This is a genomic window from Vagococcus sp., assembly GCF_036639995.1.
Classification (GTDB): Bacteria; Bacillota; Bacilli; order Lactobacillales; family Vagococcaceae; genus Vagococcus.
The window spans coordinates 193255-288341 of record NZ_JAVWHO010000001.1 but is presented as its reverse complement, the minus strand read 5'-3'; the positions used below and the strand labels follow the sequence as shown (position 1 = coordinate 288341).

At 33.2% G+C, this 95087-nt stretch carries 90 protein-coding genes and 1 other RNA gene; 22 read left to right on the top strand and 69 right to left on the bottom strand.

Annotated features, from left to right (window positions below; all coding sequences use genetic code 11):
* Positions 1 to 354: 354 nt before the first annotated feature.
* From RR554_RS01415 to RR554_RS01400, 4 genes are all read left to right on the top strand, one after another.
* Complete coding sequence (locus RR554_RS01415) at positions 355 to 687, top strand: helix-turn-helix domain-containing protein (RefSeq protein WP_332467274.1); 333 nt, start codon at positions 355 to 357, stop codon at positions 685 to 687.
* Positions 688 to 691: 4 nt separating this feature from the next.
* Positions 692 to 1336, top strand: coding sequence for an ImmA/IrrE family metallo-endopeptidase (locus tag RR554_RS01410; RefSeq protein WP_332467273.1), 645 nt, complete (start codon positions 692 to 694; stop codon positions 1334 to 1336).
* A gap of 86 nt (positions 1337 to 1422) precedes the next feature.
* On the top strand, positions 1423 to 1920 hold the full coding sequence (locus tag RR554_RS01405) for a zinc ribbon domain-containing protein (protein WP_332467272.1): 498 nt from the start codon (positions 1423 to 1425) through the stop codon (positions 1918 to 1920).
* Positions 1921 to 2040: 120 nt separating this feature from the next.
* On the top strand, positions 2041 to 3174 hold the full coding sequence (locus RR554_RS01400) for a tyrosine-type recombinase/integrase (protein WP_332467271.1): 1134 nt from the start codon (positions 2041 to 2043) through the stop codon (positions 3172 to 3174).
* A 75-nt stretch (positions 3175 to 3249) separates the two neighbouring features.
* Here RR554_RS01400 and ffs read toward each other — a convergent pair.
* Together ffs and tadA are read right to left on the bottom strand one after the other, a co-directional pair.
* Positions 3250 to 3334: signal recognition particle sRNA small type (ffs, locus tag RR554_RS01395), an RNA gene on the bottom strand.
* A 40-nt stretch (positions 3335 to 3374) separates the two neighbouring features.
* Positions 3375 to 3875, bottom strand: a complete 501-nt coding sequence (gene tadA, locus RR554_RS01390) for a tRNA adenosine(34) deaminase TadA (protein ID WP_332467270.1) — start codon at positions 3873 to 3875, stop codon at positions 3375 to 3377.
* An 81-nt stretch (positions 3876 to 3956) separates the two neighbouring features.
* Between tadA and RR554_RS01385 the strand changes: the two genes are divergently transcribed.
* Positions 3957 to 4838, top strand: a complete 882-nt coding sequence (locus tag RR554_RS01385; protein ID WP_332467269.1) for a helix-turn-helix domain-containing protein — start codon at positions 3957 to 3959, stop codon at positions 4836 to 4838.
* Here the strand turns inward: RR554_RS01385 and RR554_RS01380 are convergent.
* Positions 4835 to 5530 (bottom strand): zinc metallopeptidase, encoded by a 696-nt coding sequence (locus RR554_RS01380; RefSeq protein ID WP_332462233.1) that lies wholly within the window; start codon positions 5528 to 5530, stop codon positions 4835 to 4837. The two genes, RR554_RS01385 and RR554_RS01380, sit on opposite strands and share 4 nt — an antisense overlap.
* A gap of 262 nt (positions 5531 to 5792) precedes the next feature.
* Between RR554_RS01380 and RR554_RS01375 the strand changes: the two genes are divergently transcribed.
* Positions 5793 to 7292: a helix-turn-helix domain-containing protein gene (locus RR554_RS01375; protein WP_332461961.1), complete on the top strand. Its 1500-nt coding sequence runs from the start codon at positions 5793 to 5795 to the stop codon at positions 7290 to 7292.
* A 10-nt stretch (positions 7293 to 7302) separates the two neighbouring features.
* Positions 7303 to 8493 carry a GGDEF domain-containing protein gene (locus tag RR554_RS01370; protein ID WP_332467268.1) on the top strand — a complete coding sequence of 397 codons (1191 nt, stop codon included), beginning with the start codon at positions 7303 to 7305 and terminating at the stop codon, positions 8491 to 8493.
* 33 nt (positions 8494 to 8526) lie between these two features.
* Here the strand turns inward: RR554_RS01370 and nifJ are convergent, their stop codons facing one another.
* The 4 genes from nifJ to RR554_RS01350 all read right to left on the bottom strand — a co-directional run bounded on the left by nifJ (position 8527) and on the right by RR554_RS01350 (position 13460).
* Positions 8527 to 12063, bottom strand: a complete 3537-nt coding sequence (nifJ, locus tag RR554_RS01365) for a pyruvate:ferredoxin (flavodoxin) oxidoreductase (RefSeq protein WP_332467267.1) — start codon at positions 12061 to 12063, stop codon at positions 8527 to 8529.
* A gap of 117 nt (positions 12064 to 12180) precedes the next feature.
* On the bottom strand, positions 12181 to 12627 hold the full coding sequence (locus RR554_RS01360; protein WP_332461964.1) for a flavodoxin: 447 nt from the start codon (positions 12625 to 12627) through the stop codon (positions 12181 to 12183).
* 180 nt (positions 12628 to 12807) lie between these two features.
* Positions 12808 to 13092 carry a glycine cleavage system protein H gene (locus RR554_RS01355; protein ID WP_332461965.1) on the bottom strand — a complete coding sequence of 95 codons (285 nt, stop codon included), beginning with the start codon at positions 13090 to 13092 and terminating at the stop codon, positions 12808 to 12810.
* A 14-nt stretch (positions 13093 to 13106) separates the two neighbouring features.
* Complete coding sequence (locus RR554_RS01350; protein WP_332461966.1) at positions 13107 to 13460, bottom strand: arsenate reductase family protein; 354 nt, start codon at positions 13458 to 13460, stop codon at positions 13107 to 13109.
* 156 nt (positions 13461 to 13616) lie between these two features.
* Between RR554_RS01350 and RR554_RS01345 the strand changes: the two genes are divergently transcribed.
* Positions 13617 to 14270 carry a metal-dependent transcriptional regulator gene (locus RR554_RS01345; protein WP_332461968.1) on the top strand — a complete coding sequence of 218 codons (654 nt, stop codon included), beginning with the start codon at positions 13617 to 13619 and terminating at the stop codon, positions 14268 to 14270.
* A gap of 48 nt (positions 14271 to 14318) precedes the next feature.
* On the opposite strand, the gene RR554_RS01340 is transcribed toward RR554_RS01345, so the two are convergent.
* The 9 genes from RR554_RS01340 to RR554_RS01300 all read right to left on the bottom strand — a co-directional run bounded on the left by RR554_RS01340 (position 14319) and on the right by RR554_RS01300 (position 23287).
* Positions 14319 to 15521 (bottom strand): FtsW/RodA/SpoVE family cell cycle protein, encoded by a 1203-nt coding sequence (locus RR554_RS01340; RefSeq protein ID WP_332467266.1) that lies wholly within the window; start codon positions 15519 to 15521, stop codon positions 14319 to 14321.
* 67 nt (positions 15522 to 15588) lie between these two features.
* The gene (locus tag RR554_RS01335; RefSeq protein WP_332461970.1) at positions 15589 to 16041 is read right to left on the bottom strand and encodes a LapA family protein; all 453 of its coding nucleotides are present in this window, start codon (positions 16039 to 16041) and stop codon (positions 15589 to 15591) included.
* A 14-nt stretch (positions 16042 to 16055) separates the two neighbouring features.
* A complete protein-coding gene (locus RR554_RS01330) occupies positions 16056 to 16859 on the bottom strand; it encodes an SDR family NAD(P)-dependent oxidoreductase (RefSeq protein ID WP_332467265.1) in 804 nt (267 codons plus the stop codon).
* 11 nt (positions 16860 to 16870) lie between these two features.
* Positions 16871 to 17803, bottom strand: coding sequence for a ribonuclease Z (gene rnz / locus RR554_RS01325; RefSeq protein ID WP_332467264.1), 933 nt, complete (start codon positions 17801 to 17803; stop codon positions 16871 to 16873).
* A 159-nt stretch (positions 17804 to 17962) separates the two neighbouring features.
* Positions 17963 to 18913 (bottom strand): metal ABC transporter solute-binding protein, Zn/Mn family, encoded by a 951-nt coding sequence (locus RR554_RS01320; protein WP_332467263.1) that lies wholly within the window; start codon positions 18911 to 18913, stop codon positions 17963 to 17965.
* Positions 18906 to 19757 (bottom strand): metal ABC transporter permease, encoded by an 852-nt coding sequence (locus RR554_RS01315; RefSeq protein ID WP_332461974.1) that lies wholly within the window; start codon positions 19755 to 19757, stop codon positions 18906 to 18908. The genes RR554_RS01320 and RR554_RS01315 overlap by 8 nt, the downstream gene beginning before the upstream one ends.
* Entirely contained in the window at positions 19754 to 20539 is a 786-nt protein-coding gene (locus RR554_RS01310; protein WP_443081172.1) for a metal ABC transporter ATP-binding protein, read from the bottom strand. Before RR554_RS01310 ends, RR554_RS01315 begins: the two co-directional genes overlap by 4 nt.
* A gap of 170 nt (positions 20540 to 20709) precedes the next feature.
* Entirely contained in the window at positions 20710 to 22023 is a 1314-nt protein-coding gene (gene obgE / locus RR554_RS01305) for a GTPase ObgE (RefSeq protein WP_332461976.1), read from the bottom strand.
* A gap of 175 nt (positions 22024 to 22198) precedes the next feature.
* Positions 22199 to 23287 carry a DUF871 domain-containing protein gene (locus RR554_RS01300; protein ID WP_332467262.1) on the bottom strand — a complete coding sequence of 363 codons (1089 nt, stop codon included), beginning with the start codon at positions 23285 to 23287 and terminating at the stop codon, positions 22199 to 22201.
* Between the two features lie 153 nt (positions 23288 to 23440).
* Here RR554_RS01300 and RR554_RS01295 point away from each other — a divergent pair, with 153 nt between their 5' ends.
* Positions 23441 to 24202: a peptidylprolyl isomerase gene (locus RR554_RS01295; protein WP_332461978.1), complete on the top strand. Its 762-nt coding sequence runs from the start codon at positions 23441 to 23443 to the stop codon at positions 24200 to 24202.
* Between the two features lie 135 nt (positions 24203 to 24337).
* On the opposite strand, the gene RR554_RS01290 is transcribed toward RR554_RS01295, so the two are convergent.
* The gene (locus RR554_RS01290) at positions 24338 to 25360 is read right to left on the bottom strand and encodes a branched-chain amino acid aminotransferase (protein ID WP_332467261.1); all 1023 of its coding nucleotides are present in this window, start codon (positions 25358 to 25360) and stop codon (positions 24338 to 24340) included.
* A gap of 182 nt (positions 25361 to 25542) precedes the next feature.
* On the opposite strand from RR554_RS01290, the gene RR554_RS01285 reads away from it, so the two are divergent.
* From RR554_RS01285 to fni, 6 genes are read left to right on the top strand one after another with little or no spacing between them, the layout of a single operon-like run.
* Positions 25543 to 25791, top strand: a complete 249-nt coding sequence (locus RR554_RS01285; RefSeq protein ID WP_332461980.1) for a hypothetical protein — start codon at positions 25543 to 25545, stop codon at positions 25789 to 25791.
* Positions 25784 to 27136 (top strand): tripartite tricarboxylate transporter permease, encoded by a 1353-nt coding sequence (locus RR554_RS01280; protein WP_332461981.1) that lies wholly within the window; start codon positions 25784 to 25786, stop codon positions 27134 to 27136. Before RR554_RS01285 ends, RR554_RS01280 begins: the two co-directional genes overlap by 8 nt.
* A 26-nt stretch (positions 27137 to 27162) precedes the next feature.
* Positions 27163 to 28110: a mevalonate kinase gene (gene mvk, locus RR554_RS01275; RefSeq protein ID WP_332461983.1), complete on the top strand. Its 948-nt coding sequence runs from the start codon at positions 27163 to 27165 to the stop codon at positions 28108 to 28110.
* Positions 28111 to 29109, top strand: coding sequence for a diphosphomevalonate decarboxylase (mvaD, locus tag RR554_RS01270; RefSeq protein ID WP_332461984.1), 999 nt, complete (start codon positions 28111 to 28113; stop codon positions 29107 to 29109).
* Between the two features lie 13 nt (positions 29110 to 29122).
* Positions 29123 to 30232, top strand: coding sequence for a phosphomevalonate kinase (locus RR554_RS01265; RefSeq protein ID WP_332461985.1), 1110 nt, complete (start codon positions 29123 to 29125; stop codon positions 30230 to 30232).
* Positions 30233 to 30234: 2 nt separating this feature from the next.
* Positions 30235 to 31281, top strand: a complete 1047-nt coding sequence (gene fni, locus RR554_RS01260; protein WP_332461986.1) for a type 2 isopentenyl-diphosphate Delta-isomerase — start codon at positions 30235 to 30237, stop codon at positions 31279 to 31281.
* Between the two features lie 48 nt (positions 31282 to 31329).
* Here the strand turns inward: fni and RR554_RS01255 are convergent, their stop codons facing one another.
* From RR554_RS01255 to RR554_RS01105, 31 genes are all read right to left on the bottom strand, one after another.
* Positions 31330 to 31536 (bottom strand): helix-turn-helix domain-containing protein, encoded by a 207-nt coding sequence (locus tag RR554_RS01255; RefSeq protein WP_332461987.1) that lies wholly within the window; start codon positions 31534 to 31536, stop codon positions 31330 to 31332.
* Between the two features lie 15 nt (positions 31537 to 31551).
* Positions 31552 to 31992 (bottom strand): DUF2975 domain-containing protein, encoded by a 441-nt coding sequence (locus RR554_RS01250; protein ID WP_332467260.1) that lies wholly within the window; start codon positions 31990 to 31992, stop codon positions 31552 to 31554.
* 94 nt (positions 31993 to 32086) lie between these two features.
* Positions 32087 to 32317, bottom strand: a complete 231-nt coding sequence (locus RR554_RS01245) for a DUF3955 domain-containing protein (RefSeq protein ID WP_332461989.1) — start codon at positions 32315 to 32317, stop codon at positions 32087 to 32089.
* 127 nt (positions 32318 to 32444) lie between these two features.
* Complete coding sequence (locus RR554_RS01240) at positions 32445 to 32774, bottom strand: DsrE family protein (protein WP_332461990.1); 330 nt, start codon at positions 32772 to 32774, stop codon at positions 32445 to 32447.
* Positions 32771 to 33955, bottom strand: coding sequence for a nucleotidyltransferase (locus RR554_RS01235; protein WP_332467259.1), 1185 nt, complete (start codon positions 33953 to 33955; stop codon positions 32771 to 32773). Before RR554_RS01235 ends, RR554_RS01240 begins: the two co-directional genes overlap by 4 nt.
* Positions 33956 to 34024: 69 nt before the next feature.
* On the bottom strand, positions 34025 to 34759 hold the full coding sequence (locus RR554_RS01230) for a class I SAM-dependent DNA methyltransferase (RefSeq protein WP_332467258.1): 735 nt from the start codon (positions 34757 to 34759) through the stop codon (positions 34025 to 34027).
* 2 nt (positions 34760 to 34761) lie between these two features.
* Positions 34762 to 35100 carry a ribosome silencing factor gene (gene rsfS, locus RR554_RS01225; protein WP_332462234.1) on the bottom strand — a complete coding sequence of 113 codons (339 nt, stop codon included), beginning with the start codon at positions 35098 to 35100 and terminating at the stop codon, positions 34762 to 34764.
* Between the two features lie 30 nt (positions 35101 to 35130).
* Positions 35131 to 35715, bottom strand: coding sequence for a bis(5'-nucleosyl)-tetraphosphatase (symmetrical) YqeK (gene yqeK / locus RR554_RS01220; RefSeq protein WP_332467257.1), 585 nt, complete (start codon positions 35713 to 35715; stop codon positions 35131 to 35133).
* Positions 35705 to 36352: a nicotinate-nucleotide adenylyltransferase gene (locus tag RR554_RS01215; protein WP_332461995.1), complete on the bottom strand. Its 648-nt coding sequence runs from the start codon at positions 36350 to 36352 to the stop codon at positions 35705 to 35707. The genes yqeK and RR554_RS01215 overlap by 11 nt, the downstream gene beginning before the upstream one ends.
* A 17-nt stretch (positions 36353 to 36369) precedes the next feature.
* Positions 36370 to 36681, bottom strand: coding sequence for a ribosome assembly RNA-binding protein YhbY (gene yhbY / locus RR554_RS01210; RefSeq protein ID WP_332461996.1), 312 nt, complete (start codon positions 36679 to 36681; stop codon positions 36370 to 36372).
* Between the two features lie 14 nt (positions 36682 to 36695).
* Positions 36696 to 37805: a ribosome biogenesis GTPase YqeH gene (gene yqeH / locus RR554_RS01205; RefSeq protein WP_332461997.1), complete on the bottom strand. Its 1110-nt coding sequence runs from the start codon at positions 37803 to 37805 to the stop codon at positions 36696 to 36698.
* Positions 37798 to 38328: a YqeG family HAD IIIA-type phosphatase gene (locus RR554_RS01200; protein WP_332461998.1), complete on the bottom strand. Its 531-nt coding sequence runs from the start codon at positions 38326 to 38328 to the stop codon at positions 37798 to 37800. Before RR554_RS01200 ends, yqeH begins: the two co-directional genes overlap by 8 nt.
* A gap of 265 nt (positions 38329 to 38593) precedes the next feature.
* The gene (gene purD, locus RR554_RS01195) at positions 38594 to 39847 is read right to left on the bottom strand and encodes a phosphoribosylamine--glycine ligase (RefSeq protein ID WP_332461999.1); all 1254 of its coding nucleotides are present in this window, start codon (positions 39845 to 39847) and stop codon (positions 38594 to 38596) included.
* 11 nt (positions 39848 to 39858) lie between these two features.
* On the bottom strand, positions 39859 to 41400 hold the full coding sequence (gene purH, locus RR554_RS01190) for a bifunctional phosphoribosylaminoimidazolecarboxamide formyltransferase/IMP cyclohydrolase (protein ID WP_332467256.1): 1542 nt from the start codon (positions 41398 to 41400) through the stop codon (positions 39859 to 39861).
* Complete coding sequence (purN, locus tag RR554_RS01185) at positions 41375 to 41971, bottom strand: phosphoribosylglycinamide formyltransferase (protein ID WP_332467255.1); 597 nt, start codon at positions 41969 to 41971, stop codon at positions 41375 to 41377. Before purN ends, purH begins: the two co-directional genes overlap by 26 nt.
* Positions 41971 to 43014, bottom strand: a complete 1044-nt coding sequence (purM, locus tag RR554_RS01180; RefSeq protein WP_332467254.1) for a phosphoribosylformylglycinamidine cyclo-ligase — start codon at positions 43012 to 43014, stop codon at positions 41971 to 41973. The genes purN and purM overlap by 1 nt, the downstream gene beginning before the upstream one ends.
* Positions 43015 to 43026: 12 nt before the next feature.
* Complete coding sequence (gene purF, locus RR554_RS01175; protein WP_332462003.1) at positions 43027 to 44439, bottom strand: amidophosphoribosyltransferase; 1413 nt, start codon at positions 44437 to 44439, stop codon at positions 43027 to 43029.
* Positions 44424 to 46646, bottom strand: a complete 2223-nt coding sequence (gene purL / locus RR554_RS01170; RefSeq protein WP_332462004.1) for a phosphoribosylformylglycinamidine synthase subunit PurL — start codon at positions 46644 to 46646, stop codon at positions 44424 to 44426. Before purL ends, purF begins: the two co-directional genes overlap by 16 nt.
* Positions 46646 to 47326, bottom strand: a complete 681-nt coding sequence (gene purQ, locus RR554_RS01165; RefSeq protein ID WP_332467253.1) for a phosphoribosylformylglycinamidine synthase subunit PurQ — start codon at positions 47324 to 47326, stop codon at positions 46646 to 46648. The genes purL and purQ overlap by 1 nt, the downstream gene beginning before the upstream one ends.
* Before the next feature lies 1 nt (position 47327).
* Entirely contained in the window at positions 47328 to 47579 is a 252-nt protein-coding gene (gene purS, locus RR554_RS01160; protein ID WP_332467252.1) for a phosphoribosylformylglycinamidine synthase subunit PurS, read from the bottom strand.
* Positions 47572 to 48297, bottom strand: coding sequence for a phosphoribosylaminoimidazolesuccinocarboxamide synthase (purC, locus tag RR554_RS01155; RefSeq protein WP_332462007.1), 726 nt, complete (start codon positions 48295 to 48297; stop codon positions 47572 to 47574). The genes purS and purC overlap by 8 nt, the downstream gene beginning before the upstream one ends.
* A 274-nt stretch (positions 48298 to 48571) precedes the next feature.
* The gene (locus tag RR554_RS01150; RefSeq protein WP_332462008.1) at positions 48572 to 49108 is read right to left on the bottom strand and encodes a GNAT family N-acetyltransferase; all 537 of its coding nucleotides are present in this window, start codon (positions 49106 to 49108) and stop codon (positions 48572 to 48574) included.
* A gap of 98 nt (positions 49109 to 49206) precedes the next feature.
* On the bottom strand, positions 49207 to 50499 hold the full coding sequence (purB, locus tag RR554_RS01145) for an adenylosuccinate lyase (RefSeq protein WP_332467251.1): 1293 nt from the start codon (positions 50497 to 50499) through the stop codon (positions 49207 to 49209).
* Between the two features lie 4 nt (positions 50500 to 50503).
* A complete protein-coding gene (gene purK / locus RR554_RS01140; protein WP_332467250.1) occupies positions 50504 to 51634 on the bottom strand; it encodes a 5-(carboxyamino)imidazole ribonucleotide synthase in 1131 nt (376 codons plus the stop codon).
* Positions 51627 to 52112, bottom strand: coding sequence for a 5-(carboxyamino)imidazole ribonucleotide mutase (gene purE, locus RR554_RS01135; protein WP_332467249.1), 486 nt, complete (start codon positions 52110 to 52112; stop codon positions 51627 to 51629). The genes purK and purE overlap by 8 nt, the downstream gene beginning before the upstream one ends.
* Positions 52113 to 52199: 87 nt before the next feature.
* A complete protein-coding gene (locus tag RR554_RS01130) occupies positions 52200 to 53600 on the bottom strand; it encodes a gluconokinase (protein ID WP_332467248.1) in 1401 nt (466 codons plus the stop codon).
* A gap of 104 nt (positions 53601 to 53704) precedes the next feature.
* Positions 53705 to 54052 (bottom strand): multidrug transporter, encoded by a 348-nt coding sequence (locus tag RR554_RS01125; protein WP_332462013.1) that lies wholly within the window; start codon positions 54050 to 54052, stop codon positions 53705 to 53707.
* On the bottom strand, positions 54045 to 54407 hold the full coding sequence (locus tag RR554_RS01120; RefSeq protein ID WP_332462014.1) for an EamA family transporter: 363 nt from the start codon (positions 54405 to 54407) through the stop codon (positions 54045 to 54047). Before RR554_RS01120 ends, RR554_RS01125 begins: the two co-directional genes overlap by 8 nt.
* 1 nt (position 54408) lies before the next feature.
* Positions 54409 to 55383 (bottom strand): alpha/beta hydrolase, encoded by a 975-nt coding sequence (locus RR554_RS01115; protein ID WP_332462015.1) that lies wholly within the window; start codon positions 55381 to 55383, stop codon positions 54409 to 54411.
* A gap of 148 nt (positions 55384 to 55531) precedes the next feature.
* Positions 55532 to 58585, bottom strand: a complete 3054-nt coding sequence (locus tag RR554_RS01110) for an AAA family ATPase (RefSeq protein WP_332467247.1) — start codon at positions 58583 to 58585, stop codon at positions 55532 to 55534.
* Between the two features lie 287 nt (positions 58586 to 58872).
* The gene (locus tag RR554_RS01105) at positions 58873 to 60897 is read right to left on the bottom strand and encodes a urocanate hydratase (RefSeq protein WP_332462017.1); all 2025 of its coding nucleotides are present in this window, start codon (positions 60895 to 60897) and stop codon (positions 58873 to 58875) included.
* 273 nt (positions 60898 to 61170) lie between these two features.
* Between RR554_RS01105 and hutI the strand changes: the two genes are divergently transcribed.
* Positions 61171 to 62436 carry an imidazolonepropionase gene (hutI, locus tag RR554_RS01100; protein ID WP_332462018.1) on the top strand — a complete coding sequence of 422 codons (1266 nt, stop codon included), beginning with the start codon at positions 61171 to 61173 and terminating at the stop codon, positions 62434 to 62436.
* A gap of 41 nt (positions 62437 to 62477) precedes the next feature.
* Here the strand turns inward: hutI and RR554_RS01095 are convergent, their stop codons facing one another.
* From RR554_RS01095 to ftcD, 11 genes are all read right to left on the bottom strand, one after another.
* A complete protein-coding gene (locus tag RR554_RS01095) occupies positions 62478 to 63362 on the bottom strand; it encodes a diacylglycerol/lipid kinase family protein (protein ID WP_332467246.1) in 885 nt (294 codons plus the stop codon).
* A gap of 139 nt (positions 63363 to 63501) precedes the next feature.
* Positions 63502 to 64383, bottom strand: a complete 882-nt coding sequence (locus tag RR554_RS01090; RefSeq protein ID WP_332462020.1) for a CPBP family intramembrane glutamic endopeptidase — start codon at positions 64381 to 64383, stop codon at positions 63502 to 63504.
* A 144-nt stretch (positions 64384 to 64527) separates the two neighbouring features.
* Positions 64528 to 64899 carry a GNAT family N-acetyltransferase gene (locus RR554_RS01085; RefSeq protein ID WP_332467245.1) on the bottom strand — a complete coding sequence of 124 codons (372 nt, stop codon included), beginning with the start codon at positions 64897 to 64899 and terminating at the stop codon, positions 64528 to 64530.
* 95 nt (positions 64900 to 64994) lie between these two features.
* A complete protein-coding gene (locus RR554_RS01080) occupies positions 64995 to 65879 on the bottom strand; it encodes a YitT family protein (protein WP_332462022.1) in 885 nt (294 codons plus the stop codon).
* Positions 65880 to 65910: 31 nt separating this feature from the next.
* Positions 65911 to 67209: a histidine--tRNA ligase gene (gene hisS / locus RR554_RS01075; protein WP_332462023.1), complete on the bottom strand. Its 1299-nt coding sequence runs from the start codon at positions 67207 to 67209 to the stop codon at positions 65911 to 65913.
* A 127-nt stretch (positions 67210 to 67336) separates the two neighbouring features.
* The gene (hutH, locus tag RR554_RS01070) at positions 67337 to 68887 is read right to left on the bottom strand and encodes a histidine ammonia-lyase (RefSeq protein ID WP_332462024.1); all 1551 of its coding nucleotides are present in this window, start codon (positions 68885 to 68887) and stop codon (positions 67337 to 67339) included.
* 132 nt (positions 68888 to 69019) lie between these two features.
* On the bottom strand, positions 69020 to 70330 hold the full coding sequence (locus tag RR554_RS01065) for an APC family permease (protein WP_332462025.1): 1311 nt from the start codon (positions 70328 to 70330) through the stop codon (positions 69020 to 69022).
* Positions 70331 to 70537: 207 nt separating this feature from the next.
* Positions 70538 to 71125 carry a HutD family protein gene (locus RR554_RS01060; protein ID WP_332467244.1) on the bottom strand — a complete coding sequence of 196 codons (588 nt, stop codon included), beginning with the start codon at positions 71123 to 71125 and terminating at the stop codon, positions 70538 to 70540.
* Positions 71126 to 71140: 15 nt separating this feature from the next.
* On the bottom strand, positions 71141 to 72817 hold the full coding sequence (locus tag RR554_RS01055) for a formate--tetrahydrofolate ligase (protein WP_332462028.1): 1677 nt from the start codon (positions 72815 to 72817) through the stop codon (positions 71141 to 71143).
* Between the two features lie 44 nt (positions 72818 to 72861).
* Positions 72862 to 73488 carry a cyclodeaminase/cyclohydrolase family protein gene (locus tag RR554_RS01050; RefSeq protein WP_332462029.1) on the bottom strand — a complete coding sequence of 209 codons (627 nt, stop codon included), beginning with the start codon at positions 73486 to 73488 and terminating at the stop codon, positions 72862 to 72864.
* 14 nt (positions 73489 to 73502) lie between these two features.
* Positions 73503 to 74402: a glutamate formimidoyltransferase gene (ftcD, locus tag RR554_RS01045; protein WP_332462030.1), complete on the bottom strand. Its 900-nt coding sequence runs from the start codon at positions 74400 to 74402 to the stop codon at positions 73503 to 73505.
* A gap of 705 nt (positions 74403 to 75107) precedes the next feature.
* Between ftcD and glmL the strand changes: the two genes are divergently transcribed.
* The gene (gene glmL, locus RR554_RS01040; RefSeq protein WP_332467243.1) at positions 75108 to 76496 is read left to right on the top strand and encodes a methylaspartate mutase accessory protein GlmL; all 1389 of its coding nucleotides are present in this window, start codon (positions 75108 to 75110) and stop codon (positions 76494 to 76496) included.
* A 55-nt stretch (positions 76497 to 76551) separates the two neighbouring features.
* Here glmL and RR554_RS01035 read toward each other — a convergent pair whose 3' ends face one another.
* Complete coding sequence (locus tag RR554_RS01035; RefSeq protein ID WP_332467242.1) at positions 76552 to 78783, bottom strand: bacterial Ig-like domain-containing protein; 2232 nt, start codon at positions 78781 to 78783, stop codon at positions 76552 to 76554.
* A 328-nt stretch (positions 78784 to 79111) separates the two neighbouring features.
* On the opposite strand from RR554_RS01035, the gene pepV reads away from it, so the two are divergent.
* From pepV to RR554_RS01015, 4 genes are all read left to right on the top strand, one after another.
* Positions 79112 to 80512 (top strand): dipeptidase PepV, encoded by a 1401-nt coding sequence (pepV, locus tag RR554_RS01030; RefSeq protein ID WP_332467241.1) that lies wholly within the window; start codon positions 79112 to 79114, stop codon positions 80510 to 80512.
* A gap of 129 nt (positions 80513 to 80641) precedes the next feature.
* Entirely contained in the window at positions 80642 to 82588 is a 1947-nt protein-coding gene (locus RR554_RS01025; protein WP_332467240.1) for an OPT family oligopeptide transporter, read from the top strand.
* Positions 82569 to 82928, top strand: a complete 360-nt coding sequence (locus tag RR554_RS01020) for a PqqD family protein (RefSeq protein ID WP_332467239.1) — start codon at positions 82569 to 82571, stop codon at positions 82926 to 82928. Before RR554_RS01025 ends, RR554_RS01020 begins: the two co-directional genes overlap by 20 nt.
* Before the next feature lie 245 nt (positions 82929 to 83173).
* A complete protein-coding gene (locus tag RR554_RS01015) occupies positions 83174 to 83833 on the top strand; it encodes a carbonic anhydrase family protein (protein ID WP_332462037.1) in 660 nt (219 codons plus the stop codon).
* A gap of 59 nt (positions 83834 to 83892) precedes the next feature.
* On the opposite strand, the gene RR554_RS01010 is transcribed toward RR554_RS01015, so the two are convergent.
* From RR554_RS01010 to RR554_RS00980, 7 genes are all read right to left on the bottom strand, one after another.
* Entirely contained in the window at positions 83893 to 84429 is a 537-nt protein-coding gene (locus tag RR554_RS01010; RefSeq protein ID WP_332462038.1) for a biotin transporter BioY, read from the bottom strand.
* A gap of 78 nt (positions 84430 to 84507) precedes the next feature.
* Complete coding sequence (locus tag RR554_RS01005) at positions 84508 to 85485, bottom strand: biotin--[acetyl-CoA-carboxylase] ligase (protein ID WP_332462039.1); 978 nt, start codon at positions 85483 to 85485, stop codon at positions 84508 to 84510.
* A 97-nt stretch (positions 85486 to 85582) separates the two neighbouring features.
* Entirely contained in the window at positions 85583 to 86236 is a 654-nt protein-coding gene (locus RR554_RS01000) for an amino acid ABC transporter permease (protein WP_332462040.1), read from the bottom strand.
* A gap of 16 nt (positions 86237 to 86252) precedes the next feature.
* Positions 86253 to 86897, bottom strand: a complete 645-nt coding sequence (locus RR554_RS00995) for an amino acid ABC transporter permease (RefSeq protein ID WP_332462041.1) — start codon at positions 86895 to 86897, stop codon at positions 86253 to 86255.
* A gap of 11 nt (positions 86898 to 86908) precedes the next feature.
* Entirely contained in the window at positions 86909 to 87718 is an 810-nt protein-coding gene (locus RR554_RS00990) for a transporter substrate-binding domain-containing protein (protein WP_332467238.1), read from the bottom strand.
* 12 nt (positions 87719 to 87730) lie between these two features.
* Positions 87731 to 88462, bottom strand: a complete 732-nt coding sequence (locus RR554_RS00985) for an amino acid ABC transporter ATP-binding protein (protein WP_332462043.1) — start codon at positions 88460 to 88462, stop codon at positions 87731 to 87733.
* Positions 88463 to 88657: 195 nt separating this feature from the next.
* Positions 88658 to 90469, bottom strand: a complete 1812-nt coding sequence (locus RR554_RS00980; protein WP_332467237.1) for an LTA synthase family protein — start codon at positions 90467 to 90469, stop codon at positions 88658 to 88660.
* Between the two features lie 414 nt (positions 90470 to 90883).
* Here RR554_RS00980 and RR554_RS00975 point away from each other — a divergent pair, with 414 nt between their 5' ends.
* Positions 90884 to 92419: an endonuclease MutS2 gene (locus RR554_RS00975; protein ID WP_332467236.1), complete on the top strand. Its 1536-nt coding sequence runs from the start codon at positions 90884 to 90886 to the stop codon at positions 92417 to 92419.
* Positions 92420 to 92473: 54 nt separating this feature from the next.
* On the opposite strand, the gene treR is transcribed toward RR554_RS00975, so the two are convergent.
* The gene (gene treR / locus RR554_RS00970; protein WP_332462046.1) at positions 92474 to 93187 is read right to left on the bottom strand and encodes a trehalose operon repressor; all 714 of its coding nucleotides are present in this window, start codon (positions 93185 to 93187) and stop codon (positions 92474 to 92476) included.
* Between the two features lie 67 nt (positions 93188 to 93254).
* Positions 93255 to 95087, bottom strand: a 1833-nt coding sequence (locus RR554_RS00965; RefSeq protein ID WP_332467235.1) for a glycosyl hydrolase family 65 protein, incomplete at its 5' end; no start/stop codon positions are given.

Genomic DNA, 95087 nt, shown 5'->3' with positions numbered 1-95087 from the left:
AAGTGATATTTTTCTTATCAAAATAATCTCTAATTTTATCTCTACCTACTTCTGTATCAGGCATGACTTTACCTCCTTCTTTTAAAATAAGTAAGTTAATACGATAGAAAAAATATAATTCTATTGACAATAACTACCCGATTGGGTAGTATATGTATATAGTTAAACAAGCCTTTAAAACCATTAATAACAACAAAACTTCCGCCAAGACGTTTTAATATTAAGGTATTTTTAGTTTGCTTTTTTCTATCAAATTAACTTACAAACCAATATTAACCCTACAAGGTTATTTTGTCAACATAAAAATAACCCTTAAAGGTAGTTTTGGCTAAGAGAGAACGGAGAATCATTGATATGACAACATTTGAGATAATAAAAAAACTTTCTCAAAAAAGAAGTATCACTCTAAAACAGCTATCTGATGACTTAGGTTTCGGAGAAAGTACAATTTATAAATGGAAAAACCAAATTCCTAAAACTGAATATTTAGAAATGGTAGCTGATTATTTTAATGTAACAGTAGACTACTTATTAGGAAGAGAAAAAAATGAAGAACCTGTAAGTTTCTTTCGCATTGATACAACCAATTTGACTGAAGATGAAGTGAATGAACTTCAAGATGAATTAGAAGAGTATCAAGAGTTTTTGAAACAAAGAATTAAAAACAAACGAAACAGAATGGATTGATTTAATGTTAGATTTTGAAGATGTTCGAGATTGTTACTTTACTGCAAAAGATGTTGTTGAAGGATTTATTAATGATCAATTGTATACTTATTCCAGAACACCAATTGAATTTTTAACGCATTTCAATTTTGAAAACTTTTGTGAGGAAAAACTCGATTTCGATTTTGCTCCTTACAAATTTAAAAAATTGAGCAAACAAGTTGGTGGTAGTTTATATATTGATAATAATGATGTAGTTATTTCATACGATGTAAACAACAGTAAATCGAGACAAGCTTTTACAAAATTACATGAAATATATCATTATTTTGGTCATTATAAAATGGGAATCAAAGGGAATTATTTTGGACAGAGTATCAATAATAATACTTTAAGCTATGAAGACTTAATACTTGAACAGGAAGCTAATTTTGGAGCATCATTTATGCAGATAAGTGATAAAGGGTTAGCGAAGTGCCTTATTGATAAATTATCTTTTAGTCAGATTTGTAATAGTTATAATATGAGTTACTCTGCTTTATATAATAGATTTTTAAGTTTTCTTGTTTTTGAAAAAGATATTAACGAATCTGTGGCTCGAAATGCAATAAATAAATATCGTTATTGCTACAATAGTACAGAATTAAAACAATTATTTTTTAGACAATAAAAAAACACTACTCTCCCCGACTAAAGTTTGAGTAGTGCCCTAAAATATTATGCATAAATATTATATCATATTGGAGGAATATTGAAATGAAATTTTGTTCTGAATGCGGTGCTGAGTTAAACGGAGCTAATTTTTGTCCTAATTGCGGGTCAAAAACTTCCGAATCAACTAATCTTGATGATTCAAAAACCACTCTAAACCATGACGAAGTTTTATGGGAGGGAAAACAATCTATTTTGTTTGGCTTAAACGATAAACTTAGGTATAAAGCAACTGATAGTATAGAGCTTAAAATGAAAGAGGATCGTTACAAGATAACAAATTATGTTGTTAGGATCACTCACGATTCAACTACTTCTACAAACGAAGAAGTCATAAACTTTGAAGATATAAAAGATGTGAAAATTATACAAGGTCTAAAAGAAAAAGTACAAGGTATCGGTAATTTAGAAATACTGACTTTAAAAGGAAATACATTTTTAATGAAAGGTATTAAACAACCAGAAATACCTAAAGATATAATTATGAAGAAAGCTCTTGATTTCCAAAGATCAAGAAATATCTTATACAAAAGAGAACTATAAAAAAATAAGCACTCCATCCCCGACCAAGAGAATTGAGTGCTTAACAAAATAAATAACCTATGTGATAGGCTTCTTTAATTATGCCTATTATAGCATTAATGGGAGGAAAAGAATATGTGGATGGAAGAATTAGCAAACGGAAAGTTTAAATATGTTGAGCGTTATATAGATCCGTATACTGAAAAAGAAAAGAAAGTATCGGTTACTTTAAATTCAAAATCTAACCATGCTAAAAAAGAAGCCAATCGTCTTCTTGTAGAAAAGATAGATAAAAAACTAAAATCGAGTAGCACTAACAAACTAACTTTGCAACAATTACTTGATGAATGGTGGGAACAATATAAAAAAGGTGTAAAAAATACTTCTATTGTTGCAACTAGGAAACCTAAAAAAATAGTTGAGGAATACTTGGATATGGATAGTTTGATTCATAAAGTGGATGCTAAATTGCTTCAGTCATTTTTTAATGACTTAGATTACTCTTATGAGTATAGCAAAAAAATAAGAGGTGTATTAAATCAAGCTTACAACTACGCTTTGGATATGGATTACGTTTCTATTAATCCTGTAGCTAGAACAAAGATAGTTCGTCCGCCTGCGACCGCTGAGGATGTTGAACGTGTGGAGAATCGATACTTAGAAAAAGACGAAGTTAATAAGTTACTAAAAATATATTATTCAACTTTTCAAAGTATCAGATTAGGTAATTTGGCTGAATTTATGTATCTTACGGGAATGAGATTTGGTGAAGTTGTATCACTAACTGAAGATAATTTCATAAAAGAAACTAAGATGTTAGAAGTTCATGGCACACTTGATTACTCAAAAGGTTATTCTAAGGCTGTTAAGTCTACAACAAAAACAAAAGCATCACATCGAGAAATAAACCTATCTAATCGTGCTATAGAAATATTAAATAAAGTAATAGAGGAAAACAAAAAACATCATGAGGTTAACGAAAAAAAGTATATTTTTATAGGAAAAACTGGAAAACCAATTCAACTGAATTCATTTAACAATTCTTTAAATGAGATGAACCAAAAACTAGAAAAAGATAAAATAAACAAACAATTGTCTAGCCATATCTTCAGGCACTCTCACATATCTCTTTTATCTGAAATGAATTTACCTGTAAAAGCAATCATGGAAAGAGTCGGACATAGCGATGAAAAAATGACACTGCAAATCTACACACATGTCACTAAAAAACAAAGAACAGATATTACTGACAAACTAAACGAATTAGGGTTGTAAATTACTCTGCCCCTTTTCTGCCCCTTTACTAATTTTAATCAAAAAAAATAAGGCTCTAGGCCTTGATATAGCTTTATTTATTCAGACACATGGCGGCACTCACTTAGTGCTGCTTCCTTCCAGATCTGACACGCTTCACGAGCCCACCATTGTCCTAGCCTTGCGGCAAATATCATTATACTTTAAAACGAAAAGAAATGCTAGCCTTTTTTAGCTTTTTTTTCCTGTCGAATCTTTCTAAAGAAGTTAGTTAAAATACTTCCACATTCTTCTTCCAAAATACCCGACTCTAAATAACAAGAATGATTAAAGCGCATATCTTGTAACAAGTTTAAAATACTCCCAGCTGTACCACCTTTTGGGTCTTTGGCTCCAAAGAAGACTTGGTCTATTCTTGATAATAAAATACCACCACAGCACATTGGACAAGGTTCTAACGTCACAAATAACTGTGCTTTTTCCAATCGCCAACTCTTCATGTTGCGATTAGCATCTCTAATTGCAATCAATTCAGCGTGCGTAGTCGCGTCCTGAGAGCTTTCCCTAACATTGTGTCCTCTTCCTATGATTTCTCCATCTAGAACAACCACAGCGCCTATTGGGACCTCTCCCATAAGTTCTGCCTTTTTTGCTTCAAGTAGTGCTTCTTTCATAAATCTTTCTTTATCTTCTTGTGTTAATTTTACTGACCGTATAATCATAAACTAATCCCTCTATCAATTTAAGTGTTTTATTTATCTTATCATAAAAAGTAAAGGTTTCCTCTGCTTTATGTTAAAATAATGATACATAAAGCAAAAGGAATGACTTCTTCTATGGAACTTAAAGAATTAATGGCTATTTATCCTCATAGTACTATCAGCAAAACACCCGTTGAGGATGCCGCTTATTTATCTTTACCAATAAATAATCAATGGTTTATCATTGCAGCAAGTAAACTTTCAGAATCAGAAATCAAACTTTTAAACACCATGTTGCCTCAATCAAAAGATTTATCAGATTTAAGTAAACATGTGTGGTATCAATATCTCTACCAACAAAAACCTTTTCCAATAACAGATACCACTTACCGCGTGATTCAATTAAAATTAAAAAAAGAGTCACCAAACGCTATGGAATGGTTGACTCATTTATCTGAATTATTCAATCATATTGAAGATTTCTTTTTTGTTGATTCTTTAAATGCTGTTCTTATTGAAAAGAAATCCACCATTGTTTATCAAAAAGCTGATATAGAAGGCATGATTCTCACTCTTGAATCTGACCTTTTAATTTCTGCAAAAGCATTTGTCGGCTCTTTTAATGAGGCCAATCAAAATTTTATTGCTTACTTTACTGAAGAACAACGTATTTTTTCAGCCTACTCGAGAATCAAAGAGAATGTATTTTCTTTTCAAGACGTTGCTATTGATTATCTAACAAAAGATAAAATCGAGGAAAGCCAAATCATGCAAACGTTAAAAGAAAATCTTAATATTGATGACGAATTAAAAAAAATCATTAAAACACTTTGGCTGAAGCAAGGAAATATTACTTCCACTTCAAAAGAACTGTATATACACCGAAATACTCTTCAATACCGATTAGAAAAATTCCATGAACGAACAGGTTTTTCTTTAAAAGATATGAGTGATTTAACCCTGTGCTACCTTCTTATTCATTAATCTCTTCTATTACCAAACAAGATAACTAATCTTAAAACTTGAAGTAATGAGGCAATTGCTGCGGCTACATAAGTTAACGCTGCAGCAGTTAGCACTTTTCTTGCCATCGCAATTTCTTCACTGTCTAGTGCTTGATTTTCTTCTAAAACAGCCAAGGCTCTTCTTGAAGCGTTAAATTCAACTGGTAACGTCACGACTTGAAATAAAAAAGTTAAGGCAAAACACCAAATACCAATCGTCACTAATCCTGGCATACTACTAAAGAAAATAGCACCAATTAAAATTAATGGAATTGAAATTTTAGAACCAAAATTTACGACTGGCACTAAACTTGCTCTTAATTTTAACGGAGCATAACCGACTTCATCTTGAATTGCATGGCCACACTCATGAGCGGCCACGCCAATAGCTGCAACCGAGCGAGATTCAAAAACACGTTCAGATAAACTCAAAATTTTTGTGTGAGAATTGTAGTTATCCGTTAAATCTCCTGATATTTCTTGAACCGGGACATTTCGAATATCTGCATCACTTAAAATCATTCGCGCAACATCTGCTGCCATAAATCCCTTCTTATTCGCAACTTTTTCAAACTTTCGATAGGTACTATTAACATAACTTGAAGCCCAAGCTGAAATAGCGATTCCAATAATGACTAATATATACGTTTTGTCAAAATACATGTATGGCATAAACATAAATAATTCCTCCTTTTTTTTCTTAATAATAATTTTATCAGATTTTTCAGAATAAGTTTTGGTTTTCTTTTGAACCTTTTGTGAATTTTTACATTTCTAAAGAATAAAATTCAATGAGGTTCCTTCGTTCAAGTAGATTTATCACACAAAATGATGTATCTTTATAATAAAGGGTGCTTTACTAAAATTTGCCAAAATGTTTTTTTACACTAGATTTAAAAGAATATTCTGCATACCATTTAAGGGGGGAAGTGGAGTGCGAAAATTACTAGATACACCAACACAAAGACGTTTAAAGATATTAGAACACTTAAATGAAGTATCTGATTGGATTAGCTCAAATGAATTAGCTAAAGAGAATAACGCCTCTTTAAGAACAATTAATAATGATGTTAGCTATTTAAAAGAAAATTGGTACCCGCATCTATTAATTGAAACATCAAAAAAAAATGGCGTTCGCCTTAGAACACAACCTAGTAGTCATGTGGAGATTGTCTATAGCCATGTGCTAAAAAATTCTGAATCATTCAGATTACTTGAATCAATGTTCTTTGATACAACACTGAGTATTGAAAAATGGGGAGAAAAACTTTATATCAGTGAATCTTCTTTATACCGAATCACAAGTACTATGTCCAAGTCATTACAAAAATATGGTCTTATTCTCGAAAAAAAACCTTGTCGGATTGTTGGAAAAAGTGAATTTTTTGTACGATTTTTTTACACCAGTTTTTTTAGAGAAGCTTATAATATTACAGAATGGCCATTTTCTATTGATAAATATGAGTCTATTACCTACATTGAAACTGTTCTAAAATCACTAGGTTTAGATTTAGATGATCATCAAATCAATCAAATTAATTACATGTTTAATGTTAGCTTAATTAGACAAAGTCAAGGCTTTTTCATTGAAGAAGTTGGCGAGGAAGCGATTAATCCCGCTGTCTTTGAAGCTTTTTCAAAAAAAAGAAAAGGCCTAGAATCTCTTGCCCAACACTATAAATTAAAAGTAACAGATAGAGTAATCAACGATATTATTTTAACACTGTTTTATCATAAAAATAATTGGGATTCTGAGGAAGAAAAGTTACTTATTAGAAAAGAAATCAGTGGGTTTATCAAAACACTTAGAAATGTCTTTGATATCACCTTGAGTAATTCAGTTTCAAGTAAAATGGAGAGCACTATGGAACATCTCTATCTTTATCATAAACTTTACCCCTATCGAAATTACGTTATTTTTGATCAATATTTCTATGATGGGGCTGTTATTAAAGAACATTTTCCAACTCTCAATAAAGTAATCGAACACGCTTTAACTCAAATGGAAAAAAACACAAAATTTCCATGGAAGTCTAAATATCATTACGTCATTTTATATTGGGTAATGATTAAATGGAACGACCTTCCAACTATCTTAGAAAATAAAAAAGAAAAAGCAAAGATTCTTGTACTTAGCAATTTAGGAAGTGACCATTGCGATTTCTTAACTAAGTTAATTCAGCGAAATTTTAATTCAAAAATCGAAATATCTGCTTATCAAGGAAGAATTCTCTTTTTAGATAAAGAACCTACGAAAACGTTTGATGAATATGATATGTTAATCACTAATTTCAATACGGATTTATTGCCAAATGAAAAATTAGTCGTTGTTGATGATATACCGTCAAACGCTGATTGGGGAACCATTCGCCATAGTATCAATAAAATTAATAAAATAGACCCAAAAATACTTGATTACTTAGAAACAGACTAGAGGAATATTTATGATATTTACTATGATTAATTCATACATCGTCAATCTTGTTATTATTATCTCGACTATTTTTGTTTTGTATTTTTCTTCGCTAAAATATTCATTAGAACACGATGACGCTGAAAATGAAATTCTCACTTCAACTGGACAATTCAACCTATCGTTTACACTTCAAATTTTTCTGGGTATTTTTATTGGCTTAATGAGTTTTGTCATCTCAATGAACCGAATTCCTATTGACAATATGAGGCCTGTTGATGTCAGATATTTACCCGTTTATTTTTCCGTCTATTATGGTTCACCTGTTATTGGAATTGTCACAACCATTACACTTATACTTACTAAATGCTTAGAATATTTTATAACTGGCACTTCCATTACTGAGTATATTAATAATTTTTTAATTACAGGAATTATCTTGTTCATTAGTTTAGTCATTGTTAAGAAGAAGCTGCCACCAATTAAAGCGGCGATGACATGTTTAAGTTTAACTCTTATTTCAAGAGCTATTTTGGCAATCTTCTTCTTTTTCAATCAAATGGAGAATGAACTACTTTTTCACTTTCTACTCCATTTTTTAGTTTTTTCAAGTCTCTTTTTTATTACTGCTTGGCTTTTAAATGCTGCTATTTCTATTTCAGAAAGTATTCACAACTACCGGGATTATGCTATTTTTGATAATCTTACCAAACTTTATAACAAAGAATCATTTTTCTTCTTTTTAGATTTAGCTCGTCAAAAAACAACGACTGAAAAAGTTAGTTTTTCGCTTGCTATAATAGATTTTGATAATTTTAAAGAAATAAATGATACCTATGGTCACTTAATAGGGGATCGCGTCTTAAAAGAAGCTGCTGAACTTTTTCTAGATATCACTAAATCAGATGAAAATATTAGAGTTTGTCGAATCGGTGGTGATGAATTTGCCGTTATCTTCAAAAAAGAAGAAAACTCTTCTTTCGACCTATTAGAATTTCTTACTAAAAAATTAAATCAGTTAGCTATCACTGAAACCTTTGATAAAAACATGATTACTTTATCCATTGGTCTGATTCATATCCTGCCTAGTGATAAAGAAGAAAACAAAAAATCATCACAAGATATTTTTAATTTGGCAGACAAAGCTCTTTATATAGCTAAAAATAATGGAAAAAATCAAATTTTTGAAAGAAATGATTACTTATATGCCAAAAAATCCTAGAAAATCAATAATTGATTTTCTAGGATTTTCTTTTTATTTACCCGATAATTCTTTATAGGTCTGTGCTTTTTCAATCACTTCATCTGCTGATTTTTCAAGTAAACTAGACACCTCTTCAGTATCTTCTAACACATTTTCAAGAGCTGAAAATCGTGTTTGTTGTTTAAAGAAATCTGGTAAGCGTTCAAAGTCTGATTTTTTATAATCAATACGCATTGGTTCCTTACCTTTTTCAGCTAATCTTGGATCATAGCGGTAAAGTGGCCAGTAACCGGATTCTACTGCGTCTTTTGTAATTTGAACTGCTTGACTCATTCCACCTTTAATCCCGTGATTGATACATGGAACGTAACCGATAACAAGAGATGGACCAGGATATTTTTCCGCTTCATCTAATGCTTTTATAGTTTGTGTTGGATTAGCGTTTAATGCAACTTGAGCCACATAAACATTGCCATAAGTCATCGCAATTAAACCTAAATCTTTCTTCGCGGTTCTCTTACCATGTGAAGAGAATTTAGCAATAGCAGCTGTTGGTGTTGCTTTAGACGTTTGCCCACCTGTATTGGAATAAATTTCATTATCCATTACAAATATATTTACATCTTCTCCACTTGAAAGAACATGATCAATTCCGCCAAATCCGATATCATAAGCCCAACCATCGCCACCAATAATCCACTGGCTTGGTTTAATCAATAAGTCTCGTTGCTTATAAAGTTTTTCAAGTCTATGATTTGATGCCTTTTCTTCTAATAATGCTGCTTCTAACTTAGTTGAACGCTGTCTTGAGCCTTCTCCTTCATCTTTTGTTTCAAGCCAGTTTGTCATTAAATCTTGAAGTTCTGATGAACCAACGTTTTCAGAGAGTGCTGATGTCATTTGATTAGCCAAATGATCGCGTTTAGTTTTATTGGCTAAGTACATTCCTAACCCAAATTCAGCATTATCTTCAAATAAAGAGTTACTCCAAGCTGGTCCTTGTCCTGCCTCATTCGTTGTATACGGCGTCGACGGAGCTGATCCCCCCCAGATGGATGCACAACCTGTGGCATTTGCAATTAACATTCTATCTCCATAAAGTTGAGTTAATAGTTTTATGTACGGTGTTTCCCCACAACCAGAACACGCACCGGAAAATTCAAGCAATGGTTTTTCAAATTGAGACCCTTTAATGCTTTCCTTTTTCTTAATTGGGTTTGCTTTTTGTTTCAAGGTCATCGCAAATGCCCAGTTCATGGCTTCTTCTTTTTGTTCTTCATAAGGTTTCATTACTAACGCTTTTCCTTTAGCAGGGCACACATCCACACAAAGACCGCAACCTGTACAATCTTCAAGAGACACTTGAATACGGTATTTCAACCCATCGGCACCCTTCATTTCACGTACTAAGAAACCTTCTGGTGCTTCTTCCATCTCTTCGTCATCTGCTAAGAAAGGTCTAATTGCAGCATGAGGACAAACAAACGCACACTCATTACACATAGTACAGGCATCCATTTGCCACTCTGGCACCTCAAGGGCTATCCCACGTTTTTCGTAAGCAGTCGTTCCAAGTGGGACACTACCATCCATCATGTTGTTATCAACTAATGTCTTCACTGATAACGTGTCCCCTTCTTGTGCGTTAACAGGTTCAAGAATTTCTCTAACGTATTGAGGTTTGCTTGCATCGATTTTTTTCTTAGGTATTTCTATTGTTGCCCATTCTTCCGGTACTTCTATTTTAATTAAACGATCAAAAGTTGCATCAATTGCTAAGTGATTTCGTTTAACTATTTCTTGTGATTTTTTCCCATAAGCTTTGTCTACTTCTTCTTTTAAGTATCGGACAAAATCTTCTCTTGCCATCAAATGAGTTAATTCAAAGAATGCTGCCGACATCACCGTATTAATTCGACGGCCTAAACCAACTTCTTGAGCAATTTCCATTGCGTTAACAACATAAAAATTAATGTTCTTTTGAGCTATTTCTTTCTTTAAATGCTTAGGCAACAATTTCAGAACTTTTTCTTTTGTCCAAGTTGTATTTAAAAGAAACGTTCCTTCTTCTTTTAAACCTTTCAATAAATCATATTGATGAATGTATGAAGCGTTATGACACCCAATAAAATCTGCTTGTTCAATTAAATAAGTAGACTGAATAGGTTCTTTACCAAAACGTAAATGAGAATTAGTTAAACCACCAGATTTTTTAGAGTCATATGAAAAATAGGCTTGCGCATACATATCTGTGTGATTTCCTATAATTTTAATAGCTTGTTTATTGGCTCCAACTGTACCATCTGAACCAAATCCCCAGAATTTAGCTTGAAATGTATTATCTGGTGTTAAATCAAGTATACCTTCAACAGGCAATGATAAATGTGTCACATCATCTTTGATTCCTACTGTGAAACGATATTTTAATTTTTCATTTGGTAAAAGTAAATGATCATAAATGGCCTTAATTTGATTTGGTGGTACATCTTTTGACCCTAGTCCATAACGACCACCAATAACAATCGGGCGATTTGGATGTCGATAAAGCGCACTTTGAACATCTAATAATAACGGTTCTCCGTTAGCACCTGGTTCTTTGGTTCTATCTAAAACTGCTACTTTTTCTACAGAATCCGGCAATTTTTCAAGTAAATTTTCGACTGGAAATGGACGATACAAGTGGATATTAATGTGTCCTACTTTACGGCCTTGATTATTTAAATAATCAACTGTTTGTTGAATCGTTGGAGAAACTGACCCCATTGATATAATGACTTCAGTTGCCTCCTCATGACCATAGTAATCAGTTAAGTCATAATGAGTTCCACGAAGTTTATTAATCTCTTTCATGTAAGTCTGAACAATCTCTGGAACTTTTTCATAATATTCATTGACTGTTTCTCTTTGTTGGAAATGGATATCTGGGTTTTGCGCCGTGCCAGATACAGTTGGATGATTTGGGTTCATCCCTCTTTGTCTAAATTTTTCCACTGCGTCTTGATCAATCAATTCCCCTAGATCTTCATAAGGAATCATGTCAATTTTTTGTATCTCATGACTTGTTCTAAACCCATCAAAAAAGTTCATAAATGGTAAGCTTGCTTTTAAACTGGCAAGATGAGCCACTGCTGATAAATCCATGACCTCTTGAACAGAACTTTCAGCCAGCATACAAAAACCAGTTTGTCTTGCTGCCATGACATCCCCGTGATCACCAAAAATACTTAGAGCATTAGTTGTAACAGCTCTAGAAGCGATATGAAAGACTGTTGGCAGTAATTCACCTGCTATTTTGTACATATTAGGAATCATTAAAAGAAGACCTTGAGAAGCAGTGTACGTTGTTGTTAGCGCTCCTGATTTTAAAGAACCGTGAACAGCTCCAGCGGCACCTGCTTCTGATTGCATATTAACAACCTTAATTGGCTCTCCGTATATATTTTTTCTTGCTTTCACTGACCACTCTTCAACAACTTCTGCCATTGTTGAACTGGGGGTAATGGGGTAAACGGCTGCCACTTCACTAAAAGCGTATGAAATATAGGCTGCAGCTGTGTTACCATCCATGGTTACGCTTTGCTTATTCATTTAACATCCTCTTTTTCAATTAATATTTTAAAACAAAGAAAAGATTGACTTCGTTCTGTCAATCTTTTCAACGCGATAGTTTTAGTCATTGTTGAATAAAAAAACTTCAATTAAAAATTATTTAGTGCTATCAATTAATTCTTCCACAAATGTTTGTAATAAATCAATATCACCATCTTCTGCATTGTTTTCAATACATACTAAATCAGCACCTTGCTTAGCACCTGTTTGCGCAAATTGATTCACAAAATCTCTTGCTGACTGACAATAATATTCGCCATATTCTTTATCACCAGAGCCAACCACGCCAAAGATTTTCCCACTAAAATCTTCCTCTTTTAAATCATCGTAAAAGTCTTCAATTTCAAAAGGTAAGTCCCCATCGCCATACGTATAAGTAGCAATAATACAAATATCTGCATCTTCAAAAAAGTCAGGATCAACATCTGAGCACTCTTCACGTTTGATTTCAATACCTTCATCTTCTAATTTTTCTTCTATAATTTCAGAAATTTCTTCTGTATTTCCTGTCATACTTGCATAAACAATTTTAGCTAGTGTCATTTTTTATCCTCCTAGATAGTTATAAACGTTTGTCTTTATCAACTATTTCACAAATCAGTTGACTAAATTTTAACATAAAAAAGACCTAAGATGAAGCAGATTTCATTAAATTATTACTTCGTTAGCAATGAAATAAGCATAAAAAATGACAGAACCTCCTAAGTTCTGCCATTCATGTACTTATTTTTTTAATTTAAATAACCAAGCGCCAGGCTCATCAAGTACTTTTGTATCTTTTAGAGCAGCTTCATTAACAGAAATAACGGTACCAGAAATTGGTGATTCATATTCAACTACTGCCTTTTCTGCCTCTAATTCAACAACGCCTTCGCCTGCTTCAATAAAAGATCCTACCTTTGGAAACATAGCAAAACTAATACTCCCTAAATCATCTTGAGCAATCTCAGTTAAGCCAATTGTTATCCCTTCAGAATCTTCAGTCATCCATAAATTTTTCTCAGTCATTTTCGACCAACTTTCTATAAAAATGCTTCTTCGTATGCAGCTTCTTTAAATCCTAATAATACTTTATCTCCTAAAACCATGATAGGACGTTTTATTAACATGCCATCCACACAAAGTCTTCCTGCTGCTTCATCTGTAGAAAAATCATTCACAATATTTTTTAAGCCTTGTTCACGATAACGGATACCACTTGTGTTAAAGAATCGACGAATTGGATAGTCATTTGCTTCCATCCATTTTTCAAGAAGTTCTTTTGCTGGTGGTGTTTCAATCATATCAATAATATCGTATTTAACATTATTTTCATCTAACCAAATTTTTGCTTTTTTACATGTTGAACATTTAGGATACCAATAAAAAGTTGCCATATCGCATTTGCCTCACTTTCAATTTTTCTTTTCTTAGTATATCATATCCTAAAAAAAAGTATTAGCCATTTATTTACTTTTTAAATTCCTATAAAATATGTTAAAATAGATAAGTTAAAGGGTATTTAACAGATTGATATTTGTAGGAGGAAAAAAATGAAAAAATCATCAAGTAATAAAGAAGACTATCTGAAGGCTATTTATGAGAATAATGGCATTAAAGAATTTGTCTCTAATAAAACATTATCAAATCATCTTGGTGTCTCTCCTGCTTCTGTTACTGAAATGGTTGAAAAACTTCAAAACGATGCCTTAATTGAATATAAACCATACACTGGGGTTAAACTAACCCAAGAAGGATTAAATCAAACAGTTGTTATCATTCGCAATCATCGAATTATTGAAACTTTCCTATATGAAAAGCTAGGCTATTCTCTTCATGATTTACATAATCTTTCAGAAGAACTTGAACACGTTAAAGATTCTATCTTCTTCTCTCGCCTATATGACTTTCTTGGTAAGCCAGAAACATGTCCTCACGGAGGCATCATTCCAACTGAAGAAGCTTTTATCGAAAAAGCTGTAAAACCTATTTCTGAATTCAAAGAAGGAGACTCACCAAAAATTTGCCGTGTTATGGATGACTCTCACATTTTAAACTACATGAGCTCTATTTGTTTAAACATCAATGATATTATTCATATTACTGAAGTCGATGATTTTAATGAACTTATTTTATTTAAAATCAATGACCATTCAGACACACACCATATTAGTTTCAAACAAGCACAAATTATTTTTTCATATTAAAAAAAGCTGAGGAAAAAATTTTTCCTCAGCTTTTTTATGTAAACTATTTTAATAGTCACCTGTACTAAAATCCATTCCACCAAATTCTTCTGGTTGATATTGATACCTCATAGACATGACAAGTCCAACACCAATCATATTACTAATGAGAGAGGACCCTCCTTGACTAATAAACGGCAACGGGATTCCCGTTAATGGAAGTAATCCAATGTTTGCCCCGATATTTTCAAATACATGGAATAAAATCATCATGATTACACCTGTTGCAATATATGAGAAAAACTCATTGTTTGTATCAAAACACACACGAATCATGCGATAAATTAAAATAAAGTATAAGAAAACAACAAAACAACTACCGATAAAGCCAAAATTTTCAGCTATCACTGAAAAAATCATATCTGATTCTCTTACTGGTACGTAAACATCTGATACATTAAATCCTTTACCAGCTACCCCACCAGAACCAACAGCTTTTAGTGCCTGCGCTTGTTGATAGGAATTGCCTGTTGCATCATGGAAAGGATCTATCCACGAATCAATTCGTGCAAATTGATAACTTTTAAAACCAACATTATAAAGTAACTCACGTCCAGTATCTGTTGTGACTAAATAAAGAATAATCACCCCAAAAATCGTAAAAGTGATAACAACTGGGACAATAATTTTCCAAGAAATACCCGACATAATGAATACCCCACCTAAAATGGCAATAAACACTAACATCGTTCCAAAATCATTTTGAAGTTTTAATAAAATTCCAACTGGAATAGTAGCAATAACTAATTTTAAAATTAGCATGCCATCTGTCTTTAACGTCCTGATTTTTGTCTTCATATTATGTGCTGTAACAATATACGATAAAATCAATATATAAGCTATTTTCATCAATTCAGCAGGCTGAAAAGTGATACTACCAATTCTAAACCAGTTTTTGGACCCTGTTCTTGTAGCAAGTGTCGCGTCATAATAAAATAAGAGAGCGGTCATCACACCTAAACCAAGTACGTAACCTAATGGGGTTAATTTCCATATTACTTTCGGGCTAAATTGCATTACCACAAATATTAATGCCGCCCCAATAATGTACCATAACCCTTGCTGCATCATTTGAGAAACAATGTTCTTCATGCCACCATCTTTATCTAATGCAACATATAACGACATCATACCAATAACGGATAATAAAAATACTGGAAGTAATATCCCGTAGTCGACTGACTTAATTTGTCTTTTATTTTTTCTCTGCATATTTCCTCTCTTTTCTCGTGACTTAAACAAAACATAACTAACATTATACTATCTTTTTTTCAATATGCTAGTCTGAACTATCTTCATAAGTTTCTTTTTTTGTTTCAGTCCAGTCATTCACTTCTAATGTGTCTTCTTTTGATGATTCAGACATCATATCATTCACAAGTTGATGTCTTAAATCTGAGAGTTCAAGCTCTTTTTCTTTCAATTCTTTTTTCAAGTTCAAGATAACTTCATTTTCCTCTGAATCAATCTCACTATCATCTTTGGTTTTTAATTCAATAATTTCTTGTTTTAATTGCTTAATCGTTCTATTTTTTTGCCAAACACCACTAAGCATAACGATTAAAACAATCAATGCGCCAATTATCACACCACTAATGATAATCAGAACCAATGGCAATGATAACTTAGTGAAAAGAAAATTCACCTCAATTTGTTGTGCATTAATAACAGAAAACAATACAACCACAAAGGATAATATTAATACAAAAAATAATTTAGTTGTTTTTTTCATCGTAGTCCCCTTCTCTATTTTTTATTAAATAATGTGCTAGCTAGCAAGTCTCCAACATGGGGAAACAATAGATAAGATTTACTACCAAACTCCATTATAAAAGGTGCGTTGATTTCACGTTTATACGTTCCCATTGAATTAACAATTCTTTTAGCTAATTTAGTTGGATTTAACGTCAAACCACCCATAGAACTTAGGTAATCTCCACTAGGGTCAGCAATATCAAAGAAGTTAGTGTTTATCGGTCCAGGATTGACGGTTGTAACAGAGATTCCTAAAGGTTTTAATTCTAATCTCAAACTATTTGAAAATCCAAGAACGGCAAATTTAGTTGCCGAATAAACACTTGATTTAGGCGTAGCCATTTTTCCTGCTTGAGAAGCCACGTTAATGATATGTCCAGAGTTTTCTTCTGCCATTTTAATGGCTATCTTTTGCGTGATGTACATCAGTCCTAGTACATTGACTTGGAACATGTTGACTGTCTCTTCAAACTTAGTTTCAATAAAATTTTCAAATAATCCAAATCCCGCACAGTTAACTAAAACATCGATTTGTGGATAATGAGCATCAATTGTCTCTAATTTATCTTCCACATCTTGAAAATCAGCAATATCTAATGGCAAATAATCACTGCCTGCATTAGATAAAGTAGAACATTTTTTAGCAATTTCTTTTAACTTATCTTCTCTTCGCGCGCATAAAATTACTTTCGCGTTTCTTCTAGCTGCTTCATAAGCAATTTGTTCTCCTAATCCACTTGAAGCACCAGTAATTAGAACGGTTTTATTAGTTAATTCTTCAAAAATCTTTTTCATAAATAAACACCTTAGTCTTTCTTCATTGGTATATCAATGATGTCAAAATCTTTTACAATTTTTGTAGATGGAAAAACTGTTTTTGCTTCATCTTCTAAATCATAAACTGCTTTTCCTAAGTATCTTGCACTAATATGAGTTAATAATAACAACCCTACATTCCCATCTTTAGCAATTTGCGCTGCTTGTGTTGAAGTAGAGTGATAGTAACTTTTAGCCATTTTACTTTCTTCACGGTTAAATGTACTTTCGTGAACTAGACAATCTGCATTTTCTGCTAATTTTAAACTATTAGGATGAAGTCTTGTATCGCCTAAAATCGTAACGATTCTCCCTTTACGTGACTCGCCTATAAACTCTTTTCCATTAATAACACGACCATCAGATAATTCAACAACTTCTCCATTTTTTATTTTTTTATAAATAGGGCCTGCTGGGACGTTTAGTTCTTTTAATTTATCAACTAATAACTCACCTTGAAAATCGGCTTCTTCAACGCGGTAGCCGTAGCATTGAATTCGATGGTCTAATTCCTCACAATAAACTTTGAACCCATTATCTTCAAAAATCAACCCTGGTTTTTCAATTTCAATAAATTTTAATGGATATTTTAAATGAGTCTCAGATATTTTTAAGCTCGTTAAGATAAAACTACGAATACCTTTGGGTCCGTAAATCTCTAAAGGAGCCTCTCCCCCTTGAAAAGAACGACTACTAATCAAACCGGGTAAACCAAAAATATGATCTCCGTGTAAATGAGTAATAAATATTTTTTCAATCTTTCGCGGTCTAACATTGGTTTTTAAAATTTGCTGTTGGGTTCCTTCACCGCAATCAAATAACCAAATAGCATTTCGTTCATCAAGCATTTTTAAAGCAATACTTGTCACATTTCTTTGTTTAGAAGGCACACCTGCACCTGTTCCTAAAAATTGGATTTCCATAATGTTCCTACTTTTCTATCTAAATTTTCTTATACTTACCATTATCAAATTTCATTCAAAAATACAAATTTGATTCCTACCTATTGTATCAGCTTTTGGCTTGATAAAAAAACAAAACAGAAAAAAAGTTGAGAAAATTTAATTTCTCAACTTTTTTCACTATTTCATTAAGCCGTTATGAATAGTTTCAATATTGGTTTTTAAGAAACCTAGATACGTATCTCCATCTGTTCCTTTTTTACCTAATTCATCAGAATATACTTTTCCAAAGATTGGCACTTTTGTTTCTCTAAAAACAGTTTCCATTGGTTTTGGTGGCACGTTTGTTTCTACAAATAATGAAGGTATATCAGATTTTTTAACAAATTTTACTAACGATTCTATTTGTTCTGGTGTTCCATTTTCTTCTGTATCAATTTCCCATAGATAACCTTCTTTTAAACCATACTCTTTTGCCATATATTGATAAGCATGTTCACTTGTTACTAACGTTCTATTTTTTTCTGGAATTTCAGCCACTTTATCTCGGTAAACTTTATCCATATCTTCTAACTCTTTTTGATATTTTTCGGCATTTTCGCGATATTTATCAGCATTTTTAGGATCTGCTTTTTCATAAGCTTTTAAAACGTTATCAGCCATTGTCATTCCAACTTTTGGTGATAAAAAGGCATGAGGGTTCATTTCTTTTTCCCCACTATTTTCACCTAAATACATAGGTTCAACACCCTTCATCACTTCAAAAACTTTACTATCTTCTTTTTTCACTGATGTCATTAATTTAAAGAACCAGCCTGATTTTCCGCCTTCTAAGTTTAAACCGTTATAAAAAACAACATCAGCATTTGTTGATTTTTCAATATCCTCTGGTAAAGCTTCGTATTCATGGGGAGCTAATCCAATCGGTACCATATTGTGAACATCCACCAAATCGCCACCAATTTCTTCAGCAATATCTTGAATAATTGAAAATGATGTTACGACAGATAATTTGTCCGATTTCTTATCTGCGTCCTTTTTTGATTCTTTTCCTTCGTTACCACAAGCAGCTAACCCAATTACTGCCACTGCTGTTAATAATCCTAGACCTAATTTTTTAAATTTATTCACTGACCAACACTTCCTTCTTTTTAAATATAATTCCTTGTTTTGGTGAAAAAATGAAAGCAAGCATAAAGAAAAATGCTGCTGTTAAGACAATTGTCGCACCTGATGGATAGTTAAATGAGTAACTAAAGAACAAGCCAATCACTGCACTTACTGCACCAAATGATGCTGATAAAACAATCATTGTACTTAAACGATTAGTTAAAAGAAACGCTGTTGCTGCTGGTGTAATCAATAAGGCGACAATTAAAACAGTTCCAATTGTTTGTAAAGAAGTCACAGCTACTAAAGTTAAAGCAAAGACTAAAGCGTAATGAAAAGCTTTAACATTTAGACCACTTGACTTAGCCATTGTTGGATCAAATGAACTGAGTTGTAATTCTTTGTAGAATAAAACAACAAATAATAAAACTCCGATACCTACAATTCCTGTTAAAAGAATATCATTTTTAGTAACAGACAAGACATTCCCAAAAAGGATACTTGTCAAGTTTGTTGAAGAATCTGCTTTACTAATCATAATAATTCCTAGAGCAAAGAATGAACTAAAAACAATACCAATTGCTGTATCTGTTTTTAATTTACTCTTTTGATTCACATACTCAATCAATCCTGCTGCCATCAAGCCAAAGATCGAAGCCCCAATAATATAGTTTGTTCCAATGATATAAGACATAGCCACACCTGGTAATACCGCATGAGAAATCGCATCTCCCATCAATGACATTCCTCTTAAAATAATAAAACTACCAATAACCCCTGCAACAACTCCTACTATAAGTGATGTTATTAATGCGTTTTGCAAAAAATCATATTGAACGAGTGCTTCAAAAAATTTGATTATCATGCTTGCACCCCCTTAATAATAATTTCTCCCATCGATTCACCGTAAGCTTTTTGAATATTTTCTGTTGTAAACGTTTGTCTGACACTACCGTCAGCCACCAGTGTTTTGTTTAAAATAATCAAGTTATCAAAGTACTCTTTTGTTTTATGTAAATCGTGGTGAACAATAACAATTGTTTTGCCTTGATCTCGTAATTCCTTTAATAAATCAACAATCACCTTTTCACTCACCATATCAATTCCTACAAATGGTTCATCTAAGAAAATAACATCTGCTTCTTGAGCTAGCGCTCGAGCAATAAAAACTCGTTGTAATTGTCCACCAGATAAATTACCGATTTGACGTTTAGCAAAATCTTCCATTTTAACTTGTTTTAAACACTCAACCACTTTTTCTTTTTGAGCTTTTTTTGGTCTTCTAAATAGTCCAAGTTTTGGAAATGTACCTAATAGAACCACTTCATCCACTTTAATGGGGAAAGTTAAATCAATGCCACTTCTTTGCTCCACATAAGCTATTTTTTTTCGAATAGTATCAAGTGGTTGTCCTGCGACATTAACTTCACCGCTTTCTGTTTTGATAAGTCCAATAATCGCTTTTAAGAACGTTGATTTACCAGCACCATTTGGTCCGATGATTCCCGTTATTTTACCTGGTTCAATAGAAACACTAACATTTTCTACTGCCTTTTTATTTTGATAAGCCACTGTTATGTTTGTCACATCAATGGGCTTACTAGTTAAATCTTCATGGATGACTCCTGATAAAGTTGTTGCATTCATCATAATGAATCAAGCCCCTCTCATTTTGGTATATTTAATTATATTTTTAGGTGTACCTAAAACTACTTGAGTTCAGTATAGCAAATGATAATAATTATCACAAGTAAAAAAACAAAAAAAGCTGCTAGAATTTCTTCTAACAGCTTTTCTTACTATATATGCTATTTTTTTTAATCGACAAATTCAAAAACAAAATCTTTGATTCTAACTGAATCACCGTCTTTTGCTCCCATTTTTCTAAGTGTTTCATCCACACCCATACCTCTTAATTGACGAGAAAACTTCAGAACACTCTCTTCTCGATCAAGGTTTGTCATAATAAATAATTTTTCTAATTTTTCTCCGTAAAGAACCCAAGTTGCATCATCATCACGCGTTACTCTAAAGTCTGGTTCATCTTCTACAAATTCATAATGAACAATTTCTTCAACTTCTTCGTCTTGATAAAGTGGGAATTCTGGCGTTACTTCTAATAAATCAGCCGTTGCACTTAATAAAGAGTCAATTCCTTGTCTTGAAATGCTTGAGATGGCGAATACTGGAAGATCATCACTAAACTCATCTTCTTTTAGTTCCGCAATTTTTTTCTTAAATTCTTTCAGGTTCTCTTCTGAATCAGGCATATCCATTTTATTAGCCACAATAATTTGTGGACGCTCTAATAATCTCATGTTGTGAGATTCTAATTCATTGTTGATTAATAAGTAATCTTCAAAAGGATCTCGTCCTTCCATTCCACTCATATCAATCACATGAAGAATAACTCTCGTTCTTTCAATATGGCGTAAGAATTGTGTTCCTAACCCAATACCTTGAGATGCCCCTTCAATTAACCCAGGTAAATCAGCCATAACGAAGCTTCTACCTTCTTTTGTAGATACCATTCCTAAATTAGGAACTAACGTTGTAAAATGATAAGCACCAATTTTTGGCCTAGCTTTTGAAACAATTGAAAGTAATGTTGATTTTCCAACAGAAGGGAAACCTACTAAACCAACATCTGCTAAAACTTTTAGTTCCATTTCAATTTGACGTACTTGACCTGGTTCACCATTTTCAGAAATCTCTGGAGCAGGGTTTCGAGGTGTTGCAAAACGAATGTTTCCTCTTCCTCCACGACCTCCTTGAGCAACTTTTAATTGTTGACCATGAGTTAATAAATCGCCTAACAAGCTTCCTGTTTCTTTATCTCTAACAGTTGTCCCAGCAGGAACTTTCACATATAAATCCTCAGAGCCTCTACCGTGCATACTTTTACTCATGCCATTTTCTCCTGGTGTAGCAGAAAAATGACGATTAAATCTAAAATCCATTAAGGTACGTAGTCCTTCATCAACTACTAAAATAATACTACCACCACGGCCACCATCTCCACCGGCTGGGCCACCATCTGGTACGTATTTTTCACGTCTAAAAGCAACCATTCCGTCTCCACCTTTACCGGCTTTAACATTAATTGTTACCTGATCTAAAAACATGGACATTTTTTGTCCTCCTTATTCTAAAAAAATCTCTTCATCATTGTAGCGTCTACACTTAACTTTGTCCAACCTCATCTAATAAGTTTGGTTAAAATTAGCTTTCATCTCATATAATAGCGTAATTTTAACCAAAGATAAACAAAAAGAAGATTAGATAAGCGCTAATCTTCAATAGTTACTAGTTTTCAACTAACTCAAAATTAGACCACGGTTTTAAAAAATCTAATAAAAATAGTTCGTCATCACTAATTTTACCGACAACATTAACCCGACCGTCATTTTTCATTTCTTTTAAAGCAATTTGAGTTTCACCTTTATATTGACCATAATCACAATTATCAATTAAAACATCCCCACGTTTGATATCTGGTGTATTCGTTTTAGGGAATTCCCATTCTTTATATTTAATTCTCGTCTGAGTTGAACGCATCATGTACTCCGAACAATCTCCTCGATATTGATGTAAGTTTTCAAACAAGACAACTCTTTCTTCTTTTGTAATCGTCTTACAACAATCTACTTTCACTTTTGGATTTTCAGCAAAAAAAGCATCTGACATAGCTTTTAGTTCTTTTTCAGAAGCATAGGCATTACCAATTGTTATATCATCAATTAACCCAGTTAAAAGCAAATGTTTCACCTGAGTTTCAATCTCTAATTCTCTGTGTTCCTCAAGTGTACAAAGGCCATCTTGAGTCGGCCAAGGCCCAAATGTTGCATCCTGAGAGTTAACAAAAGCCATTGTATTAATATTATACTGTCTAAATTGTTTTGAGCAATTAACAAAATGCTGATATCCTAGTCCTGAATATTTGTGGGGATAAAAATTATGAGAGCCTAATAGATTAGTAACATTAGGTGAATAACTCATAATATTATCAACATATTTAGTCCCAGAACTCATATTAATCTCAATCTTTAACCCATATGGATTACGCGTCATTCTAGCTTCCTCAGCACCGGTAAATCCAAGGTCCAAACGAATACCATCTGCTCCTAAATCAGCAAAAAAGGATAAGTCATCATATGAAATAGCCAACTGAGAAAATAAAGTAGGATTAATATCAACCATTACTTCAAAATTTAACTCATTAGCATAATCAACGACTTTTTTAAAATCAGCAATCACTTTTTCTTGATCACCGTCTATTTGTAAAAGGCTAGTAAATACACGTTTAAATCCATAGCGACGTGCGGTAGCCAAATATGCTTTATTTTGTTCAAATGTTGATCTTTCTGGATAAATTGAAACCCCTAGTTTTCCCATAAAAAAATCCCCCCATGCATTAATTTATTAGATAATAACATTCAAACACTAAATAGTCTAGACCACTTAATAATAATCAGAGTTGGCAGTAAGAACTATTTTTGTTACTATGAAAAGGAACACAAAACCTCAAAAGTCGAAAGGAACAGGTAAATGAAACGAAATAAATTACTTATTGGCGCAACTTCTCTTATTTTATCTATATTTTTATTAGGAGCTTGTGGTGAATCAAAAACAAAAGACACTAAAAATTCAAGTCAAACAGAACAATCTTCAACAGCAAAGAAACCTAAAGCAGATTTAAACAAGTTAGAGTTGCCACAATTAAATAAAGACGTGGCTGAAAACGAAGCCTTGGTTGAAATGGTTACTACTGAAGGAAACATTAAAATCAAACTATTCCCTGAACAAGCTCCAAAAACCGTTGAGAACTTTATCAAACATTCAAAAGATGGTTACTATAACGGAGTAACATTCCATAGAGTTATCGATGACTTCATGCTTCAAAGTGGAGATCCTAAAGGTGACGGTACTGGTGGCGAAAGTATTTGGGGTAAACCTTTTGAAGATGAAATTTCAAATCAACTTTATAATATTCGCGGTGCACTTTCTATGGCCAACGCTGGTCCAAATACTAACGGTAGCCAATTTTTCATCGTTCAAAATACACAAGATGTTTCAGATGGTTTACTTACTGAAGATTATCCTGAAAAAATTATTGAAGCTTACAAAAATGGTGGTACTCCACTATTAGATGGAAAACATGCAGTATTTGGGCAAGTTACAGAAGGCATGGATGTTGTTGATAAAATTGCTAAAACAGAAGTTGAAGCAAGTTCAGGCGGCGAAATGTCAAAACCTAAAAAAGAAATTAAAATCGAAAAAATTAATGTTATTCAAGAGCCAAAAAAATAAGCATTTAAAGAAGCAAAATCAAAAAATGATTTTGCTTCTTTTTTGATAAAATCGACATTAAAATCCCGTTATATCAACAAATTATTTTTAAAAAATAAAATTGGCTATTCCAAAAACGAATAGCCAATTTCTTTATTATTCTACTGTTAAATTTGTTATCCAACCCTCAGGCGCTTCTATGTCACCAAATTGAATGCCAATTAATTCATTATAAAGTTTTTTTGTGACAGGTCCAACTTCTTCTTCAGAATGGAACACATGAAACTCTTCACCATTTTGAATGCCTCCAATTGGCGTAATAACAGCAGCTGTTCCACATGCTCCAGCTTCACTTAACTTATCTAATTCATTAAGGTACACATCATCCTCAATAGCTTCCATCCCTAATCTTTCTTTTGCTAAATATAATAGTGAATATTTAGTAATGCTTGGCAAAATAGACGGTGATGTTGGTGTTATAAATTGATTATCTTTAGTAATTCCAAAGAAGTTAGCTGATCCAACTTCTTCTATTTTAGTGTGTGTTTGAGGATCTAAATAGATACAATCTGAAAATGAACGTTTTTTGGCTTCTGTTCCTGGTAAAAGACTTGCTGCATAATTACCACCAACTTTGACTGCACCGGTTCCAACAGGAGCTGCACGGTCATAATCAGAAATCAAAAAGTTAGTTGGTTTTAGACCACCTTTAAAATATAAGCCAACTGGCATACAAAAAACAGTGAAAATATATTCAGGTGCTGCTCCGATTCCCATAAAATCTCCCACACCGATTAAAAGCGGGCGAATATACATCGTTCCCCCTGTACCATATGGTGGAACGTATTCATGATTAGCTAGCACAACCTGTTTGATAGCATCCATAAATTTTTCTTCTGGTAGATGAGGCATCATTAGACGACTGCCGCTTTGATTAAAGCGTTTTGCATTCTGATCCATTCTAAATAAATTAATTGATCCGTCTTTACAGCGATACGCTTTTAATCCTTCAAAACATTGTTGACCATAGTGAAGTGCTGGAGAGCTTTCACTAATATGAAGTTGATTATCCTCTGTTAAAGTGCCTTCATCCCACTCACCGTTTTTCCAATGAGAAAGGTATCTAAACGGCGTTTTCATATATGAAAAGCCTAATTCATCCCAATTAATATTTACCATTATTATTACCTACCTTCTAAATCTTTTATTTCAGTCTAACATAAATTACTAACATTTTATCATGAGTCTTTAATTTTTTTGTGAAAATGTTATAAGTTTTTATAAAACCTTTTCATTTACCTTTCTTCTGTTATTTTTATTCGTTATGATAAGGTGAAAATAACTTTTAAAGGAGTTTAAAAATGAAAAATCAACGATTGATAACAATTTGGGGCGATGCGGTTGGTTTATTTGATTTAATCCAATCTTTACTAATTTCAGCCTGCTTAACCTTAGGTGGTTTTTTTATGGCAGATAGCCAAAATCCCACTCAGCAATTATTTTTTGGTTTACTTGGAGCTGTACTTGGTTTTATTATCAATTCATTTTTAGTTAAACCAAAACGAAATATATCAACAGAAAATACTCAATCGGAGGATCAACATGGATAGTCACTTATTAATTCAGATGATTTTAGCTAGTTTATGTGCTGTTGTTTTGTATTCATTTATTGGTTTGATACCTGGAACAGATGAAACTAGCGTCTTAATGCCTGTTTCTCTTGCCTTAATACTAGGAGGTGTCACACCTTTAGTTGTACTTACCTTCTTTATTGCTGCATGCGTTACATTAAATTTAATGAACACAATGCCAACATTAATAGCTGGTTTACCTGGCGGTGTTTTATCCGCTCCTATGATTGAGCACGCATTAATTATCAAAAAACATGGTAGAACAAGTGCTGTTATTAAAAAAGTTGCCATGGCTAGTATTATCGGTGTGGTGACTTCATTAGTTATCAGCATTATGATTGCTAATTTGATCGCCCCTTTTGCTGAAACAATTAGTTCTTATGCTAGTTGGCTTTTTATTGGAGGTGCTATCTTTTTATCACTAATCGGAACCGCCAAAGCACTTTCTATTATCAGTATTATTCCACTAGCTATGTTATTTCAGGGTATTAGACAGCTTTATTGGTCAACTGGTGTGGTACCCCAAGATAAAAATATTACAACTTCATTTTTCTTAGGTATCACAGTTGCGCCTTTAATTTTGTCTCTCCTTTCTCTACTTCAAAAAAAGGAGTTAGATAAATTAACACTGACAGATAAAGAAAATCTACCTAAATTAACACTAAAAACACCTTCTTCAACTACAAGTAAAAGACGTGCTTTAAATAAAGAAGAAGGTCTTTCAGCTTTTATTTCAACCGCTCTTGCTAACTTCTTATTTGTTTTAAGTCCTGTTGGTTTAATTTTACTTTTTGGCGAGCTTGTTGGGAAAAAAGAACAGGACGAATTAAAACGAGCAGAACTAACCGTAACAACCATGAATGCTCTAGCACAAGGAACCTATTTATCAGGATTACTTATCTCCATTGTCGCTCTAGGTATTCCTCTTGCACCATCTGCCATTGGACCAGGTGCTGCATTTTTTGAATCACCACCTGTGTTTAAAATTGGAGCAACTATCACACAAGCCTATAGTCAATCTCAATTAATAGCTGCCTTTGTGATTGGAAGCTTAATTGCATTAATCTTGGTTTACTTTTTATTTACTCGTTTTTCAGAAAAGTTAACTTATTTTGTTTTGAAAAAAATTCCTCACGAGAGTTTACTTGCTCTGTTTATTGGGTTAGTTCTACTTCTTGCTTATATTGATGCTGGGTTAATTAATTTATTTGGGGTTTTATTAATTAGTGTGGTTTGTGGTACACTAAACCGGTTGGGTGTCAGCTACGGTGTACAGTTTATGTCACTTTATGCCGCACCATTTATTATTCAAATGATCAGTTAATATTTTTAAAAGAAGGAGCTATAAATATGACAACAACTAACCACGGATTAGGTGAAGCAAATGGTAAAATTATTCTATTAGGAGAGCATTCAGTCGTTTACGGGAAACCCTCCATTGCCATTCCGTTTCCTGCTGCCAAAATAAAAGCAACTGTCCTTCCAAGTTCTGATGCCACAAGAATTGATTGTGATTTTTATCATGGTTTACTTGATGACATGCCAGAGCTTCTTGAAAGTCTAAAAGAAACAATTCGTGTCACTCTAAACTATTTAGGAAAAGATGATACTTTTTTACATATAACAATTGAGAGTCAAATTCCAGCAGAACGAGGCATGGGTTCGAGTGCTGCTGTTTCTGTCGCGACAACAAGAGCTTTGTATGATTATTTTGATATTGATTTGTCCCATGAACAATTACTTAAAATTGTTGATGTTTCAGAAAAAATCGCCCACGGTAACCCAAGTGGTTTAGATGCTTTAATGACCAGTAGTTCAACCCCTTATTACTATATTAAAGGAGAACCCTTTGAAGCACTTAATTTAAATTTGAATGCTTATTTAATCGTTGGTGATACTGGCCAAACTGGTCAAACAAAAGACGCTGTTGCTAGTATTGCTGAAAAATTAACTAATTTACAAAAAGATCAAACAAAAGCTCATATTTCTTCACTAGGTACTCTAGCAAATGAAGGGCGTCACTTTCTTGAAAACAACGAACCTTTGAAACTTGGGATTACTATGTCAAAAGTCCATACCATTCTCCAAGAGTTAGGCGTTTCAAGTCCTGAACTTAACCTACTTGTTGATACTGCCATGGCAAATGAGGCCCTTGGTGCTAAATTAACTGGTGGTGGTCGAGGTGGATGTATGATAGCATTAGCTGGAAATAAAAATGATGCTAAAAAAATTGCTAAAGCATTGGAAATTTCAGGTGCCAAACAAACTTGGCTTTATGACATGAGGAGGAGCAATTAAATGAAATCAGTTGGAAGATGCCGTGCTCATACAAATATTGCATTAATCAAATATTGGGGTAAAAGAAACGATGAGCTGTTTTTACCAATGAATAGTAGCTTATCTTTAACTTTAGACGCTTTTTATACAGATACACAAGTTATTCTTGATGAATCTTTAGTCTCCGATGTTTTTTATCTAGATGATGTTAAACAAGGGGAAAAAGAAACTGAAAAGATTACAAATTTCTTAAATTTATTTAGAAACAGGGCGAATATCGAGACAAAAGCTTGTATAAAGAGTTATAATCATGTGCCGACTGCTGCTGGACTTGCTTCATCTGCTTCTGCATTTTCTGCATTAGCTGGTGCAATGAATCAAGCAACTAACTTAAATTTAGACTTAGAAACTCTTTCCATTTTTGCTAGACAAGGTAGTGGTAGTGCCACAAGAAGCATTTATGGCGGTTTTGTAGAGTGGGACATGGGGGAAGCCGATTTATCAGAAACAAGCCATGCGGTCCAAGTCGATGATGCTAGTTGGGACATTGGCATGATAGTCATTGCCGTTAATACTGGTAAAAAGAAACTATCCAGTCGCGTTGGAATGAAACAAACCATTGCAACGTCACCTTTCTATTCTTCTTGGGTAGAAACGGCAACAAAAGATATTAAAAATATAAAAAAAGCGATTAAGTCAAAAGACTTTGTCACATTAGGTGAAATCACTGAATCTAATGGCATGAAAATGCATGCCACTATGTTAGGTGCTATGCCTCCAATTTCTTATTGGGAACCTGATAGTGTTAAAGCTATCCAAAAAGTTAAAGAAATACGTGACACAGGCTTACCATGCTATGTTACAATGGACGCTGGACCAAACGTTAAAGTACTATGTAAGAAGTCAGATATGACTGAAATTGAAAATAGATTATTAGAAGATTTTGACAGAAAACAAATTATACCCTCACATGTTGGTGAAGGCATCACGTTGTTATCTGAAGATGAATGGAATTACTAAAGGAGAGATTTTTTTGATAAAAGCAAGTGCGCCAGGAAAACTATATATTGCGGGTGAGTATGCTGTATTAGAGCCTGGTCATCCTGCTTTAATCGTTGCACTGGATCAGTTCATTACCGTCACACTAAAGGAAGCTGACAAACAAGGAAGCATCTGTTCAAGTTATTCCAACGGGATTTCTATTCCTTGGACAAGAAAAAACGGTAAATTTTATATTGATGAAAGAGAAAATCCTTTTTCTTACATCACAAAATCTGTCACATTAGTTGAACAATATTTACAAGAATTAGGTTATGAATTAAAGTATTTTGATTTGACTATTGAAAGCGAACTCGATAACAAAGACGGTAGAAAGTACGGTCTTGGATCAAGTGGCGCTGTTACCATCGCAACTATTAAAGCTATTTTATCTCTTTACGGGATTACTTATAACTCAGAGTTATTATATAAATTAGCCGCTATTACTCATCTATCATTAAATAGTAATGGTTCTTTTGGAGATTTAGCAGCTAGCTCTTATGGTGGATGGATTGCCTATTCATGCTTCGAAAAAAAATGGGTACTCAGTGAATTAGAGAGTAAACAAATTAAAATTAACCAATTAATTGAAAAAAACTGGCCAAAATTAATGATTCAACCTCTAAAAGCTCCTCAAGATTTGAGACTTTTAATTGGTTGGACCGGCTCTCCAGCTTCTACAGCATTCTTAGTCGACCAACTTAATGATGAACAGAGTGAAATGAACGGATTCTACAAACAATTTCTAGATGATAGCTACAAATGCGTCATGTGGATTATCGATGCTTTTAAAGAAAAAGACATTAATAAAATTCAACAAGGCATCCGCATTAATCGTCACCTACTTAAATCTCTAGCCGGAAAAAGTGGTGTTAATATTGAAACTGAAGCATTAACAGACCTTTGTACTATCGCAGAAGAGTTCAATGGTGCTGCCAAATCTTCTGGTGCTGGTGGTGGTGATTGTGGGATTGTCTTGTTCAATCAGCAAGATGAAATCATCCCAATGATTACTGCTTGGCGTAACAAAGGCATTGTTGATTTACCACTACAAGTGTATAAAGAAAAACAAACAGATTATAAACCGATTATTTGGGAGGATTAATGATGACAACTAATTGGAATCGTAAAGATCAGCACATTCATTTTGCTGAAATGCAATATCAATCTTCATCCTCTAACGGTCTTGATGATATTCGTTTTGTCCATCAGTCTTTTTCAGAAGTAAAAATTGAAGACATTAATTTAACTACTCGTTTGGATAGTCTATCACTAGACTATCCTTTCTTCATAAACGCTATGACTGGTGGCAGTCAAAAAGCTCATGTTATTAATGAAAACTTAGCGACCATTGCAAAAGAAACTAACATTGCTATGGCTGTTGGCTCTGTCAGTGCAGCTTTAAGTGTCTCTGAATTAAGCGATAGTTTTAAAATTGTTAGAAAAATTAATCCGAACGGGCTTATTATTTCAAATTTAGGCGCACACCATTCAGTAGAAAATGCGAAACGTGCCGTTGATTTACTTGAAGCCAATGCACTGCAAATTCATATTAATACACCACAAGAGTTAGTTATGCCAGAAGGTGATCGTGATTTTACAAGTTGGCTAAAAAATATAGAAGATATTGTATCGGCTATTCAACAACCTGTTATCGTTAAAGAAGTCGGCTTTGGAATGTCTAAAGAAACGATTCAACTTCTTTTAAATATAGGCGTAAGAGTTATTGACGTAAGCGGTCGTGGAGGTACTAATTTTATTCATATTGAAAATGAACGCAGAGAAGAAAAAGAATATGACTACCTATTAAACTGGGGGCAAACAACTGCTGAATCCTTGTTAGAAGCACACTTTTATAGAAAACAAGCAGACTTTATTGCTTCCGGAGGAATTAAACACCCTCTTCATATGTTAACTGCATTAGGTTTAGGAGCAAAAGCTGTTGGCTTATCTGGTGAATTTTTACATATGGTTTTAACTAAAGGAAATGAGGCTTCTATTGAAAAAATAGAGAGTTGGAAAAAAGAACTTACTGCCTTGATGACCATGATTGGCGCCACATCTATTTCTAATATAGAAAAGAAACCGCTCGTCTTATCACCTGACTTAACTCATTGGTGTAAAGAAAGACATATTGATTTTAAACATAAATAAAGAGTGAGACTCATCTATCCAAAAGATTAACTTTTGATTGGATGAACTTCACTCTTTTTCATATTCTAAAATATCTCCTGGTTGACAATCTAATGCTTCACAAATTTTTTCTAACGTGGAGAACTTAACTGCTTTAGCTTTTTCATTTTTTAAAATGGATAAGTTGGCCATTGTAATTCCTACATGCTCCGATAATTCTGTGACAGACATCTTTCTTTTTGCTAACATCACATCTAAATTTACTCTAATCGGCATTTAGTTTTCCTCCTCTTAAATCGTTAAATCATTTTCTTTCTTCAACTGATTAGCTAACTTAAAAATATAAGATAGTAACGCTGCAATAACAGCCAATGTAATTCCTAGAAAAAAGAAAAAGAGACAAATAAAAAAGTACGGATAGTTTTCTTTAAATGAAATAAACCCAAGCATAATTGCTAACGCATAGATAGTACTTTCCACTAGGCTAAAATAAGCAATACGATTTAATCGCAAACTATTTTTTTCAGAAAAAAGAGTCTCTTTTAATAAGTGAGAACTAATTTTCCAAAGATTTGCTAAAATTAAAAAAACAGGAATCGCTGTTAGCCAAAATAGTATTAAAACAATATTCGATGCTATCTCTGGTGCGATAATAAGTAATAAGCCAATACCGCTGATACCTAGAATAAAAATTAGACCTTTAAACAATACATTAATTTGTTTGATTGACATAAAAAAACTCCTTTATAAAATGACTTTCATTATAACATAACAAATTTAATCAAGAGTAATCTACTGGAGAAACTCTTGATTAAATATTATCTTATTAATTGATTTTTTTAGTTAATTTAATAACAAGAGTCAATACTCCTATTAATAAGGATAAAAATAAAAATAAATAGCCCATCGGAATTAAAAAGAAAAAGGGTTCATTTAAAAATCCATTACTATCTACTGTAGTTGGTATCAATGCCTTTATCACAAAGCAAAAAACACTTATGGCAAAAAAAACTGTTGTTGTTTTAAACATGGTGACACCTTTATTTTTCGATATCATATCAATCACTTCTTTCTTTAAAGTAAAATCAATATATCATGTTTAAAGTTGAATTACAATATATTTTTATTGTAAAACGATAAAAATATATTGTTTTACTAAATAAAAAAATCCTCAAAGGAGGATTTTAAGGTTTGATATAAGCATAATCTGCTGTTTGACATTCTACTAAACGAAGAATACCACTTGGAACAATCTTGATAAATGGATGAAGCATATCTTCAGTAATATGTTGTGCTCCCATTGCTTTTTGACAGCTACTAAACCGAATACCTTTTTCAACTAATTCATGCATAGGAATTAAATTATTCGTTTCCGTATAGGCAAGAATTGCTTCGCCATTTGCTACCACCTCAATACTTGTTACTAGGCCCTTTCCTTCTTCCAATAAGTTCATAATATTTTTTAATACCGTTGACCATTTTTCTGATTCATTAATATGAAAAACAACTTTCATTGATTTTCCTCCTTTATATAAATTGGTGATTGATAATAATCTTGTTCTTTTAAATTTTTTTCTAATAAAGAATAAATCTGTCCCACTTTAATATCTAAAGCAAGCATTGATTCATTTTTCTTGTTAATATTTGTCACAACTGGTAAATTAATAACTGACTTTTGTTGCTTCAAAAATGCACGACCTGTATCATTAAATCCTAATACACGAATATAAGACGATTGCCAAACAGCTTCTACTTCTTCTTGCTTTACCTGCAATAATACGTATAAACATACTCTTTGAATTCTGGTCCATGTATATCGTTTGCTTTTGACTCTTGAGACAAACTCTTCAAAGTTATTCGATAATTTGGCAGCTTCTTTAAAACGATACTCTAGTCCTTCTACCATTTGATAACAGCGACTCAATTCTTTTGTTGACTGACAACTCAATTGATACTTTAAAAAAGGCCATGCTTTTTCCCACTCTACTAATGAAGCAGTCCTTAAATCTGCATAAGTTATTTTTGGTACAACCTGTTTTAATTCTGTCGTCTTTCCAGATAAAACACTTTTTCTGATTGAGGTCGCACTAGCAAATATATCATTAGACACTTCTTCATCGTGATACTGATTACCAAGTCGTTTAATAGCATGAAGAGTCATCGGACTATTGTAACTTGCATTCTCTTTAGCATAACCCATACCTAATATATGATTAGGAGATGAAAAATTGAGAGCCCAGCTAGGTAACAACTTACGATAGACTTCCGTCATTTGTTGCGGATAACTTTGACCATTATTTTTAAGTTCTTGATACTCTTTATTGATGTCAGTCATGTTTTCTTGATGAAATGTACCAAACATTTCATAATCCATTTTGCCATCTACATCGGTTCCAAAACAAAGAGCATCTACACCCAAGCTATGTAGTAATTTAACACCACCACGAGTAAAATAATCTGCCGATTGAACTGCATAGGCAAACGGCAACTCAATCACTAAGTCAGCACCATTTTTTAACGCTTCATTGGTTCTTGTCCATTTATCAACGATAGCAGGTTCGCCTCTTTGTAAAAAATTACCACTCATCACAGCCACTAAGCAATCTGCTTGAGACTGCTTTTTAGCTTCTTTTAAATGATAGTGATGTCCATTATGAAAAGGATTATATTCAACGATGACACCGCAACTTTTCATTTTTTCACATCCTTTTCAATATTAAAAAAACTGACTATTCTTATTTTCAGAATAACCAGCTTTTTCACGTTACTTTTTACAGACAAAAAACCATCGTTTAGATAACTCATCTGGTTTTATATCTTCAAAATCAGCAAAAACTTCGACCGATTTAAAGCCAGTATCTTTAAGTAATGATTCATACTCTTTTATTTCATAAGTTCTTTCTTCATGCAATTCATCAAATCGCTCAAATTTACCCTTTTTATCAGAAACAAAAAAGGTTAAAAAATGCTCAACACTAAATAAATGTTCTCCCGGGTAACTTTCCCATAAAAAGGCAAAGTCATCTGTTTGATAATGATAACTATACTCAGAAAATCCTTCTTCAATTTGGTATGTTGAGTGAACATCAAAGATAAATGTTCCCTCATCTTTTAGTGCAGCAAAAACACCTGAAAAAACCTCAGCTACTTCTGATTTATTTTTCATATAGCACAATGAATCAGAATAACATGTTACAGCATCATACATCTCTTTATCTGTTAAATTTAGCATATCTCCAGTTTTGAAACGTAACATCTGATCTTCTTCTGCAACTCTTTTATTGGCTAATTTTATCATGTCCTCAGATAAATCAAGTCCACAAACTTTAAAGCCTAGATTGGCAAGTTCCACAGAAAGTATACCTGTACCACAAGCTAATTCAAGTACATGTTGTTGACTTTTATTTAAGTGACGACACGTAAACTCTAACCAATCAAGGTAAAGATTTTCATCCATTACCTCATCATAGATTTTAGCAAATGTTTCATAACTAGCCATGACTAGTCAACCATACTTGTTAAATTAACAAGTGGTGCATCTGACCATAATTTTTCTAAATTATAAAATTCTCTTTCTTCACTATGGAAAATGTGCACAATCACATCACCTAAATCAATTAAAATCCAGCGCGCTGATTCTTTACCTTCAACACGTTTAATTTCAACTTGATTTTTTTGAGCCTCATCAATTACTTCATTTGCAATTGCTAAAACTTGTTTATCACTGTTTCCGTGGCAAATAACAAAGTAGTCTGCTAATAACGAAACTTCCTTCACATCTAATGCCACCATATCTTCTGCACGTTTTGAATCAGCTGATTTTACAACTAATTCTAAAATATTATCACTATTAATAATAATTCCCTCCTATTATTGAGCTACCCATTGATTGTACGTCTCTAACGTTTTAGGGTAGATTCTGCTCTGCTGATTAATTAAATATAATAAAGTATGCTTTGTTTCAAAACTTACTGCTAAATCTAAATTATCATTGGCAAGTTCTCTTGCTTTCACGACTACTGGAAATTGACGGCCTTCTTCTACATAATCAGCCACATAAATAACTTTGGCAAGTTCACTCATTTCACAAGCCCCAGTTGTATGAAGCTCAATCGCTGTTAAAATATCTTCATCGTTAATACCTAGTTCTGTTTTTACGAGAAAACTTCCAACAATGCCATGCCAAATTGCATTACCATAATTAATCAAATCCAAGTCAAATCCCTCAGATTTAATTAAACCAATCATTTCTTCATCTGGTCTTTCTTTGGCATAATCGTGAGTCAATGCAGCAATACTAGCTTTTTCCAAATCAACATCGTATCGTTTTGCCAACTCTAATGCTTTTTTTTCTACCCGTAACACATGTTGGAATCGTTTGTCACTCATATGTTGCGACACTTTTTCTTTCAGTTCATCACGTGTTAAAGTTGTGTATTTTTTACTATAGATCATTTTTTTCGTCACCTTGGTATAATCTGTTTTTATGAATATATTCTAACACATTATCTGGTAAAAAGTATTTCACTGAACATTTTGCTGCAATTTTTTTTCTAATATCACTTGAACTAATTTCAATTAAAGGAACATCTATCCAAATAATAGGATACGGACTTTCAATTTTTGCTCCTAATCGGTGCACACCAACAAATTGAACAAGCTGCACTAACTCATCAATTCGATGCCATTTAGGTAAATAATCAACCATATCTCCACCAATTACAAAATAATAATCAGTATCTGGATTTCTTTTGATTAATTCAGCCATGGTTTCAAATGTATAGCTCGTTCCTTTTCTTGTGATTTCAGATAACTCTAAACTAAGTTTTTCATTATCATTTGTTGCCAATTTTAGCATCTCAACTCGATCAGTCGCAGAAATTGTTTTCTTAGTGTCCACATGTGGGGATTCGTATGACGGCATTAAATAAAACTCATCTAAACCTAGTTGCACACACACTTGATCTGAAATAATCAAATGTCCCATATGAACTGGATTAAATCCACCACCTAAAATCCCTACTCGTTTTCTCTTCTTTGTTTTAGTTTCAAATAACGTCTTCAATTCAGTTACATCAGCATGTTGTTTCATTTTTTATCACCACAAAATTAAATTGATTCAACTCTTGTTGATATTTTTTGGTATTTTTCTTTTGATGACGGTCTAAAGACAACTAAGATACGACCAATAATTTGAACAACGTGACAATGTAGCGTTGTCTCAAAAATTTCAGCAACAACCTTAGCTTCTTCGTCCGTATTTTGTAGCAAACTAACTTTGATTAACTCTCTTCTTTCAAGTAACTCATCTACTTGATCAAGTAAAGTCTCACTGACACCATTTTTACCAATTTGAACTAATGGATCTAAATGATGTGCTTCACTTCTTAAAAAACGTTTTTGTTTTCCTCTTAATTCCATTTATCTTCCCTCTTTTATATTAATGATTTACGTTGAATAACATCCACACCTTTTGGCGCCCATCCAGCCACTACCCCAGCTTCTGGAATAGTCACCCAACCAAGACCTGCAAAAACTAAATCTGTTTTTTCTTTTACTGAAAATTCAAAACGAACCAATTCAGGAAATTCGTCTGTTTCATTTTCTCTTGGAGGTTGTAATAAACCACCCACATGTTTTGCATAAAATTCAGTAGCTGTTTCAAGTTTTGTTCTATGAATATTTAAATCGTTTGAGACATAGGTAATGAAACCTTGTTTTTCACCTTGAATAAAATCAAAACGAGCCAAACCACCTAAAAACAGTGTTTGTCCTTCATTTAATTGATAAACTTTAGGTTTTATTTCTTTTTTAGGCGAAACAAGGGCTAAATCTTTTTTCCCTAAATAATGAGCCATTTGATGACGATGAATAATTCCCGGTGTATCAATCAAGAAATTGCCATCTTCTAATGGAATCTCGATTTTATCTAACGTCGTTCCAGGGAATTGAGACGTTGTAATTAAGTCCTTCACTCCTGCAGAATGATTAATAATTGCATTAATCAATGTTGATTTTCCAACGTTTGTTACACCAACAACATAAACATCTCGACCTTCACGATGTTCTTCAATTAAATCAAGTAATTCTTCAATATCTGATTTATTTTTAGCACTTGTTAATGTCACTTCAATTGGTCGCAAACCAACTTCAAAAGCTCGCTCTTTCATCCATTGCGTCATCTTACCACGTTTTAAAGATTTTGGTAAAATATCTACCTTATTTCCAACTAATAATACTGGATTATCTCCGACAAAACGATGAAGACCTGGAATAAGGCTTCCATTAAAATCAAAAATATCAACAACGTTAACAATTAAAGCATCAGAATCTCCAATACCATTTAGTAATGCAAGAAATTCATTGTCGGTAATTGAAACATCTTGAATATCATTATAATGACGTAATCTAAAGCATCTTTGGCAATAAACTTCGCCACTTTCTAAGCCTTTTTCTAGAGCAGATTTAGGCGTAAAACCAATTTTTTCTTTTTCTTCTGTTTGGATAACAGAACCACAACCAATACAACGTATTTCCTCAGTCATTCAGTGATTTCCTCCATTTCATATCTGGGTGTTTTTTTAACAAATAACTCTTAATAAATTTTTCAACTGTTCGATTAAATTTCGTGTTCCATGCATCGGTTTCAACAATTGGTTTAACCAATACATTTCGTATCCCTGCATTGTTAGCGCCCTTAATATCAGTCATTAATTGGTCACCAACCATTAATAATTTTTCTTTTGGGAGTTTATAACGATTCTCGACTTCATTAAAACCTTTTTGAAATGGTTTCATCGCTCGTGACACATAGTCTAACCCTAAGTGTTTCACTGCTCGATCAATTCGAGAAGCTTTATTATTAGAAACAACAATGACCGGAATTGCAGCTTCCTTCATTGTTTCAATCCAAGCTAACAACTCAGGTGTGCCATCAGGATTATTCCAAGCAATCAGCGTATTATCTAAATCAGTTAGAACCGCTTCAATACCATGCATTCTCAACTGTTCAGGTGTAATGTCATAAATGGCTTCAATCATCCATGTCGGTTTATATTTCTGAAACATAGTGACTTCCTTTCATAAAAAATAGGAGACATTGTTTGCCTCCCACACTTTTCACCATTATACGCTATTTTCAATAATAATTCATTAAAAACAATAGATGAAACCAAATTTTTGTTAAGAAATTCTAACTCAACATTCGATTGCTTTAACTAAGTCCATGTCTCTGTATTTAATTTAAATGTTTAATCACTAACAATTCTACCAAAATAAGGACTTCCAAAAAGTTATCGTCACTTTTTAGAAGTCCTTATAAACATTTTTTGTGTTATTTACCAATATCCTTACGATAATAAAATTGTTCTAACTCGTTACTTTTTAGCCAATGATACATTTTTTTATTTGCTTCTTCATGAGACCTTCCTTCAACCTCTGCCAAAAAGACTCTACCACCATCAGAAATCAAATTTCCCTTTTCTTTCTTCACTCCAGAAAAATAAAGTGATACCTCTTCCTCTTTCTTAAATTTAGGTAACAAGACGCCTTTTTCATACTTTCCAGGATAGCCTTTAGCTGCTACAACAACTCCTAAACTTACTCCCTTATTTTTCCAACTAATCTGGGGAATTTCTTGATTTATCAATGCTTCAACGACTTTATAAAAATCACTTTCTAATCGATTCAGAATAACTTGGGTCTCCGGATCTCCAAATCTAGTATTATATTCAATCACTTTTGGCCCATCATTTGTTAAAATCAATCCCGTATATAATACTCCCTCAAAAGGTAATCCTTCTACTTTTAGACCTTCAACTGTTGGAGTAATAATAGTATCGATTACTATTTTTTCAATCTCAGGAGTGACGTAAGAAACAGGGCTATAAGCTCCCATGCCACCAGTATTAGGTCCCTCGTCACCGTTATAAATTGCTTTATAATCCTTTGCTGAAACCATTGGATAGATCCCAGTGCTATTTACAAAACTTAATAACGAAAACTCTTTTCCAATAAGAAATTCTTCAATAATTACTTTAGGTTTATGACTACAAAATTGATTCTTAACTAAAAAATCAGTTAAACACGCTTTTGCTTCTCCTTGAGAGTTTACAATCTGAACCCCTTTTCCTGCAGCTAATCCATCTGCTTTAATCACTAAGGGAAAGTTTTGATTTTTTACATAATCTATGGCAGAAGAATAGTCACTAAAGCTTTGATAGCTTGCTGTTGGAATATTATATTTACTCATTAATTTTTTAGCAAACTCTTTAGAACCTTCAATTTGAGCAGCCTTCTTGGTCGGACCAAACGCCTTGATTCCTGCATGCATCAAATCATCTATTAACCCATTAATTAACGGTTGCTCTGGCCCAACTAACACCCAATCTATCTGATGTGTCTGACAAAACAAAATAATTTCGTTGTGATCAGAATATTCAATGTCTACTAGCGTAATGTTATCTTGTAACATACCTGGATTTCCCTTAGCACAATAAACTTTTTTTACAAGGGGGCTTTCTAACAACTTTTTACAAATAGCATGCTCTCTTCCACCATTTCCAATAACTAAAACGTGTCGATTCATGATTAGCTCCTTTAATGTTTAAAATGTCTGACATTTGTAAAAATCATCGCAATGTCATATTTATTTGCCATATCAATTGAGTCTTGGTCTTTAATACTTCCACCAGGTTGAATGATTGCTTTGACGCCACTTTTTCCAATTAATTCAATGCTATCTGACATAGGAAAAAAGGCATCACTTGCAAGGACTGCCCCTTCTAATTTTTCAGAAGCTTGATCTAATGCAATTTTAACAGCACCAACACGGTTCATTTGTCCTGCACCAATACCTAGAGTTTGGTAATTATTAGTAAGAACGATACCATTACTTTTAACATGTTTAACACTTTTATTGGCAAAAATTAAAGCTTCCATCTCATTTTTTGATGGGTGACGTTTCGTAACAACTTGCCAATTGGCACTAGTTTCTTTCTGTTGATCAATCTCTTGAACCAACATACCGCCCAAAACAGATATGTAATCTTTTTCTTTTAAATTTAGTGATTCGTCCATTTCAAGTGTTAGCAATCTTATATTTTTCTTTTCGCTTAATAATGTATAGGCTTCGTTTGAAAAACTTGGTGCAATAATTATCTCTAAAAATATTTTCGACATTTTATCGGCCACTGCGAGAGTGACTTCTTGATTCAAAGCAACAATACCACCAAAAATTGATACAGGATCACTTGAATAGGCATGAGTAAAAGCATCTTCTATCGTTTTCCCTAGACCTATGCCGCAAGGATTCATATGTTTTACGGCAACAACAGCAGGAGTTTCAAACTCTCGAATAATTCGCAAACAAGCATCTGCATCTCTAATATTATTAAAAGACAACTCTTTTCCATGTAATTGTTTGGCTTGTGCTAAGGAATATGGATCAGCTATCTTATCCTCGTAAAAACAAGCTTCTTGATGACTATTTTCACCGTACCTTAATACTTGCTTTAAATCATATGTAAGTGTTAACGTTTCAGTTTCTTTCTCTTTAACTGAATCAGTTAAATACGTCGCAATTAATGCATCATAACTTGCTGTATGTCGAAAGGCTTTAGCTGCTAATCTTTTTCTTGTTTCAAGTGTGGTTTCTCCATGTCTCTTTATTTCAGTAACCACTTTTGAAAAATCTGAAGAATCTGTTAAGACTGTCACACTCTGAAAATTTTTACTAGCACTACGTAACATACTAGGTCCGCCAATATCAATGTTCTCTATTTTTTCTTCTTCTGATGATGTCTCATTTAAAAGTGTTTCCTTGAAAGGGTAAAGATTTACACACACCATATCAATCGGTTGAATCATATGTTTTTCTAACATCCTCATGTGATTATCATTGTCTCTTTTAGCTAACAATCCACCATGAATAGTCGGATGAAGTGTTTTTACTCGACCATCAAGTATTTCAGGAAAATCAGTTACTGACTCAATATTAATGGTTGAAATACCAGCCTCATCAAGAGTCTTTTGTGTACCACCAGTTGAGATTATTTCAAAATTTAATGCCTCAAGCTGCTTTGCAAAATCAATAATACCTGTTTTATCCGATACACTAATTAAGGCCCTTTTTTTTATCATTTAGCACAACCTCCCTTATATATTTTTCTATAACGATTGGATAGTATTGATGTTCTAGCTCATGGATTAGTGTTTCTAAACTTGATAAGGTCTCATGTCTTGCTATTGATATAGCGTGTTGAAAAATAATTGGACCCGTGTCAATTCCTTGATCAACCAAGTGAATTGTAATTCCTGTTTCTTTCTCTTTTGAGTAAAATGCATCATGAATCCCTTGTTTTCCAGGGAAACTAGGCAAAAGTGATGGATGTAAATTAATGATTTTTTTAGGATATTTCTCTAGTAAAACGTGTCCCAATATTTTCATATAGCCCGCTAAAATAATAAAATCAATCGACTTTTCCTCAAGATATTCAATAATTTTTTTTTCATAGCTTTCTTTTGTTTCCTGTTTTTCTTTTTCAATAACCATATAAGGAATTTTTTTCTTTTTTGCTCTTTCAATTACATAAGCATTTTTTTTATCCGAAAAAAGACAGACTAACGTTGCTGATATTTCTTTGTTTTCTACAGCTCTAACAATTGCTTCAAAGTTAGACCCATTCCCGGAAGCAAAAACAGCAAACCTCATTACAAGACCTCACTAAAATAAATGGATGACTGCTCTTTTAATTCTACTTGACCAATCAGATAAGCTGTCTCATCTACTTCTTCAAAGTGTGCCATTACTTCTGATACATGCTCTTTCTTAACTGCTAGGACCATGCCGATTCCCATATTAAAAATTTCATACATTTCTTCGTCAGATAATTCACCTATTTTTCTCATAACATCAAAAATAGGTGAAATATTCCATGAATTTATTTTTATATTCGCTGCTAGATTATCTGGTAACATTCTAGGTATATTTTCAATAAATCCACCACCTGTGATATGAGATATGCCCTGAACCAGTTGTTTTTTTACTAATGGTAAGACTGAGGACACATAAATTTTAGTTGGTTTTAGTAACACATCTTTTAATAACTGATTATCTAATGCCTCAATTCGTTGATCCAATTCAAATGTTTGATCTTTAAAAAATAGTTTTCTGACTAAAGAAAATCCATTGGAATGAATACCACTTGATGCTAAACCAATTAAAACGTCACCTTCACTTACTTTTTCTTTTGTTAAAAGTTGTGATTTTTCAGCAATTCCTACAGCAAATCCCGCCAAGTCATAATCTTCATTTTGATACATGTCTGGCATTTCAGCTGTTTCGCCACCAATAAGTGCCATATTAGATTCAACACATCCTTTAGCTACCCCTGATACAATACTTTCAATTTTTTCAGGATTGGTTTTTCCAGTCGCTAAATAATCAAGAAAATAAAGAGGTTCTGCTCCTTGAGCTAAAATATCATTTACACACATAGCGACACAATCAATTCCAATCGTGTCGTGCTGATTACTTTCGATAGCTAACATTAATTTTGTTCCAACACCATCTGTTCCAGATACAAGTACAGGTTCTTTTAAATCAAACTGACTAATGTCAAAAGTTCCTCCAAAACTACCTAATCCTCCCATAACACCAAGACGTTCTGTTTTTTTGACGTGTTTTTTAATTCGCTCAACTACTTCATAACCCGCTTTAACATCCACACCAGATTTTTGATACGCATTCTTCATTATTAGGCTCCTTTAGTTAGATAAGTTTTCTTCATAATCATATAAATCAGTTGGATAATCACCATTAAAATATGCCATGCATAATCCTGAGTAGGGAGCATCAAGATTTAAGCCGATCGATTGAATTAACCCCTCTTCACTTAAAAATTCGAGAGAATCTGCATGTATCGTTTCCCTTATTTCTTCATTTGACAGACTAGCGGCTATTAGCTCTTTCTTTGTTTCAATATCAATTCCATAAAAACAAGGATATTTTAAAGGAGGAGCAGATATTCTAACATGAACTTCTTTTGCACCAGCGTCCTTTAGTAACTTAACAATCCGTTTACACGTTGTTCCTCTAACAATCGAATCATCCACTAAAATAATTCTTTTCCCTTCAACGACACCACGTACTGCAGAAAGTTTCATTCTGACTCCTTCTTCACGCAATTCTTGAGTAGGCTGAATAAAGGTTCTAGCTACATACTGATTTTTAACAAGTCCCATTTCATAAGGAATACCACTCATCTCAGCATAACCACTAGCTGCAGATAAGGAAGAATTTGGAACACCAATGACCATATCAGCTTCAATTGGACACTCTAAAGCCAAATTTTTACCCATATTTTTCCGTGCTGAGTGAACATTAATGCCTTTGATATTTGAATCAGGTCTTGCAAAATAGATATATTCCATCGAACAAATTGAATAAGTCGTTTCTTTTGTGAAGCGATCAATAGTCATGCCATCATTCGTTATTTCAATCAACTCACCCGGCTCAACATCCCGAACAAAATTTGCCCCTACTGTATCTAAAGCGCACGTTTCACTTGCAATAACATAAGCACCACTTTTCATTTGACCGATAGCTAAAGGACGAAAAGCATTCGGATCAAGAGCAGCGTACATGGCAGTTTCTGTTAACAATAAGTAGGCAAATCCACCCTTAACTTGATTTAAGGCTTCTTTCAATCGTTCTTTAAATGTTGATTGTTCACTCCTTCTAATTAAATGCATCAGAATTTCTGTGTCTGAATTAGAATGGAAGATGCCTCCCTTTTTTTCAACTTGTCTTCTCAATGTTTTAGCATTAATTAAGTTGCCATTATGTGCCAAAGCAAAATCACCATCAAAAAATCGAAATAAAAATGGTTGGATATTATTAACTTCTCCTGTTCCTGTAGTCGCATAACGGACATGACCAATAGCTGCATTTCCTGTTAATTTTTTTAACGTTTCAGGAAAACGAAAAACGTCAGTCAATAATCCTAAATCTCGATATCCTTTTAAAACACCTTGATTATTTGAGACAATGCCTGCACCTTCTTGTCCTCTGTGTTGCAAAGCATGGAGTCCAAAGTAAGTCACTTGTGACGCGTTTGCATGACCCCAGATGCCAAATACTCCGCACTCTTCGTTTAAACTCCTTACTTCATAAGACATGGAATGGCTTCCTCCCACTTTTCTTTAGCTTCAGTAACATTTAGAATTATTTGTTCATTGGAACAAACAAGATCAAATTCCTCTTTGTTGGTCACTATACCGATTAACTCAACTCTTTCTCCCATCATTTCTTCAAAAGTTTCTTGATTTTCTTTTTTTACCGATAAGACAAAACGGGAAGGTGATTCAGAAAATAAATAAGAACTGTCCTTTGAAAATGACCCTTTTAATCCTAATTGGTTTCCAAAACAGGATTCCATTAAAGCAACACCTAAGCCACCCTCTGAACAATCATGAGCACTTTCTATTAATCCTTTTTGAATAGCTTGTAAAGTCAACTCCTGATTAGCCTTTTCTTCAAACAAATCAAAATCAGCTAACTTTCCCTCAATTTTTCCTGTTAACATTTTTTGAAGTTCAGACCCATGAAAATCATCCTGAGTTTGACCTAATACGTAAACAAGGTCTCCACTATTTTTAAACTCCTGAGTTGTCACATGAGTGATGTCTTCTAAAAGTCCAACCATGCCAATCATCGGTGTTGGATAAATGCTCGTTTGATTGGATTCGTTATACAAAGAAACATTCCCTGATATAACTGGTGTTTCAAGTACTTCACATGCTTTAGCAATACCATCAGCCGATGTACTTAACTCCCAAAATCCTTCTGGTTTATCAGGAGAACCATAGTTTAAACAATCGGTTATCGCTAATGGTTTTCCGCCACTAGAAACAATATTTCTGGCTGCTTCAGCGACTGCTAATTTTCCACCTATCTCAGGATTTAAATAGAGGTAGCGGCTATTACAATCTGTTGTCATTGCTAATCCTTTATTAGTTCCTCTAACTCTTAATACAGCAGCATCACTTCCAGGACCTACGATTGTATTAGTTCTGACTTGTGAGTCATAGGTTTCAAAAAAGACTCTTTTAGAAGCAATAGTAGGTTGTGCTAAGAGTTGTAATAACGTTTCAGACCCATTTTCAATCACAGGGTAATAGTCCTCCATTGATTCAAACATTGCCATTCTATCTGGTCTTTTTTGTGGCTTTTGATACTCAGGCGCTTCTTCTGCTAACGCATCCACTGGTAAATTAGCAACTTCTATACCGTGATGAAATAGACGAAATTTTTTATCATCTGTCACTAATCCAATGTTAACTGCTTCTAAACCATATGATTCAAACAATTGGATCACTTGATTTTCAGCACCCTTTTTTATACATAGCAACATTCTTTCTTGAGACTCTGATAGCATCATTTCATAAGGTGTCATATCAGGTTCTCTTTGAGGAACATCATCTAAGTGAAGTTCAAGACCTGAACCTGCTTTAGATGCCATTTCTGAACTTGAGGACACCAAACCTGCCGCTCCCATATCTTGAATACCAACTAATATCTCAGAGTGATTAATAATTAAATCAAGACAAGCTTCCATTAACAATTTTTCCATAAATGGATCTCCCACTTGAACAGCTGAACGCTGTTGCTCTTGTCCTTCTGTAAATTCTTCAGAAGCAAACGTTGCTCCGTGAATGCCATCTCTTCCTGTTTTAGCTCCCACATACATAATCGGATTGCCTATTCCTTTGGCTTGCCCTTTTTGAATATCTTTATGCTCTATTAAGCCAACGCACATAGCATTAACAAGAGGGTTTCCTTCATAGCAAACATCAAAAGCAATCTCCCCACCAACTGTTGGAATTCCAATACAATTTCCATAACCGCCAATTCCAGCAACAACTTGTTCAACTAAATATTTGGTACGATTATTAGTTAATTCACCAAATCGTAAAGAATTTAACATTGCTATCGGACGAGCTCCCATACTAAAAATATCGCGTATAATGCCACCAACTCCTGTTGCTGCACCTTCATATGGTTCAACCGCTGAAGGGTGGTTATGACTTTCAGCTTTAAAACACACAGCTAGATTATCACCAATATCAACAATTCCAGCACCTTCCCCAGGCCCTTGTAAAACATGTTTACCAGAAGTTGGAAACTTTCTTAAAACCGATTTACTATTTTTATAAGAACAGTGTTCGCTCCACATAACAGAAAAAAGTCCTGTTTCAGTATAATTTGGTAAACGATTTAAAATTTTATCACTTATCAATTCATACTCTTCTTCTGTTAATCCCCACTCTTTATAGATCTGATTTTCTTTAATTTCTTGTGGTGTTGGTTCTTGTGTTTTTGACATTATTTACTCGCTACCTTTCTTAGATAATCAATCATCGATTCAAATAATCTTTTTCCTGAATCACTACCTAATAGTGACTCCATAGCGCGTTCTGGATGTGGCATCATTCCTAAAACATTACCTCTTTTATTACTAATACCTGCAATATTTTCCAAACTACCATTAGGATTTTCTCCATCGTAAGTAAAAATAATTTGCTTATTTTTTTTTAACTCATAAAGCGTTAATTCATCACAGTAAAAATTACCCTCTCCATGGGCGATTGGTAGTGTTAATACTTCTTTTTTTTCATACTGATTAGTAAACATGGTTTCATTATTTACTACTTTTATTTTTTGAGCTTTGCATACAAATTTAAGCGCATCATTTTTAAGTAACACTCCAGGCAGTAATCCCGCTTCTGTTAATATCTGGAACCCATTGCACGTACCAAAAACTGGCTTCCCTTGCTCTGCAAATATCGTGACAGCCTCCATCACTTTTGAAAATCGAGCAATTGCCCCACATCTTAAGTAATCTCCATAAGAAAACCCACCAGGAATTAAAATAGCATCATAACTGCTTAAATCACTTTCAGTATGCTTAACGTAACTAACTTCTTCTTTCAAAATGTCTTTGATAGCCAAATATAAATCAATGTCACAGTTCGATCCAGGAAACACAAGAACACCAAATTTCATTTTAGTTATCCTCCATGAGTTCAATTTGATAACTTTCCATATTAATATTAGCAAGTAATTTGTCACTAATTTCTTCTGCTAATATTAACGCTTCCTTTCGATCAACTGCCTTAATAACAAAATCAAAATATTTTCCTAATTTAATGTTTGAAAATTGATTGTAGCCTAACCTCTCAATGGCTCCTGCAATTACTTCAGCTTGCGGATCTAATACTGATTCCTTATAACTAACAAACACTCTTACATTAAACATCTTTATCTTCTCCTTTATTTTTTAATCTACTTAATATTTCCTGATAAATCGGAATAATATTCCCTAAATCTTTGCGGTAAATATCTTTATCTAAAGAAGTTCGAGTACTTTTGTCCCAAAGTCTACACGTATCTGGTGTGACTTCATCTGACAATATAATTGCTCCATTAGCATCTTTGCCAAACTCCAATTTAAAATCAACCAATGTCACATCGATATCATCAAATATTTTTATTAAAGCATTATTAATTTTTAATGTTTCACTTTTGATATAAGCTAACTCATCCTTTGATGCAAGAGATAAATAAGCAATATGTTCATCATTGATAAAAGGATCATCTAATAAATCATCTTTGTAATAAAATTCAATTATCGGATGTTCTAGAATAGTTCCCTCTTTAACTCCTAATCGCCTCGTAAAACTTCCTGCCGCAACGTTTCTCAATACAACCTCTAGGGGAATAATTTTAACTTTTTTGACAAGCTGTTCATTTTTTGAAAGTATTTTTATCCAATGATTACTAATACTTTGCTTACTTAATTCTGAAAAAATTAAGGATGTAATTTGATTATTCAATTCTCCCTTGCCTTTTACTACGTCTTTTTTTTTTCCGTTTAAAGCTGTGGCTTGATCTAAATACTCTAATCTTAAAACATTGGGTTCATCTGAGGAATATACGTTTTTTGCTTTACCTTCGTAAATTAAAGTTGTTTCCAATTCGTTTCCATCTCCTATTTATTATCTATTTAATCAAAAACAAAAATAAACGTTCGCTAATTCACTTTGAGTGTAACAATGGATTTCTAGCTAGTCAACAAAAACCATATTTTATCTTTGTTTTTCAGATGAATAGTTCGTGTTTAGCAACTTTTAAACGAAAAAAATTTTTTTATATACCTTAAAACAAATAAAAAAGATAAAAGAGTTTTTTATACTCTCTTATCTTTCTACCATTTATTATTTTTCTCAATTTAACAAATAATGACATTGACTACTTTATTGTTATCCAATATCTTCTTATCCACTTATTTTTATCTTCAATAAAAAGTTTATTTTCTAACACACCCTGATTTTTTTCAATAACTCGCATTGATGCTAAATTACTTTCGTCACACGTTAATAAAAGCTTATCTAAATTAAATTTAGGAGCTTCTTTCAATACTTCAGCTAACATCTTCTCTCCGTAGCCTTTTCGTCTTTCAGAAGGAGCAATTGAATAACCAATATTGCCACCATAATTTAGTAAAAAGCTATTCAACTTTATTCTAAAGTGTGAAAACCCAATAATTTTATTATCATTTTTTCTCACTAACATATACTGATAAGCCGGTACAAAATCTTCTCTTAAAAGAGTTTCCTCATTCTCACATTTTTTTAAATAGTCTAGCCACTCACCAATATCTTCATATTCTGCTAATAAACTTGCTCCTTCAATTCCATTAATTGTAGTATCAAATTCTAAACGATATGCTTCAATTTCTTTTATCATATCAATAGTTGGTTTAACAAGTACCAATTCTTCCTTCATCCTTGACTCCTCCTCTACACAACAATATTTCTTTTTTATACTTTATTATAACAAAAAACAGAGGAACAATTCCTCTGTTTTTGTCTATTTATCTAATTTTACAAACCTACTCTTTCAAAAATAACATCTACATTTTTAAGATGATAATTATAGTCAAACGCATCATCTATTTCTGTTTGAGTCAAAACAGATGTGATTTTTTCATCTGCTTCAAGAAGTGGTTTAAATTGAACCTGATTATCCCAAGCATAAGCCGTCTTAGGTTGAACTAAATCATATGCTTCTTCACGAGACATACCTTGATCGATTAATTTTAGAAGAACACGTTGGCTATATATTAAACCATAAGTTGCATCCATATTACGTTTCATGTTTTCTGGAAATACCGTCAAATTATCAACAATATTACCAAAACGATTTAGCATATAATTCAATAGAATTGTTGTATCTGGAATAATTATTCTTTCTGCTGAAGAATGAGAAATATCTCTTTCATGCCATAGAGCAACATTTTCATAAGCTGTTACCATATGTCCTCGAATAACACGAGCAAGTCCTGTCATATTTTCTGAACCAATTGGGTTACGTTTGTGAGGCATAGCTGATGACCCCTTCTGACCTTTTGCAAAGAACTCTTCTACTTCACGAGTTTCTGATTTTTGTAAGCCTCGAATTTCAGTCGCAAACTTTTCAATACTTGTTGCTATAAGCGCCATTGATGATACATATTCAGCATGCAAATCTCTTGGTAATATTTGTGTCGAAATATCTTGAGCTCTGATTCCTAAATGCTCACATACATAACTTTCAACAAAAGGTGGTGTATTGGCAAAAGTTCCCACAGCACCACTTACTTTTCCAGCTTCAACCATTCTAGCAGCATGCTCAAATCTTTCGATATTTCGATTCATCTCTGAATACCATAAAGCTAGCTTTAAGCCAAATGTTGTGGGTTCTGCATGAACCCCGTGAGTTCTTCCCATCATCACTGTATATTTATGTTCAAGTGCTTTTTTTCCGATGATATCTTTAAATCTCTGTAAATCTACTCTTAAGATGTCATTCGCTTGTTTTAGTAAATAGCCGTATGCTGTATCAACAACATCCGTGCTTGTTAAACCGTAATGAACCCACTTACGCTCTTCTCCAAGACTTTCAGAAACGGCTCGAGTAAAGGCAACCACATCATGTCTTGTTTCAGCTTCAATTTCTAAAATTCTTTCAACATCAAAAGTTGCATTCTGACGTATTTTTTCTACATCTTCTTTTGGAATTTCGCCTAATTCTGCCCACGCTTCATCTGCTAAAATTTCAACTTCTAGCCATGCATTGTAACGATTTTCATCTGTCCAAATACTGCCCATTTCTTTTCGTGTATACCGTTCTAACATTGTATTATCCTCTCTGATTCCAAATTTTTGACTCACTAATTTCTTTCAACGTTCCTTTAAGACTATTTGATAATATCGTAATATGTCCCATTTTTCTATCTTTTTTTATTTCTTTTTTCCCGTAAAAATGAAAAAACCAGTTTGGTTGTTCTAAAATAGCTACCTGAGCATCTGTTACTTCTTCTCCTAATAAATTAATCATTACAGCCTCTTGATGTAAATAAATATTAGGCAGTGGCCAACCACAAATGCCTCGAATATGGGCATCAAACTGGCTGATATTACAAGCTTCAATAGAATAATGTCCTGAATTATGCGGCCTAGGAGCTATTTCATTGATTATAAGTGACTCATCAAAAGTGACAAACATCTCAATGGTCACTGTTCCTCTAATTTTTAATTGTTTCGCGATACTTAACGCCATTTTCTGAGCTTTATTCTGACAACTTTTTGATACTCGTCCTGGGACAATAGATTGGTACAAAATATTATGTCGATGGATATTCTCAGAAATAGGAAAGACTTGGTATTGATTATCTTGTGTTCCTGAAACAATAACTGAAATTTCTTTTTCAAACGAAACCCAAGATTCTAACACACAGTTTCCTTTATTTATAAGTAATAAACTCTCACTTATATTTTCACTTGTTCTTAAGACAACTTGACCTTTGCCATCATAACCACCTAAACAAGTTTTTAGCACACAAGGATAGCCTAACTCATCTATTCCTTTTTTCAAGTCATCTTCTGTTTCAATAATACGATATCGAGCTATTGGTAATTTTAATCTATTTAAAAACTCTTTTTCAAATTGACGATTTTGACTTATTTTTAATATATCTAGTCCTTGTGGGATTAATACTTTATGCTGAATTTTTTCCAAAGAACTGGCGTCAACATTTTCAAATTCATATGTAACAATATCCGATTGTTCTGCTAATAATTTGATGCTTTTTTGATCATCATAACTTGCTGTAATTGACCAATCTGCCACTTGTGAAGCTGGAGAGTCCTCATTGGGATCTAAGACACCTACTTTAAATCCCATTTCTTTAGCACTCAATGCCATCATTTGACCAAGTTGTCCGCCACCAATAATTCCAATTGTTTTATTTGGAAGTAATAATTTAGTCAAAATGAGCCTCACTCTCTAACACCGCTTGTTTCATTTCATTGCGATACGCTGTTAATTTATTTTGAATTAACTTGTCTTGAATGGATAAGATTTGAGCTGCCAAAAGACCAGCATTCTTTGCACCAGCTTTACCAATTGCCGTCGTAGCAACAGGAATTCCACCTGGCATTTGAACGATTGATAAAAGTGAATCCATTCCCTTTAAGGTCTTAGATTCTATTGGAACGCCTATAACAGGTAGTGTCGTTTTAGCCGCTACCATTCCAGGTAAATGAGCTGATCCCCCTGCCCCAGCAATAATTACCTTCAATCCCTTGTCTCTAGCCTCATTGGCAAATTCAAACATTAATTCAGGTGTTCGATGTGCTGATATTATTCGTTTTTCATAAGAAATACCAAAGCTATCTAAAATCAAACAGGCTTCTTGCATTGTTTTCCAATCAGAGATACTTCCCATTATTACCGCCACTTCAGTCATTTGTTAGAACCCCTCTCTTTTTCTTTATTCTAACAACGAAGGAAAGTAAATTCAACTTATAAACGAATTTTTTGTTCATTTTTTTGTTTATAGTTCGCTTTTAACTGTTTTAGCAAAATTAATATAACTCTTTGTATACGCTCCATGATTCTCTTCATTGAAAAAAATCCGCTTATGTTCTGACAACACATAACTTGTTGGTTTACTAACTAAACAGATTGAACCAAAATTCGGTTCAGAGTACTGAGATTGAATACAATTTTTACCAAAAATATCAGCAGTTAATGTGGTTAAAATAGGTTCTTCAAAGAAACCACCACTAACAGAAATATCTCTTGGTTCTAACTCAACTAAATCACCAATGAGTTTCAAATTAAATAAAATTCCCTCAATAATACTTCTTAGTAAATCTTCCCGCTCATTTCCTAAACTTAATCCTGAGAAGCTTCCATGCACCTCACTATTCCAAAGAGGTGCTCTTTCTCCTGATATATATGGCAAAAATAATATACCATGACTTCCAATTGGAGCATGAGTGAGAATATGTTCTAATTCTTTGTAGATCGAAGAACTTGACTCTTTATACAACATTTTATTTGCCCACTCTAATACTTGTCCACCGTTATTACTTGCTCCGCCAACTACCCAATAATCCTTTGTTAGATAGTAACAAAAAGTCTGACCTTCATCATCTAATTCAATTTCTTTAGTCACTTTTCTAACAGCACCACTTGTTCCAATAGTTAACGTGTTAACAGTGCCATTGGCAAGATAACAAGCATAACTTGCTAAACACCCATCACTTGCACCTACATAAACATTAACTTTATCAGAAAGAAAAACAGCTTCTGCTATTTCTTTTGAAATTGGATAAAACGTATCTGTATCGGCTAATTGGGCTAATTGCCTTTCCTCAATACCGACAAACTCTAAAATTTCTTCATCCCATTTTTTTGTATGAATATTAAACAAACCAGTAGCAGAAGCCACAGAATAGTCCACTACTTTTTTATTCGTAAAAGCTTTAATTAAATATTCTTTTAAACCAATCCATTCCTTAACATCACTAAACCATCCCTTATTTTTAAATGAGGCAATCTTAGCAAATGGTGACATCTCATGAATTGGCGTTCCAGTTTTTTTGTAAAAAGAAATAGCTTGTTCCGTTTTTTTAAACTCTTTAACAAATTCACTAGCTTGTTTATCTTGCCAGATAAGTAATTCTTCTTCTCGTGGTGTTTCAAAAATTGGCATGATACTATGCATAGCAGTACTGAAAATAATATCTTCTATGTCATATCCTTTTTGTGTTAAATTTTGAATACCTCGTTTTATTTGCCTTAGTATTCTTTCTGGACTTTGATAAACTTTCCCAAACTCTTCGTAATAAGTCTCTATTCTCATTTCCAGTGATTCTTTAATTTTATAATCTTCAAAAATATTAAATTTAATATTTGTTGTTCCAACGTCTATTGTTAAACGGTTCATCTACCATCATTCCTTAATCAATCAGTATTATGGTTTTATTTTACCATTTTTTGAATAAAAAAAGAATGTGAGCTGTTTTCAGTTCACACTCTCTAATATTTTAATTAACGGCTAATAATAACAACCCCTACAATAATTAAGCCAATCGATAACAGTTTTAAAGGGGTAATTTTTTCTTTAAAAGTAAAGTAAGAAATAAAAACAGTCCATACATATGTTAAGGACGTCATTGGAAAGGCAATAGAGTAAGCCAAATACTTAAACAAAACAATATTCGTTGCAGCACTAACAATATATAAAAAACTTCCCAATAATAGCCACTTGTTAGTTATTGCTTTTACTACAGTCAAATCTGCTAATTCATTCATTCCTTGTTTTAAAGCAAGAGCACCCGCACTACCTGAAAGAGTCGTTATCGCAAGGATACCTACAATAATTCCTAAATTATCCATTCTCACGACCTCCTTCATAACCTAACAGAGCTGAGCCTGCAATAATGAAAAATGTTCCAATTATTTTTGGTGTTGTGATAGGCTCATTCAAAAATAAAAAGCCAAACGCAATGGATAAAGCAAACCCAATACTCATCATAGGTTGTAAAATTGAGACTTCGCCAAATCTAAAAGCTATCATTAACAACACCATACCAAGACCTGCCAAAACAAATCCAATAATATAAAGAATAATTGCTGGTCCATTGCTTTGTGCATCTGCACCGAATTTCCAAGCTAACTGCCCCAAACTGCTCATTGTTGCTGCTGCTAATATTATTAGCATCGCAAGTTTCATATTTTTTTTCGTATCCATTTTATTCCCCTTTTTTCAAATTATTATCAATAAATTGAAAGACTGTTTCAAAATACCTTTTTTCATCATAAATCCACGAAGACAAATGAGGAGCATTTTCAATTAACAAACTTTCTTTAACACCTTGTGTTGCTTCCATGTTTTTGTAAATAGCTTCATGGGGAACAAATTTATCTTTTGTTCCATGGATAAATAATGTTGGTAGGTAATTTTTTTGAAGTTGCTTCACACTGGATGCTTCTTTTAATGTAAATCCTAGCTTAGATTTACAAAACAAATTAGCAAAAAACATAATTGGTGCGCCTGGTAGATGAAGAGCAGAGCGAAGCATATCATTAAATTCATCATAGACAGAAGAATAGCCACAATCAGCAATGAGAAGTTTTACTTGTTTAGGTAATTCATCTCCACTAGCCATCATAACTGTAGCAGCTCCCATCGAACCACCAAATAAAATAATTTCTGCTTGATTGTTGTGTGTGAGTATTTTTTGAATCCAAGCCTTAACATCTTCTTTTTCAAGCCATCCCATGCCAATTTCTTCCCCCGTACTTTTACCATGAGCACGTAAATCTGGTACAAGTACATTAAATCCAGCATCTAAAAATCTTTTTGCTGGAAGTGACATATCTCTTTTACCAGATGAGCGGTAACCATGAACTGCAATAACCCAACGATTTGTTGCAGGAAACGCTTTAAATTCTCTGGCACACAACGTTTCTCCAGAAAACTCCATAAAGATCTCCCCAGTTGCTTCTTTATCCCAAAAAGCATGAGCTTCTTCATTTTGTCTTTCTTCAATATCGGTATAAACTGTTCTTTCCTGGTTAAAATTATCAGGATTTAACATTTTATGTCCTTTATTGACATACCACGTTGAATTTTTAAAAAGAGCTGCTGTGATGAAAAAATGCCCAGCATACGCACAAATCCCAATCAATAATAATACAATAATTCCTAAAATCCATCCTAACATTTGATCATTCCTTATCAGACTTATTTTTTAAGTTAGTATATTTATTTTAACATTTTTTTATCGAAATAGCTCCACTATTTTGGAATAAAAAAACAGACAGTTCAACTTTTTTTGAACTATCTGATTCTACTATTTAAAGAAAATATCCTTATTTTTGTAATATTTTCAATTGTTCATTTAGCATATTAATTTCATATGAATCTTGATATTGATTCAAATGTTCTATAGCACTCTTGGCATAATCACCTGGTGATCGTTTCAACCAATTAGACCAATCTTCCAGATCTTGACTTTGAATAATCAGACCAAACGAAACCATCGCTTTTGCAAACTCAACAATACCTATATCACGACTATTTCCCATTCTTTCAGCAAACTCTTTACCTTTTTCAAGATAATATTTAACCTCGTCATAATCTTTTTCTTCTAAATAAATTAAGGCTAGATATGCATCCAAACGAGGTCGTTTCCAAAAGGTTCTAAGCTCTTGATAAATACTTCTTGATTTTAGTAAGTACTCTTTTGCTTCTTGTTTTTTTCCTTGGGCGTAAAGAGAGGCTCCTGCATTCGTATAAAATACTGACAAGCTTGACAGAGATTTTTTATCCGAGCAAAGTGCAATTGCTTCAGAAAACATTTCGTAAGCTTCTTCATAATTATTTTCGTTAAAACGTATTTCTCCTAAATAATTATAAGCCGCAGCAATATTAACTGCGTATTTTTTTGCAATTTCATCCGTCAACATAAATGTATTGATTGATTCCTTTAATAATCTCTCAGCAAGGTAATTACTACCATTCATAATTTGATACAATCCTTTTAAGCGAAGTAAAATACCAATTGATTGGTGATTATTTTCTCGAATTGACAAGTCTAAAGCAAGTTCAATGTACTCAATCATTTTTTCAGGTTGATCAATTTGAATATAATAATAAATCATTTGTTTATAGCCATCCAACAAGTAATTATTATTTTTTAACTCTTTCGATTGAAAAATCACTTGTTCAATATCTTCAACACCTTGATCGTATTCTCCATATTTAATGAGGTATCGACCTTCTAAATATAAAAACTGAAGTTTTAGCAATTGAAAATCAGCGTCAGCAATATATTGTTTTTCAAGTGCTAAAAGCATTTGTTTTAATTTATCAAATTGTTTGAATACCTTTTCTTGACTAAACGTTAAACCATCTGTCACAATACCATTTCCTTGAACGTCAATTGGAAAAAGTTCATGATAAAAACTTAAATATTTTTCTAAGTATTTCAGTTTGTATTCAAGTGCTTTAAGACCATTTTTTCCTTTTTTATAGTGAAAAGAAATATTATCATAGAGCAAACTGTCAATTGGATACTCCGTTAGTTTACCTTCTAAATGCTCTGCTATTTTATTGTGAATAATTCGTTTTTTACCAATAGATTGATTCATATAAATAAACTCTCTCAATTTAATATGAGTAAACGTTGTCCCAATTTCACCCTTAATATCTAGTTCTTTCAAAATGTTTTTCTCACTTAAAGATTCAATTAAGTCAACAATTTTTAAACTATCCATATCTAAAATAAAAACAAGATCTTCCAATAATGCATAATCATAAAAATAAGACACCAAATTGACTAATTTTTGTTCGTCTTCTGTTAAATATAGAAAACGATTTTTTAAAGCATCTTTCATTTTTACTGTCATCGTATTAAGATTGGTATTACTTTGAAGAAGTGTGATGTATTCTAGTAAGAAGAAAAGATTGCCTTCTGTATGGCGATACACGTTACTAACTAAACTGACTGTCACGTTTTCATTTGGTATTTTCTTGTGTATAAACTCGTTAGTTTCATTGAAGGAGAAGGGATCAAGTCGGACATCTACAAGCAAACGGCATTGGATTAAATTATTTAAGAAACAATCCAACTCATCTTTTTTCATTGTTCTAGATGTCATTAGGAATAAAACATCGTGACTGGTATGAAGCATAATACTTGTTAATAAATCCAAGCTATTACTGTCCATCCACTGTATATCCTCAAAGAAAAGAACCATTTTTTTCTTTTGCGACAATCGATTAATAGCATCTATAAGTATTTCTGACAAAACACCTAAATTAATTCGATCGTCATTTTCAATTGGTTTTGTATCTGGTAAATAATCTTCGAAACTGGGAAACACTTTTGATATAACTTCATTCCAAAGTTTTGGCTCCATTTCTCCGTCTTCTTTAATAATGCCAGATAAACTATCGATAATTTTCTTCCAAGGTCGAAAGGCATATTTTTCTTCTACTTGATAACACTGCGTTTCAATAATAGTATATTTGTCTTGAATATTATCCAAAACTACATTGGCTAAAGCACTCTTACCAATTCCAGCTTCTCCACTAATAACAATCGAGTGATATGCTTGATCATTTTTAAAACAATTAAAATTTGTTTCAATCATTCTCAATTCATCAAATCGACCATAAAAAAGTGAATTAAATCGTTGTTTCCCTTTGCTACTTTGCTCATTTAATTTTTCTAAAGAAAGCTCATAAATATCTTTTGTTTCTTTATTTGGTGTGATACCCAGCTCAACTTTTAATAGATTAGATAAATTATAAAATGTTTCAACTACTTTTCCATCTCGTTGATTCAATTGGTAAAATTTCATTAATAATTGATAGTTCGACTCGTCAAACTCGTCAATATAAATCAATCGCTGAATATTTTTTTCAACGTCTTCCAACTGATTGCTAGCAATATCTTTTTCAATTTTTTTATAACACTCTTGCAAAAATTTCTTTTCATAAAAATTGCGCATTTTTACTACCCAAAACTCAAATCCTTCGCAATCCTTAAGGAAAAAACCTTTTAAAAATTCATCTTTATACAAACTCAAATTAGACTGAGGGTCTTTCATAAATACATCAACATCAATCTCAACATCAATATCTTCATTTAACACAAGTAACGCCTTATTTGGTGAACTGATTATTTCAAATCCTAAAATTTTGTTTGCTTGATAAATCGCATTCCGTAAATTTTTCTTAGCGTTTTGATCATTCTTATCTGGCCAAAGTAAGCCAGCTACTTCATCTCTACTAGCTGATTTAGTTATGGCTAAATAATAGATAAGAGCATCAATTTTAGAAAATGAGAATAACATAACTTTATCATTTAATAAAATTTCAGGACTTCCAAATAGTTTACATCGTAAACAATTAGACAAATAATTTACCTCCTCACTCATCAAAAAAATTTTGTAAGTAATTGGCAAGATTCACAAATTACTTATTCTCTTCATTATACCTTTTTTTCAAACTAAAATAAACAAAGCTATTTAGCATTAATCAAACATTTTACATCATTTTCTTTTTTACAGTTCTATAAACAATACAAAAACAGACATTTAAATATAAAAAGACCTAAAGAAGAAAAATAAACAATTTCTTCTTTAGGATCTCAACATTTATTTACTCATTCTTTTATGATTTGGATAGGAAGATCACTTAATCATTAATTGAATAATTTACTAATTGCTGCATCAACTTTTGCATCATCTGCAAGGTAAGGAATAGTAATATGATCTGTTCCTTTACGTGTTTCATTGTATTCCATAGAAGTTTCAATTGCGTGAGGATTACGTGCCCAACTACGACGAGCAACCCCACCCATTGTATCCCATGAAACTGCAGATTTAATAATTTCGTCAGTTGTTTCACTACCGTCAAGTACTAAACCAAAACCACCATTGATAGATTTACCAATACCAACGCCACCACCATTGTGTAAGGCGATTAAACTCATACCACGAGCAGCATTTCCTGCATAACATTGTGTTGCCATGTCTGCAGTGATATTGCTTCCATCTTTGATATTTGATGTTTCACGGAATGGAGAGTCTGTACCCGATACGTCATGGTGGTCACGACCAATCATAACTGGACCAATTTTTCCTTCTCTTACCATTTCATTAAATTTAAGGGCAATATTAACACGACCCATTGCATCTTGATAAAGGATACGTGCTTCAGTTCCTACAACTAATTTATTTTCTTCAGCATCGCGAATCCAGTTATAGTTATCACGGTCTTGATAACGACGGTTAGGATCAATTACTTCCATAGCTGCTTTATCAGTCGCCATTAAATCTTCATGTTTACGGCTTAGGCACGCCCAACGGAAAGGTCCATAACCATAGTCAAATAACATAGGTCCCATGATATCTTCTACGTATGATGGCCAGATAAAGCCGTCTTTATCGTCCACACCATTTTTAGAAATTTCTTTAATTCCTGTATCATAGATAGCTTTCATAAATGAATTACCATAATCGAAGAAGTAAGTTCCTTTAGCTGTTAAAGATTTAATTACTTCGAAATGGCGTTTCAATGTTTTATCAATTTCTACACGGAATTTTTCTTGATCTTCTGCAAGTAAACGTGTTCTTTCTTCAAAAGAAATACCTGCAGGACAATAACCACCTTCATAAACATTATGACAAGAAGTTTGGTCAGATAATAAATGAACATGAATATCATTTTTGTTGATATATTCTAATAGGTCAACAATATTACCATGGTAAGCAATAGAAGTTGTTTCTTCTTTATCCATGTATTCTTTTGCTAATATCATTGTTTCTTCAGGTGTCTCAGTTACATGAGAAATCCAACCTTGTTCTAAACGAGTATCAATACGAGAACGGTCAACTTCAGCGACAATAGCTACAGCTTTTGCAATTTCTCCAGCTTTACCTTGTGCCCCACTCATGCCACCTAATCCAGAAGTAATAAATAATTTACCTCTTAAATCGCCATCATCAGCAATACCTAATTTCAAACGACCTGCATTTAATAAAGTATTAAATGTTCCATGAACAATACCTTGTGGTCCAATATACATCCAGCCACCAGCTGTCATTTGTCCGTAGTTAGTAACACCCATTTGTTCTCCGATTTCCCAATCATGAATATTGTCATACTCACCAATAAGTAAACCATTTGTAATGATAACGCGAGGTGCATCTTTTTTAGAAGAGAATAATCCCATTGGATGTCCAGATTCAACAACTAATGTTTGTTCATCTGTCATTTCTTCTAAATAGCGCATGATTAATTGATATTGCATCCAGTTTGAACAAACTTGGCCAGTTTCTCCATAAGTTACTAATTCATATGGATAAAGAGCAATATCAAAATCTAAGTTATTATCAATCATTACTTGCATTGCTTTTGCAGCAACACATTTTCCTTTATATTCATCAATTGGTTTACCGTAAACACGAGTTTTTGGATACCAACGATAACCATAAATACGTCCGCGAGTTCTTAATTCTTCTAAAAATTCTGGAATAACTTGATCATGAAATTGTTCTGGTACGTATCTTAACGCATTTTTCAATGCCAATTTTGTTTGGGATTCAGATAAACGAAAACCTCTGTCTGGAGCACGTCTAATTCCTTCTTGGAACACAGGCATATCTGGCAAGACATCTGGTAATTTAATCGTCATTGCCTCACTAATATTTTTGTTACTAATCATTTTACATCCTCCTTAAATTATGAATAAAAAGTTAATAAATTTGTGATACGACTTCTTTTAATACATAAGTAATAAATCCTTTAGGTTATAACAATACTATACTTCTTTCTAGTCTATTTAAAGTCTATCATCAAATAAATAGTTATTTTTTTTTGAAAGAACAGCGTCAAAAAAACGTTTTCAATAATTTGACTAAAATTAGATGGTAAAAGAATAAGGTAATTACGATTAGATATTGTTATAATTATTGTAAATCAAAGGAGGAAAAAAGCAATGATAGCAGATAAAATATTAATTAATTTCAGCCAAATTTTTTGCCCAACTGACAACGGACGTGCGTTAAAGGGTGCTGAGATGAATCAAGCAACAATTATCGAAAACGGCTTTATCGCGATTAAAGATGGAAAAATTTTAAAAGTGGCAACTGGTGAACCTGAAAAAAGTCTAATCGGAGATCACACAAAACTAATCGATTACTCCGGTAAATTAGCTTCTCCTGGGTTAATTGATTGTCATACTCATTTAGTTTATGGTGGCAGTCGTGAAAATGAATTTGCAAAAAAATTAAATGGTGTGAGCTATTTAGATATCTTAAAAGAAGGTGGTGGAATTTTAAGTACTGTTCGTTCCACTCGCTCAGCATCTTTTGAAAATCTTTATGATAAATCAAAACGTTTGTTAGACCAAATGATTATCCACGGTGTGACAACTGTGGAAGCTAAAAGTGGTTATGGTTTAAATTGGCAAACTGAAAAACGTCAATTAGATGTTGTAAAAGAATTAAATCACAACCATCCAATTGATTTAGTTTCAACCTTTATGGCAGCTCACGCTGTTCCACCAGAATTTGATGGTGACGGAGATGCCTTTATTGAAATGATTATCGAAGAGATGTTACCAAAAGTGAAAGAAGAAAACTTAGCTGAGTTTTGTGATATTTTCTGTGAAACAGGTGTCTTCACAGCTGAACAATCTCGCCGTTTACTAACTGCTGCTAAAGAATTAGGCTTTAAGCTACGTATTCATGCAGATGAAATTGATTCTATTGGTGGTGTTGATATTGCTGCTGAAGTTGGTGCTGTTAGTGCTGAACATTTGATGGCTGCAACCGATGAAGGTATTAAAAAAATGAGTGAAAGTAATGTCATTGGTAACCTTTTACCAGGAACAACTTTCAGTCTAATGGCAGATACATATGCTCCTGCTAAGAAAATGCTAGATGCTGATATGGCAATTACTTTATCAACCGACAGCAACCCTGGAAGCTGTCCAACATCAAACATTCAATTTATTATGCAACTTGGTTGTTTTAAAATGAAACTAACTCCTATCCAAGTCTTTAATGCTGTCACAATTAATGCAGCCTATTCTGTTGGTTTAGGTGATTCAATTGGTAGTTTTGATGAAGGTAAATTAGCAGACATCGCCATTTGGGATGCTCCAAATGTTGATTACCCTCTTTACTTCTTTGCTACTAACTTAGTTCAAGACGTTTACAAACACGGTGAACTAGTTGCCAAAAATCATCAACTTGTTTGATTAAAATAAAGAGGATGTCCAAAATAAGTGGACATCCTCTTTTACATTTCTGTTGAAACCATTAAATCAATAAAATCCTTCCGCCACTCAAGCGTTAAAGGAAGATTTGGACCTGGATCTCCATCAATTCTAGTTTGGATTTCCACCGACTCGTCCATATTTTCAATCGATATTTTTTCAGAAGAAATATACGTGATCGTTTTTTTCCCCTTCATCTGACCTGTAAAAGCATAGGTTAAATAAGCTTTTATTTTCTTTAATCCTATATTGTTTAAAATGCTAATATGAAACGCATTTTCATCATGAAATGTATACGGTAGACCACCTACATAGGATGTGGTGGTTACAAGGGCCACCCACGTTTTCAACGTCACCGTTTCTTTTTCAGTTTTGTATTTCACAAGATAAGACGTATTACCTCCCACATGACGAAATGCTTTATAAGGATAAACCACAAGACCATACTTTCGTTTCTCACTTTGTCTCACATCGTTTGAAATATCTGCTAATCGACCAAAAGTAAAGGAGCTGATAATGGCTTTATTTCCGCATTGTCCAATACTTACTTTTCTAGTTTCTCCAGCCATAATAATATCAACAGCTTTTTCTATTTCAGTCGGTATTTTCCAACGCTTAGCAAAATTATTGATAGTGCCTCCAGGAATCACCCCTAATGGAACGGTTCTCTTTCCAGTTATAAAAGCTGTTCCTACAATATTTAGAGTTCCATCACCACCAATTACTATTAACTTATCGATTATTTTAATTTTTTCGATTAGCATCTCAATAGCTTTTACCGCATCAGAAGCCGTTAATAACATCACCTGAAAATTTTTTTCTTCTAACTTCTTTTTTACTTGTTGTGCGGTTGATTTAGACTCTCCATCTCCTGCGTTTGGATTAAAAAATATTCCATAGCACACCATTAACCTCACCTACCTTAAGTTGATTTCATCATACGCTATTTAATTTTTTGCTTCAAGGAAGATGGCTGATACGACCCAATTCAAAAAATGACAAGATAATAAAAAAGAAACCGATAGTTCGAATCGGTTTCTTCTTTGGTTATTTGAACGCCATAGAAAATGTGACAATAATCATAACTGAACAAAAAATGATAAATACTACCATTCCAGGATTAAGAAAAATTTCTTTCCAATTAAACTTAGCGACGTCATCTTCATTCCTAAAGTAATTTTTAATCGCTCTTTTATTTTTTGATATCGTAATCAAGCCAATAATCATAACTAACAATACAAATACAACAAAAACAGTTGTCATAACTGCTGAGGAAGTCATTAACATTGGAATGAAACTTCCAATAAAATTAATTGTAATGTGTGTTAAAATAGACATTTTTAAATTACCAGTTTTAACATATAAATAAGAAAGAATCACTCCTAAGAAAAACGCGTAGATTGATTGACTAATATTCATATGATATAGACCAAATAATATACTACTAAAAATAATATAGCCCTTATCACCTAAAGGAGCAGCCACTTGATAAAGTAACTTTCTAAATACTAATTCTTCCAAAACAGGAGCTGTTAATACTACTAAAAGCAACACTTGCCATAATTTAAAACCTGAAATCATTTCACCTAATACATTGCCACTTCCCCCAGAAATAAGTGACATTAATAAGCCGAATACTAAATTAACTAAATACATGATGCCAAGTCCCATTAAGATAAGCGTTCCCCACTCTTTTGTAGATACTTCATCTGACGCTTTCAGCTCACTTTTAGGGAATTTTTTTAAAACTGTAAAAAACAAAGGAAGTCCTAATCCGTACATTCCCAAATAATTTGTTATTAATAAGAAAAATACACTATCTTTAATTGTAGGAAATGCAAGTAACGCTACTTGCTGAACTAGGGTTCCTAAAATGATCATTCCAACCAAACAAAATCCTGTTAAACTAACTCTTTTCTTTAAACTCATCCAATCACTCCATCTCTTTTTATCACTACTTCAATAATACGTCACTTAGTTTTCAAGTTCAAGATAGCTAATTAACGTTTTCAAAAAAAGAGTCAAAAGATAATAGACCGTTATTAAATCGGCTAAATACCTTTCAACTCTTTTTTATATTGATTTCATCATAACATGATAACCTGTTTCTGGTGTCTCTTCATGGGTTTCTGTAATTAAAAAGCCTTTTTTTTGATAAAACTTAATAGCTGTTTCATTATACATAAGACATTTAAGACTTATCGTACCCTCAGCAATATCAGTTTCAACAACCTTCAGTAATTGACTTCCAATTCCACTACCTTGACTATCTGCATCAACAAAAAATAAATGAATAAATTGATCAGGAACATATAATGTTAAAAACCCTATCATTTTCTCATTTTCATAAGCAATATAAATAGTTTCAACATCAATCATATCAATAAAATTTTCCAATGGAACAGTTTCTTTATCTAGCCAAGTTGCTGTTTTTTTTCGAATCATATTGTATAGAATACATAGACTACTTAATTCATTTTTTGATAGATCTTGAAACAAATATTTTTTTATTTCGATTGTCTTGACCTCCGTCATTTTAGTTACAAACCAAAATCATCAAATTTTCCGAGTGTATGGACATTTTCAGAAATACTAACAAAGCTGTTAGGGTCACCTTCTTCAATCGCTTCTTCTAATTGATGCATCTCATAACGAGTGATGACTGTTAACAAAACTGTTTTTTTACGATGATCGTAAGCACCTTCTGCTTCATCATTTAAAACGGTAATTCCTCTTAATAATCGTTTTTTTAACGAAGCAATGATTTTATCAGGGTTTCTTGTAATAATTAATACTTGCATTTTTTGCTGTTTTGTATAAACAAAGTCTGTCACTTTCCCACTGACAATAATTGAAATTACACTGTAAAAAGCATAGGGAAATCCAAATAAATAACCTGCGGCTAAAACAATGACTCCATTAATAATCATTGAAATCGACCCGATACTTTTCCCTGTTTTTCTTCGAATGGCAATAATCCCAATATCTAAGCCACCTGTTGCAATCCCATTCTTTAAAGCTAATCCTAAAGACGCTCCTCCAAGTGCTCCTCCAAATAGAGCACAAATAATAGGGTCCTTGGTTAGGACAATGGTTGGTACCATTTCAATGGCAATTGAGGCAAATGTAACACTGACAACAGTGAATACAACTAATTTTTTATTCATTTTAAACCAACCATAAATTAAAAATGGTAAGTTTATAATATAATAAACAATTGATATTGATGGCTGAATTCCTGTGAATTTTTCAAAAACAGTTGTTAAAATTTGAGAAAAACCAGTAATTCCACCTGTATAAATATTAGCTGGACGCCAGAAGAAATTTAGGGCTACCGCGTAAAGCAAGGCATATAAAAACACCACCGTTAATTTATGCGTATACTCCGAAATAATCCACTTTTCTTCTTCTGTTTTAGGCTTCAACTTGCAAAACTCCTTTTTTAGTTTTAAACATTTATTTCTTAATAATCTTACTGATTAACTCTTCAAAGTTAGCATATAAATCAACTAACGCAACATTTTCTTCCGTTCCAGTTGACATATCTTTCATACGTACAATTTGTTGTTCTAACTCATCTTCACCAATTGTTAAAACAACTTTAGCGTTTAATTTATCTGCTGATTTAAATTGTGCTTTAGCTTTTCTGTTAAGATAATCACGCTCACCAATTAGGCCAGCGTTTCTCACTGTTTGAACGAGCTTTAAGCTTTCCGTATTGGTTTTTTCACCTAAACCTACAACATAAACATCAACAGCTGGGGCAGTTGGAATGACGATTCCCTCAGCTTCCATTGTGATAATAGCTCTTTCAAGTCCTAACGCATATCCAAAAGCTGAATCATGACTTTCAGGTCCGCCTAGTTCTTTAACTAAACCATCATAACGACCACCAGCACAAATTGTTGTGATTGCACCATTAAACCCTGGTGCATTACTCATGATTTCAAAAACAGTATGATTGTAATAGTCTAAACCACGTACCATTCTGTGATCCACTACGTACTCAACACCTACTGCGTCTAATAACTCTTTTACTTCTTTAAAGAAAGTGTCAGAATAATCATCTAGATAATCTAAAATAGACGGAGCATTTTCAACAATTACTTTATCTTTTTCATCTTTACTATCAAGAACACGTAATGGATTGCTATGCAAACGTCGTTGAGAATCATTACTTAGTTCATCAAATTTAGGTTCAAGATAATCTATTAATGCTTGGCGATATTTCATGCGGCATTCTTTTGTTCCAAGAGAATTAATCACTAATTGAGTGTGTTCAACCCCTAGTTCTTTATAAAAATCAAGAGCAGATAAAATACCTTCCACGTCAACTGTTGGGTTATTACTACCAATCATTTCAATACCAATTTGATGGAATTGGCGTAAACGGCCTGCTTGAGGACGTTCGTATCTGAACATTGGACCAATATAAAAAGCTTTAAATGGATTTTGATGTTCTGGTCCAAATAATTTATTTTCAACATAAGATCTTACAAGTGGTGCTGTGTTTTCAGGTCGTAACGTAATATGACGTCCGCCTTTGTCTTCAAAATCATACATTTCTTTTGTAACGATATCTGTTGTATCTCCAACACCACGAGTGATCACTTCAATGTGTTCAAACATTGGTGTTCTCATTTCATGAATATCGTATTTTTTAAATACTGAACGAGCAACATTTTCAACATATTGCCATTTTTCTACTTCTCCAGGTAAAATATCAACTGTTCCTTTTGGTTTTTGATACCCCATACATAACACTTCCTCTATAAGTTTATATTTATAGTACAAAAAAAAGGGAGTGCATACAAGTGCTACTCCCGTTTTTTCCAAATAAAGCCATCAAATAATCAATTATTTGAAAATATTCACTTGAAATTTATTTGAAATCAAATTCAATTTCTAAATCAACCACTTCTTCAACTGCACGTAATAATTCACCTGAGATTAGTACTTCAGTTGCTTTTTCTAATTCATCATAGATTTCAATGTCTTTATCATGTTCAATAACATTAACATATTTTCTAAATGTATCATAAGCAACTTGAGTTCCTTTACCCATATGACCACGATCAGAAACAAATTCAATAGCTTGACAAGCTGCCATGATTTCAGTAGCCACAATACGACGTGAGTTTACTAAAATGTCACGAGCTGTACGTGCTGCTGTTGTTCCCATACTTACGAAATCTTCTTGGTTTTCACAAGATGTGATTGAGTCAACACTTGCTGGATGTGCTAAAATTTTATTTTCTGATGCTAATGAAGCACACGCATATTGAGTAATCATGAAACCAGAGTTAACGCCTGGATGTTTTACTAAGAATGATGGTAAACCACTTAAGTTAGTATTAACTAAGCGTTCCACACGACGTTCAGATACGTTACCAATTTCAGCTGCACCAATTCCTAGATAGTCAAATGGTTGTGCCATTGGTTCACCGTGGAAGTTACCTCCAGAAATAACATCACCATTACGAGTAATGATTGGGTTATCTGTTACTGAGTTGATTTCAATTTCAACTTTTGTTTTAACAAAAGCAATTGTATCTTTACTTGCGCCATGAATTTGAGGCATACAACGTAATGAGTAAGCATCTTGTACACGTTCAGCAGTCGCTGGTGTTGTTAAAGTACTACCTTCGATCAATGTACGTACATTCTTAGCTGTTGCTAATTGACCACTATGTGGACGAATGATATGTAATTCTTCGTCAAACGCATTAACGATACCATTATGGACTTCTAATGATAATGCTCCAGCAATATCAGCAAGTTTCAATAATTCAATTGAATCATGAGTTGCTAATGCACCGATTGCAGTTAAAACAGTTGTTCCATTGATTAACGCTAAACCTTCTTTAGCTTCTAAGTGAATAGTTGGAACGCCAGCTTTTGCCATTGCTTCTTTTCCTGTCATCAACTCTCCATTATAGTAAGCACGACCTAAACCTAGCATTGGTAAAACCATATGAGATAATGGTGCTAAATCTCCTGAAGCTCCTAATGATCCTTTTTCAGGAATATGAGGAACAACACCGTTATTTAACATACCCATTAATGTTTCAATTGTGCTTAAGCGAATACCTGAATGACCTTTAAGTAAAGAGTTCACACGGATTAACATTGTTGCACGAACTTCATCTTCTTTAAGAGGATCACCAAAACCACTTGAGTGAGTACGGATTAAGTTTTCTTGTAATTGTCGTGTTTCTTCTTGAGGAATACTTACTTTAACTAAAGAGCCAAATCCAGTATTAACACCGTAGACAGTTCGTTTACTTTCAACAATATCATCAATAATTTTACGTGAAGCATTAACTGCTTCAATTGCTTCTTGAGATAATTCAACTTGTGCGCCACCTCTAGAAACTTCAATTACTTGTTCCAATGTTAAGTCTTTACCATTTAAAATAATTTTTTCGCTCATTCTTAATTTTCCTCCTATGGGTTCTAGTTCAACTAGAGCCATCTGATTGATTTTTAACCTAACCTATTACTTATGTGATACAACCTAATACAATTATTATACGCATTAATTGTCTAAAAAATGTCTAATTTACTAGCTAGTTTGTTTTTTATTGTTTCCAAAAACAAAATAGAAAATAGCTGCAACTGCAATACCAACTCCACCAGCAATTAAACTCTTCGCATCTGCACCCATCGCTAACATCCAGACACTAACACCAATAGCTAATATTGGAATCACAGGACCAAAAGGTAATTTAAAGGCTGTTTTTGTTTCTGGGTTTTTCTTACGCAAGAAAATAACTGCCAAAGCTGTCGGGATGTATTGAATAAAACGGAACACAACACTAAGCTCTGCTAATTGTTCAAAACTACCTGTTAATAATAACAAACTAGTTAACACACATGAAATGATAATAGCAATATATGGCGCTTCTTTTGAATTTTTCTTAGAAACAACTTTAGGAAGTAATCCTTCGTCAGCAATTGATGCACCGTAACGAGGAATCATCATTGAATCTCCTACGTTAAGTCCTAAGATTGAAATTAAAGCTCCTACTGAAATAATCCATTTACCCCAAGGGCCTACCATTTGTCCAAAAGCATCTTGAACAGGTGCGCCACTTTCTAAAATACCAACACCAAGCATAGCAATTGTACCAGCAATAATCATAAAGTAAAGAATAGATACCACACTAATTGAGCCTAAAATAGCACGAGGCATGTTTTTCTTAGCATCACGAATTTCACCAGCCACAACAGGTAAAGCTTCAAACCCAATAAATGCATAAAAAATAGTCATAGATGTTGAACCTAATGCTTTAGATAACGTCATGCCTTCTTTTAATTGTAAGAACGGTGTGAAGTTACCATTATCAAATCCTCCTTTAATAAAGAAGATTGACACACATACAAATGCAAAAATCGGAATTAATTTAGCGATTGTCACTGTAATAGTAAAGATCTTTGATGATTTTAATCCGGTACTGTTAATAATCGATAATAAGACAACAAGTGCAATACTAATAAATGTATTTGTTCCTTTTAAGCTTGGAAAAGCCATAATTAGTAACTTAGCAAATCCTGCAGCCATCGCTGACCAAGCAATAATCGTTACGAACCATCCTAATAACCCTACAATAAATCCTACAAAATCACCAAAAGCTGACTTAGAATATTGGAATGCGCCCCCATTTTTATCGAAATAACAAGATACTTCGGCAAAACAAACGGCAAGTAATAACACTAAAACAGCATCGAAAATCATAGCAAGTAATGAAGCTGGGCCTAAATCTTTGTAAATAGTCGCTGGTAATAAGAAAATCCCTGAGCCGACCACCGCATTGATACCATATAACGTGGCGCCCCCCAGACTGAATTTTGCTTGTTCTGTTTCTGAACTCATATGAATCCCCTTTCTGATCTGTCAGATCACGTAACTCTGGTTCTTTTCACATACTCTTTAGTTATTTTATTAATAAGAAGAGATTATCAAAAAAGACTTCCTATCCAAATCAGTTTTCTGACGAAACGGTTGGTTCACTTACGATCTATTTCAAGTTTAGTCACTTTTTCCTTGGCAATTTTCGATACTCTCTTACTGCATCTTTTGTCAACGGATACTCACTTCTACAAGTACTGGGTTACTGTTTTTTACGCTTGAATCGATAGTCAGTTGCTCGATTTCTTGAATATCTTCGATGAGCAGACTATCTCCTTTTGAAACATGAATATTTTCATTATCTTTAGTAGATGTTAAGACAATATCTTGAAGTGCATATAAGACATACACAACGTTTTTTTGTAATTTAATTACTTCTTCTGATAGTTTTGTTTTCATTTCTCCCCCGTACTTAGGAGAATAAATCAAATTAAAATCAGTACATCTACCAAAACTTTTGGTTTCATCACTTCCACAAAAATAATCTGTTTGAAAAGGGGCTAATTTTTCTTTTCGAAAATTACTTTCGTCTTTGTGATGAAGCTCTAAAGGATTATCTAATGACATAATAATTCTTTTATACCCTGGTAAATTTGAAAACGTACTTTCTGCCATAGCTACTTTAGCAGTAGATACTCTGTAATCAAATTCATTTAATTTAAACTGTCCCTCAGGAGGGAAGAGAAACACTTCAGTTGTTTCTCCTCCGCTCCATTTTGAGACGTTATAAGTTGATTGTGAGATAAGTCTTTTGTTCATTTATCTCATCCTTCTTTAGAATAAACCAGAAATATTACCATCAGAATCAATATCGATTCTTTCTGAAGCAGGTGATTTTGGTAAACCTGGCATTGTCATAACTGCACCAGTTAGAGCAACAATAAATCCTGCTCCTTTTGAGACTTTTAGATTTCTAATAGTTACTGTGAAATCAGTTGGTGCTCCAACTTTTGTTTGGTCATCAGAGAATGAATATTGTGTTTTAGCCATACAAATTGGTAAATTACCATAGCCTAATTCTTCTAATTTTTTCAATTGTTTACGAGCAGCTGGTACGATTTCAACTCCGTTACCACCGTAAACTTTTTGAACGATTTTATTTAATTTTTCTTCAATGCTGTCTTCCAAATCGTAAACATATTTGAAGTCATTTGGTTTGTCCGCTAATTCAATAACTTTTTCAGCTAGTTCAACACCACCAGCACCACCATTTGCCCAAACATCTGAAAGAACTACTTCAACGCCGCGTTCTTTACATGCTTCTTCAACTGCTTTAAGTTCAGCATCAGTATCTAGTGGGAATTTGTTAATAGCCACAACAACTGGCATACCATAAACGTCTTGAATGTTGGCAATGTGTTTGTCTAAGTTAGTTAACCCAGCAACAACTGCTTCCACATTTTCTGGTTCTAATTCTTTTTTAGGAACGCCACCATGCATTTTTAACGCACGGATTGTTGCTACTAAAACAACTGCATCTGGTTTCAAGTTTCCTAAGCGACACTTGATATCGATGAATTTTTCAGCTCCTAAGTCAGCTCCAAATCCAGCTTCTGTAATTGCGTAATCTGCGTATTTTAAAGCTAATTTAGTCGCGATAACACTGTTACATCCATGAGCAATATTAGCAAACGGTCCACCGTGAATAATAGCTGGTGTATGTTCAAGTGTTTGAACTAAGTTTGGATGAATTGCTTCTTTTAGTAAGGCTGCTAAAGCTCCTTCAGCTTTTAAATCTTTTGCTGTAACAGGTTCGCCTGCAAAGTTATAACCAATAATCATTTCACCTAATTTAACTTTTAAGTCATCTGGATCATTAGCTAAACATAAAACTGCCATAATTTCTGAAGCGACAGTAATATCATAACCATCCTCACGAGGCACACCGTTAACGCGACCTTGCAGTCCATTTACAATGTGACGCAATTGACGGTCATTCATGTCAACCACGCGTTTCCATGTAATATTACGGCTATCAATTTGTAATGCATTGCCATGATGAATATGGTTGTCAATTAGTGCTGCTAATAAGTTATTGGCTGCACCAATAGCATGGAAGTCTCCTGTAAAATGTAAGTTAATGTCTTCCATTGGCACTACTTGAGCATGTCCACCACCAGCTGCTCCACCTTTAACACCAAAAACAGGTCCTAAAGAAGGTTCTCTTAAAGCAATCATTGCTTTTTTGTTTAATCTAGTAAAGGCATCAGCTAAACCAACAGATGTTGTTGTTTTACCTTCACCAGCAGGAGTCGGTGTGATTGCTGTTACTAAAATTAATTTTCCATCTTCTTTGTCTTTTAATTTTCCTAATTCATGAGCACTTAATTTAGCTTTATAATTACCATATAGTGTCAATTGATCTTCTGTGATACCTAAAGGAGCTACCACGTCTTTAATTGGTTTCATTTCTACTTGGTTTGCGATTTCGATATCTGATAAAATTGCCATTTGTAAAATGTCATCCTCTCTTATTTAGAAAAACTTAGATTTAATTAAACTACTTTTAATGTTTCCATATAAATTTCATCAGCCAAAAGACTACCTTTAGCTAATAATTTTTCACCTTCAGAACGATGTTGTGCAACAAACTCTTCATTTTTAATACCTGAAAGGTTAATTAACACGTTCAACCATGCGCCTTGAAGGCCAGCTTTTAAGTTAAGTGCTGCTACTCCTAAATCACTTGCTGCATTAGTGTTTGATTTACCGATTGCTTTTTTAGTCACTTCAAGAGCAACAACCATTAACTTCATCATCTTAAATGGTGATTCAGCTGCACCTTCTAATGCTGATTGCATTGCTTCACGTCTTTTAGCTTTATCTTCATCTGTTTCTTTAGGCATACTGAACACTGCTGATACCACGTTAAACGCTTCAGTATCTTCATCAATTGCTTTTAATAAATCTTTTTGTAAGCCTTTTGTTTCATCAAAGACAAGTTTAATTTCATCTTCAAACTCAGCGTATTTTTTCTTACCAATAGTTAGTTCACAAACCATTTTAGTTAATGAAATTCCCATTGTTGCTGATAAAGCTGCTGCTGATCCGCCACCAGGAGCTGGAGCGTCTGAACCTAAAGTTTCTACAAAATCTTTAACTGTCAAGTCAACTAATTTCATCTATAAGTCTCTCCTTAGCCTAATAAGTGATTTTCTAATATTTGTTTACCATAATCAAAATCTTCTACTTGTAAGTAATACTCAGCACAATCGATTAAAGCTTTTGCAGGAGTTAAACCAATAATTTCACTACCAATGATGTTAACGCCATAACGTTTTGCTTCCATACGAATTGTTTCAAATGTTCTATATAAAGGAGTTCCTTCAAAGTTAACCATATTCATAGATACTTGAGCGATGTTACGATCTTCTAACATAACGCCAATACCTTTAGCATATTTAAATCCACCACCTGAAGCACGGATAATTTTAGCAATTTTGTTAGCAATAGTGATGTCTGATGTATCTAAGTTTACGTTGAATGCTACTAAAGGCATTCTAGCTCCTACAGCTGTTACTCCAGCAGTTGGATGAATTTTTCTTTCACCAAAGTCTGGTGCCCATTCTTCTTCTAATAATTTTTCAGGCATGCCTTCAAACTGTCCTTTACGAACTTTAGCTAAATTTTTACGACTTGGTGTTGATGCTGAATCTTCATATAAGAAAATCGGAATGTTTAATTCGTCATTAATTCGTTTTGCAAGGTTTTTAGAAATAGCTACACATTCTTCAACTGAAGAATCTTTAATAGGAATAAATGGAACAACGTCTGTTGCGCCCATGCGAGGATGCTCGCCATGTTGTTTTGTCATATCGATATTTTCGCTTGCATATTTTACTAATTGAAAGGCTACTTCTTGAATTCCTTCTTCATCTCCAACTAAAGTAAATACACTACGGTTATGACTTGGGTCAGATGAATGATCTAATAAAGTCACTCCTCCAACACTTTTTGCAACAGAAACTAATCCATTGATAACTGCTTCGTTTTGACCTTCACTAAAATTTGGAACACACTCAATAATTTTTGCCATTGAAACAACATCCTTTCTATTTTTGTTTAAATCAGCAACCACTTTTTGGCTACTAATATAAATATACATTAATTAAATCAAAAAAGATTCCGTGAACTACTAAACAAAAAATAACTTACTAAAAACCTCCTTATTATGTTATAAAAACCGCTACATTTTTTAATAGCGCTTTCATTTATAAGCAAAGAATAACATTCGAATTTTTAGGTGTCAACTGATGTAAATGCTTAAATTACAATGGTTTAGCACTATTTTTCTTTTGCTTTTTAAGTTTTTTTAAGTGAATTTTTCGGATTTTTTTTTTGTCAAATTTTTTAACTTGTTTGAAGAGTAACAATTTTTGACCTTTTTTTGACTTAAGGGATTTTTACTTAAAAGAGAAGCTTGAAACAAGTTATAAAAAGACCTGTCTTTATTGATTTTGCCTACTATTTGATACAAATAAAAGAAATTAACCTTTCTATAAAATGACGCCCTATTCCTCACAAATCACAAATAGTAGCAAATTATTTTTATTTTTAGTCCAAATTATTTTTACTGGTAATATTTTTCTATTCTCACTTTAGACGAAAAATAGATACAATATTTTATCAAAAAAAATAATTAAATAACAAAAAAAATTTTTATCATAAAATAATAACTTTGTTTTTACCAACTAGTTGATATTATTTTGTTATTTAATAAAAAGTAAAAGGAGAAGCACAAATGAAAAATTGTTTACTAATTGATTTTGGTAGTACCTATACCAAACTAACTGCTGTCGATTTAGAAGAAGAAGTTATTCTTGGAACCGCCAAATCAAAAACGACCATTGATACAACCATTATGGATGGTTTTTATCAAGCTAAACAACAACTTCTAAATAACATCGGACAACAAGATATGACTTTTGATCATCATTACGCATGTTCTTCTGCTAGAGGTGGTTTTAGAATGGTCGCTATTGGTCTTTCCCCAACATTAACAACTGAAGCTGCAAAACGAGCAGCTCTTGGGGCAGGTACCCGAATTTTAAAAGTCTTTAGCTATGGGTTAAAAGAGGAGAACGTCGAAGAAATTGAGGCTCTTAATCCTGATATTATTTTAGTTTGCGGTGGAACCAATGGAGGAAACCGAGAAGGAATTGTGAAAGACGTTACTCAACTTGCTAAACTAAAAAAAACATTTCCAATTGTAGTAGCTGGAAATGAAGAAACCTATCCTAAAGTTGAAGAAATTTTAAAAAAATCTCTGTTACCGTACTATTTAACGGAGAATGTTATGCCACAAGTTAATGTGTTAAATGCACAACCAACTAGAGAAATTTTAAGAGATATTTTTATGAAAAAAATTGTAGAAGCTAAAGGAATGGATACTGCTGAAAAAGAAATAGGTCAAATTTTAATGCCCACTCCTACAGCTGTTTTGCATGCTGCTGAACTTTTAGCAAGTGGAACTACTTCTGAAAAGGGATTAGATAATGTGCTAGTTATTGATATTGGTGGTGCGACTACTGATCTTCATTCAGTAGGTGATGGAAAACCTGAAGACAAGGAGATTCGTACCGAGGGTTTACAAGAACCTAGTGTCAAACGAACTGTGGAAGGAGATCTTGGTATGAGATACTCTGCTATGAGTCTACTTGAAGCTGTCAAAGTTGAGGGCTTTTCTGAGTATCTGACACTTTCACCTGAAGATATTAAAAGTGCCTGTCACTACCGAAGTTCCCATCCCGACATGGTTGCTACATCTGATGAAGATATTCTCTTTGATGAAGCCATGGGGAAAATTGCTATCAAAACTGCTTTTGATCGTCATGCTGGTAGCTATAGACGTGAACCAACGCCGTCACGTGTTATTTTGTATCAAACAGGAAAAGACTTAGGAGCTTTTAAAACGGTTATTGGAACCGGTGGAATTCTAGTCCACAGTAAACAAGCAAAAGAAATGATGAGTGCTTGTTTAAAAAAAGAAAATGATCCTTTCTTGAAACCAACACACCCAATTTTTTATTTAGATCAAACCTACATTCTTTCAGCGATGGGACTATTGTCTCAAAATTTCCCTGATATTGCTTTTAGAATACTAAAAAAATATCTAGTACCACAAAATTAAATTTTCAACAATAAAAAGGATGACTCTTGAAAAAAGTCATCCTTTTTATTATTTTTTAATAGTCTTCCTTTTTAATCTGTTTTACAACAAATACAAAAGTTCCAAAAACAACTAACACACCCATTACGACCATCACAATATTATTAGTTTCACCTGTTTGAGGCAATGTTTTTTTAGTTGTTGGTTTTACTGGTACAACAGTTTTCTTAACTGCTTTTACTGTAATCGTTGCAGTAGCTGATTTATCTTTATAAGTATACGTTACCTTATAAGTCCCTAATCGACTTGTATCAACTTCTCCAGATATTTTCATTTCTTTTTGAACATCATTCCAGCCAAGTTTGATACCGTCTGTTCTCATCACATAATTGAAGTTATCTTTAGCTTGCCATTTAGTCCCCGCATCAATAGTTGTATCTTTCACTGACACTTCTTGAATTTTAATAACTTCCATTTCTTTCACTGTGATTGTTGCTACTGCAGATTTATCTTTATATGTATAAGTTACTTGATACTTACCTGGTTTACTTGAGTCAACTTTACCACTAACTTTAATATCTTTTTCAACATCTTTCCAGTACAATTTAGTTCCGTCTGACATCTTCACATAGTTGAAGTTATCTTTAGCTTCCCATTTTTGACCAATTGGTAAATTCGTATCTTTCACTGATACCTCTTGAACTTTCACTACTTCCATTTCTCTCACAGTAATTGTCGCCACTGCTGATTTGTCTTTATATGTATATGTCACTTGATACTTACCTGGTTTACTTGAATCAACTTTGCCACTAACTTTAATGTCTTTTTCAACGTCTTTCCAATATAATTTTGTCCCATCCGACATCATCACATGGTTAAAATTATCCTTAGCTTCCCATTTTTGACCAATTGGTAAATTCGTATCTTTCACTGACACTTCTTGGACTTTGACTACTTCCATCTCTTTCACAACAACTGTTGCTTCTGCTGATTTGTCTTTATAAGTATATGTCACTTTATAGCTTCCAGGCTTACTTGAGTCAACTTTACCACTAACTTTAATGTCTTCTTCGATATCTTTCCAGTTTAGTTTTGTCCCATCTGACATCATCACATAATTAAAGTTATCTTTAGCTTCCCATTTTTGACCAATTTGCAAATTCATATCTTTCACTGATACTTCTTGGACTTTAACAACTTCAACTGCTTGAACTGTTATCGTTGCAGTTGCACTCTTATCTCCAAAAGTATAAACAACTGAGTACGTTCCTGGCTTAGCCGTATCAACTTGCCCTTTAACCACTAATTGTGGAGAAGCTTGTTGCCAATTTAAACTAGATCCGTCTGACATCTCCACTGAAATAAAATTCATCTCAGGTGACCATTTATCACCAACAAAATATTGACCATTAGAAACCTTTACTTCAACTGGTGTAACTTCTTTTGCTTTAACAGTTACTTGAGTTGCAGCAGAAATACCTTGGTAACTATAAACCACGTTATAAACACCAGGCTTAGAATTATCTGGTTTTTGATTATAGACTAATCCATTTTTAACCGCATCAAAATTTAGGATACTACCATCTGACATTTCCACTGAAACAAAATGACTCACATAATCCCAATCTTGACCAACTTCAATTGCCATTGGTTTTAAATTAATTTTAATTGGTATAGCTACAACTGAAACTTCCGAAACAGCTGTAATATTTCCAAGACTAAAAGTTACTTGATAATTACCAACCTTTTTAGGATCTACATTACTTGTTACTTTTACAACATTTGCTGCTTCATTCCAACCAATTGTTGTGCCATCACTTTTTACAGCATAATCAAAAACTTGAGACACATCGAATGCCCCGTTTAAGGCTATCGTAGTATTCTTTGCTTTTAATCCAGTAATACTTACTTGAGGTTTAACTGGTTGCACCTGTTTTTTAGGTTCCACTGGTTTTTTTGGTTCTACCACATCAATAGTTGCTGTTTGACTGATTTTGTTATAAGTATATGTCACCTTATAACTTCCAGCCTTTTTAGTATCAACTGTACCATTCACAACAACATTTTTACTGATATCTTTCCACTGTAAATTTTTACCATTTGCATCTGTTGCCGAGAGAAAATTGCCTTCAGGTGACCATTGACTATTAAGCTGAATTTGACTGTTTTTAACTTTAAAAGATGTTTTAACCTGTTCTTTCTTTTCTGTTTTTTGCTTATTATTAACAGGCGAATCAGCCATAGTTATTAGCGGAGCAGAAAATGACACCAAATACATCGCAACAATTAACATTCTAAACTTTTTCATTGTACTCACCCTTTCAATTTTTTTGCGTCTCTTTTATAAACACATTCTAGCATGGTTTGTAACACTTTTGTAACATTTCTTTTAAAAAAACAACAAAAAAACATAATTGGTATATATGTTTTTACTTAATTTTAGTTTTTTTAGTAAAAATCATATGTGTGTTCTCTAATAAAACAGGTACTTTCATTAGAGATTTATAATAAATTACAACAATACTTTGAAACCGTTTTACGTTAGTGGGATATTAGGTATATTAAAAGGTACAAAGGAGGATAGATTGTTTTTTTAAATAGTAGTAGCACTTATAACGAGAAAGAAGGAATAGAATATGGCTATTAATTGGCAAGAAGAAGTAAATTCAAGAAAAGATGAACTTATGGAAGATTTATATTCACTAATCCGTATTAACAGTGTGAAAGACTTAGAAAACAAAACAGACGATATGCCTGTTGGGCCTGGTCCAGCTAAAGCCTTACACAAGTTTTTAGAAATTGGTGAAAGAGATGGCTTCATTACAAAAAATATCGAAAATGTAGCTGGTCATATTGAATACGGTGAAGGTGACGAAACACTCGGTGTTTTAGCTCACGTTGACGTAGTACCAACTGGCGACGGTTGGGATACTGATCCTTTTGAACCTGTTATTAAAGATGGAAAATTATACGCACGTGGTTCAAGCGATGATAAGGGGCCTGCAATCGCAGCTTACTATGCCTTAAAAATTATTAAAGACTTAAAATTACCTGTTTCTAAAAAGGTTAGATATATTATTGGTACTGACGAAGAAAGCGGTTGGTACTGTATGGATCGTTACCAAGCAAATGAAAAAATGCCAGATTTTGGTTTTTCTCCAGATGCTCAATTTCCAATTATTAATGGTGAAAAAGGGATTGCTACTTTCCTTTTAACATTCCCTAACCTTGATACTAAGGGTAATATTGAACTTAAATCATTCCGTTCAGGTCTTGCTTCAAACATGGTTCCTGGAAATGCAACAGCTATTATTGCTGCTGATCAAGATTTAAATGCTATTGAAGTAGCTTTCAATGACTATATCAAAGCCAATGGATTAGCTGGATCTGCTGAGATTAATGGTAAAGAAATAACATTAACATTAGTAGGTAAAGCTTGTCATGCACAAAACCCTGCTCTAGGAGTTAACGCTGGTACTCATTTAGTCAATTTCTTGAAAAATTTATCATTAGATGCTGCTGGACTTAAATATGTAGCAACTATTGCTAACTTCTTCCATTTAGACCCTGCTGGTAAATTAACTGGTATTAATCATACAGATGACGTTATGGGAGAATTAACTTCAAGTCCTAATATTTTTGTTTATGACCAAGAAGGCGACAAAACTTTAGCTCTTAACGTTCGTTTCCCTAAAGGAACTGACGCTGATGCAATCGTTAAACAATTAACTTCAAAACTTGACAGTGTTAACGTTGTTGCAGAACCTGGCGTTAAAGGTACTCACTACGTACCAGCAAATGACCCATTAGTTGTTGCTCTTTTAGGTGCTTATGAAGATAACACTGGCGAAAAAGGAGCAGAAAAAACAATTGGTGGTGGTACTTACGGTCGTTTATTCGAACGTGGTTGTGCATTTGGCGCTATGTTCCCTGGAAGAGAAGATACTATGCACCAAGCCAATGAATATATGTATGTAGAAGATATCTTCAAATCTGCTGTAATTTATGCAGATGCTATCTATCGTTTAATCAAATAATTTAACATTTTTATAGTAGGGACTTTTTTCATTGAGTTCCTACTATAATTTTGATGTATTAGGTAATTTAATTTTTTTTCGACTCATTTCAAAAAAGGTATGATAAAAAAAGAATAGGTGGATAAATACATGAAAAAATTATCAAAAGACGCATATGGTGGAATTAAAGGTCAAGACTACGTTCCTTATGTCAAAGACGGTAAAAATCGTAAAAATGGTGGTAGTTTAATCGTTTTATTCGGGATTTTACTTTCAATAATCTTTGCCGCCTCAACAGCCTACTCCGGCATGAAAGTTGGCTTGACTGTAGCTGCTGGTATTCCTGGATCGATTATTGGTTCTGGACTTGTTTCTCTCTTTGTTAAATCTAAAAATATTCTAAGTAAAAATATTTTATCTGGAATGTCCTCTGGTGGTGAATCCATTGCAAGTGGAATGATTTTTGTTTTACCTGCTATCATTTTAATAGGTGGTAAAATCAATTTCTTGGAAGGGGTTCTTGTTGGAATTACAGCCGTTCTTTTTAGTTTAGGAGCAACTGGTTTAGTTCAAAATTATCTTTTAGTTGAAGAACATGGGAACCTTGTCTACCCAGAAGCCATGGCCATTGCGGAGTCTCTTGTCGCTTCAGATGCTGGTGGTGACTCTTTAAAAAATATGGGGATTGGTTTTGGAATCAGTGGTATCTTAACAGCTCTAACATCATCTGTTTTTGGTTTTATTAATAATACAATTAGCTATATGAGTGATGGCTTCTATAAATGCAAACTTGAAATTGAAGCAAACCCTATGTTATCTGGTATTGGATTTATCGTTGGTTTTAAAGTAGCGATGACAATGTTTGCAGGATCACTTTTAACAAACTTTGTCCTAATTCCATTAATCGGTTACTTCACAACTCTTGCTGATTCTTCAGCAGCTGTTTGGGATGTTTCACACCTATTAGTTAAAGAGATGACTGTTAATAATATCGCCAGCTCGTACGCTAAATATATCGGTGCTGGAATGATGATTAGCGGTGGACTTATTGGAGCAATTAAATTAATTCCAACTATTTACAACTCTATTTCTCAAACCTTAAAAGCAAAATCATCTAATCAAGGTGGAAATGATGCTTCTGGAATGATGGTCTTACTTGCTGGGACTGTCATGACTTTTGTTATGGGATTTGTTATTTCTAAAGATATTGTCATTACAATTGTAGGCTCTCTTGTATCCTTAATCTTAAGTTTACTTTTTGCTATCGTTTCTGGTCGTCTGACTGGGACAATTGGAACTTCTAATTTACCAGTTTCCGGAATGACCATTGCATCCTTAGTTATTATGACACTAGTTTTTGTTATGATGGGCTGGAAATCGGAAGAACATAATATCATTTTACTTCTATTTGCTACCTTTGTTGTTATTGTTATTGCTGTAGCTGGAAGTTACATGCAAGCACAAAAGGCGACTTATGTTATGGGTGGAAGCAGCACAGAAATGATGAAATATTTTCTTATTTCTGGTGTCGTTGGTGTTATTACTGTTGTTGGTGTAATCTCTTTATTAGCTCCTCAAATCGCTATCACTGGAGATCATGCTCCCTTTGCTGTTCCTCAAGCTAATCTAATGGCCACTTTAACTAGTGGAATTATGCAAGGAAAACTACCTTGGTTAATGATTATTGTTGGTGTCGCATTAGGCATTGTGTTCTTCTTATTGGATTTATCTGTTATGAGTATTGCTGTTGGTGCTTACCTTCCAATTGCAACGACTTCTATCATCTTAATTGGTGCACTTATCAGGGGCTTTGTTGAACGAGTAAGTAAAGAAGAAACGGTTAAAGAAGAACGATTAACAAACGGTATTAGTTTATCTTCTGGTTTAATCGCAGGTGGCTCTATTATTGGATTAATTGGGATTATCCTACAAATTACAGGTGTTGTAACACCTGGTAATCCTGCTGGAATTTTCTCTGGTAATTCAGGTGGTTACATCCTTCTTATTGGCTTAACTCTAGCTAGTTTAATTCCAATTATGAAAACAAAAGGAAATCCAACTGGAGGAGAGACAGATCATGAGCCTAAAGAAGAGTGATACATTAGATGACGCTTTTTTACAGCAAGTCTATCAAATAAATCCTCAAGTAGTTTATCAAATAAAAGATAACCATGTCATTATTGAAAAAGAACAAAATCATTGGGTACAACGTTTATTTCGAAAACTTTATGTCAAAATACCTGAAAAATCTTATATTACACTAGATGATTATGGTAGCTTTGTTTTTCAAATAATCGACGGGAACAAATCAATCAACGAATTAGGCTCACTACTCTCATCTAAATTTGAAGAAGCTGATGCCTATTTGTATGACCGCTTGACACTCTATCTTCATTATTTAGAAGTTGAAGAAAAATGGATTTATCCAGTTAATTAAAAAAGATAAAATAAGGGTTAGCTATTCCATTATAGAATAGCTAGCCCTTATTTTTTAACCATCTATTTCCTTGGTATCAAAGCATTTCTAAGTAATTTTTTTAAATAATATTTGTTCGTTTAACATTTTATTTTTAACTAATTTTCCCCCTATTTTTTTGATGACTAACTTAATTCATATTATTTGTTTTCAAATATCTTTTTTAGTAAAATTTACTCAAGTCATCTTTTACTAAGGGGAGCATTATGAAGAAAATAACATTTGATCCAGTTAACTGGACTTATCAAAATAAAACAGAATGGCTTTGTCCTAGCCATCAATTTCAATCACCAATTAATATCATTAATGATTTAACTAAGCCAATGAAAGAAAATGGCGAAATTATTTTACGTTACCGAAAAAAAATTGATGCTATTGTCAACACTGGTTATTGTATTCAAGGTTATCTTAAAGGAGTTGCCTCTATTAATCAACGACTCTTTGAATTCCAACAATTTCATTTCCACGCCAAGGGCGAACACACAATTGATGGCAAAGAATTTCCATTAGAACTTCACCTAGTCCATCAAGCAGAAAACGGACAAATGGCCGTGATAGCTATTCTTTTTGAGATTGGTGAAGAAAATAAAACAATCGATTTTATTTTAGAACATTTAAATGAATCAGAGTTTGAAAACAATGTTAATTTTCTTTCACTTATTCCTAAATCCTTAAATTACTATCATTATTTAGGATCACTCACCACTCCTCCACTAACGGAAAATGTTGAGTGGTATGTTCTAATTGAACCAATGACTCTTTCTAAGACACAACTAGAGTGCTTAACAGCCATTCATAACAATAACTACCGTGAAGTCCAAGATATCAATGGTCGTCAAGTTTTGAAAAAAGTCTTTTATGGCTAAAGATATGTATAATAACGATTAAAAGAGTAGGTTGCCTTTTTACAGGTAACCTACTCTTTTTAGCCGTTTACTCTTTTAACTGTTAATAGTCTCAGTTTTTTACCACAGAAATAAACCAATCCTATTTTTATGATAGCTGTTGGGATGAATGGTAAGACACATGCTGTAAACGCCACACTTAAAGAATTAGAAGTGACCATTGAGAAATACAGCATCCCCACTAAATAATTAACGATAGCTCCTAATGTCAACCAAGTAATAACTTGATAATTTTTTTCTCTTTCAGTTGCAACGCCAGAAAAATAAGCCATTAATGGAAAAGATAATATAAAGCCTCCTGTTGGTCCTAAAATAATACCTAACCCTCCAGAAAAACCAGCAAACACTGGTATACCAATCATACCAAGTAATAAATAGATAATAGATACATAAACGCCTTCTTTTTTCCCAAGTAAAAAAGCAACTAAGGGAATAATAAACGTTTGCATTGTCATCGGAACACCGTAAGGCATTGGAATACTAATTTGTGACATGATAATTGTCAACGCTGTAAAAAGTCCAATTCGACTGATTTGAGATGTTGATAAACGAAACATAAACAAGCTCCTTTCTTTTTTATTAGTATAAAAAAAGAAAGGAGCTTTGTCAACTTAATTATTTATTCAAGGTGACAATCAATTAACAACAACTCTTATTTCACCAGAATTGAAGGTGCTAATTTCACCACTATCCTTTTGAATCACCAATTGTCCTTGATTATCTATGTCCTTGATCAAACAAAGAAGCTCTTCTTTGCCTTGTTGAATAAGCACTCTTTTATTTAAAATAATGGATTTTTCTTTGTACTCCTTCATTACATTTTCAACGCTCATCTGTTCATTGGGTAACATAAAATCTTTAAAAATACGCGCAACAAGATCATTTCGACTAATTGACACTTTCTCTTCAAGAAGGGCTCCAGCTTTTTTTCTCACCTCTTCGGAAAAGTCATGACTTGATGTTGTTAGATTAATGCCTATTCCAACAACAATCCATTCAATTTGACCACTTTCGAAATTAGTAACTGCTTCTGTTAAAATACCACATACTTTTTTACCATCTAAGAATAAGTCATTCACCCATTTTATCCCTACTTTTTTGCCTGTCATACTTTCAATCACATTAGAAACAATTACAGCTGCATAAGCAGTAATTAAAGTTGGGTCTTTTAAAAACATTTCATCTGGCTTTAAAATCATACTCATATAGATGCCTGAATCTTTAGGCGATTCAAATACTCTACCGTACCGACCAGAGCCTGCTGTTTGCTCATTTGCCACGATAAGTGTGCCGTGATTTGCGCCATGTGAGGCCAATTCTTTTGCTTTTTTATTTGTTGAGTTTATTTGTTCAAAATAATAGATGTCCTGTTCTTTCAGTTGTTCTGGGAGATGTTCTTTAATACCAACTTCTGACATTTGGTTACTTTTTGTAGATAAAGAATATCCCTTGTTTGTGACAGCTTCTATCTCAAACCCTTCTTTTTCAAGTTGCTTAATCGCTTTCCAAACAGCATTTCTTGAGATATTTAAGCTCTCTGCCATTTTTGCCCCGGAAAGATAGACCCCACGATTTTTTTCCAAAAATGATAATACTTTATTTTTCGTTGTCACAAAATCCCTCTTTCATCTTTGCCTTTTGTATTTCTCATATTATAGCACGAGATAAAACAAAAAGACGTGATTTTTCATTAATCAACGTCTTTTTACCTTATTTCGTATAGTTCAACTCAAACCGTTTTGAAAAATAGGATAATGAGTAACAAATAATAAAATAACAAAATGCCATGATAAAGAACATTGGCAATACTGTATTAGGATACTGTGCATAAATTATTTTAGTATTATGAGTCAACTCAGGCAATGATATAATAACTGCTAAAGAGGTATCTCGAATTAAGGAGACAAATTGACTCACTAGTGGTGGAACCATTAACTTCAATCCTTGTGGTAACACAATATAAAAAATAGTCTGAAGTCTCGTTAGTCCAGTTGAAATGCCTGCCTCAAGTTGTCCTTTTGGAACAGCTAAAAGGCCACCTCGAATTATTTCTGAAAGCATTGCTGATTCAAATATTGTCAATGCAATCACTGCTGACCAAAATATATTAAACTGAATTCCTATTTGTGGTAAGGCAAAATAAGTAAAAAAGATAATTAATAGCAACGGTAAATTACGGATAATATCTACTACTAGACCTACAACAAATGATACACCAGGAATTTTCAAATAGCGAAGTGTCCCTAGGACGCCTCCAATAATAAAACTAAGAATAATTGAAACAACTGCTACTTCCAATGTCACTAATAAACCATCGAAAACAAACCGTAGATTACTCCAAGTTAACGCTTGTTGAATTGCCATCAATTGGCCTCCCTTCTTAAGATACTGCTAATTTCACTTCAAGATACTTCATTAAATAAGATAGTGGTAAAGTTAGGGCTAAATAAATTAAGCCAATTAACGTGTACGTCCCTATTGTATTAAACGTTGTACTAGCGATTAAATCTCCTTGATACATTAAGTCTGCACCAGTCACCATCGCTAAAATTGAAGAGTTTTTAACCAAATTAATAAACTGATTCCCTAAAGGAGGTATAACTATTTTAAACGCTTGTGGCAACACAATATACCACATAACCTGTGCATAATTTAAACCAGAGGCAACACCTGCTTCTGCTTGTCCTTTAGGTATTCCTTCGATTCCTGCTCGAACTGTATCAGCAATGAATGCTGAGGTGTATAATGTTAAACCAATTGTTCCAGCTGTGATACCATCAATTTTCAAACCATAAAGCGGTAAGACAACAAATAAAAACATCACAACTATCAATAACGGTAAATTTCTAAATAAATTAACATAAATATTGCCCAATCTTTTTAACCATTTTGTTTTAGATACTTGAAAAATTGCCATAAAAGTACCAATTATCAAACTACCAATTAATGCAATCAAGCTTGCCATTAGCGTGACTTTTAGGCCTGCTAAAATATCTGCCTGATTCATTTGCCAAATCTCAAACATATGCTACCTCCTTACTCTTTAGGCTCTTCTTTAAACCATTTCTTATAAATTTTTTGATAGGTGCCATCTTGTTTCATTTCTTCAATTACTTGATTCAAAGCCTGTTGAAATTCATTTTGTTCTTTATTAATAGCAATACCGTAAGGCTCATCTGTAAACTTTTTACCTGCTAATTGGTAATCAGTATTTTCAGCTGCCATCCCTAAAAGAATACTATTGTCTGTTGTCATAGCATCACCTTGATTAGATTGCAAAGCTGTAAATGCTTCTGCATAGTTTTCAAGTTCAAGAACTTTTGCTTTTGGTGCATGCTTTCTAATATTTTCAGCAGAAGTTGAGCCCTTAACAGCTAAAACTGTTTTTCCTTCGTTTAAATCAGTGACGTCTTTAATATCACTATCTTTGTGAACCAATAAAGACTGCCCTGCTGCAAAATAGACATCAGAAAAATCAACTTGTTTTTTTCTTTCCTCGCTAATTGTCATAGTCGCAATAATCGCGTCAATATTACCGTTTTTCAAAAGTGGTATCCGCGTTTTTGACGTTACTTCAACAAACTCAGCAGAGCCATTTTCTCCAAGAATTCGATTCGTTAATTCTTTAGCAATATCAATATCAAAACCTTCAACTTCTCTTTTTTCGATATTCATCAAACCAAATAACTTGGTATCGTATTTAACACCCCAAACAATTTTATCTGTCCTTTTCACTTTTTCTAAGGTATCTTGTTCCACTGTTGTGCTACTTTTACAACCAGTTAAACTAACTAAAAGAAGTACAAACAAAAAAAGAAAGCTTTTTTTATTAAATTGTTGTTTCATCTTACTTCCTCCTTAGTGGTTAATGATTTTACTTAGAAATTGTTTAGCACGCTCGTCTTGTGGATTATCAAAGAAACTTTCAGATTCTCTGTCTTCTAAAATTTGACCATCTGCCATAAAAATAACTCGATCTGCAACTTCTCTTGCAAATCCCATCTCATGAGTAACAACAATCATTGTCATTCCAGATTCTTTAGCCAAGGATTTCATAACATCTAACACTTCTCCAACCATCTCAGGATCTAGTGCTGATGTTGGCTCATCAAAGAGCATCACATCTGGTTCCATCGCTAAACTTCTAGCAATAGCAATTCGTTGTTGCTGACCACCAGATAATTGTGTTGGGTACTCATCTTTTTTATGAAGCATTCCCACTTTATCTAGTAACTTTTCAGCCTTTTTAATGGCTACTTCTTTATCTTCTTTCAAGACTTTTATCGGTGCAATAGTAACATTTTCCAGCACCGTCATATTTGGGTATAAATTAAAATGCTGAAAAACCATTCCCAAATTTTTTCGAACTTCATTTAAATTAGTTTTCTTGTTGTGGATATCAACACCACCAACAAGTAATTCTCCTGTTGTAATTTCTTCTAAAGCGTTAATACATCTTAGCATTGTGCTTTTTCCTGATCCTGATGGTCCAATAGCAACGACAACTTCACCTTTTTCAATCGTTAAATTGACATCTTTTAATGCGTGAAATGAACCATAGTATTTCTCAACATGCTTAAATGAAATCATAATTTCACTCCTTCCTTAATAATGATAAAAACATTAAAAAATTAATTTTCTTATCATAATCCGAACTATTATTATAACTTTAGTTTTGTAATTTTGTAAAGTTTTCCAATAATTTTTTGTGAAAATTTCACTGAAACTTAATTTAAAACATAATAAAAAGCCCCAAACATTGCTGTTGAGGCTTTCTTTAAATATTTATTTTTGACTGTTTTTTCTTTCTGATACAAACTCATGATTATAAAACTGACTGTTTTTTGAAAGTTCTTCATTAACTTTCTCTAATGTGTCTCTTTCTATTAACGTTTTATCGCCTGAAGACAAATCTGTTCCTAAACCTAATTTATTCCCTTCAATTTTGACACCCATTGCCGAAAGAGTTGTTGGATACATATCAAAAGGTGCAAACTGACGATTATCTGTCTTAATATCTTTATTATCAAAGTCACCATTTAAAATTAAATTTGTAGTTGTTCGGTGATAATTTTTATCAAAATCCCTGAAGAATTTTTTATCCATACTTAAATGATCACCTGTCAAAACGATGGTTGTATCATCATAGAAATCTTGCTCTTGAATCCATCTAACAAAATCTACAATTTGTTTTTGTGAATGGAAAATAACGTTAGCATACTGTTGGTCAAACGGTGTCGGTGTTCCTTTTTCAATATAACCATTTGGAAAATGAGTATCTGCATTTTCCATAGTAAAGTTAAATGGTTTGTTTTTACTCGCTAGATCAGTCATTTCTTCTTTAGCATAATCATATAATTTTTTATCTTCAAATCCCCACCAAACTTTATAATCCTCGGGTATTTTGCCAATTTTTTTAGCATATTTCCAATCATAAATTTTAAAGTCATGATGATTTGTAAAGAAAGAGGTCAATCCACCAAAATCAGCATCTGCTCCAAACATAATGGTCTGATTATACCCTTCTTTATATAAAACATCCCCAATACTTACAGCACCAGGCAAGAAATAACCAGACTTACCATAAGAATTCCCGTTCATAGGTATTTTTAAAGGTAACCCCATGCTCATATTAACCATTGAAGCAACAGACCAACTAGAACCATACGTTTGGTAAGGTCCACCTTTTTTGGTTGTTTCAGAAAATGAAACACCTTCACTGTAAAGTTTTTCAAAGTCAGGCATTAGATTTTTAGGCATATATCCGCCTGACACTTTATCAAAATAGCTATTTTCGTAAGACTCTAAATAAATATGAACTAAATTTCTTTTCTTAGTTGGAAATGTTATCTTCGTCTCTTTTGGAGCATGATAGTTATCTTTTATATAACTTGAATCATCGAAGTAAGCGTGATAAACAGCAACAAGTTGAAGTTCTTTGACGCTGTAGCTAACACCAAAACCTAAAACAGCAACAGAAGATACGCCTAAAATCACCTTAACTGACTTATCCGAAAAAAAATTTTTTCCTCGCCAATGCATTTCAAATCTTGTACTAATTAAAAAAATCGTGCAAACAAGAACTGTTACTAGTAATAATACTGGCCCGTTGACAGCTTGATCTGTTACACCAGAGGCTGTACCTGTCACCGGTGAGTTAAAATTAAAAAGAAATTGCTCTGGTGTTAATTTACCGAAGAAATCAATAAACCAACTTGTTCCAATAAATAAGAAACTTCCTACAGCAATAAAAATAACTGAAACAACAGAGATTACTTTACTTAATTTTGTTTCCTTCTTTTTATTTTTTTCAAAGGAAATATCTTTTACAACAATTCCCTTTATAAATAAAAGAAACATCCCCACAAATAATGCAAAAATAACATATTTCAAAACAAATAATGTTCGGTAATTATTGGGGCTTAGGACATATAACTTATTTAACAAAAAACGTATACTAAACAACGAAATAGTGTTTACTCCTATTGTTAAAGCTAACCCATTAACTACTCTTTTAGACCATTTCTTTTCTTTGAATAAAATGATATCTAAAAAACTTACAATAATTCCTACCAATAAAAATACAATGACTCTCATTTCTTTCCCCCTTTTTCTCTATTCATAGAATAAGCAATTTTAACTTGGCTTACAACTAGTTTTTTTCTTTTCTTTGACAAAATACTAAAAATTTGTTATTCTTCTTGCGAACAAATTAACTAATACGAAATGAGTGAACTTTTTGAGTGCCAAAGGTATCTAAACAAACGCAATTGAAAAACAAATAGCAAATGTAGTAACTGCTTATTTGTTGTGCCCAATTTTTAAGTTTGAGATATCTGTTTAATGGTTACCAAAAACCCTAGTCTCTTTTAGAGTAATATAGGTTTATTTTGTTTATCCGTCAGTATATTATGAAACAAGAGTTTGGGGCTAACTACCACCAAACTCTTTTTATTTTAAGTTAATTTGTTTAATCAACAGATATCTCTTAACAGAAAGAGAGATAAAAAAATGAAACAACAAGCAATCGAACAAACTCAATTTAATGAAATAAAAGAACTCATCAGCCAATACGCGATTAGTCAAACGGTTAAAGAAAGAATTCTAAATTTTGACCTAACAGAGGACTTAACTACTGTTCTAAATTACCAACAAGAGACGAATGAAGCTCTAAATATTATTAAGAGTAATCAAAGTTTTCCTTTTATGGCGAGCGAACAAATTGATCGCCTTTTAATGAAAATTGGAGATGGTTTTGTATTAGAACCAAAAGAACTAATTGAAATGGCTGATTTTCTAAAATCCATTCGCCAACTTAAAGAATTTTTTATGAGAAATAACCAATTAGCACCAACACTTGCAAACTACGCTACCAAATTACAAGGATTTAGAAACATCGAAGAAGTGATTAACCTATCTATAAAAAATAATCAGGTCACTTCTGATGCGTCAAGAGATTTGAAAAAAGCAAGACAAAGTATTCAAAAAGCACAAGCAGATATTAACGATAAGTTACATAAATTTATCAATCATTCGGCCAATAAATCAAAAATACAAGAGTTTTTAATTATCGAAAGAGACGGCGTTTTAACAGTCCCAATCAAAAATTCTTTCAAACATAGTTTAAAAGGTCGAGTTATTTCTGAATCCGGAAAAGGTTCTACAGTCTATATGGAACTTGACTCAACTAGGGAGTTAAATCAAAAACTTCAGCTAGCTAAAGCAGAAGAAACAATGCTAATTTATCAAATATTAGCTAACTTAACAGAAGAAATTGCCCAAGAACTAATTAGTCTAAACAAAACCATTCAAGTAATCTTTTCACTAGAAATTATTGTTGCTAAAGCCAAATACAGTCATAGTATTAACGGAGAAAAAGTAATCATTAACAATAAAGGGATCATCCACTTAATAGAGGCTAAACATCCTTTACTTGGACACGCAGCAGTCCCTTTAACCATCTCTCTAGGAAATGAACATTGTGGCTTAGTTATTACCGGACCAAACTCTGGTGGGAAAACGGTTGTCTTAAAAACTATTGGCTTATTAACACAACTAACAATGATGGGAATCCTTATTCCAGCTAATTCAAAAAGTCAAATTAGTACCTTTGAACATATTTTAGTCGATATTGGAGACTACCAAGACTTTGATAACGCACTAAGTACCTTCTCGGGACACATGAACAATATGGGGAAAATTTTAAACACTGCTAATTCACGCTCACTAATTTTAGTAGATGAAATTGGTAGTGGAACTGAACCCACAGAAGGCGCGGCGTTAGCCATTGCCATTTTAGAAGAATTAGTACATAAAAAAGCCATTGTTCTTGCTTCTACCCATTACGGAGAAATAAAAGATTTTGCCCTCAACGAACCTAACTTTATGACTGCCGCCATGGCATTTGACCAAGAGACTCTTCAACCTCGTTATCAACTACTGATGAATAAAGTTGGTGAGAGTAACGGCTTTTTCATTGCTCGTAAAATGAACATTGCAGAAGCCATTTTGACTCGTGCAACTGATTATCTAACAAAAGCTAATTAACAAAAAACATCCAACATCTTTTTAAAGACAATGTTGGATGTTTCTTTTAGTGGTTTAATTTTTTCTTCTTCTAGCAAACTCAACAAATCGAAATTTATCCAAACGATGAATAGACTCCGTATATTCAAAACATCTTGTATCTTCTAAATAAACAAGACTCTTGACACTAACCACATGTTGGTCACCATGAAGATCCATTAAGTCTCTCATTTCTTTTGTGACAGGCTCAACGGAAATTTCCTTTTGTGCATAGGCAATATTTAACTCTAATTCATTTTCAAAATACTCATAAATAGAATCTTCTGCTCTTTCTTTTGGCAATTCTTGAATAATATCTCCCAGAAGATAGTCTTTATCTAAAATAACGACCTCACCATCTATTTTTCGTTGTCTCACAAGTTTCCAAATCTCAGAAGCTACTGGCCATTCAGTTAACTTACTTAAGTCTTTTGAGGTTGCTATTTTTTTTAATTCAACAACGATGGTTTCACTTGGAATCCTTTGCGTATTTTGAAGTTCCTTGTAACTTGTTAAACCGGATATTGGAAAGTCAAAACGGTTCATATCTAAAACAATAGAGCCTTTTCCTTGTTTCTTGTGGATATATCCAGCATTAGTTAAAAGGTTGAGCGCTTTTCGAATGGTTTCTCTTGAAACACCATATATTTTTATTAGTTGGTTTTCACTAGGCAATAACGTATGAGGCGGATATTCATGAGTCACTATTTTTTCTTCTAAATCTAAAAAGATTTCTTTAAATTTATTCATTTTACCTTCTCCTTCACTATTCCCATTATAAATTGGTACTGTGAAGGATGCAATCTGAAATTATCTTCTAATAACTAATAATCTGCGTTTTATTAGCCTTCAGCTCAACTAATCTATCAGTCACTTTAATAACACAATTTTTGTCAGATGTTATTTCTAGTGTGTCATGATTTAAATACACACTAAATTCGCACCCCTTATTTTGAAAAGAAAAAGATAAACTCTGCCATTGTTCTGGTAAATGAGGATTAAATTTAACTTTTTCACCTCTAATATCTAAACCAGCAAAGGCTGTTAATGTAATGGATAGTGTTGATGCCATAACTCCCGTATGAACACCCTCTGCCGTTGTTCCTCCTTGAATATCACGGTAATCAGAATATAAAGCCTCTTGATAAAGTTCCCAAGCTAACTCACGATTATTCACCATTTCAGCTAATTGGGAATGAACAACTCTTGATAACGTTGAACCATGAGACGTTCTTTCTAAATAATAGAGTAAATTTTTCTTTACATAATCATCTGGTAAAGAATAGGATAAATCACTTAAAAGATTTGTTACTGTTTCTTCTGGTAAATTATAGAAAATCATCAAACTATCTGCTTGTTTAGCGACTTTAAAATCATCTGCTGTTTTACCTTCAGCATTTAAAATGCGATCCATTCTGTAAATATTTCCATATTTTTCTCTATAAGTAGTCCAATCGATTTCTTCCAAGTCAAAATAGCCATCAAACTGAGCAATAATACCTTCTGAATTAATATCTAGCTGAAGACTTTTCCTCATTTTTTCTACTTTTTGCCAATCAAGACTTGTTTCTAATGGGTACATTGATTTTAACTCAGTCATCACACCAAACATCCAAGCAACCATTAAATTTGTATAAGCGTTATTATCTAGTCCACCCTTTTCTCGATCAGAATAAGCCTCATGAAACTCATCAGGTCCCATCACACCATTAATTGAATAGCGGTTTTTCTGATCATCATACGTAGCTAAAGACAACCAAAATTGACTGATTTCAAGTAACATCTCTAACCCATAACTCTTTAAAAATGCTTCATCTTCCGTTTGTAAATAATACATCCAAACATTATAAGCAATCGCTAAAGACACATGACGTTGCCTTCTACTATGATCTTCTTTCCATTTACCACTTAACGGATTTAGATGTAGTTTTTGTGATTGCTCACTCCCATCTAAACCAGATTGCCAAGGATACATGGCTCCCTCATAACCTTCTTCTTTAGCAAGAACCTTCGCCACCTCTAATCGATTATAACGATACATCAATAACTCTTTGGCAGTGTCAGGAAAATGTAACATAAAGAATGGCAAAATAAATAATTCATCCCAAAAAATATGACCGCGGTATGCTTCTCCGTGAAGTCCTCGCGCTGTAATCGAAGCATCTAATTCTTTATTCCCTTTAGGAGAACCTGATGTAAGCATATGATATGTGTGTAAATTTAACATTTTTTGAGACATCATATCGCCTTCTACTTCAATGCTTGCCTTTTCCCACAATGTTTCCCACTCTTCTTTAGAAGCCGTTAAAAGCTCTGTGTAAGTTGGGTAATCAGTTCGTGCATCTTTTGTATCTTTTGCTACGTAAACTATTTTTTCAAGTGCATACCACTCATTTTCTACTGTGTCCAACTCAACAGTTTGTTTAATTTTATTTTCTTCAATTTTATTTTGAATTTTAGTTAAATCAATTGATTCACTCCTCAACTGACTTTCTTGAACTATTTTAATACCAGAACTATTTGTCACACACTCTAATGAAGCAAAATTACCTTTTGCCTCTAAATTAAGAGTAATCAAATGGCTTTTTTCCAATTTTCTATATCGCTCAACATTATAATTAAAGACATCCCCGTCAATCTCAGAAATAAG

Coding starts and splice junctions, on each gene's coding strand:
- RR554_RS01415 (WP_332467274.1), top strand. CDS start 355: ATGACAACATTTGAGATAATAAAAAAACTTTCTCAAAAAAGAAGTATC.
- RR554_RS01410 (WP_332467273.1), top strand. CDS start 692: ATGTTAGATTTTGAAGATGTTCGAGATTGTTACTTTACTGCAAAAGAT.
- RR554_RS01405 (WP_332467272.1), top strand. CDS start 1,423: ATGAAATTTTGTTCTGAATGCGGTGCTGAGTTAAACGGAGCTAATTTT.
- RR554_RS01400 (WP_332467271.1), top strand. CDS start 2,041: ATGGAAGAATTAGCAAACGGAAAGTTTAAATATGTTGAGCGTTATATA.
- tadA (WP_332467270.1), bottom strand. CDS start 3,875: ATGATTATACGGTCAGTAAAATTAACACAAGAAGATAAAGAAAGATTT.
- RR554_RS01385 (WP_332467269.1), top strand. CDS start 3,957: ATGATACATAAAGCAAAAGGAATGACTTCTTCTATGGAACTTAAAGAA.
- RR554_RS01380 (WP_332462233.1), bottom strand. CDS start 5,530: ATGCCATACATGTATTTTGACAAAACGTATATATTAGTCATTATTGGA.
- RR554_RS01370 (WP_332467268.1), top strand. CDS start 7,303: ATGATATTTACTATGATTAATTCATACATCGTCAATCTTGTTATTATT.
- nifJ (WP_332467267.1), bottom strand. CDS start 12,063: ATGAATAAGCAAAGCGTAACCATGGATGGTAACACAGCTGCAGCCTAT.
- RR554_RS01360 (WP_332461964.1), bottom strand. CDS start 12,627: ATGACACTAGCTAAAATTGTTTATGCAAGTATGACAGGAAATACAGAA.
- RR554_RS01355 (WP_332461965.1), bottom strand. CDS start 13,092: ATGACTGAGAAAAATTTATGGATGACTGAAGATTCTGAAGGGATAACA.
- RR554_RS01350 (WP_332461966.1), bottom strand. CDS start 13,460: ATGGCAACTTTTTATTGGTATCCTAAATGTTCAACATGTAAAAAAGCA.
- RR554_RS01345 (WP_332461968.1), top strand. CDS start 13,617: ATGAAAAAATCATCAAGTAATAAAGAAGACTATCTGAAGGCTATTTAT.
- RR554_RS01340 (WP_332467266.1), bottom strand. CDS start 15,521: ATGCAGAGAAAAAATAAAAGACAAATTAAGTCAGTCGACTACGGGATA.
- RR554_RS01335 (WP_332461970.1), bottom strand. CDS start 16,041: ATGAAAAAAACAACTAAATTATTTTTTGTATTAATATTATCCTTTGTG.
- RR554_RS01330 (WP_332467265.1), bottom strand. CDS start 16,859: ATGAAAAAGATTTTTGAAGAATTAACTAATAAAACCGTTCTAATTACT.
- rnz (WP_332467264.1), bottom strand. CDS start 17,803: ATGGAAATCCAATTTTTAGGAACAGGTGCAGGTGTGCCTTCTAAACAA.
- RR554_RS01315 (WP_332461974.1), bottom strand. CDS start 19,757: ATGATAATCAAATTTTTTGAAGCACTCGTTCAATATGATTTTTTGCAA.
- RR554_RS01310 (WP_443081172.1), bottom strand. CDS start 20,539: ATGAATGCAACAACTTTATCAGGAGTCATCCATGAAGATTTAACTAGT.
- obgE (WP_332461976.1), bottom strand. CDS start 22,023: ATGTCCATGTTTTTAGATCAGGTAACAATTAATGTTAAAGCCGGTAAA.
- RR554_RS01300 (WP_332467262.1), bottom strand. CDS start 23,287: ATGGGAAAACTAGGGGTTTCAATTTATCCAGAAAGATCAACATTTGAA.
- RR554_RS01295 (WP_332461978.1), top strand. CDS start 23,441: ATGAAACGAAATAAATTACTTATTGGCGCAACTTCTCTTATTTTATCT.
- RR554_RS01290 (WP_332467261.1), bottom strand. CDS start 25,360: ATGGTAAATATTAATTGGGATGAATTAGGCTTTTCATATATGAAAACG.
- RR554_RS01285 (WP_332461980.1), top strand. CDS start 25,543: ATGAAAAATCAACGATTGATAACAATTTGGGGCGATGCGGTTGGTTTA.
- RR554_RS01280 (WP_332461981.1), top strand. CDS start 25,784: ATGGATAGTCACTTATTAATTCAGATGATTTTAGCTAGTTTATGTGCT.
- mvk (WP_332461983.1), top strand. CDS start 27,163: ATGACAACAACTAACCACGGATTAGGTGAAGCAAATGGTAAAATTATT.
- mvaD (WP_332461984.1), top strand. CDS start 28,111: ATGAAATCAGTTGGAAGATGCCGTGCTCATACAAATATTGCATTAATC.
- fni (WP_332461986.1), top strand. CDS start 30,235: ATGACAACTAATTGGAATCGTAAAGATCAGCACATTCATTTTGCTGAA.
- RR554_RS01255 (WP_332461987.1), bottom strand. CDS start 31,536: ATGCCGATTAGAGTAAATTTAGATGTGATGTTAGCAAAAAGAAAGATG.
- RR554_RS01250 (WP_332467260.1), bottom strand. CDS start 31,992: ATGTCAATCAAACAAATTAATGTATTGTTTAAAGGTCTAATTTTTATT.
- RR554_RS01245 (WP_332461989.1), bottom strand. CDS start 32,317: ATGATATCGAAAAATAAAGGTGTCACCATGTTTAAAACAACAACAGTT.
- RR554_RS01240 (WP_332461990.1), bottom strand. CDS start 32,774: ATGAAAGTTGTTTTTCATATTAATGAATCAGAAAAATGGTCAACGGTA.
- RR554_RS01235 (WP_332467259.1), bottom strand. CDS start 33,955: ATGAAAAGTTGCGGTGTCATCGTTGAATATAATCCTTTTCATAATGGA.
- RR554_RS01230 (WP_332467258.1), bottom strand. CDS start 34,759: ATGGCTAGTTATGAAACATTTGCTAAAATCTATGATGAGGTAATGGAT.
- yqeK (WP_332467257.1), bottom strand. CDS start 35,715: ATGATCTATAGTAAAAAATACACAACTTTAACACGTGATGAACTGAAA.
- RR554_RS01215 (WP_332461995.1), bottom strand. CDS start 36,352: ATGAAACAACATGCTGATGTAACTGAATTGAAGACGTTATTTGAAACT.
- yhbY (WP_332461996.1), bottom strand. CDS start 36,681: ATGGAATTAAGAGGAAAACAAAAACGTTTTTTAAGAAGTGAAGCACAT.
- yqeH (WP_332461997.1), bottom strand. CDS start 37,805: ATGACTGAGGAAATACGTTGTATTGGTTGTGGTTCTGTTATCCAAACA.
- RR554_RS01200 (WP_332461998.1), bottom strand. CDS start 38,328: ATGTTTCAGAAATATAAACCGACATGGATGATTGAAGCCATTTATGAC.
- purD (WP_332461999.1), bottom strand. CDS start 39,847: ATGAATCGACACGTTTTAGTTATTGGAAATGGTGGAAGAGAGCATGCT.
- purH (WP_332467256.1), bottom strand. CDS start 41,400: ATGATAAAAAAAAGGGCCTTAATTAGTGTATCGGATAAAACAGGTATT.
- purN (WP_332467255.1), bottom strand. CDS start 41,971: ATGAGGTTTGCTGTTTTTGCTTCCGGGAATGGGTCTAACTTTGAAGCA.
- purM (WP_332467254.1), bottom strand. CDS start 43,014: ATGAAGAATGCGTATCAAAAATCTGGTGTGGATGTTAAAGCGGGTTAT.
- purF (WP_332462003.1), bottom strand. CDS start 44,439: ATGTCTTATGAAGTAAGGAGTTTAAACGAAGAGTGCGGAGTATTTGGC.
- purL (WP_332462004.1), bottom strand. CDS start 46,646: ATGTCAAAAACACAAGAACCAACACCACAAGAAATTAAAGAAAATCAG.
- purQ (WP_332467253.1), bottom strand. CDS start 47,326: ATGAAATTTGGTGTTCTTGTGTTTCCTGGATCGAACTGTGACATTGAT.
- purS (WP_332467252.1), bottom strand. CDS start 47,579: ATGTTTAATGTAAGAGTGTTTGTTAGTTATAAGGAATCAGTATTAGAT.
- RR554_RS01150 (WP_332462008.1), bottom strand. CDS start 49,108: ATGAAGGAAGAATTGGTACTTGTTAAACCAACTATTGATATGATAAAA.
- purB (WP_332467251.1), bottom strand. CDS start 50,499: ATGTTAGAACGGTATACACGAAAAGAAATGGGCAGTATTTGGACAGAT.
- purE (WP_332467249.1), bottom strand. CDS start 52,112: ATGACTGAAGTGGCGGTAATAATGGGAAGTATCTCTGATTGGAAAACA.
- RR554_RS01130 (WP_332467248.1), bottom strand. CDS start 53,600: ATGAACCGTTTAACAATAGACGTTGGAACAACAAATATTAAATTTAAT.
- RR554_RS01125 (WP_332462013.1), bottom strand. CDS start 54,052: ATGGATAATTTAGGAATTATTGTAGGTATCCTTGCGATAACGACTCTT.
- RR554_RS01120 (WP_332462014.1), bottom strand. CDS start 54,407: ATGGATACGAAAAAAAATATGAAACTTGCGATGCTAATAATATTAGCA.
- RR554_RS01115 (WP_332462015.1), bottom strand. CDS start 55,383: ATGTTAGGATGGATTTTAGGAATTATTGTATTATTATTGATTGGGATT.
- RR554_RS01105 (WP_332462017.1), bottom strand. CDS start 60,897: ATGATTAGTAACAAAAATATTAGTGAGGCAATGACGATTAAATTACCA.
- hutI (WP_332462018.1), top strand. CDS start 61,171: ATGATAGCAGATAAAATATTAATTAATTTCAGCCAAATTTTTTGCCCA.
- RR554_RS01095 (WP_332467246.1), bottom strand. CDS start 63,362: ATGGTGTGCTATGGAATATTTTTTAATCCAAACGCAGGAGATGGAGAG.
- RR554_RS01090 (WP_332462020.1), bottom strand. CDS start 64,383: ATGAGTTTAAAGAAAAGAGTTAGTTTAACAGGATTTTGTTTGGTTGGA.
- RR554_RS01085 (WP_332467245.1), bottom strand. CDS start 64,899: ATGATTCGAAAAAAAACAGCAACTTGGCTAGATAAAGAAACTGTTCCA.
- hisS (WP_332462023.1), bottom strand. CDS start 67,209: ATGGGGTATCAAAAACCAAAAGGAACAGTTGATATTTTACCTGGAGAA.
- hutH (WP_332462024.1), bottom strand. CDS start 68,887: ATGAGCGAAAAAATTATTTTAAATGGTAAAGACTTAACATTGGAACAA.
- RR554_RS01065 (WP_332462025.1), bottom strand. CDS start 70,330: ATGAGTTCAGAAACAGAACAAGCAAAATTCAGTCTGGGGGGCGCCACG.
- RR554_RS01060 (WP_332467244.1), bottom strand. CDS start 71,125: ATGAACAAAAGACTTATCTCACAATCAACTTATAACGTCTCAAAATGG.
- RR554_RS01055 (WP_332462028.1), bottom strand. CDS start 72,817: ATGGCAATTTTATCAGATATCGAAATCGCAAACCAAGTAGAAATGAAA.
- RR554_RS01050 (WP_332462029.1), bottom strand. CDS start 73,488: ATGAAATTAGTTGACTTGACAGTTAAAGATTTTGTAGAAACTTTAGGT.
- ftcD (WP_332462030.1), bottom strand. CDS start 74,402: ATGGCAAAAATTATTGAGTGTGTTCCAAATTTTAGTGAAGGTCAAAAC.
- glmL (WP_332467243.1), top strand. CDS start 75,108: ATGAAAAATTGTTTACTAATTGATTTTGGTAGTACCTATACCAAACTA.
- RR554_RS01035 (WP_332467242.1), bottom strand. CDS start 78,783: ATGAAAAAGTTTAGAATGTTAATTGTTGCGATGTATTTGGTGTCATTT.
- pepV (WP_332467241.1), top strand. CDS start 79,112: ATGGCTATTAATTGGCAAGAAGAAGTAAATTCAAGAAAAGATGAACTT.
- RR554_RS01025 (WP_332467240.1), top strand. CDS start 80,642: ATGAAAAAATTATCAAAAGACGCATATGGTGGAATTAAAGGTCAAGAC.
- RR554_RS01020 (WP_332467239.1), top strand. CDS start 82,569: ATGAGCCTAAAGAAGAGTGATACATTAGATGACGCTTTTTTACAGCAA.
- RR554_RS01015 (WP_332462037.1), top strand. CDS start 83,174: ATGAAGAAAATAACATTTGATCCAGTTAACTGGACTTATCAAAATAAA.
- RR554_RS01010 (WP_332462038.1), bottom strand. CDS start 84,429: ATGTTTCGTTTATCAACATCTCAAATCAGTCGAATTGGACTTTTTACA.
- RR554_RS01000 (WP_332462040.1), bottom strand. CDS start 86,236: ATGGCAATTCAACAAGCGTTAACTTGGAGTAATCTACGGTTTGTTTTC.
- RR554_RS00995 (WP_332462041.1), bottom strand. CDS start 86,897: ATGTTTGAGATTTGGCAAATGAATCAGGCAGATATTTTAGCAGGCCTA.
- RR554_RS00990 (WP_332467238.1), bottom strand. CDS start 87,718: ATGAAACAACAATTTAATAAAAAAAGCTTTCTTTTTTTGTTTGTACTT.
- RR554_RS00985 (WP_332462043.1), bottom strand. CDS start 88,462: ATGATTTCATTTAAGCATGTTGAGAAATACTATGGTTCATTTCACGCA.
- RR554_RS00980 (WP_332467237.1), bottom strand. CDS start 90,469: ATGAGAGTCATTGTATTTTTATTGGTAGGAATTATTGTAAGTTTTTTA.
- RR554_RS00975 (WP_332467236.1), top strand. CDS start 90,884: ATGAAACAACAAGCAATCGAACAAACTCAATTTAATGAAATAAAAGAA.
- treR (WP_332462046.1), bottom strand. CDS start 93,187: ATGAATAAATTTAAAGAAATCTTTTTAGATTTAGAAGAAAAAATAGTG.